Below are 91407 nucleotides of genomic sequence, written 5' to 3'. Positions count from 1 at the left end.
GGCGGACTCCACTCGAAAAAATTCGATAAGAAAAAAGGCGCTGAAGCGATAAATTCATCATTGTTGACGCATGCAGATGACGCACATACGAACCGCTATCCACGGTTACTCCGTTGCAGGCAGACCCTGAGGATCGCTAACGGAAGGGCGGATCATAGCGTAAAGCGCGGCAGAGATCTTCACTTTCTACACAGTTTTGATCCATTTTATCCACAGGCACTGACGCGCGGTGATAAGTGTACCCCTTCACGGCCAAAAGGCATTCAGGATCCTCTGCATTCGCAGGATTTTTACGCTTCCATCACGTTATTATTGCACGCTTTCTGCAACGGGATCGCCAGAAGATCCCTGCCGATCCTTGCGCTTTATCCCCAACGCCGTATAATTCTCGCCCCGGCGTATAGCGCTCTGGCCCGAACCGGCTGGTTTTGCGGTCGAACGGGACATCCAGACGCGACTTTAACGCGAAGTAAATTGACTCCGGACTGTACAATTATTACAATCCCGCCTCTTTATTAAAGACACACTGAGGCGTCGGTCGGTTTTCTGACCATGAAAACGCGTCACCAAGTGAAATTTTCCAAGTTTAGGTAGAAATCGCCATGAAACGCACTTTTCAACCGTCCGTACTGAAGCGTAACCGTTCACACGGTTTCCGTGCTCGTATGGCAACAAAAAATGGTCGTCAGGTTCTGGCACGTCGTCGTGCTAAAGGCCGTTCACGTCTGACCGTTTCTAAGTAATAAAAGCTAACCGCTGAGTGGTTAAGCTCGCATTTCCCAGGGAGTTACGTTTGTTAACTCCCACTCATTTCACCTTCGTCTTCCAGCAGCCACAAAGAGCTGGCACGCCGCAAATTACTATTCTCGGCCGCCTGAACTCGCTGGGGCATCCCCGCATCGGTCTTACCGTCGCCAAAAAACACGTCAAGCGCGCGCATGAACGCAACCGGATCAAGCGATTGACCCGCGAAAGCTTTCGTCTGCGTCAGCATGACCTGCCCGCTATGGATTTTGTAGTGGTGGCGAAAAAAGGGGTTGCCGACCTGGATAACCAGGCGCTGGCGGAAGCGTTGGAGAAGATATGGCGTCGACACTGTCGCCTGGCTCGCGGCTCCTGATTGGGCTGATTCGCGTCTATCAGCGCGTAATCAGCCCTCTCTTAGGACCCCACTGTCGTTTTCATCCAACTTGCTCTCAATACGGTATTGAGGCATTGCGCAGGTTCGGCGTAATAAAAGGCAGTTGGTTGACGACGAAACGCGTATTAAAATGCCATCCTTTAAACCCGGGTGGTGACGATCCGGTGCCGCCAAATAACCATTGATACCAGAGAACATTAACGATGGATTCGCAACGCAATCTTTTTCTCATCGCTTTTCTGTTCGTGTCCTTTATGATCTGGCAAGCCTGGCAAACGGACCATGCTCCGCAGCCTGTGCAGACCCAGACCACACAGAACACGACCAGCTCAGCCGGTGATGCCGCCAATCAGGGTGTACCTGCCAGCGGCCAGGGCAAAACGATCACCGTTAAGACTGATGTCCTGTCTTTACATATCAACACCCGCGGTGGTGATATCGAGCAGGCACTGCTGCTGGCTTACCCTGACAAACTGGGTTCTTCACAGCCATTTGAGCTGCTGGAAACGACCCCAGGTTTTCTGTATCAGGCACAGAGCGGTCTGACCGGTCGTAACGGCCCGGATAATCCGGCTAATGGCGCACGCCCACTGTTTACTGCCTCTCAGGATAACTATGAGATGGCTGACGGCCAGAGCGAACTGCGTATCCCGCTGACGTTCACTGCTGAAAACGGCGCGACCTACACCAAAACCTTCGTATTTAAGCGCGGTGACTATGCGGTCGGCGTCGATTATCAGGTTAACAACACCACCCAGCAGCCGCTGGAAGTGGCGATGTTCGGCCAGCTGAAGCAGACCATTGACCTGCCTAAGCATCGTGATACCGGCAGCAACAACTTTGCCTTGCACACCTTCCGTGGCGCGGCTTACTCCAGCAGTGAGACTAACTACGAGAAGTACAAATTCGACAAAATCAGCGATAACGAAAACCTGAGCACCACTACCAGCAACGGCTGGGTAGCGATGCTTCAGCAGTATTTCGCCACCGCGTGGGTACCGCGCACCGCCGGAACCAATACGCTGTACACCAGCAACCTCGGTAACGGTATTGCCGCCGTCGGCTACAAGTCTGCGCCCGTCACCGTCGCGCCAGGCTCGCAGCAGAATCTGGCTGCCACGCTGTGGGTTGGCCCGGAAATTCAGGACAAGATGGCCGCGATTGCGCCGCATCTGGACCTGACGGTTGACTACGGCTGGCTGTGGTTTATCTCTCAGCCGCTGTTTAAGCTGCTGAAGTTCATTCACAGCTTTATCGGTAACTGGGGCTTCTCCATCATCGTTATCACCTTTATCGTGCGTGGCATCATGTACCCACTGACCCGGGCGCAGTACACCTCGATGGCGAAGATGCGTATGCTTCAGCCGAAAATCCAGGCGATGCGTGAGCGTCTCGGTGACGACAAACAGCGTATGAGTCAGGAGATGATGGCGCTGTACAAGACCGAGAAAGTAAACCCGCTGGGTGGCTGTCTGCCGCTGGTTATTCAGATGCCAATCTTCCTGGCGCTGTATTACATGCTGATGGGCTCCATTGAGCTGCGCCATGCGCCGTTTGCCCTGTGGATCCATGACCTCTCTGCACAGGACCCGTACTACATCCTGCCGATCCTGATGGGCATCACGATGTTCTTCATCCAGAAGATGTCGCCGACCACCGTCACCGACCCGATGCAGCAGAAGATTATGACCTTTATGCCGGTCATCTTCACCGTGTTCTTCCTGTGGTTCCCGGCAGGTCTGGTACTGTACTACATCGTCAGTAACCTGGTGACCATCCTCCAGCAGCAGCTGATTTATCGCGGCCTGGAAAAACGTGGCCTTCACAGCCGCGACAAAAAGAAAGCATAAGAACGCTGTCCGGTCATTGCGCGGCATGCAGGCGATAAGGAAAGAGTGGGGCCGATGGACAGGCCGGGCGTTACAACACTAACGCGCCTGCACCGTGACAGATGAAGGATGGTAGAATAAGGCGGTCAACTGACCGCCTTATTTTTTTGCCTAAACGAGAGTGGATTATGAGTCAAAGCGAAACTATCGTCGCCCAGGCGACGCCGCCCGGCCGGGGTGGTGTGGGTATCCTGCGTATCTCCGGCAGCCAGGCGGCCGACGTGGCGCAGGCCCTGCTGGGCAAGCTGCCCAAACCGCGCTACGCCGATTATCTGCCCTTCCGCGACCTGGACGGCAGCACGCTGGATCAGGGGATCGCCCTGTGGTTTCCCGGCCCTCACTCCTTTACCGGCGAAGACGTCCTGGAGCTACAGGGCCACGGCGGCCCGGTGATACTTGACCTGCTGCTACGGCGTATCCTGTCGATGTCGAACGTGCGCATCGCCCGTCCCGGCGAGTTCTCCGAGCGTGCGTTTCTGAACGATAAGCTCGATCTGGCCCAGGCAGAAGCGATTGCCGACCTGATTGATGCCAGTTCCGAACAGGCGGCGCGCTCGGCGGTGAACTCGCTCCAGGGGGCATTTTCACTGCGCGTTAACCATCTTGTGGAAGCACTTACTCACCTGCGGATCTACGTCGAAGCGGCTATCGACTTCCCGGATGAGGAGATCGACTTCCTCTCCGACGGGAAAATCGAGGCCCTGCTTAACCAGGTGATTAGCGACCTTGAGGCCGTCCGGGCCGAAGCGCGTCAGGGCAGCCTGCTGCGCGAAGGAATGAAGGTGGTGATAGCAGGCCGTCCTAACGCCGGTAAGTCCAGCCTGCTGAATGCGCTGGCCGGACGCGAAGCGGCCATCGTCACCGATATCGCCGGCACCACCCGCGACGTGCTACGCGAGCATATCCATATCGACGGTATGCCGCTGCATATTATTGATACGGCGGGCCTGCGCGAGGCCGGCGATGAAGTGGAGCGGATTGGTATTGAACGGGCCTGGCGCGAAATCGAAGGGGCCGATCGCGTGCTGTTTATGGTTGATGGCACGACTACGGCGGCCACCGAGCCTGCGGACATCTGGCCCGACTTTATTGCCCGCCTGCCCGCCGCGCTGCCGATAACCGTGGTACGCAATAAAGCGGACGTCACCGGCGAAGCGCTGGTAATGACGACAGTGAATGGTCACTCACTTATCCGCCTCTCGGCCCGCACCGGCGAGGGGATCGACCTGCTGCGCGACCATCTGAAAGAGAGCATGGGCTTTGCCGGTAATATGGAAGGTGGCTTCCTTGCCCGCCGTCGTCACCTTCAGGCGCTGGAGTTAGCGGCCACTCACTTACTTGACGGCCGCGAGCAGCTGGTGGGGGCAAAAGCGGGCGAGCTACTGGCGGAGGAGCTGCGTGCCGCCCAGAACTGCCTGAGTGAGATCACCGGCGCGTTCACCTCCGATGACCTGTTAGGCCGGATTTTCTCCAGCTTCTGCATTGGGAAGTGAGACGGAGTCTCTAAGTTAACAGATGTAATTTCTGCCCGAGTTCAGGCTCCCGGCAATCTTCAATGATCGTGACAGAGCTAAGACTGGCTGCTTAGCTTTGCACTGCAAAATTGAATCCGGCAGCCTGCTATTCCATGCGTTTAATCGCTTTATGATAGTTTTCATATAAAAACCTGTAATAATTATATATTAGTATATATTTGGCACTACTCAACATCCATACAATAAAGGAAAGAAAAATGCCAGCGAGCGCTGTTAACCAAAACACTCCACTCACTACGAAAATGGTGGTAAATCGGAGAAATAAGTGTAGGAAGGAACAAAAAAATATTACGTGGGAGATCTCAGAAATAAAAAACACTCAAGCTATTCTAGCTTGCAAAATTGATCCCTATAAAAAGACTATTTCCTCTAATGATTTATCCCTGATAGAACTTAATAAGGTAGCAGATAAGTACGGTAAACATGCCCGCGTGCGGCTGAAAGAAGATCATTTTAAATATGGGGAGCCTCGTAATTTATTAAAAAAATTATTTCATGGATATCGATATAAAATAGAATGTAGAGATGCCGTAAAAAAAATAAACCCCCGCACCAATAAGCTCTCAGCTGAAAAAATAAACCCCCGCACCGATAAGCTCTCAGCTGAAATTGCAATTAAAACTATCGAGAAAAAAAACAATAATCAAATGAGCGAGAGGGATAAATTAATAAAAGAGTACAACATAAACGTCATCAAAATTAAAGAATTAACGGAAAAAGGAAAACATATTAGCCTGGAACTGGATGAAATAGGGGAAACATATAGAGAATTAACAAAAGATAAGCGAGAAGGAGACATTAAGCGGGAAGATTTTTCAACAATCTATCAGAGTAACGCGGGTTGTAAAGCGATCAACCATGAAGCGCGTCACCAGTATGGCCTGATGCGCGAAGGTGGCAAATTGAACGGCAATAAAGTTGTTAATGAATATCGTAAAGCCTTTGGTGATAACATTTTTTACCGTAGAGGAGCAGAGGTTAAAAGAATGATCATAAATAGATGTGCTCAGTTACCCCAACTGGTAAAAAACGCCATTGATGATTTTTATACCCCTTCAAATGAAATGAATACCACCTACCGTGGGCAAGGAATGACGGATGATTCGATTGAAACTTTAGTCAGTCAATTTAAAACCGATGTGCAAAATAAAACTTATACTGTTTATCAGACCGGACAATTCTTTTCCACCTCCAGCGATGAAAAAAAAGCTAATGATTTCGCTAACCGCAGTCAGAGTAGCGTTAAAGTGATGTTCAAGGTGAGAGGCAACAGCGGCAATGATATATATGTTCAAAATGGCATGGCATTTGATAAAGGTGAGGGAGAAATACTGTATTCTCCTAAGGCTCATTTCATAGTTACCAAGATGAAAATTATATCATCGAATGTTTACAATTTCACCCTAAAAGAGGTCGAAAGAGTCGACAATGCAAAGTTCCTTCCAAGATAATTGTTCATGATGAAAAATATTTACTTCTAATATACTTCGAGTGCAGGATAGTTTCACCGATCCTGTGCTCGTGTCATCATCCGTAATTTCATGGATAATTAAGGATGCTTTTTATTCGTATTGTTCAGGCCATGGATCTGCTGGGAGAGTTTGGATATCTAAACCCTGCACGTTAAAAGCGTTTTCTAACGAAATATACGCTAGCTCACTCACCGCAGTAAACAGTATAAGCCCTGTGCGGCTGATCCCATAATTTACTCCCCGGGATGATATTTATAAAAACGACGCGATTCCTGGGTACCATTAACCCTGGTATTTATGGGTGTTCAAAGAAGGTAATATGATCCATCAAGGAACCCCGCCGGAAGGGCATCAGGCTTATTGCAGTGAGTCGTCGTCTTACCCTACAGGTGCAGCTCGGCAAACTGGCCGCACTTTTCCGTAAACAAACTTAATTCATCCCTGCTGAATATTGCTGAAACGAAGCAGTTCGTTATTACACTCGTCAGAAGTTCCAGATTATGACCGGCCCGCCTGCGCAGGCTGAATCCGGAAAGTCGCGGCTACTGCAATGATAATTACGGTAGTTACTGTCCCATGATCGCCTAACGCGAAGCAAAGTATTCACCCTGCCGCGCCAGCCAGCCTGCGCCGCTGAGGGCATCGCCCAGCGGCGGTACCAGCATCGCCAGAATGTCGGGCGCAAGCCAGGGCTGGACAGGTTCTGCCAGGCCGCCCATTAACGCCAGACGACCGCCAACGGCCCCCATCAGTCGCCGCACCAGCAGCGCGATATCATCAGCAGTTTGCTGTATCAGCTGGTCTGCGTGGGGATCGCCTGCCTGCGCCGCCGCGAACACCTCCGGCACCACGCTGCCCCAGTCGGCGGGCATTGCCCGCTGCGTCCACAGCAGCATGGCTTCCGGGCTGCGATCAAACCTGCCCATCACGCGGTCGGTGAACGCCGTTTCGGGCACAATGCCCTCATGAGCCAGCAACGCCAGCCGCAGGGTGCGGCGTCCCAGCTCGGCACCCGATCCGTGATCGGATAGCGCAAAACCCCAGCCGCCTACCCGGGAAAAGCGCTCGCCATCCCATAAGACGCCCTGACTGCCGGTGCCGACGATCAGCGCCGCGCCGGGCGCGCCCTGATGTGCACCCAGACAGGCAATATCCACGTCGCCCACCACCCGCAAAGAGGCGCAGACGGGCTGCCAGTCGGCAAGGCGGGCTTTGACCGAGGCGACATTGGCCCCCGCAAGACCGGCAACCATTGCGGTTTGTGCCCGCGCGGCGGGTGGCAGCCCTGCCGCCGTCATCACCCGCTCTGTCAGTGCCTCCACGCTTGCCAGCGCCGCCTCAAACTGTGACCAGACGTTGGCGGGCCCGCCAACCGCTTCGGCCAGCAGATGATTCTGACGGTCAGTGAGCCGGGCGCGACATCGCGTACCGCCGCCATCAATACTCAGAAAATAGTGAGGTTGCACAGGTTTTTTCTCCCCTCTCGCGCCCCAGGTGATCCAGCGTTATGGTGCAAATCCTGAGTTAAAACAGGCTGAACCGCAATCAAAACATCGTCTGCGGAGAACAGTGGAGCGAGGCAAAAGTGCCAATAATCCGAATTTATCCCGAACCCGGCAAAGCGACGTGTAATCGCTTAAGAAAATTCTTACAATAGCGAAGACGACCCCCGACCATTATCATGGAGTGACCAATGGCATGTCATTTCGCGCGCTGGACGCCCGACTGGGCCGGGATACCCGCGCAGCACCTCCCGCCCACCCTGATCCGCTATGCTGCCGGGCTGCCTGACAGGCGTCGAAGGCGCTATCTGGCTTCCCGCACGCTGCTGGCACAGCTGATGCTGCACGTTTATGGCATAACTTCCCTGCCCGAGCTTACCGTGACGGCCAGTGGCCGCCCCTGCTTTGTCGATCCGCAGCTTCCTGATTTCAGCATCGCCTATACCGGCAATATTGTCGGCATCCTGCTGGCTGATGAAGAGGGTGCAGTTGGGCTGGCAATGGATATTTTTCGGGCCCACAGTCGGCAGTTGCAGAAACAGTTTTCCACCCTCTTCTCTTCGGGCGAAAAAGCGTGGATTAACGCCCAAAACGATCCGGATGAAGCGGCGGCCCAGCTATGGATGATAAGGCAGAGCATACTGAAGCTTCCGGATAATGACCAGTCGCAGCCGCTACGGCTGTTTCCCGCATCGGGGCGTCTGCGCTCAGAGGCCTTTCCCGACATTCAGGCCATTTCCGACGCGGAGGAGTTTATGGTCTGGTCCTGCGCACGCACGCCGGGCAGCGAACGCCTGCATCTCTGGCAGTATGAAGGGGGCGATCGCTGGGTTTCTATTACCGCTATCGAGGGGAAGAAGATGGGGCCGCGCACGTTGAAATTAATCAGCTCCCTGCCAGAAAAACGCAGGGAGCCGTAATGACGACTCTTACCGACAGCAGGCAGGTTTACCTGCTGTCCGCGATCTATCTTAGTGTGCGTCAATAAAGACGATCTTGAGAACAAACAGAAGAGTCACGGCGATGACGCAGGGGCTCATTTCACGCCAGCGACCGCTGCCGAGCTTCATCACACAGTAAGAGATAAAACCGAGTGCGATCCCCTCGGTGATGGAGAAGCTGAACGGCATCATGATAGCGGTAACGAAAGCCGGAACGGCTTCGGTCAGATCCTCCCACTTTATCCGCGTCAGGCTTGAGGTCATCAGTACACCAACGTAAATCAGGGCACCGGCTGCCGCATAGGGCGGCACCATACCCGCCAGGGGTGAAAGGAACATCACCAGCAGGAACAGGATCCCGGTGACCACCGCCATCAGCCCGGTGCGGCCACCGATAGCGACGCCCGATGAGCTTTCGATGTAGGCCGTCACCGAAGAGGTGCCGATATATGAGCCAACCACCGAGCTGATGCTGTCGACATAGAGCGCCTGCTTCATACGCGGGAAGGTGCCTTTCTCATCGGTCAGACCGGCTTTATCCGTTACGCCGACCAGCGTACCGGAGGAGTCGAACAGATTCACCAGCATAAAGGAGAAGATGATCCCCGCCATGCCGACGTTGAGCGACCCGGCCAGATCGACCTGGCCGATAATCGACGTGACGCCCGTTGGCGCGGAGAATACCCCGTCGTACTTCACATCGCCAATGGCCAGGCCAATCAGCGTGGTCACCACAATGGAGACCAGTACCGCAATATGGATATTGCGTGACGCCAGAATGGCGATAATAAAGAAGCCCAGCGCCCCCAGCAGTACGCTATGGGAGGTTAAGTGGCCGACGGCCACCAGCGTCTCCGGGTTAGCAACCACAATGCCGGCGTTCTTCAGACCGATCATCGCAATAAACAGGCCGATACCGGCGGTAATGCCCACCCGCAGGCTGAGAGGAATATTGGCGATCATCCAGTAGCGGACGCGGAAAATAGTCAGCAGCAGCAGGCCCGTCGCCCCCCAGAATATCGCTCCCATGCCGACCTGCCATGAAATGCCCATGGCCCCTACCACCACAAAGGCAAAAAACGCATTCAGTCCCATTGCCGGTGCCAGCGCAACCGGCAGGTTGGCCACCAGGCCCATCAGAATACTGCCGAACGCGGCAATCAGGCAGGTGGTGACAAACACCGCCTGGGTATTCATGCCCGCTGCACCCAGGATCTGAGGATTCACGAAAACGATGTAGACCATCGTCAGAAAGGTCGTGAATCCCGCAATCACTTCCGTGCGCGCGGTCGTGCCGTGCTCCTGCAGTTTAAAGATCCGCTGTAACAGGCCAGGATTATTCATTGTGTGATTCCAGAACGAAGAGAAGTTATCGTCGGCTATCCTAACCTAAAAATTTAATATTGGTAGACGGCCGGGCGGTTTTTTCGCAACCGATTGCGCCGCATTTACCTTCAGATCGCTGCCGCTAACGGGAATTGACAATTGCAGGTCGCATTTCGGTGTCAGACAGGTAAAGTGGCATGATGATAATGAATACAGGAACCCACCATGTCTGTTAGCTGTGTGTTTTTTGATTGCGACGGGACGCTGGTTGACAGCGAATTACTCTGTGCTCAGGCTTACGTCAACATCTTTGCCCGCTTTGGGGCGGAGCTGCCGCTGCAGGAGATGTTTGAGAAATATAAAGGCGTCAAGCTGTACGAGATTATTCCAACCGTCGCTAACCGGTTTAACCTGACCGTGCCGGTGGAGGAGTTTGAATCCGCCTGGCGGGCAGAAGTTGCCCGCCTTTTTGACCTTGAACTTAAGCCGATATCAGGCGCTTATGCCCTGCTGGAGCAGATAATCGTGCCCGTCTGCGTGGTGTCAAACGGCACCGTGCCGAAAATGCAGCATTCGCTGGGCCTGACGAAGATGCGCCGCTTTTTTGATGACCGGTTGTACAGCGGCTACGATATCAACAGCTGGAAACCGGACCCGGACCTGATGGTCCACGCGGCGAAACAGATGGGCGTACCACTGGACAACTGTATTCTGGTGGATGACTCCGAAGCGGGCGCTAACGCCGGCGTTGCCGCGGGTATCCCGGTATTTTATTACTGTGCGGATGCCCATAATAAGCCGATCGACCATCCGCTGGTGACCGCGTTTGATGATATGGCGCAGCTGCCGGGCCTGTGGAAGGCACGTGGCTGGGATCTGACCACAAAATAAAGGCAGTGAACACCCTAAGCCAGGCGTGTTCACTGGATAAAAATGGGTTATCTTCCGTCAGGAAAGATAAACAGCTTTTCCTCCCGCGAGGGGGTCAGCCCCGAGGGCAGCATCAACTCAGTTCATCTGTTTCCATGCCATCTGCCAGTGCGAACCCACGCCGGGTTCAAACTGGTTTGCGCTCTGGCTCCACTGCTTGCAATATCCGCTGTTGGGGAACGGCAGGCATTCATAAACTTTCTGGTTTTTTTGCTGAATAACGCGCGTCCCGGCTTTATAATCTGAAATACCGGCCGGGAAGACAGGCAGATCGTTTAATTCAGCGTCAGGCCTGGCCTCTGAAGGATCGTTTTCCAGTCTGAATTTAATATATTCTGGCTGCAGAATATCGCCTTTTTCGTTAGTTGCGATAACCTTGAAAATATATTCCCCCGCTTCAACACCATCAAGGTGAATACTCAGCGCCCTGTTGGTATTATTCAGCTCGGATTTAAGATACCCTCTGACCAAATCAGCACTATCGTAAACTTTTGCCTCAATATTCAGCTTACCAGACACATGGACATTAAATTTAACCTCCGATTTCCCGCCTTTGATTTTTTCAGCCGTGAGATGGCTTAAGGTAATACGTTCCTGAATCGCCGGCGCCTGATTTTCCGTATAAGAGAGTGCGAAGCTTTTAACGCTTGAGAGATCGCTACGGGTATAGAGGTTGTTATGTCCGAATACGGGCTCGATAGCTTTCGTGGTGCTGTTCATCACTCCGGCCTGAAGCCGCCCCTGAGATTCTTTGTTAATCACCTCCGCCAGGGCTTTTGACCAGCGATTTTTATCAGTCAAATCTTCGCTGGTAATGTTCAGCTGATACTTAAGAGCGTTTATTATCCCATTGGTATCGAAAAAGCTGACTGAAACAGTATCACCGACCTTAAGGTCCTTGCCGTAAAGCACACCACTCAGCTGCGTCCATTCACTTTCTGCAGGAGTCTGGTTTTGATCGCTGCCGCTGCCAAAGTCCAGATCAATAGCCTGATAGAAGCTGTTAACCGTATCGGCAATATGCCAGACGCCATAAACCACCTGATAGCCGGTACGTTCTGGCACCCTACATTCATGGGTTACGGAGCGTGCAGGTGCCCGATTATTGCCCGGTACGGTACAGAAAGGCGTTAACTCAAAGGCGCTTCTGGTGAGGGGTTTGTTCGCGTCCCAATCCTGCCTGGTGATGTAATAGGTCCAGCTGACGGTTTTATGCGGTGCGGTATGATTCCAGGTAAATTTCTGCTTGCCTGATTTAAACGGCGTTTTCGCCCATGCATCCGCAGACTGACGATCCAGCTGCGCAAAAGTCGGGATACTTGCGCTGGCCAGTTCACCGTCACGTGGGAGCTTAGTAAACGGAAAACCGGAGATTTGTTCGACACTTTGTGGTTCCCAGGTGACATTACCACAGTCCAGGTTTTTGCCCAGTTTACATTGATACGCGCGGCTGGCTGGCTCCTGAATATAACCGTGCGCCCAGGCACCGGTAACCGTCAGAGTGGAAATAGCTAATGCGAGGATCTTTAACTTCATAAATTGCATTCCCTTTAGATAAATATTCATCAGGCTGAAAAATACCGAAAAATCGGATACTCAGTGATTTACCTAAAGGGCTCAAGCAACATCCTCTTAAGCTTGAATAATTATACTTAACTAAGGCCGGAGGGATCAGCTATTGTCATCCGTTAACAGTTTATCCAGCTGATCGCCGCCGATGTGGCGGAAATCCTGCCCTTTTACGAAATAGAAGATGATTTCGCAGATATTCTGGCAGCGGTCGCCAATGCGCTCGATGGCACGCGCGCAAAACAGGGCGGTGAGTACGCTGGGAATGGTGCGCGGATCCTCCATCATATAGGTCATCAATTGCCGCACGATGCCTTCGTACTCCTGGTCGACCTTTTTGTCTTCGCGATAAATTTCGACGGCGGCATTGAGATCCATACGCGCGAAGGCGTCCAGGACGTCATGCAGCATCTGAATAGTATGGTGGCCCAGCGACTCCAGGCTCACCAGCAGCGGTTGATGCTGCTGACCAAACTTCTCCAGGGCGGTGCGGCAGATTTTATCCGCCACGTCGCCGATGCGTTCCAGCTCGGAAATGGTTTTGATGATCGCCATCACCAGCCGTAAATCACTGGCGGTGGGCTGACGCCGGGCAATGATCCGCACGCAGGCTTCATCAATCGACACTTCCATCATATTGACCTGCTGATCGCCCGCAATGACCTGCTTCGCCAGCTCGCCATCCTGGTTATGCATCGCGGTGATGGCGTCGGTAAGCTGCTGCTCCACCAGCCCACCCATGGTCATCACCTGGGTACGGATATGCTCCAGCTCGGCGTTGAACTGCCCGGAGATATGTTTGTTGAGGTTAAGGTTATCCATCGTGTTCTCCCGTCAATCAACCGTAGCGGCCGGTAATATAGTCTTCAGTCTGCTTCTGGTGCGGTTTAGTGAACAGCGTGTCGGTATCGCTGAACTCAATAAGCTCGCCCAGGTACATAAAGGCGGTGTGATCGGAGCAGCGCGCCGCCTGCTGCATATTGTGCGTAACGATCACCAGGGTGTAATCCTGCTTCAGCTCGGTGATCAGCTCTTCGATACGGCCCGTGGAAATCGGATCCAGCGCCGAGCAGGGTTCATCCAGCAGCAGCACTTCAGGGCGAATGGCAATGCCGCGCGCAATACAGAGCCGCTGCTGCTGACCACCGGACAGGCTGTAGCCGCTCTGATGCAGCTTATCTTTGGTTTCCATCCACAGCGCAGCCTTGGTCAGCGCCCATTGTACCCGCTCGTCCATATCGGCACGTGACAGTTTTTCAAACAGGCGTACACCAAACGCGATGTTTTCGTAAATCGACATCGGGAACGGCGTCGGCTTCTGAAAGACCATTCCCACCCGCGCGCGCAGCAGGGCGATATCCTGGCTGGCGGTCAGGATATTCTCGCCGTCGAGCAGGATTTCCCCCTCCGCGCGCTGCTCCGGGTAGAGCGCGAACATCTTGTTAAAGGTGCGCAGCAGCGTGGATTTCCCGCAGCCCGACGGGCCGATAAAGGCGGTCACCTGATTTCTGGCAATATCCAGGTTGATATTCTTCAGGGCATGGAATTTCCCATACCAGAAGTTCATATTTCGCACCTGAATCATATTACTGGAGGAGTTGTCAGCCATTGTTCTTCTCGCATGGTTCATGCCGCCGCAGCCGCACGCTTAATTAATGTTTGCCCCTGGCGAAGACCACACGCGCCAGAATATTCAGCAGAAGGACGCAGAGCGTAATTAACAGTACGCCCGCCCAGGCCAGGCTCTGCCACTCCGTGAACGGACTCATGGCAAATTTGAAGATCGTCACCGGCAGGTTAGCCAGCGGCTGCATCATATCGGTGCTCCAGAACTGATTGGAGAGCGAGGTAAACAGCAGCGGCGCGGTCTCTCCCGCGATACGGGCTATCGCCAGCAGCACGCCGGTAAGAATGCCGGAAACCGAGGCTTTGAGGGTAATCGCCGAGATCATCTTCCATTTTGGCGTGCCCAGCGCATAGGCCGCTTCGCGCAGGCTGTCCGGCACCAGCCGAAGCATATTTTCCGTGGTGCGGATGACGATCGGGATCTGCAGCAGCGCCAGCGCCACCACGCCCGCCAGGCCGGAAAAGTGCTGCATCCGCGCCACCACCAGCGTGTAGACGAACAGCCCCACTACAATAGAGGGTGCGGAGAGCAGAATATCGTTAATGAAGCGGATAACCTCCGCCAGCCAGGATTTACGGCCATACTCCGCCAGGTAAATGCCGGCCATGATCCCCAGCGGCGTTCCCACCAGCGTTGACCAGAGGATCAGCAGCCCGCTGCCAGCGATGGCGTTCGCCAGGCCGCCACCCGTCGTGTTTGGCGGTGGGGTATTCTCGGTAAATAGCGACAGCGTGAGGCCATCCATACCGCGCGTAACGGTAGCAAACAGGATCCACACCAGCCAGAACAGGCCAAATGCCATCGTCATCAGCGAAAGCGTCAGGGCGATGCGGTTTTTCAGCCGTCGCCAGGCCTGCATCTTGCGGCGCGAGGCCGCCAGTCCGTCAGGGGTATGCATGTCCAGCGCGGTCATGAGCGCCCTCCTTCACTTTTCGCCAGGCGCAGGATCATTAGCTTAGAGCAGGCCAGCACGATAAAGGTAATGACGAAAAGGATCAGCCCCAGCTCCATCAGCGCGGCGGTATGCACGCCCGATTCGGCTTCGGCAAACTCATTCGCCAGCGCCGAGGTAATGCTGTTGCCCGGCATAAACAGCGACGGACTGTCGAGCTGGTAGGTGTTGCCAATGATAAAGGTCACCGCCATGGTTTCACCGAGCGCGCGTCCGAGGCCAAGCATCACCCCGCCGATCACGCCGTTTTTAGTAAACGGCAGCACCACGCGCCAGATAACCTCCCAGGTGGTACAGCCAATGCCGTAGGCAGACTCTTTCATCATCACCGGCGTCTGTTCGAAGACGTCGCGCATGACCGATGCGATATAGGGAATGATCATAATGGCGAGAATAATCCCGGCGGCCAGAATGCCGATGCCGAAGGCCGGACCGGAGAAGAGTGCGCCGACGATGGGGATATTCGCCATCAGATCGCCGAGCGGCGTCTGGAACCAGGTGGCAAACAGCGGAGCAAAGATAAACAGGCCCCACATGCCATAGACGATGCTCGGGATCGCGGCCAGCAGTTCAATGGCCACGCCGAGCGGACGGCGCAGCCAGTTAGGCGCCAGCTCGGTCAGGAACAGGGCGATACCGAAGCTGACCGGTACGGCAATGATCAGCGCAATAAGTGAAGTGACGACGGTGCCATAAATCGGCACCAGCGCACCAAACTGTTCGTTGGGCGCATCCCAGGTTTTGGTCCATAAAAAGGCGAAGCCAAACTTCTGGATACTCGGCCAGGAGGAGATAATAAGCGAGACGATAATGCCGCCCAGCAGCAACAGTACAATCAGCGCCGCCAGCTTAACCAGCGCGCTGAAGATAATATCGCCCCGCCTGCCGGGAGGCCTGAATGTCGGCGTGGTTGCAGCCATAGCGTTCTCAGTAAGTGAAGTGTAGGGGCGGCCCAGGGCTCGCCCCATACCGGGGTCAGTCAGCGAGCCCCTTGATTAAAAGAGGGCCTTGCCTGAGCTGTCTTTAACGTCGGTTTTCCATGCGGCGCGGATCTGCTTAACCACCGCATCCGGCAGCGGCGCATAGTCGAGGCTGGTGGTGGTTTTGCTGCCGTTTTTGTAGGCCCAGTCGAAGAATTTCAGCACGGCTGCGCCCTTGTCGGCGCTATCCTGCACTTGATGCAGCAAAATGAAGGTGGTGGAGGTAATCGGCCAGGCATTTTCGCCCTTCTGAAACGTCAGATCCTGAGCAAAAGAGCGCTGCCAGTCTGCGCCTTTCGCCGCATTGCTGAAGCTCTGCTCACCGGGTTCAACCGCTTTGCCATCGGCATCCAGCAGTTTGGTCCAGGCCAGGCCGTTTTGTTTCGCATAGGCATACTCGACGTAGCCAATTGAGCCTGGCAGCCGCTGAACAAAGGCAGCAACGCCGTCGTTACCCTTACCGCCCAGGCCAACCGGCCAGTTTACGGTATTCCCCTTGCCCACTTTGCTGTTCCAGTCGCTGTTCACCTTTGCCAGGTAGCTGGTGAAGACGAACGAGGTGCCGGAGCCGTCGGCGCGGCGCACCACGTTGATGTTGCTGTCGGGCAGCTTAACGCCGGGGTTCAGGCGGCTAATAGCCGGGTCATTCCACTTTTTAACGTTGCCCAGGTAGATATCGCCGACGGTTTTCCCGTCCAGCGTCAGCTGGCCGGATTTCACGCCAGGCAGATTAACGGCCAAAACCACGCCGCCAATCACGGTCGGAAACTGGAACAGGCCATTTTTTTGCAGTTCGTCGTCTTTCATTGGGGCATCAGACGCGCCAAAGTCGACGGTTTTCGCGATTATTTGCTTTACACCGCCGGAGGATCCGATGCCCTGATAGTTAACCTGCGCACCCGTCGCCGTGTTGTACTCTGCGGCCCATTTGTTATAAACCGGTGCCGGGAAGGTGCCGCCCGCGCCGGTCAGATTGGTGGCCGCCATGACGGAAAGAGTGCTGAGTGAAAGGGTTACTGCGACGAATTGCGTCAGGGTTTTGCGTACCAGTGTCATATTCCCTCCGGGGGATTAAAAGTCAGACTACACGCGGTCTTAATCTCAGTATTTTTTGCTGCTGGAGGGAAAATAGGACATTTTGATGACAGTGACATGTACGCAATATGACAGTTTTATGACATGGAAAGTGACTGGCTGCCGGGCATAAAAAAACTCAGCGCAGGGTTATCCCACGCTGAGTTCTCGGGCCGACTGAGGCGTTACGCTGAATTATTGCGCGTATTACCGCAGCACATACCCCGGCACGCTATCTGGAACAGCGACGTCGCATCAGAAGTCGTAGCCGACGGTCGCCATAATAGTCCGCTCAGCGCCCCAGTAGCAGTAACCGGTACCGTAACAGGCCGAGACGTAGTCACGATCGGTCAGGTTATTGGCATTAACCTGCACAAAGGCACCTTTCAGGCTGCTGTTCCAGGCGCCCAGATCGGCACGCACTGATGCGTCAAACAGCGTGACGGAGGGCAGCCGCGTGGTATTTTCGTTATCCGCCCACTGCTTGCCGATATAGCGCACGCCCGCACCGACGCTCAGTCCATAGTCAAACTGGTATTTAGCCCAGGCCGACGCCATGGAGTTTGGCGTCACGTAAGGGGTATGTCCGTCGTTGCCGTCCACCGAGTCCTTATAGCGCACGTGGTTCACCGTATAGCTGGCAAGGGTGCTCAGGCGCGGCGTGAGCTGGTTGTGTGCTTCCAGCTCCAGCCCCTGTGAATGCACTTTTCCTGCCGGATCATAGTAGGAGCCTACCACCACGCGGTTGCCGACATCCTTCTGCGTTAAATCATAAACGGCGATGGAGTAGAGATCGGAAGTACCCACCGGCTGATACTTCACACCGGCCTCATACTGCTCAGAGGTCGTTGGCTTGAGCAGGTTACCGTCCCGACCAGAGAGGGACTGCGGCGTAATGGCCTGGCTGTAGCTGGCGTAAGGCGAAATGCCGTTATCGAAGGCATAGAGCAGGGCCGCGCGACCGCCAATATGGTCATCCTGACGACGGTATTTGCTGTCGTAAGCATAGTTTTCCGTCTGCGAGACGATGCGATCGTAGCGGCCGGACAGGTCCAGATGCCACTTATCCCACACCATCTCATCCTGCAGATAGACCCCGGTCTGGTAGTAGCGGCGCTGCGACTTGCTGAAGGTGTAGTCCGGGTTAAGGCCCACAGCCTGACCGGTAACGGCATTCAGCTGGCTGGCATAGCCGCTGGCGTCGCTCAGATCATTTTTATACTGATGATATTCAGCGCCCAGCACCACCTTGTGGTCAACCTCGCCGGTGGCAAAATCTGCTTCCAGCTGGTTGTCGATGGCAAAGGCGTCCAGCGAGGAACGGGAGCCGGAGTAGTAGCGATTCAGCAGGTCAGGATTGGCGGTGTCCCAGCCAATCTGATACACCTGATCGAGATCGACGTTTGAGTGCGAGTAGCTGGCATTCGAGCGGAATGCCCAGGTATCGTTAAAGCGATGCGCGAATTCGGCGCTGTAGATTTGCTCATTGCGCTTGAACTGATCCAGCGAACTGTCGCCGTCATAGAAGCCGGTACTCAGCTTACGGCCATTATGTTCGGTGATGCTGCCGTCACCCGGCACCGCGCTGTGATAGCCGCCGGAGGGGTCTTTTTGCAGATAGGCGCGCAGCAGCAGTGAGGTATCTTCATCCGGCTGCCACAGCAGAGACGGGGAGATAGCATATTTCTCTTCGCGGGTATGGTCATACTGGGTATCGCTGTTGCGGGTGATACCCGTCAGGCGAAACGCCCACTGATCGTTAATCGCGTCGGTGTAATCAAAGGCCGCGCCGTTAGTGCTGTTGGTGCCGGTGAACAGGCGGAAATGGCCCTGCGGGGAGAACTGCGGGCGCTTAGAGGTTTCCATCACCAGCCCGCCCGGCACGGTCTGACCGTAGAGTGCGGAGGAAGGACCTTTGATGACGTCGATACGCTCAAGGAACCAGGGATCGACCTGTAGCACGTTGTAGCTGCCGGGATCGCTCATCAGGCGCAGGCCATCCAGGAAGATGTTGTCCACGTCGCCGCCGTGGAAGCCGCGCAGCGAAACCGTATCGTAGCGCGTGGCCGCCCCTGCGAAGTTGGTGAAGGCCCCGGCGGTATAGTTCAGCGCCTGGTTGACGTCCATCGCGCCCTGATCTTCCATCTGCTGGCGGGTCACCACGGACACAGACTGGCCGGTAGTTATCAGTGGGCGATCGGTTTTGGTGGCGCCGCTGCTGGTTTTCGCCGTATAGCCTTCGGTCGGAGAAGTAGCCGTTTCTACAGGCTCTGCGGTAACGACCAGGGTATCGGCGGCCCAGGTGAGAGCGGGTGTGCAAAGTGCGACAGAACAGAGCAGAACGGAACGCTTCAGGATAAAAGGCATTCTCATTATCAATCCCTTAAATAAGTAGGCTTATCGCTCCCGTCTCGCAGGAGTGAAGTAGAAAGACGCGCGTTATAGAGATGTAAGAATATGTGTAATCTCAATGAGAATTATTATCTTTCCTATTCAGCTTTTCAAGCGTTGATTTTTCTTATCTTTTCTCATTGAAAGTGTAGGGATATAAATGCTTTCCCTTTTACAGATATAACCTCATCTCGGTGTCAGGCACCATTCCACCGCCGACGCCGCCGTATGAAAGGCGCGGTAATCATCGCCCGCACGGATGATCCCTGCGTCCAGGGCCAGCTTTTCAGCATGGGCAAAATTGTTACGTCACCGGCATAGCCAGGCTGCGGCGCTGGCGCTCGCGCAGAAATGCCCGTACCAGCCAGAGCCAGAGCAGGCCGCAGACCAGATTAAACAGGCTGAACCACGCGCTGCCTCCGCTGAAGTAAGCCGCTTTAGCAGCCTCAATCCCCAGCGCAAAGACCACGATGCTCGCCATCCCTAACATCGCCGCCACGCTGCCTTTTCCGGCGCTGCTGGAAAACAGCGTCAGCCGGTAAAGCCCGGCATTAACCAGCCCGGTGCCAAAGCCGTAGAGGCTCAGTCCGGCGGTCAGCCACAAATAGCTGTGCGTATTGATGGCGGTGCTGATGGCCGCGATTGCCAGGCCAGCAAGGATCGGCCAGGCCCCCAGCCGCAGCGGCTGCTCAATGGGGAGGCGGCTGGCGAGGCGACCCAGCGTCAGGTTACCGGCGATCATCGCCACGAAGACCGGCAGCTGGAGCAGCGCGTAATCCATCCGGCTTAGCCCTTCGTCATGCATCAGGATAACCGGCGACAGCGCGACCCAGGCGAGGCAGGGAATGGTCACCAGGCCAATCGCCAGCGAACCGCCCATCACCTGGCGGTTCTTCAGCAGCGCGTAATAACCTGCTGCGAGCGATTTGACCGACAGCGAGGTATTTCTGTCGCCCGACGTTTCAGGCATGGTTCGCCACAGACCTATCAGCGCCACGGCGGTCACGCCGCCGAATAGCCAGAACATGGTGCGCCAGTCGCTGAACGAGAGAAACGCCGCCCCGGCCAGCGGGCCTGCCAGGGGTGCCAGCAGCGCCACGTTGGCCATCAGCGCCATGATCTTCACGCTGAGCGATTCGTCGAATGCCTCCTGAATGGTGGCGTAGCCCACCGCCCCGATAAAACAGAGGCTTATCCCCTGCAGAAAGCGCAGCAGAACAAACTGCTCGATGCTTTGTACCCAGTGGGTTGCCATGCAGGTGAGCATGAAAAAGGCGACCCCGGAGAGCAGCACCGGACGGCGGCCCAACCTGTCAGAAAGCGGCCCGAGCAGCCACTGGAGAACAATACCGCCAATCAGGTAGGCCGTCAGCGAAGCGGAGACCCATTCCGGCCCGACGTGAAACTCGCTGGTGACCAGCAGCATACCAGGCTGGATCATGTCGTGCGCGATATAGGTGGCAAACTCGAACAGCACCAGCGACAGTGGAAAAATCAAATGTCGGCGGGTCAGGCGCGACACGGGTGTAAAAAGAGACATTGCGGTTCCTTCCCCAAAACAGAATGATAAAAACGCGGCCGCCGAAGCGACCGCGCCAACATACACCACTTTTTTAGCGGGCAGAGGAAAATATCTGCACAGCGGGGCGTAATACCCCGCCACGTTATTGCCTGCCCGGCTACGCCGTGCACGCTTTTGAACGGCAGGTTAGCGCCAGCGGGCAATCGGGTTATCCAGCGTCCCGGCAAACTTCAGGTTTTCCGCCGGGTCGGTCAGGTTAATCATCTGCTGATTGTTCGCCAGCTGCAGGCGGTTCAGGCAGGAGCGGGTGAAGGCCGGGGCGAACAGGTCATAACGGGCAAACTTACTGGCAAACTGCGGATGCGCCTGCTGATACTCTTTCACGCAGTCGGCAACGGCCTGCCAGAACTTCTCTTCCGACAGCGTGCCGGACTGGTGCAGGACGGCGCTGATAAAGCGGAAAATGCAGTCGAAAACGTCAGTAAATATCGACAGCAGCTTGAGGTTTTCCGGCACGTCCACCGCCAGGCGCTGGACCTTCTCAGGCAGTACCGCATCCGGGTTCATGACGGCGATCTCTTCACCGATATCCTTCATATAGGCGCTAACGGGGACGTTATTTTCCAGCAGCAGGATCAGGTTTTCCCCGTGAGGCATAAAGACCAGATCATACTGATAGAAGCAGTGCAGCAGCGGGCTGAGGTAGCAGGTCAGATAGCGCGCCACCCAGCGTTCTGCTGACAGACCGGAATCGGCGATCAGCGCGGGCAGCAGCGGCTGCTGGTGTTGATCAACGTGCAGGAAGGAGGCCATGGTCATCAGCCGCTGGCCCGGTTGCAGATCGGCGACCGGGTTGTCCCGCCACAGGGCTGCGAACATTTTCTTATAGGCCGAGTCACCCTTAATGGCGCTTTCGTAGTAGCGATTGTGGTAACCCACGGCCGCGACCTCGCGCAGTATGCGGAAGTCACAGCGCTGTAGCCACGCATCCTTCGCCACCAGTGCTTCCAGCCATTCATTGATCGCCGGCGTGGTAGCCATATAGTAAGGCGACAGGCCGCGCATAAAGCCCATATTGAGCACCGATAACGCGGTTTTCACATAGCGTTTAGTGGGCTGACTGCGGTTAAAGAAGGTGCGAATGGATTGCTGAGCCTGGTACTGGTCATCGCCGGTGCCGAGGTAAACAATATCATGACTGGCAATATCCGCAGCAAAGACGGTCAGCAGTTTGTTCTGCCACTGCCAGGGGTGAACCGGCATAAAAATATAGTCATCGACCGGCAGCGCTTTCTCCGTCAGCAGCGCGTTGAAATGGTCCAGGGTTGACTCCCCCAGCTCGTCGCGCATGAGCTGCTCGTATTCCAGCGTGCTGATGCTGGAAAAGTGCGCGTTGCGCAGATGCACGGCAACCCAGACGAGGTTAACTGGCGTGGCGGCTTCCGGCGCGAACGCCAGGTAGTCGCGAGCATCAAAGCCAATGCGACCATTGTTAGCAACAAAACAGGGATGGCCTTCGGTCATGGCGGCCTCAACGGCCTGAAAATCCGCTTTGACCAGCGCCTGGCTGTCCGGGTTGTTCTTCTGCAACTTGTAGACGCTGCTGCACAGCGTGCTGCTGATCTCTTCCATGTAGGTCGCCAGTAGCGCCTGCGGAATGTTTATCTGCTCATTGAATTCGACAATGAACTGCAGGGCATCCAGCGTCAGAGGATGGCCGTTCTCCTGTTTGATCAGCGAATCCGCCTCAATTTCCCAGTGATCCAGCGCCAGGCGGTGTGCTTTGAACAGGTATTGCGCTTCGCCACCCGGCACGGCGAGCACGTAACGCCCCTCGCTGGCTTCGACTGGCGTCACGATTTTTTCATGGGCAAATTCGGCAATCGCTTTGCGGATAAGCAGACGGTTAGCCTGCGCCCAGTTGTCACCTGACAGATGGGTTCCGGTCAGTAACGGCGTGATGGTATTCATATTCAGCGATTCCCTCATTAAGGCATGTTGATAATCTTCACGCTGGCAGAAGGCCAGCCAGGCGGTTTTGTGGCCCATATCAATGGTGTGCTGGTAGCGAAAACCCGCGCGCTTGTTGAGTGGATGAATTTTGTTATTGCGTACGTCCGGCTCGACGACCACGCGGCCTACCCCGGGCTGGCTGAACATGTAGTCCATCACCACGGTGAAAACCTGCCAGCTGAACTGCTTAACCGGCCTGCTGGCGGGCGCAATCAGGATATGCATCCCGTAATCATCGGGCTGTGCAGAGTAGAACTTGCCGACCTCGTCCTCGCTGGCACGGTAAAACTCCATCAGGAACACCGGCTCCTCATCGCAGCAGCCAATGAGCGCGGCGTGCGGATGGGTAGCCGTCAGCCGCTGATAAAAGGCCGCGACCTGTTCAAGGCTGTCGTGTTGCATCCCCCAAAAGCGGGCATAGTCGCGGGTGACCCAGTCGTGAATGCGTGAAGCATCTTCGGCGCGCAGCGGCCGGAGCGTAAAATGACCCGCCGGACGGGCGGTACTGAAAAGTGGGCTCTGAGACATATCAACGTTCCGATTGTGCCGGGAAGGTCTGAAAAGCAATCTGCCGTTCGATGGGATAGATTTCCCGCCCGGTCAGCTCGCGCAGTAAGACGGAATTACGGTAGCAGGCCATCCCCAAATCCGGGGTGACAAAGCCGTGCGTATGCAGCTCGGCGTTCTGCACGAAGACCTGATTATGGTTATCGATGCTGTAATTACGCTGGACGTCGTAGCGGCCTTTCTCATCCCAGCGCAGGCGCTGGGCTATCCCCTCAATAAACATCGGCGGGCGATACTGGTAGCCCGTGGCCATGACGACCCCTTCGCTACGGCGGGTAAAGGCGCAATCCTGCTCCTGCTGATGCAGCGAAAGCTCGAATTCGCCCTCCGGCAGCCAGCGCATATCGGTTAGCTCGGAATGGGTAAAGAGATTAACGTCCAGCCTGCCATCAAGCTGTTTAACGTACATCAGGTCGTAGATGTCGTTGATCAGGCTGCTGTTAATGCCTTTATAAAGGTTTTTATGGCGCGCGTTGAGCTCGTCCCGTTTTGCTGGTGACAGGCTGTGGAAGTAGTCAATCCACTCCGGCGAGGTCATTTCCAGCGTCAGTTTGGTGTATTCCAGCGGATAGAAGCGTGGCGCACGGGTAATCCAGTTCAGCTGATAGCCAAAGCGGTCGATTTCCGTTAGCAGATCGTAATAGATTTCAGCCGCGCTCTGCCCGCTGCCCAATACGGTGATCGAACGCTTTTTCTGGAGCTGTTCTTTATTTCTGAGGTAGTCGCTTGAGTGAGTGAAGCGGTCGCGGTGCGGGCGGCTACACTCCGGCATCCACGCGCTGGGGCCGGTGCCCAGTATCAGGTGACGCGCCAGCCATTCCTGCTGTTTACCGCTAACCGTATCAAGGGTACGCACGCGATAGCATTGCCGTGCATCATCGTAGCTCACGTAATCCACACGCGTATTCCAGCGCAGGTTACTCAGCTGAGAGCAGGCCCACTGACAGTACTGATTGTACTCTTTACGCATCAGGAAAAAGTCTTCACGAATGTAAAAGGAGTATAATTTCCCTTTCTGCTTCATGTAGTTAAGCAGGCTGTAAGGACTGGTGGGATCGGCGAGCGTCACCAGATCGGCCATAAACGGCGTCTGCAAATGGGCACTCTCCAGCATCATACCGGTGTGCCAGTCAAAGCCGGGATTCTGATCGAGGAAGACGCCGCTCAGCCCCTCAACCGGCTCGCTCAGACAGGCCAGACCAAGGTTAAAGGGACCAATACCAATGCCGATAAAATCATAGAGAGTGTTATTCATAACGGAGTTCTCACTGGTTAGCCGCATTCAGCGCAGCGTCCCGCGCCCGCTCACGGCCATAATGCACAATCAGCGCAATGACATCTTCAATGTCAGCCGCCGTGGTGGTGGGATTTAAAAGCGTAATTTTCAGATACTGACGACCCTCAACCCGGGTGCCGGCGATCACCGCATTGCCGGAGCGGAACAGCGCCTTACGGATGCTGGCATTGATCTCATCAAGCTGTGCGTCGCCCATGCCGGGACGGGGTACGTAGCGAAAAACCTGGGTAGTCAGTTCTGGCGCATGAAGAACCTCCACGCAGGGATGGGCGCTCAGCAGCTGATGCGCTTGTTGCGTCAGGGTCAGAATGCGATCAAAAGCCTCACCCAGCGCCGATGGCCCCATAATGCGCAGCGTCAGCCACATTTTTAGTGCGTCAAAACGGCGGGTGGTCTGGATACTTTTATTGACCAGGTTGGGTGTGCCTTCCTGCTGCGCGCTAAGCGGGTTGAGGTAATCCGCATGGTGCGTAACGTGACTCAGGTGCTGCTTATCACGCACAAAGAACGCGCCGCAGCTGACGGTCTGGAAGAACGACTTGTGGTAATCCACGGTCACGGAATGGGCTTTTTCAATGCCGGAGAGGCGCTGGCGGTGATTTTCCGACGCCAGCAGGCCGCAGCCGTACGCTGCATCAACGTGCATCCACAGACCGTAGTGCTCACAGAGGGTGGCGATATCGTCAAGCGGGTCGATGCTGCCAAAATCGGTGGTGCCGCTGGTGGCCACGATGGCGACAGGGATCAGGCCCGCCTGCTGGCAGCGCTGAATTTCCTGCTCCAGCTGAACGGCATCCATGCGGTAATGTTCATCATGATCCACCGCAATAACGGCATCGTAACCCAGCCCCAGAATCGCCATCGATTTCTGAATGCTGAAATGGCTCAGTTTTGAGGTGAAAACGCGCCACTTAACCGCATCCGGCGGCAATCCCTGATGCTTAATCAGGTGGCCGGGATGATGTGCCGCACACCAGCTGTCTCGCGCCAGCAGCATCGCCATCAGATTGGACTGGGTGCCGCCGCTGGTGAAGATCCCGTCCGCGGTGGACGGCAGGCCAATTCGGCCCAGCGTCCAGTCAATGACCTTCTGCTCAATCAGCGTGCCGCCTGCGCTCTGATCCCAGGTATCCACGGAGCTGTTTACCGCCGCCATAATTTGCTCGGCCAGCAGTGACGGCAGCACCACCGGGCAGTTGAGGTGCGCCACGTATTTGGGATGGTGGAACCAGACGGCATCGCGCAGGTAGAGGCGTTTAAGCTCCTCCAGCGCCGCATCGTTGCTGCCCAGCGGCCGGTCGAGATCGACATCGCTAAATTCCGCAGCAAGCTCGTGAGGCAGAATACCGCTGAACGGTTTTTCAACGCCTTTCAGCGTGCGGGTCATCAGCGCCAGCACGTCCTGCGTCTGCTGCGCCCAGGCCGACAGCTGCTGGTCATTAAAAATATAATCCTGAGGATCGGTAGCGCTATGAGGCAGGTGCAGGCGAGGCACTGCCTGAGTTTGCGAACGTAAGACCATACCCTGTTCCCTTATTGAAGACATAAAAGGCCCTGCCGCCATCTGAACATGGCAGCGCTATACGCCTGGCGACGAGTCGCGAGTGTTGATTTGTCAGTACCTGACAGGAAGGCCGAAGCGCTACAATCCAGCACGATAGTTTTTCTACCTGTTAAAGATAAAAAAACGACACTTTGTGTGGCTTTAGCACGCCATCCTGCTATTTGTTATTGAGAATAGTATTATAAATAATAATCATTATCATTCAACAACATTAATGAGACAAATTTGTTATAAGTGTTGTTAATGATATAAATGTGATTTGAATCACAAAAACGGACTGCCGTTTAGGGTTTTGGTATGAAACAAAATCCATTCGGGAAAAGCGGCAATATGCGGACGCGGGACATAAGGGGGAGCGCTGTCTGGGAAGCGATAAGGGAGGGGATAAATACCACCCGATGGAACCTTTGCCTTTTGTCGCCCACTTAGTGCTCATACTTTGTCCAACTAAGGAATGAGTTATGCGCCTTTCTGGTTTTTCATCACAAAATCTGACGACGCCGCACAACAGGAATCCTGGTAATGAGGGAGTGAGTACCCCGTTACAAGGCGCATCAACCCGGCTGGCTGGAAACGGCTTTTCCGTTGTGTCACGTCTACCGTTAAGCGGCGATGGGTCCTCACTCGCGACGGGCGACAAAACGGACAGCGAAGCAGGAACGGCGCTTCCGTCGCAGAGCAATCCATCCATCGATTCCCTGCTACAACAGATAATGTCGTTAATAACGGGCAGCCTGTCTGGCGGTGGCGCGTCAGCTTCATCCACATCCGACAGCAGTGCTGAAGAAAATCCACTGTTTAGCAGCCAGGATGGGCAGATGTCCTTTGCGCAGGCGACGACCACGCTTGGCCGCCACGAAGATTTGCTCAAAAAACCGCTCGACCGTGAGGGGCTGGAAAAACTGCGCGACGACCCGCAAACCCCCTCCGATGCGAAACAGGCACTGAATACGATACTGGATAATCCGGAGATGTATGCGGCGCTCGATCAGGCTAAAAATGGAAAATCCGACGGTAAAATTAGCGCGAAAGACATTCAAACGGTGCAGCAAAATCCGCAGATAAGACGCTATGCCGATGCCAAAGCTAAAGACTACACACACAACTATGTTCCCTCTGATGCCGAGCCGGGTTCCGCCTCGCGTGAGATGAGCGCAAATGATGCGATGCGTGAGCTCTATCTCTATTCAGAAAGCCTGCCGAGGAACATCAATCAGGAAACGCTGCAAAAAATTGCCGATGGATCGCAGGATATGGGCAAATGTCCGCCTCAGGTCGCCGCCGCCGCGAAGTTCTTTACCGATCATCCCGATCAATGGCAGCAGCTAACCAGGAAGGATGACCCTTCCGCCAGCGTCTCACGGGACCGTTTATGTGACCTTGCGTCTTACAATGTCGCGCTCTCTCCTCAGGAGCATAACGCACTGGAAACGGTTAAAAATAACGAAGACATTTTCTTTAAGGGCGGCGGAATTAAGAAAGACAAGCTGGTGGATATTGCCAACGACTCCAGCAACAGCCAGGAGGTGCGCGATGCGGCAAATCTGCTCAGCCAGCCTAACTCCATGCTGTTTTCCATGCTGGATAACGGCAAGCACGGCGCGGGCGGTAATTTCTTTAATGAAGCGAACGATAAAAATATCAGCAAGGGCGATGTGGATGCCTTTATTCGTAAAGGGAACAGCGCCATTGCCACACCGGATAAGCTCTCAAGGCCCTCACTGAACCCGGCCGATCTCTCTGCGCAGCAGGAGATGGCCGAAGGGCAGGAGACCCAGCCCGATGAGAAGAAAAAGAAAGGGGGCGGCTTTAAGAAACTGCTCGAAGCGCTGAGCTATGTCGTGAGCGGTCTGACGATATTGATCCCCGGCGTGGGTGCTGCGGGCCTGGCCGCAACGGCGGGACGCGCTGCCGCAACGGCAGCCATTAAAGAAGGCGTAAAAGCGGGGGTGAAAGAGGGCGCTAAGGATGCGGCTAAGGAGGGCGTTAAAAATGCCTTGCATGACGGGCAGAATGGGTCGGGCGACGCATCTGAACTCAATTCCCCGCGGGTTTGGGCGCAGAGCTGACAATTTTTTCGCCCGGCATGGGCGCTGGCATATGGCCCAGGCCGATCGGCCAGGCGGCCTGAAACACCGCGTCTGATACCCAAAAAAAACCGGCCATGCTTTTGCTGCATGGCCGGTTTTATACCCTTTAACCCCGGCTAACGCGCTGCCTGAGCACGATAGCCGGAAATGACACGGCGTTTAGGGCTTACTCCACCGTAACGGACTTCGCCAGATTACGCGGCTGATCGACATCGGTGCCTTTGATCAGCGCCACGTGATAGGCGAGCAGCTGTAGCGGAACGGTGTAGAAGATCGGTGCAATAATCTCTTCCACATGCGGCAGAGGGATAATTCGCATTCCTTCGCTGTTGCTGAAGCCCGCATCCCGGTCGGCAAAGACGTACAGCAGGCCGCCGCGCGCGCGCACTTCCTCGATATTTGACTTCAGCTTTTCCAGCAGCTCATTATTGGGCGCAACCACAATGACCGGGATATCGGCATCGATCAGGGCCAGCGGGCCATGCTTTAATTCCCCGGCGGCATAGGCTTCGGCGTGAATATAGGAGATCTCTTTTAACTTGAGCGCCCCCTCCATCGCAATCGGGTACTGATCGCCACGGCCCAGGAAGAGGGCATGATGCTTGTCGGAGAACTCCTCCGCCAGCGCTTCAATCAGCTTATCCTGCGACAGCATCTGCTCAATGCGGCTCGGCAGCGCCTGCAAACCGTGCACAATATCGTGCTCAATCTGCGCATCCACGCCTTTCAGGCGGCCTATTTTCGCCACCAGCATCAGGAGTACGGTCAGCTGGGTGGTAAAAGCCTTGGTGGAGGCCACGCCAATTTCCGTTCCCGCTTTAGTCATCAGCGCCAGATCGGATTCACGCACCAGCGAAGAACCCGCCACGTTGCAGATGGCCAGCGAACCCAGGTAGCCCAGCTCCTTTGACAGGCGCAGCGCGGCCAGCGTATCCGCCGTTTCACCCGACTGGGAAAGGGTAATCATCAGGCTGTTTTTACGCACGGCAGATTTGCGGTAGCGGAACTCCGACGCAATCTCGACGTCACAGGGCAGATTAGCCAGCGCTTCAAACCAGTAGCGGGAAACCATTCCCGAATTATAGGAGGTCCCGCAGGCGACAATCTGGATATGCTCAACCTGACTCAGCAGGTCGTTCGCCTTCGGCCCCAGTTCGGCGAGATCCACTTCACCCTGGCTGAAACGCCCGCTCAGGGTGTTTTTAATCGCCATCGGCTGTTCGTAAATCTCTTTCTGCATATAGTGGCGATACAGGCCCTTATCGCCCGCATCGTACTGCACATTCGATTCAATTTCAGCGCGCTGAACCTCTTCCCCTTCGCGGTTAACGATGGTGAAGTCACGTCGGGTGATTTCGGCGATATCCCCCTCTTCCAGGTAGACAAAGCGGCGGGTCACCGGCAGCAGCGCCAGCTGGTCGGAGGCGATAAAATTCTCACCCACGCCGCGGCCAATAACCAGCGGGCTACCGGAGCGGGCAGCGACCAGTACCGAAGGATCGCGACTGTCCATAATGACCATGCCGTATGCGCCGCGCAGCTGAGGGATCACCCGCAGCACCACATCGCGCAGCGAACCGCCCTGCTGCTTCTGCTCCCAGTGAACCAGATGCGCCACCACTTCCGTATCGGTTTCAGAGGCAAAGCGGTAGCCCCTTTCGATCAGCAGCTCGCGCAGTGGCTCATGGTTTTCGATAATGCCGTTGTGGACGATGATGATGTGCTCAGAGATATGGGGATGCGCATTGGCTTCAGATGGCTCGCCGTGCGTTGCCCAACGGGTATGGGCAATCCCGGTCCCGCCGACCAGAGGGATGGTTTCAGCGGCTTCCACCAGCTTCTGCACCTTACCCAGCCGACGCAGACGCGTGACCTGACCTTCTGCGGTGACCACGGCCACACCCGCAGAGTCATAGCCCCGATACTCAAGGCGACGCAGCCCTTCAAGCAGGATTTCAGCGATATCACGCTGGGCAACTGCACCTACAATTCCACACATAATGTTATTCCTGTCGTTATGGCCGTTCTGGCCATTAACTTTGTCTTCTGACCTGATAAGTCCGGAATTTCCGGTTCCCCGAGCCTTGTAGAGAGTGGGGATTATTTTTATTACTGCCTGACTGCGGGCGGTATTTTCCGCCCGGCAAAAAAAGTGGGCAACGCTGGCCCGAATACGGTGCTATTTTTTCTTCACTGGCCGCTGCCAGTCTGTTTTCAGGTTCTGATCTTTACGGTTATACACCAGCCCTTCTGCGATGACATCCTTCATCACCGTGGTACCTGCGGCAATGGTCGCGCCATCGGCAACCGATACCGGTGCCACCAGCTGGGTATCCGATCCAATGAAGACGTTATCGCCAATCACCGTCAGCGATTTATTGACGCCATCGTAGTTACAGGTGATGGTGCCGGCCCCAATATTGACGTTCGCGCCAATTTTCGCATCCCCCAGATAGCTGAGGTGTCCGGCCTTCGAACCTTTACCCAGCGAGGCCTTTTTCATTTCCACGAAATTGCCTACGTGCGCTCCCTCCGCCAGCTGGCTGCCGGGCCGCAGACGGGCGAAAGGTCCAACGGTGCAGGCGGCGGACAGCTCCGCTTCTTCAATCACGCTGTAGGGGCTGATTTCGCAGTCGTCATGAAGGGTGCAGTTTTTCAGTATACAGCCACTGCCGATTTTCACGCGGTTTCCCAGGGTGACTTTACCTTCAATAATCACGTTGGTATCAATGAGCACGTCGCGGCCGTGGATGAGTTCGCCTCTCAGATCGAAGCGTGACGGATCCGTGAGCATTACCCCTGCCAGAAGCAGCTTCTCAGCCTGTTCGGCCTGCCAGACCCGCTCCAGGGTTGCCAGCTGCAAACGGTTGTTAACGCCTTCGGTTTCGGTAGCCCGTGAAGGATGCACCGCCGCTATCGTGCGTCCTTCACGGTGGGCGAGGGCGATGATATCGGTAATGTAGTATTCACCCTGGGCGTTATTATTGGTCAGCTTGCCTAGCCAGCGCTTCAGGTCGGCACCGTTCGCCAGCAGGATGCCGGTATTGATTTCATTAATGGCCAGCTGCTGCGCTGAGGCATCTTTCTGCTCGACGATACCTACCACCGAGCCCTCTTCACGAATGATGCGCCCATAGCCCGCTGGGTTATCCAGCACTACCGTCAGCAGGGCAATTCCCCCCTCAGGCTTCGCGGCCTGCAGGCGTTGCAGGGTGCCGACCGAGATCAGCGGCACGTCGCCGTAGAGCATCAAAATATCTTCATCATCGGTAAAGTGCAGCGCGGCCTGCTGCATCGCATGGCCGGTTCCGAGCTGCTCCGCCTGCAATACCCAGTTCAGCGCGGGGTCGGTCAGCGTGGACTGTAAGCGCTCACCGCCGTGACCATATACCAGGTGAATATGGGCGGCGCCAAGCTGGTTGGCGGCATCAATAACGTGCTGCACCATGGGTTTTCCAGCCAGCGGGTGCAATACCTTGGGCAGGTCTGAATACATGCGAGTACCTTTGCCAGCGGCAAGGATCACCACGCTCATTGAACTGTTAGACATAGAAATTCCGATCGTTCCGTTAATGAACTGAAGTAAAGCGCTTTAGCCGTGAGTTTACTACATTTTTCTCGGTCCGAAATTAGACGTATCTGTAGGGGTTTACTGATTTGGCCAACTGAACAGAGGCGATATGCTCACCTCAGAACACACAGGTGCATCAATGAAAAGAAGGCGTTTTAATCCCGGATGTAAACGTGAATCCGCTCAGTGGTGAGTTTATACACGATGTCTCAGCTTTCTTTGTGCTGCAATATCCCGTAGTGATAGTGAGCTTTCACCGCTTTCCAGCCCGGCAATAACAGCCTGGCGAACAACTTCATCGTTTGTTTCCTGTTGCTCCAGCAATCGCAGAGCAGAGCGCATAACTTCACTCGCAGAGCCGTAACGGCCACTGTCTATTAATCGACTGATAAACGAATCGAGTTGGCCACCAATCGTAACGCTTGTTGTTCTGCCCATAACGAGTCCTGTGTGAACTATTAACGCAATGACAGGAATACCCGCTCATGGTTTCAACGAATACACCCTAACGGATTTTTGCCCCTTTCTGCCAGACCGGGTTTTTAGCTTACTTTTAGCGATAAAGTAGGTAAGGGCGAAAAAAAGGATCTCAAGCAGATCCTTTAAATGGTCGTCAGTTCTGTTATCCCCGTGGCTCTGTCCAGCGCACGGAAAAATACCCGTCATTGATGCCTTCAGCACGCTGCACATCATGCACAAACCACGCATAAAGCACCGATGCGTCCACGCACCATTTGATCGGCGGAGTTTTTCCATCGTGTCCAGCAACACCGCATTCCAGAAAATATTCAGCACGAACACGGGCGGGCATAAGGATATTGTCCAGATAAAGCTGAGGGGGATAGTGGTACTCCTGAGTCAGCAAAATATGGGCCGCATTCGCAACATCAGACAGCCAGCCCCAGTGTTTTTTCAGGATATGGATTTCTTCAGCGACCTCATCCGACGCCTGCCTGGCCTGCGGGGTCATGCCCGCAAAACCCATCAATGCACCGGGAGACAACCGAATGCCCGACTGAATAGTCTCCAGCCGCCGCAGCTCGCTCTTGTATTCGTAAAACTGTCGTCCCAGCCACTCAAAATAACCGTCAAGATGCCGGTTCATCGCCCGGTAACTCAGCTCAGTGGCATTAACCGCGCTCTGGTACGATTTCACCCACTGCTCAGCCGACTGACTTTCCACGCTGTCTTGCATGCTAAAATAGGCAGCGACCACCGGGTCAGAATCATCTAAGGTTTTCAGGTCAGGAAACGGTACGGTGGCCTTCATGGCCTCAGTGTACATTTTCCGCAGCGACACCCGGCACAGCTCCGCGCTCGGCTTTTGTACATCCGGTTTCAGTCCGCCCCCGATATCCTCACTGCACCCCGGCATCAGCAATTCCTGATGTTCAACACCGTCCCGCCCGGTGCGGTACACGCACCGCCAGCGCCGCCGCTCATGGGCCGCCACCAGATGCAGCGATTTTTTGACGGCCGCCGGTAACGGTGACTGATGGTCGAGAAACTTCCGTCCGAACAGCGAAATGATCTGCCCCGCCATTTCAGCGCGTTTTTCCGGCACCCATTCCAGGACACTGCTCGCATAGTCCAGCCCGTTATCACTGCTCATCGGCGTATCCCGCGAGCAGTCAAACAGCCCGGCAAACACGATATCCACCGGAACGCCGCGAAAGGCGGGTTTATCCCCCGTATTCCTGTCGCATGTTTCACCCAACAACATATCGATAAATTCCCGCGCCAGCGTGCCCCCCATGTCAAACCCAAACACCGACACGGAAATCAGTCGGACAGGAACATCACCGCCTTTTACCGCCTCCTCAAAGGATCGCTCAAAACGCGCTTTCGCGCTGTTAAGACGCGTATCTGCGCCGGTCACCATGCTGTAGGCCATCACCTCACTGTCGCGTAACCACGGCGTGGCTTCGATACCCGCCCGGATCACCCCTTTCAGGGTGGCATCCCTCAGCATCTTTAGCTGGCCCTTGGGCGTCAGCAGTTTCTTTTTCATCTCATCGCGGACGTCATGATTGCTGGCGCCGCCCAGTTTTGCCTTGACGATATCTTTCAGTGCATCGGCGGGCTGAGCTTTCTCACTCTCCAGTACCGACCTGCCGGTCCCGTCCATCACCTGCTGAAGTGCTTCCCTCTCTCTTTCGAGAAAGGGTGTGCCCAGACCGGATATGTAGTATTTTTGATGGGATGTAGTCGACGTGTCTTTGTCCGGTGTCGGATATGCTCTGAACAGCCGGGCAACATTGCTCAGCCGGTTCGCCGACGCATCCTGCTCGATATTGCGTCCCACGCCGTCAAAGAAAAATCCGATATGCAGTATTCGTGAGCAGTTACCGAGCCGGTAGTCACAGGATTGCTGCGCCCGGTGCGCGGCCGCGATAATCGCATCCAAATCCATTTCCATAGCTATTCTCCTTTAAGAAGCTCCGAGGGGGTATAGTTCGGGCTACGCGGGTCGTAGGGCGAGAACGCGTTATCACTCCATCCCAGCAGCACCTTATCTCCCGGTAAAAAGTAAACGTGCAGGTCGTTTTCACCCCGCTGACGCGCCGGCAGCGGCATAATGACCTTATGGACCTCTTGCCGTAATCCGCCGTTATACTGCGCCCTGGTATAAGTAACGGTCCAGATCACCTCGGCAGTCTTTCCGCGGATACTGCCGCAGCAGGTTGCAGCCCCATTCTCGCCGGCATACTTATTATTGGGGTCAAAAGCTCCTGCGTTCCCCCCTGCCATGCCGTTTACGCTGAAGCCCAGAATAGGCCTATCGATTTTACTGTGAATAATCAGCGTCACGCCGCCCATCGGGGGGGCCCAGAACATCACCCACACTATCCATCCGAGCAGAAACACCACCGGCAGCGACAGCACGCCCCAGATCCACACTTTACGCCGGGCATAAAACCGGATGACTGCCCCATCAACCTGCTCAAGCCTGTCAAAAAATCCCATGATTACCGCCTGTTATCCATTCAGACCTGCATTATAACGGCGCAGAAATAACCACACAGGGGTTACACGCCGGAAACCTAAATTTTTCCGCGACCAGTAACGGCGGGGCTGTCACATAACCCGTACTTTATTTAAAGTAATGCAAATCAGGCTGTCGGTAGTCACAGGATTGCTGCGCCCGGTGCGCGGCCGCGATAATCGCATCCAAATCCATTTCCATAGCTATTTTCCTTTAAGAAGCTCCGAGGGGGTATAGTTCGGGCTACGCGGATCGTAGGGCGAGAACGCGTTATCACTCCACCCCAGCAGCACCTTATCTCCCGGTAAAAAGTAAACGTGCAGGTCGTTTTCACCCCGCTGACGCTCAGGTAATGGCATCACCAGCCGCCGCTGCTCAGGCCGCATCCCTGCATCGTACTGTGGCCCTGTGACGCTGAGCGTCCAGATCACTTCAGCTGTTTTTCCACGGACACTCCCGCAGCAGGTTGTTGCCCCGTTTTCCCCCGCATACTTATTATTGGGGTCAAAAGCTCCTGCGTTCCCCCCTGCCATGCCGTTCACGCTGAAGCCCAGAATAGGCCGATCAATCCGCGTGTGAATAATCAGCGTCACGCCGCCCATCGGGGGAGCCCAGAACATCACCCACACTATCCACCCGAGCAGAAACACCACCGGCAGCGACAGCACGCCCCAGATCCACACTTTACGCCGGGTATAAAACCGGGTGACTGCCCCATCAACCTGCTCAAGCCTGTCAAAAAATCCCATAATTACCGCCTGTTATCCATTCAGACCGGCATTATAACGGCGCAGAAATAACCACACAGGGGTTACACGCCGGAAACCTAAATTTTTCCGCGACCAGTAACGGCGGGGCTGTCACATAACCCGTACTTTATTTAAAGTAATGCAAATCAGGCTGTCGGTAGTCACAGGATTGCTGCGCCCGGTGCGCGGCTGCGATAATCGCATCCAAATCCATTTCCATAGCTATTCTCCTTTAAGAAGCTCCGAGGGGGTATAGTTCGGGCTACGCGGGTCGTAGGGCGAGAACGCGTTATCACTCCATCCCAGCAGCACCTTATCTCCCGGTAAAAAGTAAACGTGCAGGTCGTTTTCACCCCGCTTACGCTCAGGTAATGGCATCACCAGCCGCCGCTGCTCAGGCCGCATCCCTGCATCGTACTGTGGCCCGGTGACATCCAGCGTCCAAATCACCTCGGCGGTTTTTCCACGGACACTCCCGCAGCAGGTTGTTGCCCCGTTTTCCCCCGCATACTTATTATTGGGGTCAAAAGCTCCTGCGTTCCCCCCTGCCATGCCGTTCACGCTGAAGCCCAGAATAGGCCGATCAATCCGCGTGTGAATAATCAGCGTCACGCCGCCCATCGGGGGAGCCCAGAACATCACCCACACTATCCACCCGAGCAGAAACACCACCGGCAGCGACAGCACGCCCCAGATCCACACTTTACGCCGGGTATAAAACCGGGTGACTGCCCCATCAACCTGCTCAAGCCTGTCAAAAAATCCCATGATTACCGCCTGTTATCCATTCAGACCTGCATTATAACGGCGCAGAAATAACCACACAGGGGTTACACGCCGGAAACCTAAATTTTTCCGCGACCAGTAACGGCGGGGCTGTCACATAACCCGTACTTTATTTAAAGTAATGCAAATCAGGCTGTCGGTAGTCACAGGATTGCTGCGCCCGGTGCGCGGCTGCGATAATCGCATCCAAATCCATTTCCATAGCTATTCTCCTTTAAGAAGCTCCGAGGGGGTATAGTTCGGGCTACGCGGGTCGTAGGGCGAGAACGCGTTATCACTCCATCCCAGCAGCACCTTATCTCCCGGTAAAAAGTAAACGTGCAGGTCGTTTTCACCCCGCTTACGCTCAGGTAATGGCATCACCAGCCGCCGCTGCTCAGGCCGCATCCCCGCCTCGTACTGTGGCCCTGTGACGCTGAGCGTCCAGATCACTTCAGCTGTTTTTCCACGGACACTGCCGCAACAGGTTGTTTTACCATTCTCGCCGGCATACTTATTATTGGGGTCAAAAGCTCCTGCATTCCCCCCTGCCATGCCGTTTACGCTGAAGCCCAGAATGGGCCGATCAATCCGCGTGTGAATAATCAGCGTCACGCCGCCCATCGGGGGGGCCCAGAACATCACCCACACTATCCATCCGAGCAGAAACACCACCGGCAGCGACAGCACGCCCCAGACCCACACTTTACGCCGGGCATAAAACCGGGTGACTGCCCCATCAACCTGCTCGAGCCTGTCAAAAAATCCCATAATTACCGCCTGTTATCCATTCAGACCGGCATTATAACAGCGCAGGAATAACCACATAATAAAAATGGCATTGAACATAACACCCGTAAAACGCACTCAGGGCGATTTTACGCCATAAGCCGCTAGCCCAAAACCCGTCAGAAACGCGCTGATAGGTTTTTAAGGGGGTGCATGACTATGCAAAGAAGATTGAAATGGAAACTTTAGGCAAAAAAAAGGCCGGTGAGAGGTTAATCTCGCCGGCCTTTTTCACCCACTGATATTACATCGCTTTTTTGGTTAACTCGATCACGCGCAGTTTGGCGATCGCTTTAGCCAGTTCAGCCGACGCGGTAGCAAAGTCCACATCACCGTGAGAGCTGTTCATATGCTCTTCGGCTTTGCGTTTCGCTTCAAGCGCGCGGGCTTCATCGAGATCGGTACCGCGAATCGCCGTATCAGCCAGCACGGTGACCGCGCCAGGCTGAACTTCAAGCAGGCCGCCGGAGAGATAAATATACTCTTCGTCGCCCTTCTCCTTCACGATGCGAATCATACCAGGTTTAATGGCGGTCAGCAGCGGGGCGTGACCAGGGAAGATCCCCAGTTCACCTTCGCTACCTGACACCTGAATCTTCTGCACAGTGCCGGTGAACATCTGCTGCTCTGCACTGACAACGTCCAGGTGATAAGTCATAGCCATAGTCAATAACCTCCCGCGAAACCGTTATTACAGTTTCTTCGCTTTTTCCACGGCTTCTTCGATGGAACCTACCATGTAGAAAGCCTGCTCTGGCATATGGTCGAATTCACCTTCCATGATGCCTTTAAAGCCACGGATGGTATCTTTCAGCGACACATACTTGCCTGGAGAACCGGTGAAGACTTCTGCCACGAAGAACGGCTGAGACAGGAAGCGCTGCATTTTACGAGAGCGTGCAACCACCAGCTTGTCTTCTTCTGACAGCTCGTCCATCCCGAGGATGGCGATGATGTCTTTCAGTTCCTGATAACGCTGCAGCAGAGACTGAACGCCACGCGCGGTATCATAGTGTTCCTGACCCACAACCAGCGGATCCAGCTGACGGCTGGTAGAATCCAGTGGGTCAACCGCCGGGTAGATACCCAGTGACGCGATCTGACGGCTCAGTACCACGGTTGCATCTAAGTGAGCAAAGGTGGTGGCTGGCGATGGGTCAGTCAGGTCATCCGCGGGGACGTATACGGCCTGCACGGAGGTGATTGAACCGGTTTTGGTTGAGGTGATGCGCTCCTGCAGAACACCCATCTCTTCCGCCAGCGTTGGCTGGTAGCCTACCGCTGAAGGCATACGACCCAGCAGTGCTGATACTTCAGTACCGGCCAGGGTGTAACGGTAGATGTTATCAATGAACAGCAGAACGTCACGACCTTCGTCACGGAACTTCTCAGCCATGGTCAGGCCGGTCAGCGCAACGCGCAGGCGGTTTCCTGGTGGCTCGTTCATCTGGCCATAGACCAGGGACACTTTGTCGATAACGTTTGAATCGGTCATTTCGTGGTAGAAGTCGTTACCCTCACGAGTACGCTCGCCCACGCCGGCAAAGACGGAGAAACCTGAGTGCTCAGCCGCAATGTTACGGATAAGCTCCATCATGTTTACGGTTTTACCCACACCCGCACCACCGAACAGACCGACTTTACCGCCCTTAGCGAACGGACACATCAGGTCGATAACCTTGATACCGGTTTCCAGCAGCTCCTGCGAGTTGGACTGGTCTTCGTATGAAGGTGCTTCGCGGTGAATTGACCAACGCTCTTCTTCGCCGATGTCGCCTTTCATATCGATTGGCTCACCCAGCACGTTCATGATACGGCCAAGCGTTGCAACGCCTACCGGCACCTGAATAGGGTGCTGGAGGTCTGCCACTTCCAGACCGCGCTTCAGGCCGTCTGAAGTACCCATGGCGATAGTACGAACCACGCCACCACCCAGCTGCTGCTGAACTTCCAGCACCAGACGAGCATCACCATTTTGCACCTCAAGCGCGCTGTACACCTGTGGTACTGCGTCCTGAGGGAACTCGACGTCCACCACGGCGCCGATAACCTGGACAATCTTTCCAGTAGCCATCTTGAATCCTCTACCTAATTCGTTTATACCCCGCAGCCTGATACCGCTGCAGGGTATACCTGGTTAAACCGCGGAGGCCCCACCGACAATCTCGGTAAGTTCCTGGGTGATGCTGGCCTGACGAGCCTTGTTGTATACCAACTGCAGCTCTTTAATCAGGTTTCCGCCGTTGTCGGTGGCCGCTTTCATTGCCACCATACGTGCGGCCTGTTCACTGGCCAGGTTCTCTACAACACCCTGGTAAACCTGAGACTCGACGTAGCGGCGCAGTAATGTGTCCAGCAGCGCTTTCGGATCCGGCTCGTACAGATAATCCCAGGTACTTTTCTTCACCACGCCTTCGCTATTGTCTGCTGGCGGTAACGGCAGCAGCTGAACGATTTGTGGAGACTGGGACATGGTGTTGATAAATTTGTTGCTGACGATGAACAACTTGTCCAGACGACCTTCATCATAGGCTTGCAGCATCACTTTCACTGGGCCAATCAGGTCAGAAAGGGAAGGTTTATCGCCCATGCCGGTGACCTGAGCAACCACGTTGCCACCCGCAGATCTGAAGAATGACAAACCTTTAGAACCGATAATCGCCAGATCGCTCTCAACGCCTTTATCGGACCAGGCTTTCATATCAGCCAGTAATCTTTTGAACAGGTTAATGTTCAAACCACCACAAAGCCCGCGGTCGGTAGACACGACCAGATAGCCGACGCGCTTAACGTCACGCTCATCCAGGTATGGGTGCTTGTATTCCAGATTACCTAACGCAATGTGACCAATCACTTTGCGCATGGTTTCTGCATAAGGACGGCTGGCCGCCATACGTTCCTGCGATTTACGCATTTTGGAGGCGGCGACCATTTCCATCGCTTTGGTGATCTTCTGCGTGTTCTGCACGCTTCCGATCTTACTACGTATCTCTTTTGCGCCGGCCATAAGCTTCTCCTCAAAGCCTTGCGGCTTGTCCGTTAAGGAACAAGCCGCCAGACATTACCAGGACTGGGTTTTCTTGAACGTCTCGAGGAGGCCTTTCAGCTTCTCTTCGATTTCGCCGTTGTAGTTACCCGCCTGGTTGATTTCAGCCATCAGCTCAGCGTGATCGCGATCGGCGAACGCCAGCAGTGACGCTTCGAAGCTACCGATTTTCGCCAGTTCGACGTCATTCAGGAAGCCACGCTCGGCGGCAAACAGCACCAGACCCTGCTGCGCTACGGACATCGGCGCATACTGTTTCTGTTTCAGCAGCTCGGTCACTTTCTGACCGTGGCTCAGCTGTTTGCGGGTTGCTTCGTCCAGATCGGAAGCGAACTGAGAGAACGCTGCCAGTTCACGATACTGTGCCAGCGCGGTACGAATACCACCGGACAGTTTCTTGATGATCTTGGTCTGAGCAGCACCGCCCACACGAGATACCGAAATACCTGGGTTAACAGCCGGACGAATACCGGAGTTAAACAGGTTAGTTTCCAGGAAGATCTGACCATCGGTAATCGAGATTACGTTGGTTGGAACGAACGCAGAAACGTCACCCGCCTGGGTTTCGATAATTGGTAGCGCAGTCAGGGAGCCGGTTTTACCTTTCACTTCACCGTTAGTAAAACGCTCAACATAGTCGGCGCTTACGCGGGAAGCACGCTCCAGAAGACGGGAGTGGAGGTAGAACACGTCGCCAGGGAAGGCTTCACGGCCCGGTGGACGACGCAGCAGCAGAGAAACCTGACGGTACGCGACGGCCTGTTTGGACAGATCGTCATAAACGATCAGCGCATCTTCACCGCGGTCACGGAAGTATTCGCCCATGGCGCAACCGGCGTAAGGTGCCAGATACTGCAGCGCGGCAGACTCAGAAGCAGTCGCCACTACCACGATGGTGTTAGCCAGCGCGTTATGCTCTTCCAGCTTACGTACCACGTTAGCGATGGTAGACGCTTTCTGACCGATAGCGACGTACACGCACTTGATGCCGGAATCGCGCTGGTTGATGATCGCATCAATCGCCATCGCGGTTTTACCGGTCTGACGGTCGCCGATGATCAGCTCACGCTGGCCACGACCGATTGGAATCATCGCATCGACTGACTTGTAGCCGGTCTGTACAGGCTGGTCAACCGACTGCCTGTCGATAACGCCAGGTGCAATCACTTCGATTGGCGAGAAGCCATCGTTGTCGATCGCGCCTTTACCGTCGATTGGTGCACCCAGGGTGTTTACCACGCGGCCTAACAGACCACGACCCACCGGGACTTCAAGAATACGGCCAGTACACTTAACTTTCATGCCTTCGGCAAGGTCAGCGTAAGGGCCCATGACCACTGCACCTACGGAGTCGCGCTCCAGGTTCAGTGCGATTGCATAACGGTTGCCCGGCAGTGCGATCATCTCACCCTGCATAACATCGGCCAGGCCGTTTATGCGGATGATACCGTCACTAACGGTAACAATAGTACCTTCATTGTGAGCTTCGCTCACTACATTGAACTGAGCAATGCGCTGCTTGATCAGTTCGCTGATTTCGGTGGAATTCAGTTGCATATGCTCCAGTCCCCTTAAGACTGCAAGGCGTCTGAAAGACGCTCAAGACGGCCGCGTACGCTGCCATCGATGACCATATCACCCGCACGGATGATTACGCCCGCCATTACAGACTTATCAATTTTGCAATTCAGCTTAACTTTGCGTGACAAACGTTTTTCCATAGCGGCGCTGATGTTGGTCAGCTGTTCGTCACTCAATGTCATGGATGAGATTACCTCAACGTCTGCGGTCGCATCATGTGCGGCACGTAGCTGGATAAACTGAGCCAGTACATCGGGAAGCGCAGGTAAACGTTTGTTTTCAGCCATGACCTTAATCAGGTTCTGACCGGCTTCGTCCAGCTGTGAGCCGCAGATAGCGATGAACTGTGCAGACAACGATTCCGGCGCAAGCGCGCCGGAGAGAAGTTCTGCTACCTGTTCATTGCTGGCTACCTCGGTAGCGAACGCCAGCATCTGCTGCCAACCATCGACACTTTGATGCTCAACAGCATAGTCAAAAGCTGCTTTGGCGTAGGGGCGAGCTACAGTAGTAAATTCAGACATCAGCCCCTCCCTCCTTACAGTTCAGCGACCAGTTTATCAACGATGTCGCTGTTAGCAGCTTCATCCACGGAACGTTCAATGATTTTCTCGGCACCGGCTACTGCCAGCATCGCGACTTGCCTGCGCAACTCTTCACGTGCACGTTTGCGTTCGGCGTCAATTTCAGCCTGCGCCTGGGTGACGATCTTGTTACGTTCCTGCTCAGCCTCAGCTTTGACTTCGTCCAGGATCTGCGAACGACGCTTATTAGCCTGTTCGATGATTACCTGAGCTTCTTCTTTCGCTTTCTTCAGCTGGTCGGTCGCATTAGCCTGCGCGAGATCCAAATCTTTTTTGGCACGTTCAGCGGAAGCAAGGCCTTCGGCAACTTCTTTCTGGCGCTTTTCGATAGCAGCCATCAGCGGCGGCCATACGTACTTCATGCAGAACAGGACAAACAGGATAAACGCGATGGCCTGGCCGAGGATTGTTGCGTTAATGTTCACAGCACAATGCCTCTTGTTAAGTTAACTTTCTTCTACCCTTTTCGTTCAAGCTGTAGCTGCGTTAGCGGTCCTTTCTCACTCCAGTCACTGACTTAAGTAAGCGCCTGGAGGTTCACCGGGTAGCTGCCTTGCTACAACTTGACGTCTTTGGGTATCAGTAGAGCAATCTGTTAAACCCACTCATCAAGGGCCAGGCCCTGTGATGAGTACTCGGTTACTTCGCGACGGCGAACATCACGTACAGACCCAGACCAACAGCGATCATCGGGATTGCATCCACCAGACCCATTACAACAAAGAACTGCGTACGCAGCAGAGGGATTAGATCCGGTTGGCGCGCGGCGCCTTCCAGGAATTTGCCTCCGAGGATGCCGATACCGATCGCAGCACCGATTGCCGCTAAGCCCATCATCACAGCGGCAGCCATGTACAGCAGATCCATATTCAGGTTTTCCATGACAGTCTCCAGTTTGTTTCAGTTAAAACGCAGTAGTGTTAAGAAAAGTATCAATGTTCTTCAGATGCCATCGACAGATAGACAATCGTTAAGACCATGAAAATGAAAGCCTGCAACGAGATGATCAGGATGTGGAAAATGGCCCAGGGCACATTCAGAATCCACTGTGACCACCACGGCAACAGACCGGCAATCAGGATAAAAATCAATTCACCCGCATACATGTTGCCGAACAGTCGCAGACCGAGAGAAACCGGTTTGGACAGCAGGCTCACACCTTCAAGGATCAGGTTGATCGGAATGAAAATGGGGTGATTGAAGGGTTGCAGAGTCAGCTCTTTGGTAAAGCCCCCAATGCCTTTCATCTTGATGCTGTAGAACAGAATCAAAATAAATACGCCAAGCGCCATAGAGAGCGTGATGTTCACGTCTGCAGAAGGCACCACACGCAGCGCTGGCAGCCCAAGAACATGCTCGCCAATCCAGGGCAGCAGATCGATAGGCAGCAGGTCCATGAAGTTCATCAGGAAGACCCAGACGAAAATCGTTAATGCCAGCGGAGCGATAAGTTTACTTTTACCGTGGTACATGTCACGGACGTTGGCGTCGACAAAGCCTATAACCAGCTCAATCGCGGCCTGCATTTTTCCCGGTACGCCGCTGGTGGCTGACTTCGCCACTTTGCGAAACAGCACCAGGAAAATAATCCCCAGTGCCACAGAGAAAAACATGGAGTCGATATTCAATACCCAGAACGTCGCCGGTGCGTCGTGTGGATTCACTAGCTCGAAGGTACGCAGGTCAAGCTGAAGGTTATTCAGATGATGACCTATGTATTCCTGCGGCGTAGAGATTTCTCCTGCAGCCATGATGCCTCTTACCCTTTGTTGTTAATTACAGCCGGTGCGACGATTTGCACAATCACCACCGATAACCAGGCCAGTCCGAGCGGCATAAAGACCGCCCCAAACACCGCCAGCGCCACGACCAGCAGGAGAATGGTTGAGAGAACCTTCAGCACTTCACCTAATGCGAAGCTCCAGGCCACTCGCCCCTTGACGGGATCGCCTGCCCGATGGCGCCAGGCAAAAATCATAAACACTACGTTCGGCAGCCAGGCTGCCAGCCCACCAAAAAGCGCGGACAAGCCCCATGTCAGATCTTTCAGGGCAAACAGCGCACCGATTATGACAAAGGTCACCAGCTGAAGAAGCAGCACGGTTCGGGCAAATTTTACTCTGTAAAGGGACACTGACATGACGCTGAAACTCTCCTGCCCCATCCGGGGTATGTCGCGTGTCGTATAAAACTGCCTTTGCTCTTTTGAGTCAAGCAGCAAAAAACGTGCAAATTATACGGTGCGCCCCTGCGATTTCAATGGATAAGTAGCGAAAAGGTGAACAATTATTTAAATTTCTTTCCAGAGGCCCATTTTAGTAATCTGCGCAGATCGTCATTTCGGTGTAAATTCTTCACCTTCAGGTCGCAATAGTGGTTATAAAGCGTGCGTGAGATCACATATCAGCAATTAACTGCCGCTAAATCAGGCAGGAATAATCCTGGTTTTGGGCATACAAAAATATAAATAACATTACATTTCAACCAACTGGCAAAATTCACGTTAACAAAGGCCGTTATTTGGGTTGCTTTGTGTTTAATACAAGGTTGTGCCACGCAGGATTTGTACGGAATCCATTGCTCTTGTGGACTTATAAAAGGAATATATTTACATCCGTGACTATCGCGTTAAGCATTCCCCCTACTCAACGTGATATTCATGATAATGAGATGTGAAATTAACGTTAAATGTAACAAAGTAATTCACAGCACTAAAGTGCTCCGTTTTAACCTGGATGAAACAATTCACCGAATAAAAAAGTGATAAAGAAAAGCACTCAAGAGCCGTTTTTTCAAACAGCGTCTTTCAGATCGGTTCTATCACGACTGGATGTCCTGCCCCTGTAGTCACTCAATGTAACTAAATTTGAGTGATATAAAGCACTTAGTGTTTGTAAGGCTACTCGGCATCCAGGCTATTATTGAGGGTTATGTAGCGCAAAATCTTTGCCGCAGGGGCGGCAAAAATGCGCAAATAAGCGACGATTATGGGTGCTTCTCTGACCCGGTCACCATAATTAAATGACGTTCACCCTCAAGCTGGGGCACCGTGAGTTTTACTACCTTCCTAAGAGTAAACCCTTCAGGTAATGCGGCGATTTCGTCCTGCGGAACGGTGCCTTTCAGGGCGTAAAACAGGCCATTTTCGCCCGGCAGATGGTGGCACCAGGTCAGCATATCATTCATAGAGGCGAAGGCCCGGCTGATCACGCCATCAAACGGCGGCTCGGCAGGGAAATCTTCAACCCGGCTTTGCACCGGCGTAATATTGTCGAGCTTAAGCTCATGCTGCACCTGCTTAAGGAAGCGTATACGCTTACCCAGGCTGTCTAACAGGGTGAAGTGCGCATCGGGACGGACAATCGCCAGCGGTACGCCTGGCAGCCCCGGCCCGGTGCCGACGTCGATAAATCGCTGACCCTGCAAATGCGGTTCAACCACGATGCTGTCCATAATATGCCGTACCAGCATCTCCTGCGGATCGCGAACCGACGTCAGGTTATAGGCCTTATTCCAGCGGTTAAGCATCTCAACATAGTCCACCAGCTGTTGCTTCTGCCGATCGGAAAGGAAGATGTTGGCCGCGCTGAGCAGCGAAGAAAGTTTGTTTATCACGAAAGGGCCCAAAATAGGCGGGCGAACGCGTCGCCCTGGTTTATTACGACAAAAACAGGCGGACGGAAGCAGGTTCCGTCCGGTGAATCAGGCGCTTTTGCGCAGTAATCCCTGTTTTTTCAGGTAGATCAGCAGAATGGATATCGCCGCTGGGGTGATCCCCGAGATGCGCGTGGCCTGACCGATGGATCCCGGCTTGTGATCGTTCAGCTTGGCGATCACCTCGTTTGAAAGGCCACTTACCTGCTGGTAGTCCAGCCCGGCTGGCAGCGCGGTATTTTCATTTCGCAGCTGGCGATCGATCTCCTCCTGCTGACGGGCGATATAGCCTTCATACTTGACCTGGATTTCAACCTGATCGGCTGCCTGGTCGTCGTCCAGCGCGGGCGCAAAGGTGCTCAGGGTCATTAGCTGCGCGTAGGTCATTTCCGGGCGGCGCAGCAGATCTTCGCCGCTAGCCTCTTTGGTCAGAGCCGCACTCAGTACGCCGTTCACTTCCTCAACGCAGGCCGACGCCGGATGAACCCAGATATCACGCAGGCGCTGGCGCTCTTTCTCGATGCTTTCCAGCTTCTGATTGAAACGCGCCCAGCGGGCATCGTCGACCAGACCCAGCTCGCGGCCCGCTTCGGTCAGACGCAGATCCGCGTTGTCTTCACGCAGCATCAGACGATACTCCGCGCGTGAGGTGAACATACGGTAGGGTTCTTTCGTTCCCAGGGTGCAGAGGTCGTCCACCAGTACGCCCAGGTAAGCCTGATCGCGACGGGGAGCCCAGCTCTCTTTATCCGCAGAGAAGCGTCCGGCGTTCAGACCGGCCAGCAGGCCCTGAGCTGCCGCTTCTTCATAACCGGTGGTGCCGTTAATCTGGCCGGCAAAGAACAGGCCATGAATAAATTTGCTTTCCAGCGACGGTTTCAAATCGCGGGGATCGAAGAAGTCATACTCAATCGCATAGCCCGGGCGCACGATCTTCGCGTTTTCCAGCCCCTGCATGGAGCGGACGATCTGCATCTGCACGTCAAACGGCAGGCTGGTAGAGATACCGTTGGGGTAAATCTCATTGCTGGTCAGTCCTTCCGGCTCCAGGAAGATCTGGTGCGCATTGCGATCGGCGAAGCGCATCACCTTATCTTCAATGGAAGGGCAGTAGCGTGGTCCAATCCCTTCGATCACCCCTGAGTACATCGGGCTGCGATCCAGGTTATTACGGATGACGTCATGCGTTTTTTCGTTGGTATAGGTGATGTAGCAGGGCACCTGCTGAGGATGCTGTGACGCATTCCCCATAAACGAAAATACCGGCATGGGCGTATCACCGTGCTGCGCTGCCAGCACGCTGAAATCAATAGTTCTGGCATCAATGCGTGGAGGCGTACCGGTTTTAAGACGGCTAACGCGCAGGGGAAGCTCACGCAACCGGCGCGCCAGAGGGATCGAAGGCGGATCGCCAGCACGACCGCCGCTGTAGTTATCCAGCCCGATATGGATCTTGCCATCCAGGAAGGTGCCTACGGTCAGTACCACCGCTTTTGCGCGGAACTTCAGGCCCATCTGGGTCACAGCACCGACGACGCGATCGTTCTCCACGATCAGATCGTCAACCGCCTGCTGGAAGATCATCAGGTTTGGCTGATTCTCCAGAGCGGTTCGTACTGCCTGACGGTAAAGCACGCGGTCGGCCTGGGCACGGGTTGCCCGTACCGCCGGCCCTTTGCTGGCGTTTAGTATCCTAAACTGGATACCAGCCTGGTCGATCGCATGGGCCATCAGACCGCCAAGGGCGTCCACTTCCTTCACCAGATGTCCTTTCCCGATGCCACCGATCGCCGGATTGCAGGACATTTGTCCAAGCGTATCAATGTTATGGGTTAATAACAGGGTTTGCTGACCCATTCGGGCAGCCGCCATAGCGGCTTCGGTGCCCGCATGACCACCACCGATTACGATGACGTCAAAAGGATCTGGATAGAACATGGTACTGGACCTCGCGGTTGTGCGATTGAGTGATTGCTGTCTGGGGTGAGGATTCTACTCAACTTTAGGCGATGGCGAAAGCGCATGGCCTGACAGGTAATTAAAAAGAAGATCTTTTTATTTAGAGATCTCTTTATTAGATCTTCTATTAGGATCGACGATCTCTGTGGATAAGCCTTTTTTACCCATAGCGATCAGGGATTTATGCACGATCCTTTGCTGTGAACGATCGGTGATCCTGCGGCGTATAAGCTGGGATCTAAATGCCATGTTATGCACAGGCTCCGGCAAGGTGCCAGGTTGTTACTGGGATAATAACCGGTTATTACCGTGAAATGAGCATAGTTATCCACAGCTGACCGCCAGTTAATTGAGCAAAAACGGGCATAATTTACAAAACTTCCCGCGTTTTTTGCCTAAACGTCGATCGAAAATGTTGATCGACGGTCAGGATCGTTAGCCGATCAGCGTTTTCCAGCCGGTTAACCAGGCTTCTGCGGGATCTTCGGGGATCTCATGTTCCTGTACATCTATATCCAGACGATCGCCCAGCCGTTTTGCCCCACAGTCGGTCAGTAACTGGTCCATTTTTTCGATGGCACCGCAGAACAGATCGTATTCACGGTTGCCGATACCAATGGCGCCATAGCGAACCGCACTGAGATCCGGCTTCTTCTCTGTGAGTTCATCAAACAGCGGCTGAAGATTGTCCGGGAGATCGCCCGCGCCATGGGTCGAACTGATCACCAGCCAGATTCCGGACAGGGCAAGCTCATCCAGCTCGGGGCCGTGGAGAATTTCGGTTGTAATACCCTCTTCTTCCAGCTTCTCAGCCAGATGCTCAGCGACATATTCTGCGCTGCCTAAGGTACTTCCGGTGATTAAGGTAACATCAGCCATAACGGGATCCCTGTATCGCAAAGGCGAACATTGTACGCTGTGATCAACGTGGGATCTACCTGTGGATAATTGGGGTTATTACGCTGTTGTGTCTGGGGTGATCCGCGCCACGCAGCGGCCTGTCAGGACAGGCCCGGCACGCAGGCAATTGTGGACAGTTTAGTACACAGCTTAGGGGGTAATGGTACGCATGATGGGGTTTTGCAGAGAGATAAGCGTTTCCGTGGACTGAATTTCATCAATGGTCTGGATCTTGTTGATCAGCACCTGCTGGAGGGCATCAATGGAGCGACACATCACCTTGATAAAGATGCTGTAGTGCCCGGTGGTGTAGTAGGCCTCAACCACCTCATCCAGCATATCAAGCTTTGCCAGCGCGGACGGATAGTCTCTGGCGCTTTTCAGGATGATGCCGATAAAGCAGCAGACATCATAACCCAGGTGTTTGGGGTCGATTTCCACCCGCGTCCCTTTGATGATCCCCGCCTGTTTCATTTTCTCAACGCGAACGTGGATCGTGCCCGGACTGACGGCAAACTGCTTGGCCAGCTCGGCATAGGCCGTGCGGGCGTTGGCCATCAGGGCCGTGAGGATCCCACGATCCAGGTTATCAATTTGTAGGTTTTCAGCCACGCAGGCTCCGTTATTCATCATGATAAAGACGGGTGCCGGGCGGCACCCGTTACAGGGATTAGCGCTTACGCCATACCGTTAGCTGCGCAACGGTATGCTGATATTTACGCGCCGTCTCGCGGATAACAAAAGGCACATCCTGTGGGGCGGCGATCTCTTCGAAATCGGCGGCCAGCAGCCGCGAAAGCGCCTGATAGGTCGTTAATGCCTCACCGTTCTCACGGATGCCCCCCAGCCAGTTCTCTTTCGGTGTGAAGCTCTCCAGCCACGTATAGGGGGAGGAGATCATCAGCACGCCGCCCTGCCGTAGCGTCTGCGTAATATCATGCAGAAAGCGGGCGGGCTGGCGCAAGCGATCGATAAGGTTTGAGGCCAGCACCAGGTCGTAGCGGTCCGGCTGCGGCTTCAGGTTACAGGCGTCGCCCTGCACAAAGTGGACACGCCCGGCTTGTTCCCCATCCAGGCCGGACTCGCTGAGGTTAACCTGGCGCAGAGCGACCAAATCCCCTTCCTCCTGAATGGCGTAGCGGAACGTCTCACCGCGTGCCAGCTGCAGCGCCACGTCGATAAAGCGCGCCGAGTAGTCCATGCCCGTTACGCTATCAAAGTGGCGGGCAAGTTCAAAGCTGGCGCGACCGGTGGCGCAGCCGATATCCAGCGCGCTGCCGCGCCTGTCAGTCAGGCGACAGGCGATATCGACCAGCGTTTTACTGTAGTTCTCCGTGCCGAAACAGGCCGGACCGTACTGAAAATCCAGATACTGAGAGACCATGCCGTCGGTTTCGTAAGGGTTAACCACGTCTTTCTCCTGATGCGTGGAGACGACGTAACGGAAACCCGCATGCTGGAAAAAGTGGCGGCGGAAAGCATAGCGGGCGGACTTAAGCGCCTCGTTGCCGGTGGAGATCCAGCTGCCGCCCTTGATCAGGGCATGCTTGCCATCAAAGGTGGGGGTGGAGAAATCATCATAAAGCGGATGCACCTTAAAGCCGTCCAGGCCGTTGATCGGCGTGGTGGTCCACTGCCAGACGTTCCCTAACAGATCGTAGAAATTCCCCTGAGGAAAACGGTCGACCGGACAGGATGATGCCCACCAGGCAAGGTTGATATTGCCCGGTGCCTCCACCCAGTCAGGCTGGTCGCCGGGTACGCTTTCGCGCAGCAGCAGCCATTCGGCCTCGCTGGGAAGCTGGACGGGCAGACCGGTTTTCTCCGCTTTCCAGCGGCAGAAGGCGGCAGCCTCCAGCTGGTTGACTTCTGCCGGCCAGTCCCACGGCATCGCCACCTCTTCGGTCATCAGGCGCAGGGTAAGGCTCCCGGGCTGGTCGGGCGATCCCCGCCAGAAGGTGGGCATAGAGGCGCGGGCAAAATCCCGCCAGCCGGAACCCTCTTCGTCCCACCAGCGGTTATCCTGATAGCCGCCGTCGGCGACGAATTCAAAATACTCGGCATTGCTGGTGAGCATCTGGCTGGCTTTGAACGGGGCGAGGTCGCTGACCAGACGGCCATATTCATTGTCCCAGCCGTAGGTCTCATCGGTTTTTCCCTGCACAACCTGCCCACCCGCGACGTCCAGCAGGCGGTTTTGTGGCACGTCGGCGCGCTGTTGGCGTGCATCCGGGCAGATCGGCCAGTTTGACTGCGGTTTTACCTCCCCAATGGGTAGCTGGCGGATCAGTACGCTGGAGGTTTCCAGGTGGATGCGCTCGTGCTCAATCCCCATCAGGATAATCCACGCCGGGCTGTCCCAGCCTATCGGCAGCGTGAGCGGCATCTCGTTAATCAGGTTTTCAACCAGCGTGCGGACCCGGTTGCGATAGTCGCGCAGCCCCGAGACGGACGGCCACTGATAGTGGCCCGTGTCCAGGTCATCCCAGCTCATCTCATCGACGCCGATCGCCATCATTGCTTCGATCTGCTCGTCAACGCGGCTGTCGATCAGGCCACCCGCCATCAGCTTATTGATATAGAAGGTGGCGGTATGACCGAAATAGAAGATCAGCGGGTGCCGCAGCGTGATGGCACGGGTGTAGTAAGCCTGTTCGTTAGCCAGGCACTCAAACAGGCTCTCATACAGCGTCCAGGTCTGCGTAAAGTAAGTGAGAAGTTCCTGACGTTTCTGTTCAGCGCTGCCGCCGTTTAGCAGTAGCGTACGGGTGGGGGCGGGTAATGCCGAAATCATCTCTGGCTGGTGTAATGCCACATTAAGCTCCTGGTGCGCCGGTTGGCTAAAGCGAAGCTATGACTATAGCAAATAAGCAGTGCCACATTTTATCTGAGCAAGGGTTAGCGCCCCCAGCGCCTCAGCAGGCGGCTTTTCAGCCCGGTGTCGAAGCGCCAGATATGGTCGAAGATACGCATGATGCCCGGTTTTCCATGATCGGACAGCGCAACGGCGTGAAACCGCTGTTGCTGCTGCCGCTGGTGGTGGCGGATGCGTTTGACCAGCTCTTCCGGCAGGCGCTGAGCGATGAAATCAGAGATAATCACCGCATCGGCATCGATCCATAAAGGGGTCGCCAGCCGGATAAGTACCTCGTCAAGACAGGCGGTGAGATCCGTCCCGCCGCGAAAGCGCTGGCTGAGAAAGCGGATTGCCTGGGCAATCCCGTCTGCGGCGGTCAGCTCATAGCTCACCACTTCGTGGGCAAAAAGCATGATATAGCAGCGGCGGTTATCGGCGAGGGCCACCTTAAGAAGCGCCAGACAGAAAGCCTTGGCGCAGCGCTCGTTAAAGCCGCCCATGGAGCCGGAGGTATCTACGCAGACGATAAAAGGCCCTCTGGGCTGCTCGTCGTGATGCTGGTGGCTGGCCGGTCGCTGGGTCACTTTACCATGCCAGGTTTCACCCTGTAGCCGGTAGGTCAGCAGGCGCTTTTCCACCAGCCGACGGTAAAACTCCATTTCAATTTCACTGATGCCAAGCGTCGCCAGCTCCGGCGGCAGCAGCCTGAGAATATCATCGCTCTGGTGCAGCCCGTTTACCTCCTCCGGTACGCTTTCTGGCTCTCTGACCCACTGGTGAAACGCCTCGGGAGGGGCATCCTGCGTCGGCACCGATTTGGCATCACGGCTGCGGCCCAGCTGTTCTGCCAGCCTGAGCAGCATCGGCTGCCCGGCCAGAAAGTCGCCGTAGTCGACGATCAGCTGATAGTCGCCGCGCTGGAGGGGGGCGCGGGTCAGATCCCACAGGCGACCCGCCGCCGCTTCGTCGCTATCTGACAGCACCGGGGCGAGCTGACCACTCATAGCCATGCGCTGCTGTAGCTCCGCCATCAGCCGCTCCCGCTCCTGCTCAAGGACCTGCTGGTTCAGCGTCAGGGTTTGCAGCGTCAGGCTCAGTCGCCAGCGCTGAATAAACAGCTGGTGCTGAGGCGAGCTCAGGGCATAGCCCGCTCCGGCGTTATCCACCAGCGCCTGGGCTTTTTCACTAAAAGGGGAGTGATGTTCTGTCAGATAGTGCAGCAGATCGGGCAGCTGCCGGCAGAAATCGGCATGGCTGAGGCTCTGAACGTGCTGAAAGCGGGTAAACTCTTCGGCCAGATCGTCCGGCACGGTACTGTTTTTAAGCTGTTCAAGGATTTCTGCCTTTCTGCGGGGTAAATCCTGTAGCAGCGCCTTTTTCAGCCCGGGAAAGGCTTCGAAAAACAGCACCAGCTGCGGGCTGGCCATCAGTGCGACCAGCAGATCCTCAATCAGATCGTTTCCGTTGATGGAAAAGAACAGGCTCAGGGTGTCGAGCGAGATCACCGGCGCGCCTGCTTCAGACCGTCGGCAACCTGCTGCAGGCTCTCTTCGATACGGGCCAGCCAGTCATCGCTGATAAACAGACAGCGGTGATGCTGGCTGAAGCGCGTTCTCTGCATGCGCAGCTCGGTTTCCAGATCGTCCAGCGCCTGGGTGATCTCTTCCGGCAGGCCGCTGGGTCGGTCTTTGCAGGGCAGCATTAAACGCGATACCTGTAGGCTGACGTCGCGCAGGGTCAGGCAGTCGTTAGCCTCAATGTGCAGATCCAGCGTCTGGGCAAACCCGATGCCGTTAAGCTTGCCGCGCACGTCGCCGCCCTTGAGCAGCCAGTTGTGCAGCGTTTCACGGGCGATAACAACGTGGGTGACCTGCATATCATGCAGCATCAGCGGTTTTTGCAGCATCAGCGTCAGGGTGTCTTCCGCCAGGCTGGCAGGCAGTTCGTAATGGGGCTTACGGCTAAACATGCCGCCGTGTTTTTCCAGCCGGATAGCCTGCTCAATGCTCTTTTCCTGCTGTAACGCCAGACGGCGCGACTCTATTTGCTGTAGCTTAAAGAGCATGGACTGCTGCTGCCAGGCCTGCTGAACGATCAGATTGTCTATCTCACGGTCAAGAAGTTTCATTGAGGCAACGTCGTGCCACAGGCAGTCTTTCAGAAGAATGAGATCGACGGGGGCAATGCTCTGCCGTCCGCTGTAAAAGGCACTGGCCTGCAACAGATGAAGCGCTTTTTTCCAGCGGCGATCGGAAATATAGGGTGCTTCGGGCTGCTTCTCCAGCTGCTGTCGCAGCTGAAAAATCAGTTCAAATATCTCATCGGGCAGCGAAACCTCGGTAATGCCCTTTTGCCACGCGATGTACTCTTCATCGCTGATGCAGAGACTCTCTGCCACCGGATTGCTGTTTTCGTCCTGCTGGTGGGTCAGCATGCTGCGGAAGTTCTGCTTTTCATGAACGTTGTCCAGCCACAGCCGGATAAGCATACGGTCGTATAGCGCTTCCAGGCCGCTGTCGGCTTCAGGGAGTTCGTTTGAGGCGGTCACCAGCAGGCGCATCGGGATCTTTTCTTCGCAGTCGCCGTTGCGAAAGCGTCGTTCATTGATGGCGGTCAGAAGCGTATTGAGGATCGCCGGGCCAGCTTTCCAAATCTCATCAAGAAAGACGATTTCGGCATCGGGCAGATAGCCCTTAGTTAAGCGCTGATAGCGGCCTTCATCTTTCAGCGCCTGGATGGAGAGTGGACCAAAAACCTCTTCCGGCGTGGAGAAGCGGGTCATCAGATACTCAAACGCGCGCGAGTGCTGAAACGCATATTTCAGACGGCGGGCAATCAGGCTCTTGGCGATGCCGGGCGGCCCAAGCAGAAACACGCTCTCGCCGCACAGCGCTGCCAGCAGGCAGAGGCGAATGGCATGGTGCCGCTCATAAAGTCCTTTTTCTAACGCATTACTAAGGCGGCCAATCCTTTCGGCGAGGAGATGGGGCTGAGGCATCAAACATTTATCCTTTTCTACGGTCTTGCCAGCACGGTGACTGGCGAGCGCATACACTACTGGCTATGATGCTTGAAAGAGTTGATACGCGTCAGCTTTTTTCTTTTCAAAGGGTGACCCAGGCCATTGAAGTGACGTCCTGTTGCGTAATTAAGGTAGGCATTCATGATGAATCATGCATACTGTGCGCTTTTTGATGGCCAGATAAGCGGCGCAAGATTGAGCGACCCTCGGCCCCAACAAAAGATGACTCTATGAGTTCTGAAAAGAAGCAGTCCCTGAGTGCCGTCACCCTGGCGGCAATAGGCGTGGTGTATGGCGATATCGGCACCAGCCCCCTGTATACCCTGCGTGAATGCCTTTCCGGCCAGTTTGGCTTTGGGGTGGAACGCGATGCGGTGTTTGGCTTTCTCTCTCTGATTTTCTGGCTGCTGGTGCTGGTGGTGTCGCTGAAATATATCAGCTACGTGATGCGGGCCGATAACGCGGGCGAAGGGGGGATCCTGACCCTGATGTCGCTGGCGGGCCGCAATACCGGGTCGAAAGCCACGGCGATACTGGTGATCATGGGACTGATCGGCGGCAGCTTCTTCTACGGTGAGGTGGTGATTACCCCGGCGGTATCGGTGCTGTCTGCCATTGAAGGGCTGGAAATCGCTGCGCCAAATCTGGACACCTGGATTGTACCGATGGCCATTGCCGTCCTGACCCTGCTTTTTGTCATTCAGAAACACGGCACCGGTATGGTCGGCAAACTCTTTGCCCCGGTGATGCTGGTGTGGTTCCTGGTACTGGCGGTAATTGGCGCGCTCAGTATCAAGGAAAACCCGGACGTGCTCCACGCTCTGAACCCTTACTGGGCAGTGCACTTTTTTATGGAGTACAAAACGGTCTCCTTCTTTGCGCTGGGTGCCGTCGTGCTGGCCATCACCGGCGTGGAAGCGCTGTACGCGGATATGGGCCATTTCGGCAAGCTGCCGATCCGACTGGCCTGGTTCGTGGTGGTGTTGCCGTCGCTGGTGCTCAACTACTTTGGTCAGGGCGCGCTGCTGCTCAAACATCCTGAGGCGATCAAGAACCCGTTTTTCCTGCTGGCACCCGACTGGGCGCTCTATCCGATGCTGGTGCTGGCAACGCTGGCGACCGTTATCGCCTCTCAGGCGGTGATTTCCGGCGTCTTCTCCCTGACCCGGCAGGCCGTGCGGCTGGGCTATCTGCCGCCGATGCGTATCGTGCATACCTCAGAAGAGGAGTCCGGCCAGATCTACATCCCGGTGATTAACTGGATCCTCTATTTTGCGGTCGTGATTGTCATTCTCGGCTTCCAGCACTCAAGCAACCTTGCGGCGGCCTACGGTATTGCCGTGACCGGCACCATGGTGCTGACCGCCATACTCTGTTCCGTGGTGGCGATTAAGAACTGGCACTGGAACCGCTATCTGGTGCTGACGCTGCTGGTGGGTATGTTGTGCATCGACGTGTCGCTGTTTTCCGCAAACCTGATCAAAGTGTTCTCCGGCGGCTGGCTGCCGCTGTGCCTGGCGCTGGTGATGTTTATTGTGATGACAACGTGGAAAAGCGAGCGCTTCCGCCTGCTGCGGCGTATGCACGAGCACGGTAACTCCCTTGAGGCGATGATTACCTCGCTGGAAAAATCCCCACCGGTACGCGTGCCGGGTACCGCCGTTTATATGTCGCGTGCGCTGAACGTCATTCCCTTTGCTATGTTGCATAATCTCAAGCATAACAAGGTGTTGCACGAGCGGGTGGTGCTGCTGACGATGCGAAATGTCGATGCGCCCTACGTGCATAACGTGAAGCGCGTAACGATCGAACAGCTTTCTCCCACCTTCTGGCGCGTGGTGGCCAGCTACGGCTGGCGTGAAACGCCCAATGTGGAAGAGATTTTTCACCGCTGCGGCCTTGAGGGGCTGAGTTGCAGAATGATGGAGACGTCGTTCTTTATGTCGCATGAGTCGCTGATTATTGGCAAGCGGCCCTGGTATCTGCGGCTGCGCGGCAAGCTGTTTCTGGCGCTACAGAGGAATGCGCTGCGCGCGCCCGACCAGTTTGAGATCCCGCCCAACCGGGTTATTGAACTGGGTACCCAGGTCGAGATCTGATAACAGAGGGGACGGGCATAAGGCCTGGCCCCGCTACCTCAGATTACCAGCCGATTTCCGCCGCAAAGCCGCCTTCCGGGCGGTTACCGAAGCTCGCCTGCATACCGTGCTGGCGGGCAATATGGCTGACGATTGACAGGCCAAGCCCACTCCCCGATTTCTCCTGCCCCGGTGGCCGAAAAAAACGTTCGCCAATGCGCGACAGTGCCGTGCTGCTGACGCCCGGCCCATTGTCCACCACCTTCAGACCCCGGGCGGAAAGCGCCAGTCTGATGCTGCCGCCCGGCTCGCTGTAGCGGATCGCGTTATCCAGCAGGTTGCGTACCAGCAGGGCAAGCAGCAGCGGGTTACCCGCCCTCATCACCGGTGAATCAGGCGCATCCAGCATTATCTCCACCCCTGCATCCTGAGCCGCAGCGTAATGGTCGATCACCGCCTGTTGCAGGAGCTGTTGCAGATTGATCGGCTCTGTTTGCAGCGTTTCATCGCTGTCGAGCCGCGACAGAGTAAGCAGCTGATCAACCAGTCTGGTGGCCCGATCGATACCGGCATCCAGGTTTTTCAGGGCATGGTGTCGTACGGCGAGATCGTCATGCGCCAGCTGCGCCACTTCGGTTTGCACCTTTAATGCGGCGAGCGGGCTCCTCAGTTCATGGGCGGCATCGGAGGTAAAGCGGCGTTCGCGCTGAAGCATCTCGCCGATGCGGACGAAAAGCGCGTTCAGCTCATCCAGCAGCGGGCGCACCTCCTGAGGCACACGAGGCTCAACCAGCGGCGTCTCATCCGCGGGTGCGCGCAGGCGAAGCTGCCGGGTGATTCGTTTCAGCGGGGCCAGTTCGTGCGTAACCAGCCACAGCAGCAGCAGCAGCATGACCGGCAGCGCCACCAGCCAGGGGATCAGATTCGCCTGGACGATATCGCGGGTCATATCATGGCGGTATTCCCACTGCTGGCCGACCATCACCACAAACTGATTGTCCGCCGTGGGAAGGCTGACCAGTCGCCACAGATCGTCGTCGCCCTTTAATTTGCCGTTGCTAAAGCCGTTGCGCGACGGCTGAAAGCGAAAATCTCTGCCGTTATCGCCGTCATTAATCACCATCCTGCCGTCGCGGGTAAATACCGCAAAGGCCAGCACATCATCATCCTGTTCTCCGCGATGGTGGCGAAGCAGCTTTTTGGTTTTCGGCAGCGTCAGCGGTTGCTGGGTCAGCTGAGCAGGATCCATCGCCGCCAGCCGCTTAGCAAACAGCATCTGCTGCGTATCAAACAGCTCGTTGATTTTATCCTGCGTCTGCCACCAGGATCCTGCGCTGGCCACGCCCCAGCAGATTAGCGTGAGCAGAATAAACCCCAGCATCAGGCGCAGGCGCAGGCTGAGCTGGCTCATGCTGAGCCTCCCAGCGTATAGCCTACGCCGTGTACCGTACGGATAAACTGGCTGCCGAGCTTTTTACGCAGGTGATGAATATGCACCTCAACGGCGTTGCTGGAGATTTCCTCATCCCAGCTGTACAGCTTCTCCTCCAGCTGCGCGCGCGTCAGTACCCTGGACGGGTTCATCATAAACAGCTCAAGCAGCGCCAGCTCGCGGGACTTAAGCGTCAGAGGTTCGCCGTTGTGGGTGACGCGGTGAGAGTGAGGCTCCATCGACACCGGTCCGTGGTTAAGGACAGGCTGTAACTGACCGTGGCGGCGGCGGATCAGCGCCTGTAACCGTGCGGCGACCTCACTCAGCGCAAAAGGCTTGCAGAGGTAGTCGTCGGCACCCTGCTGAAGGCCGGCGACCCGCTGTTCCAGCGCATCCCTGGCCGTCAGGATCAGCACGGGGATATCCTGGCCCTGCTGACGCCACTGGCGCAGGATCGTCAGCCCGTCCATGCCCGGCAGGCTCAGATCCAGCACCACCGCATCATAGGGTGCGCCCAGCAGCGCAGACTGCCCCTCGCTGCCATCGGTAAACCAGTCCACGCTGAAGCCCAGCTTGTGCAGGCCGGCTTTGATGCCGTCGCCAATCAGGCGATCGTCTTCAATCACTAAAATACGCATGGCGGATTCCTTATATCGTTAAGGATTTATACGTAACAGCGTGGCGTGTTGTACAGGACGTTCGGCGCTTTTCGTGGATATTGCCCCACTTAATGAAAAAAATTCACCGCAGCCGCCCTCTTAAGATCCTGTTAAGAACGCTGTGGTGTAATCCTTTCTGAAGACCACAGTCTGCGCGGTAAAAACTACCGTGCCTCAAGGGAATACAGGAGAATACGATGAAAAAGAGCGCTGCATTATTTGCTATTGCTGCCCTGGTATCCACGCCGGTACTCGCGGCCCACAGCGGCGGCTTTGTTGACCCAAATGCGCCGGCGGCTGCCGTACAACAGGGCGGATTCAGCGGCCCTGACGGCACTCAGGCCACGGTGAAACAGGCGCTGGAGATGAAAGATGATGCCTGGGTGACCCTGCGTGGGCATATTGAAAAACGCGTGGGTGATAACGAGTATCTGTTTCGCGACGCAACCGGCACGATGACGGTCGAGATTGACCACAAACGCTGGCAGGGGCAAAGCGTCACGCCCGCCGACAACGTAGAGCTGCGGGGCAAAGTCGATAAAGATCACGGCACCCTGGAGCTGGACGTGAAGCACATCAGTAAGGTGCAGGGCTGATCCCAGGGCGCAGGTGAGAAACGTGCGGACATTACTCCGCCGTGAGCATCGCGACCAGATGCAGGACCGCCGGTGAGCGGTCAAAACGGCGCCACGCCAGCGCAATATCGGTATTGAGCGTGGCGTCATCGATCTGATGAAACGTGACGCCCGGATAGCTGATACAGCACAGTGAAGCGGGCACGATGGTAAAGCCAAACCCGGCGGCGACCATGCCAATGGCCGGTAATATCTGCGGTGACTGCTGGCCTGGTTTCGGCTGGAAACCCGCGCGCAGGCAGGCCGCAATCACCATCTCATACAGGCTGGGCGACACCTCACGCGGGAAGACAATCAGCGGTTCATCCGCCAGCTGGGCCAGCGACAGGCACGGCTCGCCGCCCAGGGCATGTCCTTCGGGCAGCACCACCCGCATCTGTTCAGTGGCGATCACCTTCAGGTTAAATGCCTTACTGCTTTCGCAGGGCAGACGCACGATCGCCGCATCCAATAACCCTTCCTGTAAATCGTGCATCAGCGCGGACATGTTCTGCTCACGCGACAGCAGGGTCATATCCGGATAGCGGTCCTGAAACCGTCGGATCAGGGTAAAGACGGCAGAATGAAAGGCGACGGAACTGGCAAACCCCAGTGACAGCTCTCCGCTAATGCCGCGCGCAATCCCCCTGGCCTTTTCCAGCGCCAGCCCGGTCAGTTCCAGGATCTGACAGGCATCCTGATAAAAGGCCTCTCCCGTTTCCGTTAGCTCGACCCCACGCGTCAGCCTTTTCAGCAGCGGCGTACCTATTTCCCGCTCCAGCCTGAGGATCTGCTGGCTGAGCGGCGGCTGAGAAATTCCCAGCATTTCGGCGGCGCGCGTAAAGTGGCGCGTTTGTGCAACCGCCACGAAATAACGCAGATGGCGAAGTTCCATATTAAATTCGTCTCAAAGTAGTGGCTTTTCTATATTGGTATCCCCGACTGAATCGAGTCAATATTCAGTTAACAAATCTTAACTGTTTAGATCCTGAGGGGCGTGATGAAACATTCTGTAACCGACTGTATGTGCGAACAACAGCTGGCGTCTACCGTCAGTGCGTTACGGCAACATAAACCAGAAAGCGTTATCTATCAGACCTCTTTGATGAGTGCGCTGCTCAGTGGCGTTTACGATGGCACCACCACCGTTGCCGACCTGCTACGTAAAGGCGATTTTGGCCTCGGCACCTTTAATCAGCTCGACGGCGAGCTGATCGCCTTCGACAAAGAAGTTTACCAGCTGCGATCCGACGGTAGCGCAACCTCGGCCGATCCGCAGCAGAAAACGCCGTTTGCCGTGATGACGTTTTTCAATCCGCAGTATCGTCACGTGCTGAACGGCCCGGCCAGTCGTGAAGCTGTTCATCAGATTATTAATGAGCAGGTTACCTCCGATAACCAGTTCTGCGCGCTGCGCATTGACGGCCTTTTCACCTCGGCGCAGACGCGCACGGTTCCCTGCCAGCATCGGCCTTATCGTTCCATGCCGGAAGTGCTTGGCCAGCAGCCCACGTTTCACTTCACCGATCGTCGCGGTGTGGTGATTGGTTTTCGCACCCCGCAATACATGCAGGGCATTAACGTGGCGGGCTATCACGAACACTTTATTACCGACAATCGTCAGGGCGGCGGACACCTGCTGGACTATCAGCTGGAAGAGGGCGTACTGACCTTCGGTGAAATCAGCAAGCTGGTTATCGATCTGCCCCACGACAGCGATTTTCTCAAGGCCGATCTGAATCCTGAAAATCTGGATTCCGCTATTCGCTCTGTTGAGAGCTAAACCCTTTTTAGGAGCTATGATGAAAAATCCAACCGAGACTCCGGTATGGCAGCACGGTGCCGATCTGGTCGTGGCGCAGCTTGAAGCGCAGGGCGTAAAGCAGGTTTTCGGCATTCCGGGCGCAAAAATCGATAAGGTCTTTGACTCGCTGGTGGACTCAACCATCCAAACTATTCCGGTTCGTCACGAAGCCAACGCGGCCTTTATGGCCGCTGCGGTGGGCAGACTCACCGGCAACGCGGGCGTGGCGCTGGTCACCTCAGGGCCGGGCTGTTCAAATCTGATCACCGGTATGGCGACCGCCACCAGCGAGGGCGATCCGGTCGTGGCGCTGGGCGGCGCAGTTAAGCGCGCCGACAGCGCGAAGCAGGTCCATCAGAGTATGGATACCGTGTCGATGTTCCGTCCGATCACCAAATTCGCGGCGGAAGTGACTGATTCAAATGCCCTGGCTGAAGTGCTTTCCAACGCCTTCCGCTATGCGGAACACGGCCGCGGGGGTGGGTCATTTGTCAGCCTGCCGCAGGATATTGTCGATCAGCCCGCCAAAGGCTACCCGCTGCTCTGTAAAGGCCATGTGGTTCTGGGCTCGGCACCGGACTCCGCCATTGATGAAGTGGCGAAGCACATCGCCAGCGCGAAAAACCCCGTGCTGCTGCTGGGCCTGATGGCCAGCCAGGCCGCCAACAGCGATGCGCTGCACCGCCTGCTTGCCAGCAGCCATATCCCGGTGACCAGTACCTATCAGGCCGCCGGCGCCGTCAGGCAGGAGCACTTCTCCCGCTTCGCTGGCCGGGTTGGCCTGTTTAATAACCAGGCGGGCGATCGCCTGCTGCGCCAGGCCGATCTGATTATCACCATCGGCTACAGCCCGGTTGAGTATGAACCTGCGATGTGGAACAGCGGCAACGCCACGCTGGTGCATATTGATGTTCTGCCCGCCGATACGGACAACTGCTATCTGCCGGATGTCGAGCTGGTCGGGGATATTGCCTCCACCCTCGATAAGCTGGCGGATAAAATTACCGCGCCGCTGCAGCTCAGCGAACAGGCCGCCTCCGTGCTCCAGGATCGTCAGCAGCAGCGCCAGCTTCTGTCGCTCCAGGGCCAGAGCCTTAACCAGTTTGCTCTGCATCCGCTGCGTATCGTGCGGGCCATGCAGGACATCATTAACAGCGACGTGACCCTCACCGTGGATATGGGCAGCTTTCATATCTGGATCGCCCGTTACCTTTACAGCTTCCGCGCGCGTCAGATCATGATCTCTAACGGTCAGCAAACGATGGGCGTGGCGCTACCGTGGGCAATTGGCGCCTGGCTGGTGGATCCGAGCCGTAAGGTGGTTTCCGTCTCCGGCGATGGCGGCTTCTTACAGTCCAGCATGGAGCTGGAAACGGCGGTCAGGCTCGGTGCCAATATTCTGCACATTATCTGGGTGGATGAGGCCTACAACATGGTGGCGATGCAGGAAGAGAAGAAATATCACCGCGTATCAGGCGTGAAATTCGGTCCGGTTGATTTCAAAGTCTATGCCGAGGCGTTTGGCGCCGCCGGCTTCACGGTAAACAGCGCGGCCGAGCTGGAACCGACGCTGCGAAAAGCGATGGATGTGCAGGGACCTGCTGTGGTCGCCGTGCCAGTAGACTATGCTGATAATCCGATGCTGATGGGTCAACTGCATCTGAGCCAGATTCTGTAACACACGTTTAAGGAGAAGGTATGAAAACCAAAGTAGCATTGGTGACCGGCGGCGGTCAGGGTATTGGTAAAGCCATTGCCCTGCGCCTGGCAAAAGACGGCTTCGCCGTTGCGGTAGCGGATTATAACAGCCAGACGGCAGGTCAGGTTGCGGATGAAATCGTCAGTGCCGGCGGCAAAGCTTTAGCCGTGACGGTAGACGTATCGAATCGCGATCGGGTCTTTGCTGCCGTCGAGCAGGCGCGTAAAGAGCTGGGCGGTTTTGACGTCATCGTCAATAACGCCGGTGTCGCACCGACCACGCCAATCGAAGAGATCACCGAAGAGACGGTCGATAAAGTTTATAACATCAACGTTAAAGGCGTGATCTGGGGCATGCAGGCGGCCATCAAAGCCTTTAAGGCTGAAGGCCACGGCGGCAAGATTATTAATGCCTGTTCCCAGGCGGGCCACGTCGGTAACCCTGAGCTGGCGGTTTACAGCTCAAGTAAATTCGCCGTGCGCGGCCTGACGCAGACCGCCGCGCGCGATCTGGCACCGTTAGGAATTACGGTGAATGCCTACTGTCCGGGCATCGTGAAAACGCCAATGTGGGAGGAGATCGATCGTCAGGTTTCCGCCGCCGCAGGCCAGCCAGCGGGCTACGGCACGGCAGAGTTCGCCAAACGCATCACCCTGGGCCGCCTTTCTGAGCCGGAAGACGTGTCAGCCTGCGTAGCCTTCCTTGCCGGCCCTGATTCCGACTATATGACCGGTCAGTCACTGCTGATCGACGGCGGGATGGTCTTTAATTAATCCTGTATTGCAGACCGGCTCCGGTCGGTCTGCTGTTCTTCTTTCCCCCCATTCCCCCCTCTTAAGTCAAACCTTCATCGCCGCAGGCGAAACGTTTCGATAGCGATCACATTTTCCACGCATGGTGATTGTTTTCCCGTCTGGCTTTCATACACTCCCCGCAAGCGAAACGTTTCGCTCTGGAGTGAACGATGAAAAAAGGCACCTTACTGAATTCTGAAATATCGGCGCTGGTTTCCAGGCTCGGGCATACCGACAGCCTGGTAATTGGCGACGCGGGATTGCCCATTCCGGCTGGCCCTCAGCGTGTTGATCTGGCGCTGACGCAGGGGATCCCCAGCTTTTTACAGGTGGTTAAAGCCGTGACCGACGAGATGCAGGTAGAAAGTGTCATCATCGCCGAGGAGATTAAGTCCCATAATCCTCAGCTTCTTAGTGAACTCTCCGCTCTGCTCGACTTACTGCAACAACACCAGGGAAACACCATCGCGATTTCGTACGTGAGTCACCAACAGTTCAAACAGCAAACGCAGCGCAGCCAGGCGGTCATTCGCAGCGGGGAGTGTTCTCCCTATGCCAATATCATCCTGTGCGCTGGCGTGACCTTCTGAGGCCGTCATGCAACCTTTATTGCAGCTGCAAGGCATTGATAAATCCTTTCCCGGCGTCAAGGCGCTTTCCGGCGCCGCGCTGGCGGTCTATCCCGGACGCGTTATGGCGCTGGTGGGTGAGAACGGCGCCGGTAAGTCCACCATGATGAAGGTGATGACCGGCATTTACCCCCGGGATGCCGGCTCGGTGAAATGGCTCGGTAACGAGACCACGTTTAGCGGGCCAAAGGCATCACAGGAAGCCGGCATCGGCATCATCCATCAGGAGCTTAACCTGATCCCGCAGCTCAGCATTGCTGAGAATATCTTTCTGGGGCGGGAGTTTGTTAACGGCTTTGGCCGCATCCTGTGGAAAAAAATGCATGCCGAGGCGGACGTCCTGCTTAAACGCCTGAACCTGCGCTTTAGCAGCCACAGGCTGGTGGGCGACCTGTCGATTGGCGACCAGCAGATGGTCGAAATCGCCAAGGTACTGAGCTATCAGTCCAAAGTGATTGTGATGGACGAGCCAACGGATGCGCTGACCGATACCGAAACCGCCTCGCTGTTTCGCGTCATCCGCGAGCTGAAAGCGCAGGGCTGCGGCATTGTCTATATCTCCCACCGGATGAAAGAGATTTTTGAAATTTGCGATGACGTCACCATCTTCCGCGACGGCCAGTTTATTGCCGAACGCGCGGTGGAGAGCCTGGACGAGAATTCGCTGATTGAAATGATGGTGGGCCGCAAGCTGGAAGAGCAGTATCCACGGCTGGACAAAGCCCCCGGCGAAGTTCGCCTGAAGGTTGAGCATCTCAGCGGACCGGGCGTGGAGGACGTCAGCTTTACGCTGCGTAAGGGCGAGATCCTGGGCGTGGCAGGGCTGATGGGCGCGGGACGAACCGAACTGATGAAGGTGCTTTACGGTGCGCTGGCCCGAACCCACGGCAGCGTAACGCTGGATGGGCGGAATATCCTCACCCGCACGCCGGAAGATGGGCTGCGAAACGGCATTGTCTATATCTCCGAAGACCGCAAGCGTGACGGGCTGGTGCTGGGCATGTCGGTGAAGGAGAACATGTCGCTGACCGCGCTGGACTACTTTAGCCACGGCGGCGGCAGGCTGAAACACGCAGAGGAGCAGCTGGCGGTCAGCGACTTTATCACCCTGTTTAAGGTGAAAACGCCGTCGATGAACCAGCCGATCGGCCTGCTTTCCGGCGGCAATCAGCAAAAGGTGGCCATCGCCCGTGGGCTAATGACCCGTCCTAAAGTCCTCATTTTGGATGAACCCACCCGCGGCGTGGACGTCGGCGCTAAAAAAGAGATCTATCAGCTTATTAATCAGTTTAAGGACGAGGGGCTGAGCATCATTCTGGTTTCCTCTGAAATGCCGGAGGTGCTGGGCATGAGCGACCGCGTGCTGGTGATGCACGAAGGGCGCCTGAGCGGTGATTTCCCAATTGAACAGGCCACGCAGGAAGTCCTGATGGCGGCAGCAGTAGGTAAGCTACAGAGTGTGGAGCACGCATGACCATGAATACCCGAACGATCCCTGCTAACCGGCTGTTTAGCAAGACCTGGCTGCTGGAGCAAAAATCCCTGATCGCGCTGATTGTGCTGATTGCTATCGTCTCCAGCCTCAGCCCGAACTTTTTTACCCTGAACAATATGTTCAACATTCTGCAGCAGACCTCCGTTAACGCCATTATGGCGGTCGGCATGACGCTGGTTATCCTGACCTCCGGTATCGATCTATCAGTGGGGTCGCTGCTGGCGCTGACCGGCGCGGTAGGCGCATCGCTGGTGGGGATGGAAGTTAACGCGCTGGTGGCCGTGGCCGCCTCTCTGGCGCTGGGCGCAGCCATTGGCGCCCTGACCGGTACTATCGTGGCGAAAGGACGCGTGCAGGCCTTCATCGCCACGCTGGTGATGATGCTGCTGCTGCGGGGCGTCACGATGGTGTACACCAATGGCAGCCCGGTCAATACCGGCTTCAATGACAATGCCGATCTGTTTGGCTGGTTCGGTATTGGCCGCCCTCTGGGTATTCCCACGCCGGTGTGGCTGATGGCGGTGGTGTTCGCACTGGCCTGGTACATGCTGCATCACACCCGCCTGGGCCGCTACATTTATGCGCTGGGCGGCAACGAGGCGGCAACGCGCCTGTCCGGCATCAGCGTCAGTCGGGTGAAAATTGTGGTGTATGCGCTGAGTGGCATGCTGGCCGCACTGGCGAGCACCATCGAAGTGGCAAGGCTCTCATCGGCACAGCCGACCGCGGGAACGGGCTACGAGCTTGATGCCATCGCCGCCGTTGTGCTGGGCGGTACCAGTCTGGCCGGCGGCAAAGGGCGAATCATGGGCACCTTAATTGGGGCACTGATCCTCGGCTTCCTGAATAACGGGCTTAACCTGCTCGGCGTTTCCTCCTACTACCAAATGATCGTCAAAGCTGTGGTGATTTTGCTGGCGGTGCTGGTAGATAACAAAAGCAGTAAATAACTCATCCCTACAGGAAATTATGATGAAAATGACCAAACTGACTGCACTTGCCGTTCTGCTCGGCGCCACGCTGAGCGCCAGCGCCATGGCGAAAGACACCATCGCGCTGGTAGTTTCCACGCTGAATAATCCCTTTTTTGTCTCGTTAAAAGACGGCGCACAAAAAGAAGCGGATAAGCTGGGTTACAACCTGGTCGTGCTGGATTCACAGAACAACCCGGCAAAAGAGCTGGCTAACGTTCAGGACTTAACCGTACGCGGAACTAAGCTGCTGCTGATTAACCCGACTGATTCTGACGCGGTGGGCAATGCGGTCAAAATGGCTAATCAGGCCAGTATCCCGGTAATAACCCTGGACCGTATGGCGGCGCAGGGCAAAGTGGTCAGCCACGTGGCATCGGATAACCGCTTCGGCGGCAAGATGGCGGGTGACTACATTGCGAAGAAGGTGGGTGAGAACGCGAAAATTATCGAGCTGTCCGGTATTGCGGGCACCTCCGCCGCGCGCGAGCGGGGTGAAGGCTTTAAATCTGCTGCCGATGCGCATAAGTTCGTTATCCTCGCCAGCCAGCCTGCCGACTTTGACCGCACCAAAGGTCTGAACGTGATGCAGAACCTGCTGACCGCGCATCCTGACGTGCAGGCGGTATTTGCTCAAAATGATGAAATGGCGCTCGGCGCAATGCGCGCATTGCAAACTGCCGGTAAATCTGATGTGGTGGTGGTCGGCTTCGACGGCACCGCAGACGGGGTAAAAGCCGTTCAGGGTGGTAAGCTGGCCGCTACCGTGGCTCAGCAGCCGGAGCAAATCGGCGTTATCGGCGTGCAAACGGCTGATAAAGTGCTGAAGGGCCAGAAAGTTCAGGCTATCAACCCGGTTGACCTGAAGCTGGTCACGCAATAAATCAAAGAAAAGCATGGCACGCGCCACCCTTTCCGGGTGGCGCCTTTTTCTGGACGCCTTTATGAAAAAATCCGGCAAGCTGACCGTCCTTGGCAGCATTAATGCAGACCATATTCTTAACCTGATGCAGTTCCCCCGGCCCGGCGAAACGGTGACCGGCGGCGAGTATCAGGTCGCTTTTGGCGGAAAAGGGGCAAATCAGGCCGTTGCGGCAGGGCGCAGTGGGGCGGATATCGCCTTTATCGCCTGCGTGGGCGACGATGATATCGGTCAGCGCATTCGCCAGCAGCTGGCAACCGACCAGATCGATATCACCCCTGTCGAAGTCGTGGCAGACCAGTCTACCGGCGTGGCGCTTATTTTTGTCAACGGTGCGGGCGAAAACTGTATTGCGATCCATGCCGGTGCCAACGCGGCGCTGACGCCGGAAAGGGTCAGCCAGCACCAGCAGATGATAGCGGAGTCGGACGCGCTGCTGATGCAGCTTGAGTCGCCGCTGGCGAGCGTACTGGCCGCCGCAAAACTTGCCCGCCAGCATCAGACGCGCGTTATCCTCAACCCCGCGCCCGCCGTCGCACTTTCCGATGAGCTGCTGGGACTGGTGGATATGATTACCCCCAATGAAACGGAAGCGGAAATATTGACTGGCGTGCACGTTGATTCCGACGAAGCGGCGGCGCGTGCGGCTGGCGTGCTGCATGAGAAGGGTATCGACAGCGTTCTTATTACTCTCGGCAGCCGCGGCGTGTGGCTGAGTGAACAGGGTAAAGGCCAGCGTATTGCCGGTTTCCGGGTGGAGGCGGTTGATACGATAGCGGCAGGCGACACCTTCAACGGCGCGCTTATCGCCGCCCTGCTCGAAGGGCAGGCGATGGATCGCTCCGTGCGCTTTGCCCATGCGGCTGCGGCTATTTCGGTGACCCGCCACGGCGCGCAGCCATCCGTACCCTGGCGCAGTGAAATCGATCGCTTTTTGCAGCAGCAGGGGTAGCGCGTGGCCACTATGAAAGATGTCGCGCGCCTCGCGGGCGTGTCGACCTCTACCGTTTCCCACGTTATTAACAACAACCGCTTCGTCAGCGAGGCGGTGCGGGAAAAAATCACCTCGGCGATTGCCGAGCTGAATTATGCCCCATCGGCCCTGGCACGCAGTCTGAAGCTCAACCAGACGCGCACCATCGGTATGCTGCTGACCGCCAGTAGCAACCCTTTCTACTCTGAAGTGGTTCGCGGCGTCGAGCGGAGCTGCTATGAGCGCGGTTACAGCCTGATCCTGTGCAATACCGAAGGGGATGAAAACCGCATGAACCGCAGCCTTGAAACGCTGCTGCAGAAGCGGGTGGATGGGCTGCTAATCATGTGTACTGAAAGTCATCTCCCCTCGGCGGATATTCTTAACCGCTATCCCTCTATTCCTTCGGTGATGATGGACTGGGCCCCTTTTGAGGGCAGCAGCGACATTATTCAGGACAACTCGCTGCTGGGCGGGGAGATGGCGACCCGGTTTCTGATCTCCCGGGGTTACCGGCGCATTGCCTGCATTGCCGGCCCGCAGGATAAAACGCCTGCCCGTCTGCGTCTGGAAGGTTTTCAGCGGGCAATGAAGAGCGCGGGCTTACCGGTGCCGCCGTCCTGTGTGGTCAGCGGTGATTTCGAGTTTGAGGGCGGGTTCAACGCTATGAATCAGCTGCTATCGCTCTCCCCGCTGCCCGAAGCGGTTTTTACCTGCAACGATGCGATGGCGGTGGGCGGCTATCATGCGCTCTTCCAGGCCGGACTGTCGGTGCCGCAGGATATTGCGGTCATTGGCTATGACGACATCGAGCTGGCGCGCTATATGACGCCGCCTCTGACCACCATTCACCAGCCTAAAGATGAACTGGGGGAGCTGGCGATTGATACGCTTCTTCACCGCCTCGGCGAGCCGGGCGACAGTCAGCAGTTACTGATTCTGACGCCAGAGCTGGTAGAGCGCGGCTCGGTGGGTGAGCGTTAAGCGCGTTTTTTGCGCTTCTCCCGGTCAGCAATCAGATGGCGGCCATCTCCCGGTTTAAGCAGCCTGAATACCAGCCCGGAAAACACGGTTACCACGCCCATGGTCAGAAAGGTAGCGTGGAAGTGCTGCACCGTGGTGCCATCAAAGTTTTCATAGAAACGCAGCACCGCGGCACTCACCGCGACGCCAAAGCTGATCGCCAGCTGCTGGGTGACGGCCAGCATACTGTTACCGCTGCTGGCGTTACCCTCATTTAAATCCGCCAGCGTAATGGTGTTCATCGCCGTAAACTGGGTGGACATGGCCATGCCCAGAACAAATAGCGGAAGCAGAAGGACGACCAGGCCCATTGCTGGCGTCTGTAGCGCAAAGGTGGCAATCAGCGCACCGATAATCACGCTTATCCACATTAGCGTGGTGCGGTAGCCGAACCAGCGAAGCACCTGGGTGACCGTTGATTTAGCCAGGAGCGATCCTAATGCCGTCGGGGCCATCATGCAGCCAGCGAGAATGGCGGAATAGCCGAATCCCACCTGTAGCATTAGCGGCATCAGGAAAGGAATGCAGCCGGTGCCAAGCCGGGAAGCGATATTCCCGAGGATCCCCACCGAGAAGGTGCGGGTTTTAAACATCGGTAAGGGAATGAGGGGAGTCGCATGGCGCCTCGCGTGAGCAATATAAAGAAGCAGCAGCACTATCCCTCCCGACGTAACGGCCAGAGCAATGCTGCTGGCCACTATCTTCTCGCCCAATAGCTCAATCCCGCTCGACAGCAACACAAGGCCTATACTAAACAGAATAAAGCCCAGCAGATCGAAGCGGCGTTTGGGCGTGGTGAAATCCGGCATATATTTACGGGCGTAAATAATACCCAGAATGCCCATCGGAATATTTATCAGGAAGATCCAGTGCCAGCTGGCCCAGGTCACCAGCACGCCACCCAGCAGCGGCCCCAGAACCGGGCCAATCAGCCCGGGCATAGTGACAAAGTTCAGCACCGGCAGCAGTTCGCTACGCGGATAGGCCCTGAGCAATGCCAGCCTGGCGACGGGCATCATCATCGCGCCACCAATCCCCTGAAGTACCCGGAAGGTCACCAGCATGGCCAGAGAGTCTGAGAGCGCGCAGGCCAGCGACCCTAGCGTAAATAAAGAAACCGCCACCACAAATACTTTGCGCGTACCGAAGCGATCGGCCAGCCAGCCGCTGACGGGGATCAGCATGGCAACGGTTAAGGTGTAGCTGATGATGGCAGACTGCATTGCCAGGGGGGAGCGATTCAGGCTCTGCGCGATGGCGGGAAGAGCGGTGTTCAGTATCGTGGCATCCAGCGCCTGCATAAAAAAGGCCATGGCGGCTATCCACGGAAGTCCGGCCATACTGCGCGCGGATTTTGTCATTTGGCATCCTTTCTATTATTCATTGTGGCTTAAAGACCCTGGTAGCTTAAGAGTAGCACCCCCATTTATGGATTTCACAAAGGGTAGAATGGGCATTTGGGATGAATATGGTGCAATAACAACCCGATAGTGAGTGATTAATCGCCGATCGGTTAAAAAAAGGACGGTCAGATCTTTTTTTTAAAGAAAGGCTTGTCACCCGTCAGGAACTCCCTATAATGCGCCTCCACTGACACGGAACAACGGCTTAACGGTCACCGGGTCAGGAAGAGAAAAGTGAGAAATTCCTTGACTCTTCAGCGGGAAAGCGTAATATCTGCACCCCGCGCCACACGAGATTATGTGGCACCGCTCTTTAACAATTTATCAGACAATCTGTGTGGGCACTCGCAGGATTGATATCAGCGCCGCAAGGCGCAAAAAATATCAAGTCTTAAGAGTGAACACATAATGAAATTCATTATGACGTTTTACACTTGAGCATCGCTTCACTTGTTGAAGCAAATCGAACTTTTAAATTGAAGAGTTTGATCATGGCTCAGATTGAACGCTGGCGGCAGGCCTAACACATGCAAGTCGAACGGTAGCACAGGAGAGCTTGCTCTTTGGGTGACGAGTGGCGGACGGGTGAGTAATGTCTGGGAAACTGCCCGATGGAGGGGGATAACTACTGGAAACGGTAGCTAATACCGCATAACGTCTACGGACCAAAGTGGGGGACCTTCGGGCCTCACACCATCGGATGTGCCCAGATGGGATTAGCTTGTTGGTGAGGTAATGGCTCACCAAGGCGACGATCCCTAGCTGGTCTGAGAGGATGACCAGCCACACTGGAACTGAGACACGGTCCAGACTCCTACGGGAGGCAGCAGTGGGGAATATTGCACAATGGGCGCAAGCCTGATGCAGCCATGCCGCGTGTATGAAGAAGGCCTTCGGGTTGTAAAGTACTTTCAGCGGGGAGGAAGGGAGTGAGGTTAATAACCTCGTTCATTGACGTTACCCGCAGAAGAAGCACCGGCTAACTCCGTGCCAGCAGCCGCGGTAATACGGAGGGTGCAAGCGTTAATCGGAATTACTGGGCGTAAAGCGCACGCAGGCGGTCTGTCAAGTCGGATGTGAAATCCCCGGGCTCAACCCGGGAACTGCATTCGAAACTGGCAGGCTAGAGTCTTGTAGAGGGGGGTAGAATTCCAGGTGTAGCGGTGAAATGCGTAGAGATCTGGAGGAATACCGGTGGCGAAGGCGGCCCCCTGGACAAAGACTGACGCTCAGGTGCGAAAGCGTGGGGAGCAAACAGGATTAGATACCCTGGTAGTCCACGCCGTAAACGATGTCGACTTGGAGGTTGTTCCCTTGAGGAGTGGCTTCCGGAGCTAACGCGTTAAGTCGACCGCCTGGGGAGTACGGCCGCAAGGTTAAAACTCAAATGAATTGACGGGGGCCCGCACAAGCGGTGGAGCATGTGGTTTAATTCGATGCAACGCGAAGAACCTTACCTGCTCTTGACATCCACGGAATTTGGCAGAGATGCCTTAGTGCCTTCGGGAACCGTGAGACAGGTGCTGCATGGCTGTCGTCAGCTCGTGTTGTGAAATGTTGGGTTAAGTCCCGCAACGAGCGCAACCCTTATCCTTTGTTGCCAGCGATTCGGTCGGGAACTCAAAGGAGACTGCCGGTGATAAACCGGAGGAAGGTGGGGATGACGTCAAGTCATCATGGCCCTTACGAGCAGGGCTACACACGTGCTACAATGGCGCATACAAAGAGAAGCGACCTCGCGAGAGCAAGCGGACCTCACAAAGTGCGTCGTAGTCCGGATCGGAGTCTGCAACTCGACTCCGTGAAGTCGGAATCGCTAGTAATCGTGGATCAGAATGCCACGGTGAATACGTTCCCGGGCCTTGTACACACCGCCCGTCACACCATGGGAGTGGGTTGCAAAAGAAGTAGGTAGCTTAACCTTCGGGAGGGCGCTTACCACTTTGTGATTCATGACTGGGGTGAAGTCGTAACAAGGTAACCGTAGGGGAACCTGCGGTTGGATCACCTCCTTACCTGAAGATACTTTCCCGCGTAGTGTCCACAACAGATTGTCTGATAGAAGTAATGAGCAACAGTACAGAGTCCCCATCGTCTAGAGGCCCAGGACACTGCCCTTTCACGGCTGTAACAGGGGTTCGAATCCCCTTGGGGACGCCATCTCCTGATAATGAGTGAAAGACATTATCAACCGTATCTCAAAGCTGATTCTGCCTGATGGCGAGTCATGTTTGAGATAACTGCTCTTTAATAATCCGGAACAAGCTGAAAATTGAAACGACGTATCGTTTTCATTCTCCGTAATAAGAATGAAATAACACGATATGGTCGGGTCTCTCAAATGCTTACTCCTCAGAAAGCTGAGGGCTGAGTGAACGGCTGAAATGCAAGGCGCCCGGCGCACAGCAACGCGGAGTGGACTTTATGTCCATGAGCAGTTGCGAGCACCGGAGCAACGCCGCAGTTCAGACGGGTCACGCAGCCAGAATCTTCTGGGTTGTGAGGTTAAGTGACTAAGCGTACACGGTGGATGCCCTGGCAGTCAGAGGCGATGAAGGGCGTGCTAATCTGCGATAAGCGCCGGTAAGGTGATATGAACCGCAACAACCGGCGATACCCGAATGGGGAAACCCAGTGTGTTTCGACACACTATCGCAACATGAATACATAGTGTTGCGAGGCGAACCGGGGGAACTGAAACATCTAAGTACCCCGAGGAAAAGAAATCAACCGAGATTCCCCCAGTAGCGGCGAGCGAACGGGGAGGAGCCCAGAACCTGAATCAGTTTGTGCATCAGTGGAAGCGTCTGGAAAGTCGCAGGGTACAGGGTGACACTCCCGTACACAAAGATGCACTTGCTGTGAGTTCGAAGAGTAGGGCGGGACACGTGATATCCTGTCTGAATATGGGGGGACCATCCTCCAAGGCTAAATACTCCTGACTGACCGATAGTGAACCAGTACCGTGAGGGAAAGGCGAAAAGAACCCCGGCGAGGGGAGTGAAACAGAACCTGAAACCGTGTACGTACAAGCAGTGGGAGCACCTTCGTGGTGTGACTGCGTACCTTTTGTATAATGGGTCAGCGACTTATATTCTGTAGCAAGGTTAACCGTATAGGGGAGCCGCAGGGAAACCGAGTCTTAACTGGGCGTTAAGTTGCAGGGTATAGACCCGAAACCCGGTGATCTAGCCATGGGCAGGTTGAAGGTTGGGTAACACTAACTGGAGGACCGAACCGACTAATGTTGAAAAATTAGCGGATGACCTGTGGCTGGGGGTGAAAGGCCAATCAAACCGGGAGATAGCTGGTTCTCCCCGAAAGCTATTTAGGTAGCGCCTCGTGAACTCATCTCCGGGGGTAGAGCACTGTTTCGGCTAGGGGGCCATCCCGGCTTACCAACCCGATGCAAACTGCGAATACCGGAGAATGTTATCACGGGAGACACACGGCGGGTGCTAACGTCCGTCGTGAAGAGGGAAACAACCCAGACCGCCAGCTAAGGTCCCAAAGTCATGGTTAAGTGGGAAACGATGTGGGAAGGCACAGACAGCCAGGATGTTGGCTTAGAAGCAGCCATCATTTAAAGAAAGCGTAATAGCTCACTGGTCGAGTCGGCCTGCGCGGAAGATGTAACGGGGCTAAACCATGCACCGAAGCTGCGGCAGCGACACTTATGTGTTGTTGGGTAGGGGAGCGTTCTGTAAGCCGTTGAAGGTGGACTGTGAGGTCTGCTGGAGGTATCAGAAGTGCGAATGCTGACATGAGTAACGATAAAGCGGGTGAAAAGCCCGCTCGCCGGAAGACCAAGGGTTCCTGTCCAACGTTAATCGGGGCAGGGTGAGTCGACCCCTAAGGCGAGGCCGAAAGGCGTAGTCGATGGGAAACAGGTTAATATTCCTGTACTCGGTGTTACTGCGAAGGGGGGACGGAGAAGGCTATGTTAGCCGGGCGACGGTTGTCCCGGTTTAAGCGTGTAGGCTGGTGTTCCAGGTAAATCCGGAATGCCTTAAGGCTGAGGCGTGATGACGAGGCACCACGGTGCTGAAGTAACAAATGCCCTGCTTCCAGGAAAAGCCTCTAAGCATCAGGTAACAACGAATCGTACCCCAAACCGACACAGGTGGTCAGGTAGAGAATACCAAGGCGCTTGAGAGAACTCGGGTGAAGGAACTAGGCAAAATGGTGCCGTAACTTCGGGAGAAGGCACGCTGGTGCGTAGGTGAAGCGACTTGCTCGCGGAGCTGAAGCCAGTCGAAGATACCAGCTGGCTGCAACTGTTTATTAAAAACACAGCACTGTGCAAACACGAAAGTGGACGTATACGGTGTGACGCCTGCCCGGTGCCGGAAGGTTAATTGATGGGGTTATCGCAAGAGAAGCTCCTGATCGAAGCCCCGGTAAACGGCGGCCGTAACTATAACGGTCCTAAGGTAGCGAAATTCCTTGTCGGGTAAGTTCCGACCTGCACGAATGGCGTAATGATGGCCAGGCTGTCTCCACCCGAGACTCAGTGAAATTGAACTCGCTGTGAAGATGCAGTGTACCCGCGGCAAGACGGAAAGACCCCGTGAACCTTTACTACAGCTTGACACTGAACATTGAGCCTTGATGTGTAGGATAGGTGGGAGGCTTTGAAGCGTGGACGCCAGTCTGCGTGGAGCCAACCTTGAAATACCACCCTTTAACGTTTGATGTTCTAACCTGGCGCCATAATCTGGCGTGGGGACAGTGTCTGGTGGGTAGTTTGACTGGGGCGGTCTCCTCCTAAAGAGTAACGGAGGAGCACGAAGGTCAGCTAATCACGGTCGGACATCGTGAGGTTAGTGCAATGGCATAAGCTGGCTTGACTGCGAGAGTGACGGCTCGGGCAGGTGCGAAAGCAGGTCATAGTGATCCGGTGGTTCTGAATGGAAGGGCCATCGCTCAACGGATAAAAGGTACTCCGGGGATAACAGGCTGATACCGCCCAAGAGTTCATATCGACGGCGGTGTTTGGCACCTCGATGTCGGCTCATCACATCCTGGGGCTGAAGTAGGTCCCAAGGGTACGGCTGTTCGCCGTTTAAAGTGGTACGCGAGCTGGGTTTAGAACGTCGTGAGACAGTTCGGTCCCTATCTGCCGTGGGCGCTGGAAGATTGAGAGGGGTTGCTCCTAGTACGAGAGGACCGGAGTGAACGCACCACTGGTGTTCGGGTTGTCATGCCAATGGCATTGCCCGGTAGCTAAGTGCGGAAAAGATAAGCGCTGAAAGCATCTAAGCGCGAAACTTGCCTCGAGATGAATCTTCCCTGACCCTTTAAGGGTCCTGAAGGGACGTTGAAGACTACGACGTTGATAGGCCGGGTGTGTAAGCGCAGCGATGCGTTGAGCTAACCGGTACTAATGACCCGTGAGGCTTAACCTTACAACACCAGAAGCGTTCTGGTGAGCGTTGAGAGACAGAAAGACAATTTTCAGCTTATCCGGAAAGAATTAAGCTGTTCTGCATATTACGCATGCGGGACAGAGCAGGAGATTTTATCTGCCCTGCGGACCTTATTCCGCGGAGTGTGATTTAAAAGATTAGCGGGAACGAAAGAGTTTGTGCTGAAGCAGTGCGGCAAACGCAGCGAAGGAAGGAGCATACTGAAGTATGTGACTGAGTTTGCAGGTGCGACCAGTGCAGCAGCGCAAAATATTCGTTCCGTGCACCAAGATTTGCCTGGCGGCTGTAGCGCGGTGGTCCCACCTGACCCCATGCCGAACTCAGAAGTGAAACGCCGTAGCGCCGATGGTAGTGTGGGGTCTCCCCATGCGAGAGTAGGGAACTGCCAGGCATCAAATAAAGCGATAACCCTGACCTCACGGTCAGGGTTTTTTGCGTTATGGGGCAGGGAAATTATTCGGCCCAGAGTCAGTATTATGCGTACAGGGGCCGGGGGGATTGCGCTCAGGATCATGCGTACAGGGGCCGGGAATTGCGCTCAGGATCAGGATTACAGCATTCAGGCCCCGCTCGCGGTCATGACTGTTACGTGCTGGTCTGTAAATCAGCCCGTAACCTTCACTCAGTACCGGCAGCGCGGCGCTGTTTTTTCAGCCACTGAGCAATAAAATCCACCGCGGTATCCACCCCATTCAGATCCAGCAGTGGCACCCGACACTCCAGGTTGATGTCGCCAGCAACAGCAATAACGTGCTCATCCAGCCCGTCGGGGAAGGGTTTTCCCGTCTCATGCCGGTAAAGCACTATCTTCGGCACGGCTTCGCCTTTAAAGCCTTCGATTAGAATCAAATCAAGCTTGCTCTCATCCATTCTGCTGGCCAGGTAGTGCAGATCCAGCGTGTCAGCCGCAGAGGTTTCGGTCATTAGCGCCCAGCGCTGTTGACTGGCGACTATCACCTGATCGGCACCCGCCTTACGTAACTCGTAGCTGTCTTTACCCGGCTCATCAATTTCCATGTCGTGATGGGTATGTTTAATCAGCCCACAGCGAATACCCCGCTCTGAAAGCAGTGGGATCAGCTGCTTCAACAGCGTCGTTTTTCCTGTGCCGCTGGCCGCGACAATAGCTAACAGGGGGATCACAATGCTTCATCCTTACCCAGGAGATCGCTGGGGTAGTTAATATTTGCGAAAGCGGCAGGGCAGCTATCGAAAGAGACAGCATGACCGCCTGCCTGCTTAAGAAATAGCATGACTCGCCGTTCTCCGGCTGCCAGAAATGAAGCAAGATCCCCAGCCAAACCGACGTTTACCAGCGCCAGCGTCGGATGATCGCGATCGCCACTGTGCGCCCATACGGCAGGTGCATTCTTTTTCTCCTGCCACAGGCGCGCAACTAAGTCGTCAGGAAGCTCTGGCGTATCACAGGGCACAAAAACGGCCCAGTCTTCAGCGATATTTTGTAATGCTGCAAGCATGCCTGCCAGCGGCCCGGGAAAGCCCGACAGGGTATCTGCGAATACCGGAACACCACTCTGCTGATAAATAGAAATATTACGGTTTGCACTGATGCAAAGCTGGCTTACCTGAGGAGAAAGCCGCCCTAACACATGCTGATAAAGTGGTTTACCCCGCCACGGGATGAGACCTTTATCTTCACCGCCCATACGGCTTCCCTGGCCGCCAGCAAGGATTACGCCAGTAACGGGTAGGAGGGAGATCGTGGACATAAAGCTTACACCCTCTTTTAATGTGGGTTTAACCCTGCTAACGTAGCAGAATTAACCTTTTAACAGGAACAACAGCATGAAATGCCATCGTCTGAACGAATTAATTTCACTGCTTCAGCCAGCCTGGCAGCAGGAACCCGATCTTAATTTAGTGCAATTTTTGCAGAAAATCGCGGATGAAGCGGGTTTTACTCAGCCCATTGGCGACATTACCGACGACGTTCTAATTTATCATCTTAAAATGCGCGGCACGGATAAAGATGAAGCTATCCCCGGTCTGAAAAAAGATTATGAGGAAGACTTTAAGACTGCTTTGCTGCGTGCCCGCGGCGTGATTAAAGATTAAATCACCATTTACCGTCATGCTGCCCGTTTGATGATATTCTTTATCGCTAATTCATTTGCGATAATCTGTGAGTATGTCGGATGAAAGCACCTGCCTTTAACTTTCAAAATCTGGATCCTGATACCATTCTGGATGCGCTGTGGCAGACCGGAATTCGGGTAGAGTCAGGGCTTACTGCCCTGAACAGCTATGAAAACCGGGTCTACCAGTTCTCCGATGAGGACAGGAAACGCTACGTCGTTAAGTTCTATCGCCCGGAGAGGTGGTCAGATCAACAGATCGGCGAAGAGCACCAGTTTACCACCGAGCTGCTTAATGATGAGGTGCCCGTCGCGGCTCCGCTGCTTCTTCAGGGGACGACCCTCCATCAGCATCAGGGCTACCGTTACGCGGTTTTCCCCAGCCTGGGAGGACGGCAGTACGAAACGGATAACTATGACCAGCTGGAGTGGGTAGGACGCTTTCTGGGCCGAATCCACCAGACGGCCAGAAAGAAGACCTTTACCGTGCGGCCGACCCTGGGTCTGAAAGAGTATATCGAAGAGCCGCTGGCCGTTCTCGAACAGAGCCGCCTGATCCCGGCAAAGCTCAAAGAGCCTTTATTAGCCAGCGTCAGGCTTATCGGCACAACTTTACATAATTACTGGCATACTCAGTGGCAGCCGATGCGCCTGCATGGCGATTGCCATCCAGGTAATATCCTCTGGCGCGACGGTCCGCTGTTTGTCGATTTGGATGATGCGCGCAATGGCCCCGCCATTCAGGATCTCTGGATGCTGATCAACGGTGATGTTCAGGAGCAGCGTATCCAGTGGGATATTTTACTGGAGGCTTACAGTGAATTCAGTGAGTTCGACTCACATGAATTGTCACTGATTGAGCCTTTACGCGCCATGAGGATGGTTTATTATCTGGCATGGGTGGTCCGCCGTTGGGAGGATCCCGCATTTCCTGCAAGTTTTCCGTGGATGACGGACGAGGATTTCTGGCGCAGGCAGATCGCTATTTTTAATCAACAGGCAAAGCTGTTGCAGGAACCCCCGCTGCAGCTTGTACCTACTTTTCAGGGTTGATGGCCCTTTTGCTGTTAGGAGAGAATTTTCCAATGAAAAAGATTTGGTTTGCGCTGGTCGGCATGATGCTGGCAATGAGTGCATCGGCTGCGCAGTTCACCGATGGTCAACAGTATGTAACAATACAGAAGCCCGTTACCGGCGAACCTCAGGTTATGGAGTTCTTCTCCTTCTTTTGTCCTCACTGCTATGAATTTGAACACGTCTGGCACGTTAGCGATGCGGTGAAGAAAAACCTGCCCGCTAACACGAAAGTGACTAAATACCACGTGGAATTCCTGGGTGGAGATATGGGCAAAACCCTGACCCAGGCATGGGCGGTGGCGATGGCGCTGGGTGTGGAAGATAAAGTGACTGCCCCTATTTTTGAAGGCATCCAGAAAACCCAAACCATTACCGACCCGGCCAGTCTGAAAGCAACCTTTGTAAAAGCGGCGGGTATTAAGCCAGAAGATTACGATGCGGCGTGGAACAGCTTCGTGGTGAAATCGCTTGTTGCGCAGCAGGAAAAAGCGGCTGCTGACGTCGATCTGCGCGGTGTGCCAGCGATGTTTGTTAACGGAAAATACATGGTGAACAACGGCGGTCTGGATACCAGTTCAATGGATAACTACGTTCAGCAATATGCTAATGTTGTGAAATTCCTGCTGACCCAGAAGTAACCTGCTTTTGACCACGCCAGCCTGCGGCTGGTGTGGTTATCTTCCCCATCCGGCTGAAAATCCTGTTCTTAATTTGCTTCTCCCGGCTATGCCGATCCGTTGGATCCAATCGCGTCACATTGATCGGGGCATAAATAATATCCACACTGAATTAATTTCGGATGGAATAAAGCAAATCCTAAGGTAGCCTACTAACCTCATGTAATAAAAAGTAATTTTAACCGTCCACGATATCATATTCTGGTTGTTGCATTACGTTTGCAAATTTACGCACAAACTTATCCACAGTTTGTTATTGGGAAGCTATTCGCATAACCCATCTTTAAGGCACGATTCACCCCCGAGTTATTTCATCTTTTATGCTCAGCTGTGGCATCCTTACCACATTGATAAAACCAACGAAGAACGCAAAAAACCTATGGCACAAATTGCAGAAAACCCGCTTATTCTGGTAGATGGCTCTTCTTACCTTTACCGTGCTTATCATGCCTTCCCTCCACTGACCAACAGTGCGGGTGAACCCACGGGCGCAATGTACGGTGTCCTGAATATGTTGCGCAGTCTGCTGCTGCAATATAAGCCTGACCATGTCGCCGTAGTTTTTGATGCCAAAGGCAAAACGTTTCGTGATGAGCTTTTTGAAGATTACAAATCTCATCGGCCACCCATGCCGGACGATCTTCGTGCGCAAATAGAACCCTTGCACAACATGGTAAGGGCAATGGGGCTGCCGCTGCTGGCCGTGTCGGGCGTAGAGGCCGATGACGTCATCGGGACGCTGGCGCTGGAAGCCGGGAAAATAGGCAAGCCAGTATTGATCAGCACCGGCGACAAAGACATGGCGCAGCTGGTGACACCTGATATCACGCTGATTAACACCATGAATAACGCCATTCTCGGTCCAGACGAAGTGGTGGAAAAGTTCGGCGTGCCCCCTTCACTGATTATCGACTTTCTTGCCCTGATGGGCGACTCCTCAGACAATATTCCCGGCGTTCCCGGAGTGGGTGAAAAGACCGCGCAGGCACTGCTTCAGGGCCTGGGGGGGATAAAAGACATCTATGCCAACCTTGATAAGGTCGCTACGCTCACCTTCAGGGGCGCTAAGACCATGTCGGCAAAGCTTGAGCAAAGCAAAGAGCTGGCTTTTCTGTCTTATCAGCTGGCGACGATCAAAACCGATGTGCAGCTGGACGTAACCTGTGAGCAGCTCACGGTTAATCAGCCTGATGCAGAAACGCTGCTTGGCCTGTTCCGTCACTATGAGTTCAAGCGCTGGATAACCGATCTGGAAGAGGGCAAATGGCTACAGGGAAGGAAAGGCTCGCCAGCAGGACAGAAAGCGCCGGCAGAAGCAGTGGCTGAGAGCAGCACCAGTGAGGTAGCCAGCGTGCTGTCATCCGATGGCTACGTGACTATTCTGGATGAAGAAACCTTTGAAGCCTGGTTAAAAAAACTGCAGGACAGTTCACTGTTCTCATTCGACCTTGAAACGGATTCACTCGACACGCTGAGTGCAAATATTGTCGGACTCTCATTTGCGGTTGCGCCGGGTGAAGCGGCCTACCTGCCGGTGGCGCATGACTACCTTGATGCGCCCGTTCAGCTTGACCGCGACACCGTCCTGGCACGTCTTAAGCCCCTGCTGGAAGATAACAAGGCGTTTAAGGTTGGGCAGAACCTGAAGTATGACCGCGGCGTGCTGAAGAATTACGACATTGAACTCCAGGGCATCAGGTTTGACACCATGCTGGAGTCCTACGCGCTCAACAGCGTAGGGGGGCGGCACGATATGGATACGCTGGCCACCCGCTGGTTAAGCCATAAAACGGTCACCTTTGAGGAGATCGCCGGGAAGGGCAAAAAACAGCTGACCTTTAATCAAATCGCCCTGGAACAGGCCGCCCACTATGCCGCTGAAGATGCAGACGTTACGCTTCAGCTGCATCTTAAAATGTGGCCGGAGCTGGAAAAAGAAGCGGGTCCCAAACAGGTTTTTGAAGAGATCGAGATGCCGCTGGTTACGGTTATTTCACGCATCGAGCGCAACGGGGTTTTCATTGACCAGGGTATTCTGGCGAAGCATTCGATTGAGCTTACCGAGCGCCTGGCCGGACTGGAGCAAAAAGCGCATGAGCTGGCAGGTGAGCCGTTTAATCTCTCATCACCAAAGCAGCTGCAAACTATTTTGTTTGAGAAGCAGGGGATTAAGCCCACGAAAAAAACGCCGGGCGGCGCTCCCTCTACCAGCGAGGAAGTCCTTGCCGAGCTGGCGCTTGATTACCCCCTGCCGAAGGTGATCCTGGAACATCGTGGCCTGTCCAAACTGAAGTCAACCTACACCGATAAACTGCCGTTGATGATCAACCCGATAACCGGACGTGTCCATACGTCGTACCATCAGGCCGTTACGGCGACCGGACGTCTCTCATCGACCGATCCTAACCTGCAAAATATTCCGGTACGTAACGACGAAGGGCGTCGTATTCGTCAGGCGTTTATTGCCTCTGAGGGCTGTAAAATTGTTGCCGCCGACTATTCGCAGATTGAGCTGCGTATCATGGCGCATCTTTCCCAGGATAAAGGCCTGCTGAGTGCCTTTGCCGATGGGCAGGATATCCACCGTGCCACGGCGGCGGAGGTCTTTGGCATGGCGCTTGATAAAGTGACCGGCGAGCAGCGCCGCAGCGCTAAGGCAATAAACTTTGGTTTGATTTATGGCATGAGCGCATTCGGCCTCTCCCGCCAGCTCAATATTGGCGCAGGCGAAGCAAAGAAATATATGGATCTCTACTTCGAGCGTTATCCTGGCGTGCTGGAATACATGGAAAATACCCGTCAGCAGGCAGCCGCGAAGGGCTATGTCTCTACGCTGGACGGTCGCCGTCTCTATTTGCCTGATATCAACGCCAGCAATGCGATACGCCGCAAGGCCGCAGAGCGTGCGGCAATCAATGCGCCCATGCAGGGAACCGCCGCCGATATTATCAAGAAAGCGATGATCGCCGTGGATGGCTGGCTGACGCCACAGTCCATGCCGGAGGTGAAGATGATTATGCAGGTACACGATGAACTGGTTTTTGAGGTTAAAACCTCCGAGGTCGAGGCTGCATCAGCGAAGATCCGCGAGCTGATGGAAAATAGCATGACGCTTGACGTTCCGCTACGTGTGGATGTCGGCGTAGGTGATAACTGGGATCAGGCCCATTAATTAACAGAGTAAAAGAGAGTAAGGTGCAGACGCGGGCTTTTAGCCCGTCGTAAGCCTTTGCATGGCTGCCCCGGGGGGCCGACAGAAGTCATTTTGTTGGCCTCACGCAGAATCCATAAGAATTTCGTGTAGTTGGAAGCGACAGCGGATGATAATTCCCTTGTTTGCTCAGAATTTCACCTAACCATCTATGCTGTAAGCATTTTTTCCGTAAGTTAGCTACAAGTCGAGCGGGATTATGTGAGCTGGGTTGGATAAAGCAGGGTAATTTCTGGAAGTTAACTACAAAAAACCCTTTTTAGGCCCGAAAAAATCATGTAGAGTTTGAGTCGTAGGGTACAGAGGTAAGATGTTCTATCTTTCAGACCTTTTACTTCACGTAATCGGATTTGGCTGAATATTAGCCGCCCCAGTCAGTTATGACTGGGGCGTTTTTTATTGGGCGACGTTCAAAAGCGCGTTACTGCGGATCGTTAAGACTCTCTTCAACAGCAGGAGGGATATCGGTAAACCAGCTATCCAGCTTCTGGCTTAGCTTGTCGACGCCAATTCTCTTAAGCGAAGAGAAAACTTCGACCTGAATATCACCCACAAAACCTTTAGCTTCTTCACGCACCAGATTGAGCTGAGCTTTACGCGCACCCGAGGCCAGTTTATCTGCCTTGGTGAGCAGAACCAGTACCTGAATACCGCTCTGAACGGCCCACTTAATCATTTGCTGATCCAGGTCCTTAAGCGGATGACGGATATCCATCAGTACCACCAGGCCCTTCAGACATTCGCGTCTGTGCAGATATTCTGACAGGGCTTGCTGCCACTTCAGCTTTACCTCCTCGGGGACTTCCGCATAACCATAGCCCGGTAAATCGACCAGGCGGTAGCCTTCTGCAACCTGGAAAAGGTTGATCAGCTGGGTACGGCCAGGCGTTTTACTGGTACGGGCCAGCGATTTCTGGTTGGTCAGCGTGTTAAGTGCGCTGGACTTGCCCGCATTAGAACGGCCTGCAAATGCCACTTCGATTCCGCTGTCGGAGGGAAGATGACGGATATCAGGGGCGCTGGTGACAAAATGAGTGAGATGATAATTCCAGCCAGACAAAATAAAACTCCAGGAATAAATGTGCAATTGCGCTGAGTATACCCTGTATAGAATCAAAGCGCCCAGCTCACCGCTGTCAGGTCCATCCTTTGTAAGAGATTTGCTACAGATCATGTCAGCATTTATCCTTTCCTGTTAATTGGGGAAAATGCAAAAAAATTCTATTAAACAATGTATTAGTTTAATTTCGAATTTTCGGCACCAAAATAGTTACGCTGGCTGACTTGAGAGTTTGTCTTAATGGTCTACAGTATTGGTCAGAACCTGGAGGGTTCACTTCAGGACGAAGCGCTCAGGGTAGGCAGGATGCTGCTGAGCAGGGATGGAAAGGCGTTGTGGATAATGCCACAAAATGGAACGGAACACGTCCGGGACGGATGAAACGGCAAAGGAAAACCGGGATGTTGTATGCCCAAAAGGATGCTGACTCAGTCAGTCCTTCTGCGGAAGGTGCGAAAAAAGGCGACAGGGAGACCTGCCGCCTTTTTTCTTTGTCTGCTTTCTGCTAGATTTCGCCGCAATTCTATACTGAATATAAAAAGTCTGAGAGCAGAAATCATGAAGCAACCTGCACGTAAACCCCAGGATAAAAAACCAGCAGCAAAAAGCCCGCGTAAACCCCGCGTTGACCTCAATGCTGAAGCGCGCGATCGCAAGCGTGACAAGAAGCAACGCGGCAATCCTACCGGCAGTCGCGCTAATCCTCTCGCCCAGGCCCAGAAAAGTAGCACTGACTACAAAAGCAAAGATCCGCGTATCGGCAGCAAAAAGCCCGTTGCCCTGGGCGCGGCTTCCGCTGCGACCAAACCCGCGAAGCCCGCTAAAGTGGCCAAACCGGTGCATGAAGAGAAGACATCCCGTCTGACGCCGGAAGAAGAGCTGGCAGGACTGGAAAATAACGAACGCCTTGACGCGCTTCTGGACAGACTGGAAAACGGGGAAAGCCTGTCAGCAGAGGATCAGGCCTGGCTGGATCAGTCCCTGGATCGTATCGACGTGCTGATGGAGCAGCTGGGTATCGCACTGGATGATGATGCGGATGATGATAAAGAAGCCGAAGAAGACATGTACCGTTTGCTGAAGGGCGGTAAGTAGTTACTCCGGACGACATCAGACTGAACGGCCGCGCCACCGGCGGGTGCTGCCGTTTTAAAAGGTTTCTCTGCTAATGAATTGGCCTGGATCAATTTTTGCGTTAATTCTGTTCTGCTGGCTGGCCTGGGCATTGGTTAAACTACGCCGTCTGTCGCGGCTGAAAAACCGGCTGCGCAGAAAGGCCGTTCGTTCGCTTCCGGGTCATCCTCCTGTTATCCGACGATCGGCAACCCGACGCCGACGCAGGAGTGAATACCGTGATCCAGACGATTGAATGGGATCTGAATCTGATTCAGAAGTACAACATCTCTGGTCCCCGCTATACCTCTTACCCCACCGCGCTGGAATTTCATCAGGATTATACCGAAGCAGCCTTTTTGCAGGCGGCTCAGCGTTATCTGGATCGCCCGCTTTCACTGTATGTTCATATCCCTTTCTGCCATCGGCTGTGCTATTTCTGCGGCTGCAACAAAGTTGTGACGCGACAGCAGCATAAGGCCGACCGCTATCTGGATGCGCTTGAGGTGGAGATCAACGCCCGCGCACCGCTGTTTCGTGAGCGCACCGTCACGCAGATGCACTGGGGCGGCGGTACGCCGACATATCTTAGTAAGACTCAAATTACCCGACTGATCGATCTGCTAAAAAAACAGTTCCGCTTTAGCGAACAGGCGGAACTGTCAATTGAGGTCGATCCCCGGGAAATTGAGCTGGACGTATTGGACCACCTGCGGGCTGCGGGATTTAACCGTCTCAGCATGGGAGTGCAGGACTTCAACAAAGCCGTGCAGGAAAAGGTGAATCGGGTACAGAGTGAAGAGGTCATTTTTGCCCTCGTCGAACGTGCCCGCCAGCTGGGATTCACCTCCACTAACCTCGACTTAATCTACGGCTTGCCGCTGCAAACGGCGGAGAGCTTTGCCTTTACGCTTAAGAAGGTGGCCGCGCTCGCGCCTGACCGGCTCAGCGTATTTAACTATGCGCATATGCCGACGCTGTTTGCCGCCCAGCGTAAAATCAAAGAAGCCGATCTCCCGGATGCGCAGCAAAAGCTCGATATCCTGCAACAGTCCATTGCCACTCTGACCGACGCGGGATACCAGTTTATTGGTATGGACCATTTTGCACGCCCGGATGATGAACTCGCCGTGGCCCAGCGTGAAGGGCGGCTGCACCGCAACTTTCAGGGCTACACGACGCAGGGCGAAAGCGACTTACTGGGGATGGGGGTTTCGGCCATCAGTATGCTGGGCGACAGCTATGCGCAGAATCATAAAGAACTTAAGGTCTGGTATGCGGCCATTGACGAACAGCGCACGGCGCTTTGGCGGGGACTGCAGCTTACAGAGGATGATTGCCTGCGACGTGACGTGATTAAGGCGCTGATCTGCAATTTTTCGCTGAATTTTGCCGATTTCGACACGCGGGATCGCACCTTTAGTGACTATTTTGCTGCGGATCTGCAACGCCTGGCGCCTCTGATGCACGATGGGCTGGTGGACAGGGACGAGAAGGGCCTTCAGGTGACCGCTAAGGGCCGTTTGCTGATAAGGAATATCTGTATGTGTTTTGACAGTCATCTTCATCAGAAGGCGCACAGGCAGCAGTTTTCGCGGGTGATTTGAATCGGGATGAATGAAACGGCCCGCCATCACAGTGATTGTGATGGCGGGCCATTTTTATGACCGATCATTTGGGGATGGAACAGGCGCGGGGGAAGATTTGCGCTTATTCCATGCCAAGCTCTTTCAGCTTGCGGGTCAGGGTATTTCGTCCCCAGCCCAGCAGGCGGGCTGCTTCCTGTTTGTGTCCCTGCGTGTGGCGCAGTGCGGTCGTCAGCAGCGTACGCTCCAGTTCAGGCTGCGCCTCTGACAGCAGGTTTTGATGACCGGAACGCAGCGCCCGGTCAGCCCACTGTGCCAGCAGCGTCGCCCAGCTGTCCGGCAGCGACTGCACCGGACTGTCGGGGGAGGCGGTTTCAAACAGTTCGGAAGGCAGATCCTGAATCAGCACCTCCTGGCCCGCTGCCATTACCGTTAACCAGCGGCAGGTGTTTTCCAGCTGGCGTACGTTGCCCGACCAGTGCAGGCGGGTCAGCGCCGTCTCGGTTTCCGGATGAAGAATTTTGGCCTCTACGCCCAGCTCGCGCGCTGCTTCCTGCAGGAAATACCCTGCCAGCCGGGGAATATCCTCGCGTCTTTCCCGTAGCGGAGGCAGATGGACGCGGATAACGTTAAGACGATGAAACAGATCCTCGCGGAATTTACCTTCCTGCACCCGGAGTTCAAGGTTCTGGTGAGTCGCGGCAATAATTCGCACGTCCACCTTCACCGGCGCATAGCCCCCTACGCGATAAAACTGTCCGTCGGCCAGTACGCGCAGCAGTCGGGTCTGCACATCCAGCGGCATATCACCGATTTCGTCAAGGAAGAGCGTGCCGCCATCGGCCTGCTCAAAACGGCCCTGTCGAATCTGATTGGCTCCGGTAAAGGCCCCTTTTTCATGGCCGAACAGCTCCGATTCAATCAGATCTTTGGGGATGGCGGCCATATTCAGGGCGATAAAGGGGGCTTTGGCGCGCGGGCTGTGTCGGTGCAGCGCATGGGCGACCAGCTCTTTACCCGTTCCCGATTCACCGTTAATCAGCACGCTGATTGAGGAGCGTGAAAGCCGGCCAATTATGCGAAAGACATCCTGCATCGCTGGCGCTTCACCGATAATATCGGTGGTGGGGCCACTGACCGGCTGATTTCGCGGCTGCTGCTGCTCCTGGTAATGGCTAATCGCGCGTTCAACCAGAGCAACCGCCTCGTCGATATCAAAGGGCTTCGGCAGGTAATCAAATGCGCCCTGCTGATAGGCGCTGACGGCCGCATCCAGATCGGAATGCGCGGTCATTATGATGACCGGGAGCATGGGGTGGCGCTGTTTTATCTGCTTTAGCAGCGCCAGGCCGTCCATACCCGGCATACGGATATCTGAAAGTAAAACGTCCGGCGTTTTGGAGGCAAGGGCATCAAGCACCTTGTCACCGCTGTCGAAAGAGACGCAGCTTAACCCGGCTCCAGTGAGTGCGCGTTCAAGCACCCAGCGGATGGAGCTATCATCATCGACGATCCAGACTATCCCTCGTTGCATAGAAACCTCTACTTCCGAATAGGCAGAAAAACAGAAAACTCGGTGTGGCCAGGCCAGCTGTTAAATTCTATTTTTCCTGAATGTTGGTCGATCAGACTTCGCGCTATCGACAGGCCCAAACCGGTACCCCCTTCACGTCCGCTGACCATGGGATAAAACAGCGTGTCCTGTAACTGTGCCGGAATGCCCGGTCCATCATCCTCAATATCGATACGCGCCACCAGCCGATAACGAACGCCGTGCAGCGTGAGCTGAAAGGCAGTGCGGGTGCGCAGGGTAATGGTGCCGCCTTCTTCGCCCAGAGCCTGAAAGGCATTACGCACGATATTCAGAAGGACCTGTTCTATCTGGTCGGGATCGTGTGGCAGTTCAGGCAGGCTGGGGTCGTAATCCCGCACCAGCGTGACGTTATCCGGCAGTTCCATCGACACCAGATTGACGATTCGCTCGACCACCTGATGAATACTTTGCGTGATGTGCATACCTGGCTGCTGCGGGCCGAGCAGGCGATCGACCAGATTACGCAGGCGATCGGCCTGTTCAATAATGACCCGGGTATACTCCGTAAGCGACGGGTCGGGCAGCGCTTTCGCCAGCAGCTGTGCCGCGCCACGCAGTCCACCCAGCGGATTCTTTATCTCATGGGCGAGACCCCGCACTAAATCCCGGGCGGCAACCTGCTGGGCATGTTGGATCTGTTCCTGGCTGAGGCGACGCTGATTATCCATCGGCGCCATTTCAAGCAGGATTAGCCCTTCAGGAAGGCGCTGCGCGGTGAGTGACATAACGTGCGCGCGGCTATCGACCACCAGCGTGACTTCGCTGTCGGTAAAACCCTGACCTGCATTCAGGCTCTCGTGCATAACGTCGATATTGAGCGAAAAATACCCCATTAGTTCCGGTAGCGGTGTACCAAATAGCTTGCGGGAACTCTGCGCCAGCAGCTGCTGTGCCGCAGGATTGGCGTAATGAACGACCAGTTCGCTATCGACCAGCAAAATACTGTTGATCAGCGAATTGAGAATTTGCCCAGCATCGGGCTGCGTGCCTGTTGCCATGCATAAACTCCTGCACTGTTTTAGTGCATTATAGTCAGTGAAGCCGGTAAACGTCTGCCGGGGCGGTGAATTCGCGGAGAAAAAAGCCCATCCGGAGATGGGCTATAATTTCCACGGAATACTTCCGGTTGCTGCCCTGTTGCGCCAGAGAGACTACGCCGGGCTTACCGCGACCTTACACGCTGTAGTAGAGTTCAAACTCAACCGGGTGTGGTGTCATACGAACGCGGTCCATTTCAGCCTTACGCAGGTCAATGTAGGCGTCGATAGTTTCATCAGTAAACACGCCACCGCGCGTCAGGAACTCACGATCTTCATTCAGTGCGTTAAGCGCTTCTTCCAGCGAACCCGCTACTTTCGGGATTTCAGCTTCTTCTTCCGGCGGCAGGTCATACAGGTTTTTGTCCATCGCGTCGCCAGGATGGATCTTGTTGATGATGCCGTCCAGGCCAGCCATCAGCAGGGCAGAGAAGCACAGGTACGGGTTAGCCGCCGGGTCAGGGAAGCGCGCTTCAATACGACGCGCTTTCGGGCTGGCAACCACCGGGATACGGATTGAAGCAGAACGGTTACGGGCTGAGTACGCCAGCATAACAGGGGCTTCGTAACCCGGGACCAGACGCTTATAGGAGTTGGTGGTCGGGTTAGAGAGGGCGTTAATGGCTTTAGCGTGCTTAATAACGCCGCCGATGTAGAACAGGGCAGTTTCAGACAGGCCGCCGTATTTGTCGCCTGCGAACAGGTTGTTACCGCCTTTGGAGAGAGACATATGGCAGTGCATGCCTGAGCCGTTATCACCAAAGATAGGCTTTGGCATAAAGGTCGCGGTTTTGCCGTAGGCGTGGGCAACGTTGTGTACGACATATTTGTAGATCTGAATTTCATCGGCTTTCTTGGTCATGGTATTGAAGCGGGTAGCCACTTCGTTCTGACCCGCCGTCGCCACTTCGTGGTGATGCGCTTCCACAACCAGACCCATCTGCTCCATGGTCAGACACATGGCAGAACGAATATCCTGCGAAGAGTCGACCGGTGGAACCGGGAAATAGCCGCCTTTCAGACCTGGACGGTGGCCTTTGTTACCGCCTTCGTACTCTTTGCCGGTGTTCCATGCCGCTTCGATATCGTCGATAGCCACGTGAGAGCCGGAGGTGGTCGCGCCGAAGCGGACGTCGTCAAACAGGAAGAACTCAGGCTCCGGGCCAAACAGCACGGTATCGGCAAT

The 91407-nt window shown here is 55.1% G+C and carries 73 protein-coding genes, 1 tRNA gene, 3 rRNA genes and 1 pseudogene (1 of these 78 only partly in view); 31 read left to right on the top strand and 47 right to left on the bottom strand.

Features of this window, described 5'->3' with window-relative positions; translation table 11 throughout:
- Positions 1-602: 602 nt before the first annotated feature.
- The 6 genes and pseudogenes from rpmH to AC4PCC_RS22215 all read left to right on the top strand — a co-directional run bounded on the left by rpmH (position 603) and on the right by AC4PCC_RS22215 (position 6016).
- Positions 603-743, top strand: coding sequence for a 50S ribosomal protein L34 (gene rpmH / locus AC4PCC_RS22240; RefSeq protein ID WP_003849659.1), 141 nt, complete (start codon positions 603-605; stop codon positions 741-743).
- Positions 744-760: 17 nt separating this feature from the next.
- A complete protein-coding gene (gene rnpA, locus AC4PCC_RS22235; protein ID WP_073980918.1) occupies positions 761-1120 on the top strand; it encodes a ribonuclease P protein component in 360 nt (119 codons plus the stop codon).
- Positions 1084-1342, top strand: a pseudogene (gene yidD / locus AC4PCC_RS22230) (membrane protein insertion efficiency factor YidD). The gene rnpA and the pseudogene yidD overlap by 37 nt, the downstream one beginning before the upstream one ends.
- 2 nt (positions 1343-1344) lie before the next feature.
- Positions 1345-2991, top strand: coding sequence for a membrane protein insertase YidC (gene yidC / locus AC4PCC_RS22225; protein WP_067700543.1), 1647 nt, complete (start codon positions 1345-1347; stop codon positions 2989-2991).
- A 167-nt stretch (positions 2992-3158) separates the two neighbouring features.
- Positions 3159-4523, top strand: a complete 1365-nt coding sequence (gene mnmE / locus AC4PCC_RS22220) for a tRNA uridine-5-carboxymethylaminomethyl(34) synthesis GTPase MnmE (protein ID WP_492125972.1) — start codon at positions 3159-3161, stop codon at positions 4521-4523.
- A 239-nt stretch (positions 4524-4762) separates the two neighbouring features.
- Complete coding sequence (locus AC4PCC_RS22215; protein WP_492125971.1) at positions 4763-6016, top strand: hypothetical protein; 1254 nt, start codon at positions 4763-4765, stop codon at positions 6014-6016.
- Between the two features lie 605 nt (positions 6017-6621).
- Here the strand turns inward: AC4PCC_RS22215 and AC4PCC_RS22210 are convergent.
- Positions 6622-7503 carry a glucosamine kinase nucleotide-binding domain-containing protein gene (locus AC4PCC_RS22210; RefSeq protein ID WP_492125970.1) on the bottom strand — a complete coding sequence of 294 codons (882 nt, stop codon included), beginning with the start codon at positions 7501-7503 and terminating at the stop codon, positions 6622-6624.
- 227 nt (positions 7504-7730) lie between these two features.
- Between AC4PCC_RS22210 and AC4PCC_RS22205 the strand changes: the two genes are divergently transcribed.
- Positions 7731-8459 carry a 4'-phosphopantetheinyl transferase family protein gene (locus AC4PCC_RS22205; protein ID WP_492125969.1) on the top strand — a complete coding sequence of 243 codons (729 nt, stop codon included), beginning with the start codon at positions 7731-7733 and terminating at the stop codon, positions 8457-8459.
- Positions 8460-8510: 51 nt separating this feature from the next.
- Here the strand turns inward: AC4PCC_RS22205 and AC4PCC_RS22200 are convergent, their stop codons facing one another.
- Positions 8511-9824: an NCS2 family permease gene (locus AC4PCC_RS22200; protein ID WP_492125968.1), complete on the bottom strand. Its 1314-nt coding sequence runs from the start codon at positions 9822-9824 to the stop codon at positions 8511-8513.
- A gap of 207 nt (positions 9825-10031) precedes the next feature.
- Here AC4PCC_RS22200 and yieH point away from each other — a divergent pair, with 207 nt between their 5' ends.
- Positions 10032-10697 carry a 6-phosphogluconate phosphatase gene (gene yieH / locus AC4PCC_RS22195; protein ID WP_492125967.1) on the top strand — a complete coding sequence of 222 codons (666 nt, stop codon included), beginning with the start codon at positions 10032-10034 and terminating at the stop codon, positions 10695-10697.
- Positions 10698-10814: 117 nt separating this feature from the next.
- Here the strand turns inward: yieH and gbpA are convergent, their stop codons facing one another.
- The 11 genes from gbpA to AC4PCC_RS22140 form a co-directional block, all read right to left on the bottom strand.
- Positions 10815-12272 (bottom strand): N-acetylglucosamine-binding protein GbpA, encoded by a 1458-nt coding sequence (gene gbpA, locus AC4PCC_RS22190; RefSeq protein WP_492125966.1) that lies wholly within the window; start codon positions 12270-12272, stop codon positions 10815-10817.
- A gap of 135 nt (positions 12273-12407) precedes the next feature.
- Positions 12408-13127 carry a phosphate signaling complex protein PhoU gene (gene phoU / locus AC4PCC_RS22185; protein ID WP_492125965.1) on the bottom strand — a complete coding sequence of 240 codons (720 nt, stop codon included), beginning with the start codon at positions 13125-13127 and terminating at the stop codon, positions 12408-12410.
- A gap of 16 nt (positions 13128-13143) precedes the next feature.
- Complete coding sequence (gene pstB, locus AC4PCC_RS22180) at positions 13144-13914, bottom strand: phosphate ABC transporter ATP-binding protein PstB (protein WP_345829566.1); 771 nt, start codon at positions 13912-13914, stop codon at positions 13144-13146.
- A 43-nt stretch (positions 13915-13957) separates the two neighbouring features.
- A complete protein-coding gene (gene pstA / locus AC4PCC_RS22175; protein WP_067700574.1) occupies positions 13958-14845 on the bottom strand; it encodes a phosphate ABC transporter permease PstA in 888 nt (295 codons plus the stop codon).
- Positions 14842-15804, bottom strand: a complete 963-nt coding sequence (gene pstC / locus AC4PCC_RS22170; protein ID WP_492125964.1) for a phosphate ABC transporter permease PstC — start codon at positions 15802-15804, stop codon at positions 14842-14844. The genes pstA and pstC overlap by 4 nt, the downstream gene beginning before the upstream one ends.
- 75 nt (positions 15805-15879) lie before the next feature.
- The gene (gene pstS / locus AC4PCC_RS22165; RefSeq protein ID WP_492125963.1) at positions 15880-16920 is read right to left on the bottom strand and encodes a phosphate ABC transporter substrate-binding protein PstS; all 1041 of its coding nucleotides are present in this window, start codon (positions 16918-16920) and stop codon (positions 15880-15882) included.
- Between the two features lie 273 nt (positions 16921-17193).
- Positions 17194-19311 (bottom strand): TonB-dependent siderophore receptor, encoded by a 2118-nt coding sequence (locus AC4PCC_RS22160; RefSeq protein WP_492125962.1) that lies wholly within the window; start codon positions 19309-19311, stop codon positions 17194-17196.
- Positions 19312-19633: 322 nt separating this feature from the next.
- A complete protein-coding gene (locus AC4PCC_RS22155; protein WP_492125961.1) occupies positions 19634-20869 on the bottom strand; it encodes an MFS transporter in 1236 nt (411 codons plus the stop codon).
- 168 nt (positions 20870-21037) lie between these two features.
- On the bottom strand, positions 21038-23392 hold the full coding sequence (locus tag AC4PCC_RS22150) for a GNAT family N-acetyltransferase (RefSeq protein WP_492125960.1): 2355 nt from the start codon (positions 23390-23392) through the stop codon (positions 21038-21040).
- Between the two features lies 1 nt (position 23393).
- Positions 23394-24686, bottom strand: a complete 1293-nt coding sequence (locus AC4PCC_RS22145) for a lysine N(6)-hydroxylase/L-ornithine N(5)-oxygenase family protein (RefSeq protein ID WP_492125959.1) — start codon at positions 24684-24686, stop codon at positions 23394-23396.
- A 10-nt stretch (positions 24687-24696) separates the two neighbouring features.
- Positions 24697-26250, bottom strand: coding sequence for a pyridoxal phosphate-dependent decarboxylase family protein (locus tag AC4PCC_RS22140; RefSeq protein WP_492127596.1), 1554 nt, complete (start codon positions 26248-26250; stop codon positions 24697-24699).
- Between the two features lie 629 nt (positions 26251-26879).
- Between AC4PCC_RS22140 and AC4PCC_RS22135 the strand changes: the two genes are divergently transcribed.
- Positions 26880-28361, top strand: a complete 1482-nt coding sequence (locus tag AC4PCC_RS22135) for an HrpF/NolX family T3SS translocon protein (protein ID WP_492125958.1) — start codon at positions 26880-26882, stop codon at positions 28359-28361.
- A gap of 187 nt (positions 28362-28548) precedes the next feature.
- Here AC4PCC_RS22135 and glmS read toward each other — a convergent pair whose 3' ends face one another.
- From glmS to ravA, 24 genes are all read right to left on the bottom strand, one after another.
- Positions 28549-30381: a glutamine--fructose-6-phosphate transaminase (isomerizing) gene (gene glmS, locus AC4PCC_RS22130; RefSeq protein ID WP_492125957.1), complete on the bottom strand. Its 1833-nt coding sequence runs from the start codon at positions 30379-30381 to the stop codon at positions 28549-28551.
- A 180-nt stretch (positions 30382-30561) separates the two neighbouring features.
- Positions 30562-31932: a bifunctional UDP-N-acetylglucosamine diphosphorylase/glucosamine-1-phosphate N-acetyltransferase GlmU gene (gene glmU / locus AC4PCC_RS22125; RefSeq protein WP_492125956.1), complete on the bottom strand. Its 1371-nt coding sequence runs from the start codon at positions 31930-31932 to the stop codon at positions 30562-30564.
- 216 nt (positions 31933-32148) lie between these two features.
- Positions 32149-32391 (bottom strand): type II toxin-antitoxin system ParD family antitoxin, encoded by a 243-nt coding sequence (locus AC4PCC_RS22120; RefSeq protein ID WP_492125955.1) that lies wholly within the window; start codon positions 32389-32391, stop codon positions 32149-32151.
- Positions 32392-32575: 184 nt separating this feature from the next.
- Positions 32576-34372, bottom strand: a complete 1797-nt coding sequence (locus tag AC4PCC_RS22115) for a T6SS phospholipase effector Tle1-like catalytic domain-containing protein (protein ID WP_492125954.1) — start codon at positions 34370-34372, stop codon at positions 32576-32578.
- Positions 34373-34374: 2 nt separating this feature from the next.
- The gene (locus AC4PCC_RS22110; protein ID WP_492125953.1) at positions 34375-34920 is read right to left on the bottom strand and encodes a DUF3304 domain-containing protein; all 546 of its coding nucleotides are present in this window, start codon (positions 34918-34920) and stop codon (positions 34375-34377) included.
- 222 nt (positions 34921-35142) lie between these two features.
- Positions 35143-35688, bottom strand: a complete 546-nt coding sequence (locus AC4PCC_RS22105; RefSeq protein ID WP_492125952.1) for a DUF3304 domain-containing protein — start codon at positions 35686-35688, stop codon at positions 35143-35145.
- Positions 35689-35910: 222 nt separating this feature from the next.
- The gene (locus AC4PCC_RS22100) at positions 35911-36456 is read right to left on the bottom strand and encodes a DUF3304 domain-containing protein (protein ID WP_492125951.1); all 546 of its coding nucleotides are present in this window, start codon (positions 36454-36456) and stop codon (positions 35911-35913) included.
- A 222-nt stretch (positions 36457-36678) separates the two neighbouring features.
- Positions 36679-37224 carry a DUF3304 domain-containing protein gene (locus AC4PCC_RS22095; protein WP_492125950.1) on the bottom strand — a complete coding sequence of 182 codons (546 nt, stop codon included), beginning with the start codon at positions 37222-37224 and terminating at the stop codon, positions 36679-36681.
- A gap of 262 nt (positions 37225-37486) precedes the next feature.
- A complete protein-coding gene (locus AC4PCC_RS22090) occupies positions 37487-37906 on the bottom strand; it encodes a F0F1 ATP synthase subunit epsilon (protein WP_067700613.1) in 420 nt (139 codons plus the stop codon).
- 27 nt (positions 37907-37933) lie between these two features.
- Entirely contained in the window at positions 37934-39316 is a 1383-nt protein-coding gene (gene atpD / locus AC4PCC_RS22085; RefSeq protein ID WP_067700615.1) for a F0F1 ATP synthase subunit beta, read from the bottom strand.
- Positions 39317-39379: 63 nt separating this feature from the next.
- Positions 39380-40249: a F0F1 ATP synthase subunit gamma gene (gene atpG, locus AC4PCC_RS22080; RefSeq protein WP_067700618.1), complete on the bottom strand. Its 870-nt coding sequence runs from the start codon at positions 40247-40249 to the stop codon at positions 39380-39382.
- A 54-nt stretch (positions 40250-40303) separates the two neighbouring features.
- On the bottom strand, positions 40304-41845 hold the full coding sequence (gene atpA / locus AC4PCC_RS22075) for a F0F1 ATP synthase subunit alpha (protein ID WP_067700622.1): 1542 nt from the start codon (positions 41843-41845) through the stop codon (positions 40304-40306).
- 14 nt (positions 41846-41859) lie between these two features.
- Positions 41860-42393: a F0F1 ATP synthase subunit delta gene (atpH, locus tag AC4PCC_RS22070; RefSeq protein ID WP_067700625.1), complete on the bottom strand. Its 534-nt coding sequence runs from the start codon at positions 42391-42393 to the stop codon at positions 41860-41862.
- 14 nt (positions 42394-42407) lie between these two features.
- Positions 42408-42878 carry a F0F1 ATP synthase subunit B gene (atpF, locus tag AC4PCC_RS22065; protein WP_067700628.1) on the bottom strand — a complete coding sequence of 157 codons (471 nt, stop codon included), beginning with the start codon at positions 42876-42878 and terminating at the stop codon, positions 42408-42410.
- A 214-nt stretch (positions 42879-43092) separates the two neighbouring features.
- On the bottom strand, positions 43093-43335 hold the full coding sequence (gene atpE, locus AC4PCC_RS22060; RefSeq protein ID WP_012443146.1) for a F0F1 ATP synthase subunit C: 243 nt from the start codon (positions 43333-43335) through the stop codon (positions 43093-43095).
- A 50-nt stretch (positions 43336-43385) separates the two neighbouring features.
- Positions 43386-44204, bottom strand: coding sequence for a F0F1 ATP synthase subunit A (atpB, locus tag AC4PCC_RS22055; RefSeq protein ID WP_067700631.1), 819 nt, complete (start codon positions 44202-44204; stop codon positions 43386-43388).
- Positions 44205-44212: 8 nt separating this feature from the next.
- The gene (gene atpI, locus AC4PCC_RS22050; RefSeq protein ID WP_067700634.1) at positions 44213-44593 is read right to left on the bottom strand and encodes a F0F1 ATP synthase subunit I; all 381 of its coding nucleotides are present in this window, start codon (positions 44591-44593) and stop codon (positions 44213-44215) included.
- Between the two features lie 845 nt (positions 44594-45438).
- A complete protein-coding gene (gene rsmG / locus AC4PCC_RS22045) occupies positions 45439-46068 on the bottom strand; it encodes a 16S rRNA (guanine(527)-N(7))-methyltransferase RsmG (protein ID WP_492125949.1) in 630 nt (209 codons plus the stop codon).
- Between the two features lie 87 nt (positions 46069-46155).
- Positions 46156-48045 carry a tRNA uridine-5-carboxymethylaminomethyl(34) synthesis enzyme MnmG gene (mnmG, locus tag AC4PCC_RS22040; RefSeq protein ID WP_492125948.1) on the bottom strand — a complete coding sequence of 630 codons (1890 nt, stop codon included), beginning with the start codon at positions 48043-48045 and terminating at the stop codon, positions 46156-46158.
- 456 nt (positions 48046-48501) lie between these two features.
- Entirely contained in the window at positions 48502-48945 is a 444-nt protein-coding gene (gene mioC, locus AC4PCC_RS22035) for an FMN-binding protein MioC (RefSeq protein WP_492125947.1), read from the bottom strand.
- A gap of 171 nt (positions 48946-49116) precedes the next feature.
- Positions 49117-49596, bottom strand: coding sequence for a transcriptional regulator AsnC (asnC, locus tag AC4PCC_RS22030; RefSeq protein WP_197473277.1), 480 nt, complete (start codon positions 49594-49596; stop codon positions 49117-49119).
- A gap of 40 nt (positions 49597-49636) precedes the next feature.
- Positions 49637-51760, bottom strand: a complete 2124-nt coding sequence (gene ovoA, locus AC4PCC_RS22025) for a 5-histidylcysteine sulfoxide synthase (RefSeq protein ID WP_492127595.1) — start codon at positions 51758-51760, stop codon at positions 49637-49639.
- 104 nt (positions 51761-51864) lie between these two features.
- Positions 51865-53328, bottom strand: coding sequence for an ATPase RavA stimulator ViaA (gene viaA, locus AC4PCC_RS22020; RefSeq protein ID WP_492125946.1), 1464 nt, complete (start codon positions 53326-53328; stop codon positions 51865-51867).
- Complete coding sequence (ravA, locus tag AC4PCC_RS22015; protein ID WP_492125945.1) at positions 53325-54821, bottom strand: ATPase RavA; 1497 nt, start codon at positions 54819-54821, stop codon at positions 53325-53327. The genes viaA and ravA overlap by 4 nt, the downstream gene beginning before the upstream one ends.
- A gap of 254 nt (positions 54822-55075) precedes the next feature.
- On the opposite strand from ravA, the gene kup reads away from it, so the two are divergent.
- Positions 55076-56944, top strand: coding sequence for a low affinity potassium transporter Kup (gene kup / locus AC4PCC_RS22010; RefSeq protein ID WP_067700655.1), 1869 nt, complete (start codon positions 55076-55078; stop codon positions 56942-56944).
- Positions 56945-56987: 43 nt separating this feature from the next.
- On the opposite strand, the gene qseC is transcribed toward kup, so the two are convergent.
- Positions 56988-58334 carry a quorum sensing histidine kinase QseC gene (gene qseC / locus AC4PCC_RS22005; RefSeq protein ID WP_492125944.1) on the bottom strand — a complete coding sequence of 449 codons (1347 nt, stop codon included), beginning with the start codon at positions 58332-58334 and terminating at the stop codon, positions 56988-56990.
- Positions 58331-58993, bottom strand: coding sequence for a quorum sensing response regulator transcription factor QseB (qseB, locus tag AC4PCC_RS22000; protein ID WP_492125943.1), 663 nt, complete (start codon positions 58991-58993; stop codon positions 58331-58333). Before qseB ends, qseC begins: the two co-directional genes overlap by 4 nt.
- Before the next feature lie 218 nt (positions 58994-59211).
- On the opposite strand from qseB, the gene AC4PCC_RS21995 reads away from it, so the two are divergent.
- Positions 59212-59610, top strand: a complete 399-nt coding sequence (locus tag AC4PCC_RS21995) for a YgiW/YdeI family stress tolerance OB fold protein (RefSeq protein ID WP_492125942.1) — start codon at positions 59212-59214, stop codon at positions 59608-59610.
- A gap of 31 nt (positions 59611-59641) precedes the next feature.
- Here AC4PCC_RS21995 and AC4PCC_RS21990 read toward each other — a convergent pair whose 3' ends face one another.
- Positions 59642-60523, bottom strand: coding sequence for a LysR family transcriptional regulator (locus AC4PCC_RS21990; protein WP_067700667.1), 882 nt, complete (start codon positions 60521-60523; stop codon positions 59642-59644).
- A 105-nt stretch (positions 60524-60628) separates the two neighbouring features.
- Here AC4PCC_RS21990 and budA point away from each other — a divergent pair, with 105 nt between their 5' ends.
- From budA to rbsR, 9 genes are all read left to right on the top strand, one after another.
- Complete coding sequence (budA, locus tag AC4PCC_RS21985) at positions 60629-61411, top strand: acetolactate decarboxylase (RefSeq protein WP_492125941.1); 783 nt, start codon at positions 60629-60631, stop codon at positions 61409-61411.
- 19 nt (positions 61412-61430) lie between these two features.
- Complete coding sequence (gene alsS, locus AC4PCC_RS21980) at positions 61431-63110, top strand: acetolactate synthase AlsS (protein WP_492125940.1); 1680 nt, start codon at positions 61431-61433, stop codon at positions 63108-63110.
- Positions 63111-63130: 20 nt separating this feature from the next.
- The gene (locus AC4PCC_RS21975) at positions 63131-63904 is read left to right on the top strand and encodes a (S)-acetoin forming diacetyl reductase (protein ID WP_067700675.1); all 774 of its coding nucleotides are present in this window, start codon (positions 63131-63133) and stop codon (positions 63902-63904) included.
- 191 nt (positions 63905-64095) lie between these two features.
- Positions 64096-64515, top strand: a complete 420-nt coding sequence (gene rbsD, locus AC4PCC_RS21970; protein ID WP_067700677.1) for a D-ribose pyranase — start codon at positions 64096-64098, stop codon at positions 64513-64515.
- 7 nt (positions 64516-64522) lie between these two features.
- Complete coding sequence (gene rbsA / locus AC4PCC_RS21965) at positions 64523-66028, top strand: ribose ABC transporter ATP-binding protein RbsA (protein WP_345829596.1); 1506 nt, start codon at positions 64523-64525, stop codon at positions 66026-66028.
- 2 nt (positions 66029-66030) lie between these two features.
- Positions 66031-66999, top strand: a complete 969-nt coding sequence (gene rbsC, locus AC4PCC_RS21960) for a ribose ABC transporter permease (RefSeq protein WP_067700747.1) — start codon at positions 66031-66033, stop codon at positions 66997-66999.
- A 22-nt stretch (positions 67000-67021) separates the two neighbouring features.
- Positions 67022-67903, top strand: a complete 882-nt coding sequence (gene rbsB / locus AC4PCC_RS21955) for a ribose ABC transporter substrate-binding protein RbsB (RefSeq protein WP_067700683.1) — start codon at positions 67022-67024, stop codon at positions 67901-67903.
- A gap of 61 nt (positions 67904-67964) precedes the next feature.
- Complete coding sequence (gene rbsK, locus AC4PCC_RS21950) at positions 67965-68894, top strand: ribokinase (RefSeq protein ID WP_492125939.1); 930 nt, start codon at positions 67965-67967, stop codon at positions 68892-68894.
- 3 nt (positions 68895-68897) lie between these two features.
- Entirely contained in the window at positions 68898-69899 is a 1002-nt protein-coding gene (gene rbsR, locus AC4PCC_RS21945; protein WP_492125938.1) for a ribose operon transcriptional repressor RbsR, read from the top strand.
- Here the strand turns inward: rbsR and mdtD are convergent.
- Entirely contained in the window at positions 69896-71299 is a 1404-nt protein-coding gene (gene mdtD, locus AC4PCC_RS21940) for a multidrug transporter subunit MdtD (RefSeq protein WP_492125937.1), read from the bottom strand. The two genes, rbsR and mdtD, sit on opposite strands and share 4 nt — an antisense overlap.
- A 515-nt stretch (positions 71300-71814) precedes the next feature.
- Here mdtD and AC4PCC_RS21935 point away from each other — a divergent pair.
- The 4 genes from AC4PCC_RS21935 (at position 71815) to rrf (ending at position 77161) form a co-directional block, all read left to right on the top strand.
- Positions 71815-73356 (top strand): 16S ribosomal RNA (locus AC4PCC_RS21935).
- Between the two features lie 69 nt (positions 73357-73425).
- Positions 73426-73501 (top strand) — tRNA-Glu (locus AC4PCC_RS21930).
- A gap of 343 nt (positions 73502-73844) precedes the next feature.
- Positions 73845-76749, top strand: a 23S ribosomal RNA gene (locus AC4PCC_RS21925).
- A gap of 296 nt (positions 76750-77045) precedes the next feature.
- A 5S ribosomal RNA gene (rrf, locus tag AC4PCC_RS21920) occupies positions 77046-77161 on the top strand.
- The 16S, 23S and 5S rRNA genes sit together here with 1 tRNA gene alongside, the layout of an rRNA operon.
- Positions 77162-77388: 227 nt before the next feature.
- On the opposite strand, the gene mobB is transcribed toward rrf, so the two are convergent.
- On the bottom strand, positions 77389-77913 hold the full coding sequence (gene mobB, locus AC4PCC_RS21915; protein WP_492125936.1) for a molybdopterin-guanine dinucleotide biosynthesis protein MobB: 525 nt from the start codon (positions 77911-77913) through the stop codon (positions 77389-77391).
- Positions 77910-78491, bottom strand: coding sequence for a molybdenum cofactor guanylyltransferase MobA (mobA, locus tag AC4PCC_RS21910; protein ID WP_492127594.1), 582 nt, complete (start codon positions 78489-78491; stop codon positions 77910-77912). The genes mobB and mobA overlap by 4 nt, the downstream gene beginning before the upstream one ends.
- Positions 78492-78576: 85 nt before the next feature.
- Here mobA and AC4PCC_RS21905 point away from each other — a divergent pair, with 85 nt between their 5' ends.
- The 5 genes from AC4PCC_RS21905 (at position 78577) to spfP (ending at position 84189) form a co-directional block, all read left to right on the top strand.
- A complete protein-coding gene (locus AC4PCC_RS21905) occupies positions 78577-78846 on the top strand; it encodes a YihD family protein (protein ID WP_067709190.1) in 270 nt (89 codons plus the stop codon).
- A gap of 80 nt (positions 78847-78926) precedes the next feature.
- Positions 78927-79919: a serine/threonine protein kinase gene (locus AC4PCC_RS21900; protein ID WP_492125935.1), complete on the top strand. Its 993-nt coding sequence runs from the start codon at positions 78927-78929 to the stop codon at positions 79917-79919.
- A 32-nt stretch (positions 79920-79951) separates the two neighbouring features.
- Complete coding sequence (dsbA, locus tag AC4PCC_RS21895) at positions 79952-80581, top strand: thiol:disulfide interchange protein DsbA (protein WP_492125934.1); 630 nt, start codon at positions 79952-79954, stop codon at positions 80579-80581.
- A gap of 418 nt (positions 80582-80999) precedes the next feature.
- Positions 81000-83792 carry a DNA polymerase I gene (gene polA / locus AC4PCC_RS21890; RefSeq protein WP_492125933.1) on the top strand — a complete coding sequence of 931 codons (2793 nt, stop codon included), beginning with the start codon at positions 81000-81002 and terminating at the stop codon, positions 83790-83792.
- 349 nt (positions 83793-84141) lie between these two features.
- Positions 84142-84189: a small protein SpfP gene (spfP, locus tag AC4PCC_RS21885; RefSeq protein ID WP_071892919.1), complete on the top strand. Its 48-nt coding sequence runs from the start codon at positions 84142-84144 to the stop codon at positions 84187-84189.
- Positions 84190-84252: 63 nt separating this feature from the next.
- Here spfP and yihA read toward each other — a convergent pair whose 3' ends face one another.
- Positions 84253-84891 carry a ribosome biogenesis GTP-binding protein YihA/YsxC gene (yihA, locus tag AC4PCC_RS21880; protein WP_492125932.1) on the bottom strand — a complete coding sequence of 213 codons (639 nt, stop codon included), beginning with the start codon at positions 84889-84891 and terminating at the stop codon, positions 84253-84255.
- Positions 84892-85449: 558 nt separating this feature from the next.
- On the opposite strand from yihA, the gene yihI reads away from it, so the two are divergent.
- Both yihI and hemN read left to right on the top strand, forming a co-directional pair.
- Positions 85450-85986: a Der GTPase-activating protein YihI gene (yihI, locus tag AC4PCC_RS21875; RefSeq protein WP_492125931.1), complete on the top strand. Its 537-nt coding sequence runs from the start codon at positions 85450-85452 to the stop codon at positions 85984-85986.
- A gap of 257 nt (positions 85987-86243) precedes the next feature.
- Complete coding sequence (gene hemN, locus AC4PCC_RS21870) at positions 86244-87611, top strand: oxygen-independent coproporphyrinogen III oxidase (RefSeq protein WP_492125930.1); 1368 nt, start codon at positions 86244-86246, stop codon at positions 87609-87611.
- Between the two features lie 103 nt (positions 87612-87714).
- On the opposite strand, the gene glnG is transcribed toward hemN, so the two are convergent.
- From glnG to glnA, 3 genes are all read right to left on the bottom strand, one after another.
- Positions 87715-89124 carry a nitrogen regulation protein NR(I) gene (gene glnG, locus AC4PCC_RS21865; protein ID WP_067709206.1) on the bottom strand — a complete coding sequence of 470 codons (1410 nt, stop codon included), beginning with the start codon at positions 89122-89124 and terminating at the stop codon, positions 87715-87717.
- 8 nt (positions 89125-89132) lie between these two features.
- Positions 89133-90182, bottom strand: coding sequence for a nitrogen regulation protein NR(II) (glnL, locus tag AC4PCC_RS21860; protein ID WP_492125929.1), 1050 nt, complete (start codon positions 90180-90182; stop codon positions 89133-89135).
- 175 nt (positions 90183-90357) lie between these two features.
- Positions 90358-91407 carry the 3' portion of a glutamate--ammonia ligase gene (gene glnA / locus AC4PCC_RS21855; RefSeq protein ID WP_067709211.1) on the bottom strand. Its footprint extends 360 nt past the window's final position, so only the last 1050 of its 1410 coding nucleotides appear in the window; its start codon lies beyond the right edge, outside the window — the gene reads right to left on this strand; it ends in the stop codon at positions 90358-90360.

This window comes from Erwinia sp. L03-1 (assembly GCF_058686115.1).
Note: the sequence above shows the minus strand (reverse complement) of the source record. Positions and strands in the feature narration are given on the sequence as shown.

Excerpts from the sequence above, each read along its gene's own strand:
- AC4PCC_RS22090 (WP_067700613.1), bottom strand. The coding sequence starts at position 37,906 with ATGGCTATGACTTATCACCTGGACGTTGTCAGTGCAGAGCAGCAGATG.
- AC4PCC_RS22140 (WP_492127596.1), bottom strand. The coding sequence starts at position 26,250 with ATGGTCTTACGTTCGCAAACTCAGGCAGTGCCTCGCCTGCACCTGCCT.
- mnmG (WP_492125948.1), bottom strand. The coding sequence starts at position 48,045 with ATGTTCTATCCAGATCCTTTTGACGTCATCGTAATCGGTGGTGGTCAT.
- atpG (WP_067700618.1), bottom strand. The coding sequence starts at position 40,249 with ATGGCCGGCGCAAAAGAGATACGTAGTAAGATCGGAAGCGTGCAGAAC.
- rbsB (WP_067700683.1), top strand. The coding sequence starts at position 67,022 with ATGAAAATGACCAAACTGACTGCACTTGCCGTTCTGCTCGGCGCCACG.
- dsbA (WP_492125934.1), top strand. The coding sequence starts at position 79,952 with ATGAAAAAGATTTGGTTTGCGCTGGTCGGCATGATGCTGGCAATGAGT.
- yieH (WP_492125967.1), top strand. The coding sequence starts at position 10,032 with ATGTCTGTTAGCTGTGTGTTTTTTGATTGCGACGGGACGCTGGTTGAC.
- ovoA (WP_492127595.1), bottom strand. The coding sequence starts at position 51,760 with ATGATTTCGGCATTACCCGCCCCCACCCGTACGCTACTGCTAAACGGC.
- pstB (WP_345829566.1), bottom strand. The coding sequence starts at position 13,914 with ATGGCTGACAACTCCTCCAGTAATATGATTCAGGTGCGAAATATGAAC.
- atpH (WP_067700625.1), bottom strand. The coding sequence starts at position 42,393 with ATGTCTGAATTTACTACTGTAGCTCGCCCCTACGCCAAAGCAGCTTTT.
- atpD (WP_067700615.1), bottom strand. The coding sequence starts at position 39,316 with ATGGCTACTGGAAAGATTGTCCAGGTTATCGGCGCCGTGGTGGACGTC.
- glnL (WP_492125929.1), bottom strand. The coding sequence starts at position 90,182 with ATGGCAACAGGCACGCAGCCCGATGCTGGGCAAATTCTCAATTCGCTG.
- kup (WP_067700655.1), top strand. The coding sequence starts at position 55,076 with ATGAGTTCTGAAAAGAAGCAGTCCCTGAGTGCCGTCACCCTGGCGGCA.
- AC4PCC_RS22150 (WP_492125960.1), bottom strand. The coding sequence starts at position 23,392 with ATGTCTCAGAGCCCACTTTTCAGTACCGCCCGTCCGGCGGGTCATTTT.
- yihI (WP_492125931.1), top strand. The coding sequence starts at position 85,450 with ATGAAGCAACCTGCACGTAAACCCCAGGATAAAAAACCAGCAGCAAAA.
- atpA (WP_067700622.1), bottom strand. The coding sequence starts at position 41,845 with ATGCAACTGAATTCCACCGAAATCAGCGAACTGATCAAGCAGCGCATT.
- AC4PCC_RS22115 (WP_492125954.1), bottom strand. The coding sequence starts at position 34,372 with ATGGAAATGGATTTGGATGCGATTATCGCGGCCGCGCACCGGGCGCAG.
- glmU (WP_492125956.1), bottom strand. The coding sequence starts at position 31,932 with ATGTCTAACAGTTCAATGAGCGTGGTGATCCTTGCCGCTGGCAAAGGT.
- qseB (WP_492125943.1), bottom strand. The coding sequence starts at position 58,993 with ATGCGTATTTTAGTGATTGAAGACGATCGCCTGATTGGCGACGGCATC.
- budA (WP_492125941.1), top strand. The coding sequence starts at position 60,629 with ATGAAACATTCTGTAACCGACTGTATGTGCGAACAACAGCTGGCGTCT.
- rbsK (WP_492125939.1), top strand. The coding sequence starts at position 67,965 with ATGAAAAAATCCGGCAAGCTGACCGTCCTTGGCAGCATTAATGCAGAC.
- AC4PCC_RS22215 (WP_492125971.1), top strand. The coding sequence starts at position 4,763 with ATGCCAGCGAGCGCTGTTAACCAAAACACTCCACTCACTACGAAAATG.
- ravA (WP_492125945.1), bottom strand. The coding sequence starts at position 54,821 with ATGCCTCAGCCCCATCTCCTCGCCGAAAGGATTGGCCGCCTTAGTAAT.
- AC4PCC_RS22205 (WP_492125969.1), top strand. The coding sequence starts at position 7,731 with ATGGCATGTCATTTCGCGCGCTGGACGCCCGACTGGGCCGGGATACCC.
- glnG (WP_067709206.1), bottom strand. The coding sequence starts at position 89,124 with ATGCAACGAGGGATAGTCTGGATCGTCGATGATGATAGCTCCATCCGC.
- mdtD (WP_492125937.1), bottom strand. The coding sequence starts at position 71,299 with ATGACAAAATCCGCGCGCAGTATGGCCGGACTTCCGTGGATAGCCGCC.
- AC4PCC_RS21975 (WP_067700675.1), top strand. The coding sequence starts at position 63,131 with ATGAAAACCAAAGTAGCATTGGTGACCGGCGGCGGTCAGGGTATTGGT.
- pstC (WP_492125964.1), bottom strand. The coding sequence starts at position 15,804 with ATGGCTGCAACCACGCCGACATTCAGGCCTCCCGGCAGGCGGGGCGAT.
- rbsC (WP_067700747.1), top strand. The coding sequence starts at position 66,031 with ATGAATACCCGAACGATCCCTGCTAACCGGCTGTTTAGCAAGACCTGG.
- AC4PCC_RS21900 (WP_492125935.1), top strand. The coding sequence starts at position 78,927 with ATGAAAGCACCTGCCTTTAACTTTCAAAATCTGGATCCTGATACCATT.
- polA (WP_492125933.1), top strand. The coding sequence starts at position 81,000 with ATGGCACAAATTGCAGAAAACCCGCTTATTCTGGTAGATGGCTCTTCT.
- AC4PCC_RS22095 (WP_492125950.1), bottom strand. The coding sequence starts at position 37,224 with ATGGGATTTTTTGACAGGCTCGAGCAGGTTGATGGGGCAGTCACCCGG.
- AC4PCC_RS22105 (WP_492125952.1), bottom strand. The coding sequence starts at position 35,688 with ATGGGATTTTTTGACAGGCTTGAGCAGGTTGATGGGGCAGTCACCCGG.
- asnC (WP_197473277.1), bottom strand. The coding sequence starts at position 49,596 with ATGAATAACGGAGCCTGCGTGGCTGAAAACCTACAAATTGATAACCTG.
- qseC (WP_492125944.1), bottom strand. The coding sequence starts at position 58,334 with ATGAGCCAGCTCAGCCTGCGCCTGCGCCTGATGCTGGGGTTTATTCTG.
- mnmE (WP_492125972.1), top strand. The coding sequence starts at position 3,159 with ATGAGTCAAAGCGAAACTATCGTCGCCCAGGCGACGCCGCCCGGCCGG.
- glmS (WP_492125957.1), bottom strand. The coding sequence starts at position 30,381 with ATGTGTGGAATTGTAGGTGCAGTTGCCCAGCGTGATATCGCTGAAATC.
- atpI (WP_067700634.1), bottom strand. The coding sequence starts at position 44,593 with ATGTCAGTGTCCCTTTACAGAGTAAAATTTGCCCGAACCGTGCTGCTT.
- AC4PCC_RS22155 (WP_492125961.1), bottom strand. The coding sequence starts at position 20,869 with ATGTCTCTTTTTACACCCGTGTCGCGCCTGACCCGCCGACATTTGATT.
- rbsD (WP_067700677.1), top strand. The coding sequence starts at position 64,096 with ATGAAAAAAGGCACCTTACTGAATTCTGAAATATCGGCGCTGGTTTCC.
- phoU (WP_492125965.1), bottom strand. The coding sequence starts at position 13,127 with ATGGATAACCTTAACCTCAACAAACATATCTCCGGGCAGTTCAACGCC.
- pstS (WP_492125963.1), bottom strand. The coding sequence starts at position 16,920 with ATGACACTGGTACGCAAAACCCTGACGCAATTCGTCGCAGTAACCCTT.
- AC4PCC_RS22100 (WP_492125951.1), bottom strand. The coding sequence starts at position 36,456 with ATGGGATTTTTTGACAGGCTTGAGCAGGTTGATGGGGCAGTCACCCGG.
- pstA (WP_067700574.1), bottom strand. The coding sequence starts at position 14,845 with ATGACCGCGCTGGACATGCATACCCCTGACGGACTGGCGGCCTCGCGC.
- mioC (WP_492125947.1), bottom strand. The coding sequence starts at position 48,945 with ATGGCTGATGTTACCTTAATCACCGGAAGTACCTTAGGCAGCGCAGAA.
- AC4PCC_RS21905 (WP_067709190.1), top strand. The coding sequence starts at position 78,577 with ATGAAATGCCATCGTCTGAACGAATTAATTTCACTGCTTCAGCCAGCC.
- AC4PCC_RS22120 (WP_492125955.1), bottom strand. The coding sequence starts at position 32,391 with ATGGGCAGAACAACAAGCGTTACGATTGGTGGCCAACTCGATTCGTTT.
- AC4PCC_RS22200 (WP_492125968.1), bottom strand. The coding sequence starts at position 9,824 with ATGAATAATCCTGGCCTGTTACAGCGGATCTTTAAACTGCAGGAGCAC.
- AC4PCC_RS22110 (WP_492125953.1), bottom strand. The coding sequence starts at position 34,920 with ATGGGATTTTTTGACAGGCTTGAGCAGGTTGATGGGGCAGTCATCCGG.
- AC4PCC_RS21995 (WP_492125942.1), top strand. The coding sequence starts at position 59,212 with ATGAAAAAGAGCGCTGCATTATTTGCTATTGCTGCCCTGGTATCCACG.
- alsS (WP_492125940.1), top strand. The coding sequence starts at position 61,431 with ATGAAAAATCCAACCGAGACTCCGGTATGGCAGCACGGTGCCGATCTG.
- atpE (WP_012443146.1), bottom strand. The coding sequence starts at position 43,335 with ATGGAAAACCTGAATATGGATCTGCTGTACATGGCTGCCGCTGTGATG.
- rpmH (WP_003849659.1), top strand. The coding sequence starts at position 603 with ATGAAACGCACTTTTCAACCGTCCGTACTGAAGCGTAACCGTTCACAC.
- yidC (WP_067700543.1), top strand. The coding sequence starts at position 1,345 with ATGGATTCGCAACGCAATCTTTTTCTCATCGCTTTTCTGTTCGTGTCC.
- AC4PCC_RS22160 (WP_492125962.1), bottom strand. The coding sequence starts at position 19,311 with ATGAGAATGCCTTTTATCCTGAAGCGTTCCGTTCTGCTCTGTTCTGTC.
- AC4PCC_RS21990 (WP_067700667.1), bottom strand. The coding sequence starts at position 60,523 with ATGGAACTTCGCCATCTGCGTTATTTCGTGGCGGTTGCACAAACGCGC.
- rbsA (WP_345829596.1), top strand. The coding sequence starts at position 64,523 with ATGCAACCTTTATTGCAGCTGCAAGGCATTGATAAATCCTTTCCCGGC.
- gbpA (WP_492125966.1), bottom strand. The coding sequence starts at position 12,272 with ATGAAGTTAAAGATCCTCGCATTAGCTATTTCCACTCTGACGGTTACC.
- atpB (WP_067700631.1), bottom strand. The coding sequence starts at position 44,204 with ATGGCTGCAGGAGAAATCTCTACGCCGCAGGAATACATAGGTCATCAT.
- AC4PCC_RS22145 (WP_492125959.1), bottom strand. The coding sequence starts at position 24,686 with ATGAATAACACTCTCTATGATTTTATCGGCATTGGTATTGGTCCCTTT.